Source organism: uncultured Thioclava sp., assembly GCF_913064665.1.
In the GTDB taxonomy this organism is placed as follows: domain Bacteria; phylum Pseudomonadota; class Alphaproteobacteria; order Rhodobacterales; family Rhodobacteraceae; genus Thioclava; species Thioclava arctica.
In genome coordinates this window covers 57,043-139,157 of sequence record NZ_CAJYBT010000004.1, presented here as the reverse complement: position 1 = coordinate 139,157, position 82,115 = coordinate 57,043, and the positions used below count along the sequence as shown (strand labels likewise).

80 protein-coding genes and 1 tRNA gene (1 of these 81 running past the window's edge) are annotated in these 82,115 nt (G+C 60.3%); 50 read left to right on the top strand and 31 right to left on the bottom strand.

Annotated elements, in window-relative coordinates:
- From QZ571_RS02965 to QZ571_RS02955, 3 genes are all read left to right on the top strand, one after another.
- Nucleotides 1-461 (top strand): 3-deoxy-7-phosphoheptulonate synthase (locus tag QZ571_RS02965; RefSeq protein ID WP_295531504.1); only part of this gene is annotated, 461 nt, incomplete at its 5' end.
- A gap of 318 nt (nucleotides 462-779) precedes the next feature.
- Nucleotides 780-1,223: a DUF4304 domain-containing protein gene (locus tag QZ571_RS02960; RefSeq protein WP_295531501.1), complete on the top strand. Its 444-nt coding sequence runs from the start codon at nucleotides 780-782 to the stop codon at nucleotides 1,221-1,223.
- 46 nt (nucleotides 1,224-1,269) lie between these two features.
- Nucleotides 1,270-1,731: a hypothetical protein gene (locus QZ571_RS02955; RefSeq protein ID WP_295531498.1), complete on the top strand. Its 462-nt coding sequence runs from the start codon at nucleotides 1,270-1,272 to the stop codon at nucleotides 1,729-1,731.
- Between the two features lie 110 nt (nucleotides 1,732-1,841).
- Here the strand turns inward: QZ571_RS02955 and QZ571_RS02950 are convergent, their stop codons facing one another.
- Nucleotides 1,842-4,316, bottom strand: coding sequence for a penicillin acylase family protein (locus QZ571_RS02950; protein WP_295531495.1), 2,475 nt, complete (start codon nucleotides 4,314-4,316; stop codon nucleotides 1,842-1,844).
- Between the two features lie 61 nt (nucleotides 4,317-4,377).
- Here QZ571_RS02950 and QZ571_RS02945 point away from each other — a divergent pair, with 61 nt between their 5' ends.
- Nucleotides 4,378-5,325: an NAD(P)-dependent oxidoreductase gene (locus tag QZ571_RS02945; protein ID WP_295531492.1), complete on the top strand. Its 948-nt coding sequence runs from the start codon at nucleotides 4,378-4,380 to the stop codon at nucleotides 5,323-5,325.
- On the opposite strand, the gene QZ571_RS02940 is transcribed toward QZ571_RS02945, so the two are convergent.
- Together QZ571_RS02940 and ssb are read right to left on the bottom strand one after the other, a co-directional pair.
- Entirely contained in the window at nucleotides 5,326-6,099 is a 774-nt protein-coding gene (locus QZ571_RS02940; protein WP_295531489.1) for a heparan-alpha-glucosaminide N-acetyltransferase, read from the bottom strand.
- Nucleotides 6,100-6,205: 106 nt separating this feature from the next.
- A complete protein-coding gene (gene ssb / locus QZ571_RS02935; RefSeq protein ID WP_295531486.1) occupies nucleotides 6,206-6,739 on the bottom strand; it encodes a single-stranded DNA-binding protein in 534 nt (177 codons plus the stop codon).
- Between the two features lie 280 nt (nucleotides 6,740-7,019).
- Here ssb and QZ571_RS02930 point away from each other — a divergent pair, with 280 nt between their 5' ends.
- The 4 genes from QZ571_RS02930 (at nucleotide 7,020) to QZ571_RS02915 (ending at nucleotide 9,231) form a co-directional block, all read left to right on the top strand.
- Complete coding sequence (locus tag QZ571_RS02930) at nucleotides 7,020-7,280, top strand: PepSY domain-containing protein (RefSeq protein WP_295531483.1); 261 nt, start codon at nucleotides 7,020-7,022, stop codon at nucleotides 7,278-7,280.
- Nucleotides 7,281-7,343: 63 nt separating this feature from the next.
- Nucleotides 7,344-7,955 (top strand): cytochrome b/b6 domain-containing protein, encoded by a 612-nt coding sequence (locus QZ571_RS02925; protein WP_295531480.1) that lies wholly within the window; start codon nucleotides 7,344-7,346, stop codon nucleotides 7,953-7,955.
- Nucleotides 7,956-7,962: 7 nt separating this feature from the next.
- On the top strand, nucleotides 7,963-8,520 hold the full coding sequence (locus QZ571_RS02920; protein WP_295531476.1) for a helix-turn-helix transcriptional regulator: 558 nt from the start codon (nucleotides 7,963-7,965) through the stop codon (nucleotides 8,518-8,520).
- A 102-nt stretch (nucleotides 8,521-8,622) separates the two neighbouring features.
- Nucleotides 8,623-9,231, top strand: a complete 609-nt coding sequence (locus QZ571_RS02915; RefSeq protein WP_295531473.1) for a lytic transglycosylase domain-containing protein — start codon at nucleotides 8,623-8,625, stop codon at nucleotides 9,229-9,231.
- 95 nt (nucleotides 9,232-9,326) lie between these two features.
- Here QZ571_RS02915 and QZ571_RS02910 read toward each other — a convergent pair whose 3' ends face one another.
- Both QZ571_RS02910 and hemB read right to left on the bottom strand, forming a co-directional pair.
- Entirely contained in the window at nucleotides 9,327-9,884 is a 558-nt protein-coding gene (locus QZ571_RS02910) for a YSC84-related protein (protein WP_295531470.1), read from the bottom strand.
- 141 nt (nucleotides 9,885-10,025) lie between these two features.
- The gene (gene hemB, locus QZ571_RS02905) at nucleotides 10,026-11,027 is read right to left on the bottom strand and encodes a porphobilinogen synthase (RefSeq protein ID WP_295531468.1); all 1,002 of its coding nucleotides are present in this window, start codon (nucleotides 11,025-11,027) and stop codon (nucleotides 10,026-10,028) included.
- Nucleotides 11,028-11,189: 162 nt separating this feature from the next.
- Here hemB and QZ571_RS02900 point away from each other — a divergent pair, with 162 nt between their 5' ends.
- Entirely contained in the window at nucleotides 11,190-11,723 is a 534-nt protein-coding gene (locus QZ571_RS02900; RefSeq protein WP_295531465.1) for a component of SufBCD complex, read from the top strand.
- A gap of 42 nt (nucleotides 11,724-11,765) precedes the next feature.
- Nucleotides 11,766-15,209, top strand: a complete 3,444-nt coding sequence (gene mfd / locus QZ571_RS02895) for a transcription-repair coupling factor (RefSeq protein WP_295531462.1) — start codon at nucleotides 11,766-11,768, stop codon at nucleotides 15,207-15,209.
- 70 nt (nucleotides 15,210-15,279) lie between these two features.
- Here the strand turns inward: mfd and QZ571_RS02890 are convergent, their stop codons facing one another.
- The 4 genes from QZ571_RS02890 to QZ571_RS02875 all read right to left on the bottom strand — a co-directional run bounded on the left by QZ571_RS02890 (nucleotide 15,280) and on the right by QZ571_RS02875 (nucleotide 19,651).
- Complete coding sequence (locus QZ571_RS02890; RefSeq protein ID WP_295531459.1) at nucleotides 15,280-16,497, bottom strand: multidrug effflux MFS transporter; 1,218 nt, start codon at nucleotides 16,495-16,497, stop codon at nucleotides 15,280-15,282.
- Nucleotides 16,498-16,604: 107 nt separating this feature from the next.
- Complete coding sequence (locus QZ571_RS02885; RefSeq protein WP_295531457.1) at nucleotides 16,605-17,252, bottom strand: DsbA family oxidoreductase; 648 nt, start codon at nucleotides 17,250-17,252, stop codon at nucleotides 16,605-16,607.
- Nucleotides 17,252-18,769 (bottom strand): class I adenylate-forming enzyme family protein, encoded by a 1,518-nt coding sequence (locus QZ571_RS02880; protein WP_295531454.1) that lies wholly within the window; start codon nucleotides 18,767-18,769, stop codon nucleotides 17,252-17,254. Before QZ571_RS02880 ends, QZ571_RS02885 begins: the two co-directional genes overlap by 1 nt.
- A 108-nt stretch (nucleotides 18,770-18,877) precedes the next feature.
- Nucleotides 18,878-19,651, bottom strand: coding sequence for a 3-hydroxybutyrate dehydrogenase (locus QZ571_RS02875; RefSeq protein WP_295531451.1), 774 nt, complete (start codon nucleotides 19,649-19,651; stop codon nucleotides 18,878-18,880).
- Nucleotides 19,652-19,963: 312 nt separating this feature from the next.
- Here QZ571_RS02875 and QZ571_RS02870 point away from each other — a divergent pair, with 312 nt between their 5' ends.
- From QZ571_RS02870 to QZ571_RS02830, 9 genes are all read left to right on the top strand, one after another.
- Complete coding sequence (locus tag QZ571_RS02870) at nucleotides 19,964-21,787, top strand: extracellular solute-binding protein (protein ID WP_295531448.1); 1,824 nt, start codon at nucleotides 19,964-19,966, stop codon at nucleotides 21,785-21,787.
- A gap of 10 nt (nucleotides 21,788-21,797) precedes the next feature.
- Nucleotides 21,798-21,914: a lipoprotein gene (locus tag QZ571_RS02865; RefSeq protein WP_295531445.1), complete on the top strand. Its 117-nt coding sequence runs from the start codon at nucleotides 21,798-21,800 to the stop codon at nucleotides 21,912-21,914.
- 153 nt (nucleotides 21,915-22,067) lie between these two features.
- Nucleotides 22,068-22,382 (top strand): hypothetical protein, encoded by a 315-nt coding sequence (locus tag QZ571_RS02860; RefSeq protein ID WP_295531442.1) that lies wholly within the window; start codon nucleotides 22,068-22,070, stop codon nucleotides 22,380-22,382.
- 295 nt (nucleotides 22,383-22,677) lie between these two features.
- Nucleotides 22,678-24,423, top strand: a complete 1,746-nt coding sequence (argS, locus tag QZ571_RS02855; RefSeq protein ID WP_295531439.1) for an arginine--tRNA ligase — start codon at nucleotides 22,678-22,680, stop codon at nucleotides 24,421-24,423.
- 56 nt (nucleotides 24,424-24,479) lie between these two features.
- Nucleotides 24,480-25,523 (top strand): SPOR domain-containing protein, encoded by a 1,044-nt coding sequence (locus QZ571_RS02850; protein WP_295531436.1) that lies wholly within the window; start codon nucleotides 24,480-24,482, stop codon nucleotides 25,521-25,523.
- Nucleotides 25,523-26,524, top strand: coding sequence for a beta-N-acetylhexosaminidase (gene nagZ / locus QZ571_RS02845; RefSeq protein WP_295531433.1), 1,002 nt, complete (start codon nucleotides 25,523-25,525; stop codon nucleotides 26,522-26,524). Before QZ571_RS02850 ends, nagZ begins: the two co-directional genes overlap by 1 nt.
- The gene (locus QZ571_RS02840; protein ID WP_295531430.1) at nucleotides 26,517-27,299 is read left to right on the top strand and encodes a ScpA family protein; all 783 of its coding nucleotides are present in this window, start codon (nucleotides 26,517-26,519) and stop codon (nucleotides 27,297-27,299) included. Before nagZ ends, QZ571_RS02840 begins: the two co-directional genes overlap by 8 nt.
- The gene (gene scpB, locus QZ571_RS02835; RefSeq protein ID WP_295531427.1) at nucleotides 27,296-27,952 is read left to right on the top strand and encodes an SMC-Scp complex subunit ScpB; all 657 of its coding nucleotides are present in this window, start codon (nucleotides 27,296-27,298) and stop codon (nucleotides 27,950-27,952) included. The genes QZ571_RS02840 and scpB overlap by 4 nt, the downstream gene beginning before the upstream one ends.
- A gap of 14 nt (nucleotides 27,953-27,966) precedes the next feature.
- Entirely contained in the window at nucleotides 27,967-28,173 is a 207-nt protein-coding gene (locus QZ571_RS02830; RefSeq protein WP_295531424.1) for a hypothetical protein, read from the top strand.
- 12 nt (nucleotides 28,174-28,185) lie between these two features.
- Here QZ571_RS02830 and QZ571_RS02825 read toward each other — a convergent pair whose 3' ends face one another.
- On the bottom strand, nucleotides 28,186-29,040 hold the full coding sequence (locus QZ571_RS02825) for a MoxR family ATPase (protein WP_295531420.1): 855 nt from the start codon (nucleotides 29,038-29,040) through the stop codon (nucleotides 28,186-28,188).
- 237 nt (nucleotides 29,041-29,277) lie between these two features.
- Here QZ571_RS02825 and dksA point away from each other — a divergent pair, with 237 nt between their 5' ends.
- Complete coding sequence (gene dksA, locus QZ571_RS02820; protein ID WP_295531518.1) at nucleotides 29,278-29,700, top strand: RNA polymerase-binding protein DksA; 423 nt, start codon at nucleotides 29,278-29,280, stop codon at nucleotides 29,698-29,700.
- Between the two features lie 94 nt (nucleotides 29,701-29,794).
- Nucleotides 29,795-30,979 (top strand): FAD-dependent monooxygenase, encoded by a 1,185-nt coding sequence (locus QZ571_RS02815; RefSeq protein ID WP_295531417.1) that lies wholly within the window; start codon nucleotides 29,795-29,797, stop codon nucleotides 30,977-30,979.
- 6 nt (nucleotides 30,980-30,985) lie between these two features.
- On the opposite strand, the gene QZ571_RS02810 is transcribed toward QZ571_RS02815, so the two are convergent.
- The 8 genes from QZ571_RS02810 to QZ571_RS02775 all read right to left on the bottom strand — a co-directional run bounded on the left by QZ571_RS02810 (nucleotide 30,986) and on the right by QZ571_RS02775 (nucleotide 36,680).
- Entirely contained in the window at nucleotides 30,986-32,065 is a 1,080-nt protein-coding gene (locus QZ571_RS02810; RefSeq protein ID WP_295531414.1) for a 2'-deoxycytidine 5'-triphosphate deaminase, read from the bottom strand.
- 61 nt (nucleotides 32,066-32,126) lie between these two features.
- A tRNA-Pro gene (locus QZ571_RS02805) sits at nucleotides 32,127-32,204 on the bottom strand.
- Nucleotides 32,205-32,294: 90 nt separating this feature from the next.
- Nucleotides 32,295-33,068 (bottom strand): MerR family transcriptional regulator, encoded by a 774-nt coding sequence (locus tag QZ571_RS02800; RefSeq protein ID WP_295531412.1) that lies wholly within the window; start codon nucleotides 33,066-33,068, stop codon nucleotides 32,295-32,297.
- A gap of 11 nt (nucleotides 33,069-33,079) precedes the next feature.
- Nucleotides 33,080-33,379, bottom strand: a complete 300-nt coding sequence (gene ihfA, locus QZ571_RS02795; protein ID WP_295531409.1) for an integration host factor subunit alpha — start codon at nucleotides 33,377-33,379, stop codon at nucleotides 33,080-33,082.
- 112 nt (nucleotides 33,380-33,491) lie between these two features.
- Nucleotides 33,492-34,466, bottom strand: coding sequence for a beta-ketoacyl-ACP synthase III (locus tag QZ571_RS02790; RefSeq protein WP_295531406.1), 975 nt, complete (start codon nucleotides 34,464-34,466; stop codon nucleotides 33,492-33,494).
- The gene (gene plsX, locus QZ571_RS02785) at nucleotides 34,463-35,635 is read right to left on the bottom strand and encodes a phosphate acyltransferase PlsX (protein ID WP_295531403.1); all 1,173 of its coding nucleotides are present in this window, start codon (nucleotides 35,633-35,635) and stop codon (nucleotides 34,463-34,465) included. The genes QZ571_RS02790 and plsX overlap by 4 nt, the downstream gene beginning before the upstream one ends.
- Before the next feature lie 27 nt (nucleotides 35,636-35,662).
- Complete coding sequence (rpmF, locus tag QZ571_RS02780; protein ID WP_038131392.1) at nucleotides 35,663-35,869, bottom strand: 50S ribosomal protein L32; 207 nt, start codon at nucleotides 35,867-35,869, stop codon at nucleotides 35,663-35,665.
- A 235-nt stretch (nucleotides 35,870-36,104) separates the two neighbouring features.
- The gene (locus tag QZ571_RS02775) at nucleotides 36,105-36,680 is read right to left on the bottom strand and encodes a YceD family protein (protein WP_295531399.1); all 576 of its coding nucleotides are present in this window, start codon (nucleotides 36,678-36,680) and stop codon (nucleotides 36,105-36,107) included.
- A 134-nt stretch (nucleotides 36,681-36,814) separates the two neighbouring features.
- On the opposite strand from QZ571_RS02775, the gene QZ571_RS02770 reads away from it, so the two are divergent.
- The 10 genes from QZ571_RS02770 (at nucleotide 36,815) to QZ571_RS02725 (ending at nucleotide 46,001) form a co-directional block, all read left to right on the top strand.
- Nucleotides 36,815-37,267, top strand: coding sequence for an outer membrane protein assembly factor BamE (locus tag QZ571_RS02770; RefSeq protein ID WP_295531396.1), 453 nt, complete (start codon nucleotides 36,815-36,817; stop codon nucleotides 37,265-37,267).
- Between the two features lie 69 nt (nucleotides 37,268-37,336).
- Complete coding sequence (locus QZ571_RS02765; protein WP_295531393.1) at nucleotides 37,337-38,065, top strand: GNAT family N-acyltransferase; 729 nt, start codon at nucleotides 37,337-37,339, stop codon at nucleotides 38,063-38,065.
- A gap of 48 nt (nucleotides 38,066-38,113) precedes the next feature.
- Complete coding sequence (locus tag QZ571_RS02760) at nucleotides 38,114-39,934, top strand: ATP-binding cassette domain-containing protein (protein WP_295531390.1); 1,821 nt, start codon at nucleotides 38,114-38,116, stop codon at nucleotides 39,932-39,934.
- A 99-nt stretch (nucleotides 39,935-40,033) separates the two neighbouring features.
- Entirely contained in the window at nucleotides 40,034-41,134 is a 1,101-nt protein-coding gene (locus QZ571_RS02755) for a CaiB/BaiF CoA-transferase family protein (protein WP_295531387.1), read from the top strand.
- Nucleotides 41,135-41,334: 200 nt separating this feature from the next.
- Entirely contained in the window at nucleotides 41,335-41,982 is a 648-nt protein-coding gene (gene rplU / locus QZ571_RS02750; protein WP_295531384.1) for a 50S ribosomal protein L21, read from the top strand.
- 12 nt (nucleotides 41,983-41,994) lie between these two features.
- Entirely contained in the window at nucleotides 41,995-42,264 is a 270-nt protein-coding gene (rpmA, locus tag QZ571_RS02745) for a 50S ribosomal protein L27 (RefSeq protein WP_295531381.1), read from the top strand.
- A gap of 193 nt (nucleotides 42,265-42,457) precedes the next feature.
- Nucleotides 42,458-42,994, top strand: coding sequence for a GNAT family N-acetyltransferase (locus QZ571_RS02740; protein WP_295531378.1), 537 nt, complete (start codon nucleotides 42,458-42,460; stop codon nucleotides 42,992-42,994).
- 235 nt (nucleotides 42,995-43,229) lie between these two features.
- Nucleotides 43,230-44,255: a GTPase ObgE gene (obgE, locus tag QZ571_RS02735; RefSeq protein WP_295531375.1), complete on the top strand. Its 1,026-nt coding sequence runs from the start codon at nucleotides 43,230-43,232 to the stop codon at nucleotides 44,253-44,255.
- Nucleotides 44,243-45,361, top strand: coding sequence for a glutamate 5-kinase (gene proB / locus QZ571_RS02730; protein ID WP_295531372.1), 1,119 nt, complete (start codon nucleotides 44,243-44,245; stop codon nucleotides 45,359-45,361). Before obgE ends, proB begins: the two co-directional genes overlap by 13 nt.
- 373 nt (nucleotides 45,362-45,734) lie before the next feature.
- The gene (locus tag QZ571_RS02725) at nucleotides 45,735-46,001 is read left to right on the top strand and encodes a DUF1344 domain-containing protein (RefSeq protein ID WP_295531369.1); all 267 of its coding nucleotides are present in this window, start codon (nucleotides 45,735-45,737) and stop codon (nucleotides 45,999-46,001) included.
- 57 nt (nucleotides 46,002-46,058) lie between these two features.
- Here the strand turns inward: QZ571_RS02725 and QZ571_RS02720 are convergent, their stop codons facing one another.
- Nucleotides 46,059-47,435, bottom strand: a complete 1,377-nt coding sequence (locus tag QZ571_RS02720; protein WP_295531366.1) for a dipeptidase — start codon at nucleotides 47,433-47,435, stop codon at nucleotides 46,059-46,061.
- Nucleotides 47,436-47,656: 221 nt separating this feature from the next.
- On the opposite strand from QZ571_RS02720, the gene hemA reads away from it, so the two are divergent.
- The 3 genes from hemA (at nucleotide 47,657) to ispG (ending at nucleotide 51,451) form a co-directional block, all read left to right on the top strand.
- Entirely contained in the window at nucleotides 47,657-48,886 is a 1,230-nt protein-coding gene (gene hemA, locus QZ571_RS02715; RefSeq protein WP_295531363.1) for a 5-aminolevulinate synthase, read from the top strand.
- Between the two features lie 110 nt (nucleotides 48,887-48,996).
- Nucleotides 48,997-50,244, top strand: coding sequence for a helix-turn-helix domain-containing protein (locus QZ571_RS02710; RefSeq protein WP_295531361.1), 1,248 nt, complete (start codon nucleotides 48,997-48,999; stop codon nucleotides 50,242-50,244).
- Nucleotides 50,245-50,329: 85 nt separating this feature from the next.
- Nucleotides 50,330-51,451: a flavodoxin-dependent (E)-4-hydroxy-3-methylbut-2-enyl-diphosphate synthase gene (ispG, locus tag QZ571_RS02705; RefSeq protein WP_295531359.1), complete on the top strand. Its 1,122-nt coding sequence runs from the start codon at nucleotides 50,330-50,332 to the stop codon at nucleotides 51,449-51,451.
- 86 nt (nucleotides 51,452-51,537) lie between these two features.
- Here ispG and QZ571_RS02700 read toward each other — a convergent pair whose 3' ends face one another.
- Entirely contained in the window at nucleotides 51,538-52,263 is a 726-nt protein-coding gene (locus tag QZ571_RS02700; protein ID WP_295531515.1) for a DsbA family protein, read from the bottom strand.
- 198 nt (nucleotides 52,264-52,461) lie between these two features.
- Here QZ571_RS02700 and QZ571_RS02695 point away from each other — a divergent pair, with 198 nt between their 5' ends.
- The 7 genes from QZ571_RS02695 to QZ571_RS02665 all read left to right on the top strand — a co-directional run bounded on the left by QZ571_RS02695 (nucleotide 52,462) and on the right by QZ571_RS02665 (nucleotide 61,245).
- The gene (locus tag QZ571_RS02695) at nucleotides 52,462-53,601 is read left to right on the top strand and encodes an aminotransferase class I/II-fold pyridoxal phosphate-dependent enzyme (RefSeq protein ID WP_295531355.1); all 1,140 of its coding nucleotides are present in this window, start codon (nucleotides 52,462-52,464) and stop codon (nucleotides 53,599-53,601) included.
- A gap of 59 nt (nucleotides 53,602-53,660) precedes the next feature.
- A complete protein-coding gene (locus QZ571_RS02690) occupies nucleotides 53,661-54,887 on the top strand; it encodes an N-acetylmuramoyl-L-alanine amidase (protein ID WP_295531352.1) in 1,227 nt (408 codons plus the stop codon).
- A gap of 166 nt (nucleotides 54,888-55,053) precedes the next feature.
- Complete coding sequence (locus QZ571_RS02685) at nucleotides 55,054-57,615, top strand: penicillin-binding protein 1A (RefSeq protein WP_295531348.1); 2,562 nt, start codon at nucleotides 55,054-55,056, stop codon at nucleotides 57,613-57,615.
- A 288-nt stretch (nucleotides 57,616-57,903) separates the two neighbouring features.
- On the top strand, nucleotides 57,904-59,031 hold the full coding sequence (gene prfB / locus QZ571_RS02680) for a peptide chain release factor 2 (RefSeq protein ID WP_295531345.1): 1,128 nt from the start codon (nucleotides 57,904-57,906) through the stop codon (nucleotides 59,029-59,031).
- Nucleotides 59,032-59,035: 4 nt separating this feature from the next.
- A complete protein-coding gene (locus QZ571_RS02675) occupies nucleotides 59,036-59,584 on the top strand; it encodes an AAA family ATPase (RefSeq protein WP_295531342.1) in 549 nt (182 codons plus the stop codon).
- A 52-nt stretch (nucleotides 59,585-59,636) separates the two neighbouring features.
- Complete coding sequence (locus QZ571_RS02670; RefSeq protein ID WP_295531339.1) at nucleotides 59,637-60,368, top strand: SDR family NAD(P)-dependent oxidoreductase; 732 nt, start codon at nucleotides 59,637-59,639, stop codon at nucleotides 60,366-60,368.
- A 103-nt stretch (nucleotides 60,369-60,471) separates the two neighbouring features.
- Nucleotides 60,472-61,245 carry a DUF2189 domain-containing protein gene (locus tag QZ571_RS02665; protein ID WP_295531336.1) on the top strand — a complete coding sequence of 258 codons (774 nt, stop codon included), beginning with the start codon at nucleotides 60,472-60,474 and terminating at the stop codon, nucleotides 61,243-61,245.
- Between the two features lie 73 nt (nucleotides 61,246-61,318).
- Here QZ571_RS02665 and QZ571_RS02660 read toward each other — a convergent pair whose 3' ends face one another.
- From QZ571_RS02660 to QZ571_RS02650, 3 genes are all read right to left on the bottom strand, one after another.
- Nucleotides 61,319-61,852 carry a polymer-forming cytoskeletal protein gene (locus QZ571_RS02660; RefSeq protein WP_295531333.1) on the bottom strand — a complete coding sequence of 178 codons (534 nt, stop codon included), beginning with the start codon at nucleotides 61,850-61,852 and terminating at the stop codon, nucleotides 61,319-61,321.
- Complete coding sequence (locus tag QZ571_RS02655; protein ID WP_295531301.1) at nucleotides 61,842-63,158, bottom strand: M23 family metallopeptidase; 1,317 nt, start codon at nucleotides 63,156-63,158, stop codon at nucleotides 61,842-61,844. The genes QZ571_RS02660 and QZ571_RS02655 overlap by 11 nt, the downstream gene beginning before the upstream one ends.
- Nucleotides 63,159-63,451: 293 nt before the next feature.
- Nucleotides 63,452-63,952 (bottom strand): peroxiredoxin, encoded by a 501-nt coding sequence (locus QZ571_RS02650; protein ID WP_295531298.1) that lies wholly within the window; start codon nucleotides 63,950-63,952, stop codon nucleotides 63,452-63,454.
- A 356-nt stretch (nucleotides 63,953-64,308) separates the two neighbouring features.
- Between QZ571_RS02650 and QZ571_RS02645 the strand changes: the two genes are divergently transcribed.
- The 5 genes from QZ571_RS02645 (at nucleotide 64,309) to lpdA (ending at nucleotide 72,066) form a co-directional block, all read left to right on the top strand.
- Nucleotides 64,309-67,527, top strand: coding sequence for a hypothetical protein (locus QZ571_RS02645; protein WP_295531296.1), 3,219 nt, complete (start codon nucleotides 64,309-64,311; stop codon nucleotides 67,525-67,527).
- Between the two features lie 5 nt (nucleotides 67,528-67,532).
- Nucleotides 67,533-68,594, top strand: a complete 1,062-nt coding sequence (queA, locus tag QZ571_RS02640) for a tRNA preQ1(34) S-adenosylmethionine ribosyltransferase-isomerase QueA (RefSeq protein WP_295531293.1) — start codon at nucleotides 67,533-67,535, stop codon at nucleotides 68,592-68,594.
- A gap of 91 nt (nucleotides 68,595-68,685) precedes the next feature.
- On the top strand, nucleotides 68,686-69,984 hold the full coding sequence (locus QZ571_RS02635; RefSeq protein WP_295531290.1) for an MFS transporter: 1,299 nt from the start codon (nucleotides 68,686-68,688) through the stop codon (nucleotides 69,982-69,984).
- 66 nt (nucleotides 69,985-70,050) lie between these two features.
- Nucleotides 70,051-70,635: a DUF924 family protein gene (locus QZ571_RS02630; protein ID WP_295531287.1), complete on the top strand. Its 585-nt coding sequence runs from the start codon at nucleotides 70,051-70,053 to the stop codon at nucleotides 70,633-70,635.
- Between the two features lie 36 nt (nucleotides 70,636-70,671).
- Nucleotides 70,672-72,066 carry a dihydrolipoyl dehydrogenase gene (lpdA, locus tag QZ571_RS02625; protein WP_295531284.1) on the top strand — a complete coding sequence of 465 codons (1,395 nt, stop codon included), beginning with the start codon at nucleotides 70,672-70,674 and terminating at the stop codon, nucleotides 72,064-72,066.
- 74 nt (nucleotides 72,067-72,140) lie between these two features.
- On the opposite strand, the gene typA is transcribed toward lpdA, so the two are convergent.
- From typA to QZ571_RS02610, 3 genes are all read right to left on the bottom strand, one after another.
- Nucleotides 72,141-73,961, bottom strand: coding sequence for a translational GTPase TypA (gene typA, locus QZ571_RS02620; protein ID WP_295531280.1), 1,821 nt, complete (start codon nucleotides 73,959-73,961; stop codon nucleotides 72,141-72,143).
- 69 nt (nucleotides 73,962-74,030) lie between these two features.
- A complete protein-coding gene (locus tag QZ571_RS02615; RefSeq protein ID WP_295531277.1) occupies nucleotides 74,031-74,651 on the bottom strand; it encodes a YitT family protein in 621 nt (206 codons plus the stop codon).
- A gap of 84 nt (nucleotides 74,652-74,735) precedes the next feature.
- On the bottom strand, nucleotides 74,736-75,353 hold the full coding sequence (locus tag QZ571_RS02610; protein ID WP_295531273.1) for a YitT family protein: 618 nt from the start codon (nucleotides 75,351-75,353) through the stop codon (nucleotides 74,736-74,738).
- 406 nt (nucleotides 75,354-75,759) lie between these two features.
- On the opposite strand from QZ571_RS02610, the gene QZ571_RS02605 reads away from it, so the two are divergent.
- A complete protein-coding gene (locus QZ571_RS02605; RefSeq protein ID WP_295531271.1) occupies nucleotides 75,760-75,975 on the top strand; it encodes a hypothetical protein in 216 nt (71 codons plus the stop codon).
- 57 nt (nucleotides 75,976-76,032) lie between these two features.
- On the opposite strand, the gene QZ571_RS02600 is transcribed toward QZ571_RS02605, so the two are convergent.
- The 5 genes from QZ571_RS02600 to QZ571_RS02580 form a co-directional block, all read right to left on the bottom strand.
- On the bottom strand, nucleotides 76,033-77,244 hold the full coding sequence (locus tag QZ571_RS02600; protein ID WP_295531268.1) for an NADP-dependent isocitrate dehydrogenase: 1,212 nt from the start codon (nucleotides 77,242-77,244) through the stop codon (nucleotides 76,033-76,035).
- Nucleotides 77,245-77,340: 96 nt separating this feature from the next.
- Nucleotides 77,341-77,934, bottom strand: coding sequence for an HD family hydrolase (locus tag QZ571_RS02595; protein ID WP_295531265.1), 594 nt, complete (start codon nucleotides 77,932-77,934; stop codon nucleotides 77,341-77,343).
- Nucleotides 77,931-78,365 (bottom strand): hypothetical protein, encoded by a 435-nt coding sequence (locus QZ571_RS02590; RefSeq protein WP_295531262.1) that lies wholly within the window; start codon nucleotides 78,363-78,365, stop codon nucleotides 77,931-77,933. Before QZ571_RS02590 ends, QZ571_RS02595 begins: the two co-directional genes overlap by 4 nt.
- Nucleotides 78,362-78,616 (bottom strand): hypothetical protein, encoded by a 255-nt coding sequence (locus QZ571_RS02585; protein ID WP_295531259.1) that lies wholly within the window; start codon nucleotides 78,614-78,616, stop codon nucleotides 78,362-78,364. Before QZ571_RS02585 ends, QZ571_RS02590 begins: the two co-directional genes overlap by 4 nt.
- Nucleotides 78,616-79,293, bottom strand: a complete 678-nt coding sequence (locus QZ571_RS02580) for an alpha/beta hydrolase (protein WP_295531256.1) — start codon at nucleotides 79,291-79,293, stop codon at nucleotides 78,616-78,618. The genes QZ571_RS02585 and QZ571_RS02580 overlap by 1 nt, the downstream gene beginning before the upstream one ends.
- 230 nt (nucleotides 79,294-79,523) lie before the next feature.
- Between QZ571_RS02580 and QZ571_RS02575 the strand changes: the two genes are divergently transcribed.
- The 3 genes from QZ571_RS02575 to sufB form a co-directional block, all read left to right on the top strand.
- Complete coding sequence (locus QZ571_RS02575) at nucleotides 79,524-79,982, top strand: Rrf2 family transcriptional regulator (RefSeq protein ID WP_295531255.1); 459 nt, start codon at nucleotides 79,524-79,526, stop codon at nucleotides 79,980-79,982.
- A gap of 128 nt (nucleotides 79,983-80,110) precedes the next feature.
- Nucleotides 80,111-81,157, top strand: coding sequence for an aminotransferase class V-fold PLP-dependent enzyme (locus QZ571_RS02570; protein WP_295531252.1), 1,047 nt, complete (start codon nucleotides 80,111-80,113; stop codon nucleotides 81,155-81,157).
- A gap of 19 nt (nucleotides 81,158-81,176) precedes the next feature.
- On the top strand, nucleotides 81,177-82,115 hold the 5' portion of the coding sequence (gene sufB, locus QZ571_RS02565; protein ID WP_295531249.1) for a Fe-S cluster assembly protein SufB. Its footprint extends 582 nt past the window's final position; only the first 939 of its 1,521 coding nucleotides appear in the window; the start codon lies at nucleotides 81,177-81,179; its stop codon lies off the right edge, out of view.

Below are 82,115 nucleotides of genomic sequence, written 5' to 3'. Positions count from 1 at the left end.
TGGCCAAGCTGAACCCCGAAAACGAGGCGGGCCGCCTGACCCTGATCGCGCGCTTTGGCGCGGGCAAGGTGGGCGATCATTTGCCGCGCCTCATTCGCACGGTCGAATCTGAGGGCGCCAATGTCGTCTGGTCCTGCGATGCGATGCATGGCAACACGATCAAATCGGCGAGCGGTTTCAAAACGCGGCCCTTCGAATCCGTGCTGCGCGAAGTGCGCGAGTTCTTTGCCATCCACAAAGCCGAGGGCACGATCCCCGGCGGCGTGCATTTCGAAATGACGGGCAAGGACGTGACCGAATGCACCGGCGGCGTGCGCGCTGTGACCGACGAGGACCTGTCCTCGCGCTACCACACCGCCTGCGACCCGCGCCTCAACGCCTCGCAATCGCTGGAACTGGCGTTTCTGGTGGCCGAAGAACTGCAAGACCGCCGCAAACTGGCGAAAGCTGCGTCGCAGTAAAACGCCGCGAAAAAAGGCTCGAGATGCGGTGGATGCCGCATTGCGGGGCTTGCAACACGATAAGGCCCCGGCGTTTTACCGGGGCCTTTTGGTTTAGGGTTGGGACTACACGGGGTGCAACGGGCGGCGGCGATCTCGCAAGGGCCGAAAACGTTCAACAACGGCGTAGATTTTGAACGGGGTTTTTCGCGGCGTCAAACGGGGTAGTGTTGGGATGTTCCAAAAACGAGCGTTTGTGAACTTCCTGACTAGCGGCTGTTCGGGCTTTGTTGTCTTCAAATTTTTTGTGGTAAATTTTTAAGATGAGAGGATTGATGGATGAGTGCTGATAAAAAAGCTATGGAAATTGCCCTTAAAGTGCACTGTGTTCCGGTCCTTAGAAAACTCGGTTTCAAAGGGTCGTTCCCAAACTTTTACCGCAACAACAATGACTTTATCTCTCTTGTAAATTTTCAATTCTTTTCAAGTGGAGGGAGCTTTTGCGTAAATCTTAGCTACGCTGATCCTCAGCGCCGTAATGTTTCCTACAAACCAGACGCGGACTATAGGCGGTTACGAGTTATGCATACTCATGCTCGTGGCCGAATTCGACTGGGCGCGAAAAATAATGTTGGCGATCACTGGTTTCACTTCGGAAAAACTAGTTATGATCAATTTAGGGATAACCATTCTCCTGTGGCGGAGCTTGCTTTGACTTGTAGTAAATTGTTGGAGACGGACGCCGAACAATGGTGGCGAGACATGCTTGATGCTCAATCCTAGGCTAGGGCGCTTGTTGGATGTCGGGAATTTAGATTGGAGGAAAACCATGCAATCCGCACGAATATGGTTCAAGCGAGGCCAACAGCCATTCGATCTTTTGCGCCTGAAAGAGTTTTTGGAGGCTTCTGGGCTAACAGTTAGAAATACCGAGTGGCAGCTTCAAAGTTATATTGTTCCACAGCTGCATATCGCGACAGAACAACCCTTTTTAATACAGCTAAATGACGACGAATATGTAGATGAGGAGGCGGAAGAATTTTCTGAATGGCACAAGAACGACTTGGCTCCTGAAACCTTCTTAAAGCTCAATGAATGCAATGTGCGGTTCGAGATAGGTGATGGAAACGATACTGTTTTAACGACTAGCGAAGGAATATTCTCCTTTGTGGGGCAGACATCTCTTGATCCCAGCCTGCCAGAAATGCGCCGCATTTTTATCTCGATCACGGAAGCCGTTGATGGCGTTTTTGAAGACAACGTAAATGGCTTCTGGTGGTACAAGCGATAAACCCTCACCGATCAAGTCGATCTCCCAAAAACCACCCTTTTGGAACGTTCACAAACCAGGGTTTTTGGTCAATGGGATAGAACCTATCCACATCACCACCCCCAACCCACCTATTCCTTAGCCGCTTGCGGGATCAGATGCGTCGTGCCCACTGCCGCCGCGCGCGCGAGTGCCGGGTCCAGAGACATCGGGATATAATCGCCCGAGCGCCAGAGTTCGGACAGATCGTCGTAATGGCTGCTCAGCGGATGGCCCGATTGTCCGGTTGAGATGATAAACACCGAAGAATCGGGATCGGCGAAATCAAGCACCTCGCGATAGCCCGCTGCATGGACATTGGCGAAGGCATCCGGTCCGTCGCCGCCCCGAGTCTCGCCGCGCATTAAGGTGAAATCTCCGCCAGAAGTCGATTGGCGGATATTGACGAACCATTTCAACCCCGGAACTTTGCCGAGAACGGGGTGATCCTGCTCGGCGATATGCGCATCCCCCCAGCGCCAGCTTTCGACATTGGGGCCGTATTTCTTGCTCAGGTCCAGCAACGCGGCATCCAGCGACTGGCGCGCGATATCGGTGCAGGTCTCTTTTGGGGCAGATTGGAGGATGTCGCACCAACGGCTCGCGCCATCGGTATTGCGAAACACCCGCTCGATGAAGACAGGCTCGAGATGGGTGAATTTCTTGGCCAACGGCCCCAGTTCGTCGCGGATCAGTCGGTTTTGCAGCTCGCGCATCCATGCGGCGTAGATCAGTGGCTCGGGGAGGTGTTCGCTCATTTCGCCATCCCAGCTTGCCAGCAATTCCAACGCGCGCTGGCGCTGCCGCTCGGGCGTGCCTTCGGGGGCCGGGTCGCCGGTAAACCACAGGTTCGCGCCCACCAGCGGCAGCAGGCCGCGCGCCGCCGGGCTGACCGTATCAAGTTGGGCTGAGATAAAGCTGTCGCGCGAATGCACCTCGCGCTCGCCCAGCAGTTTGCTGAGACGCTGGATGCGCTGCGTATCGCCCCAGTGGAAGCTGACATTATAGGGGAAGGGGCGGTCCACCGTCTTGTTATTGGTGTTCAGCACGATCCCGCCCTTGGGGTCGATGAATTGCGGATTGTCCTTGAAGGGCAGATAGCCATGCCAGCGGTTCTTTTCCTCCCAACCGGGGCTGGGCATCCGCCCTTGCGTGACATTGCCCGGATCGCGCAGCGGAATGCGCCCCGCCGTGACCAGCGCCACGCCGGTCTTGTCCGCCATCGTGATATTTTGCGCCGGGGCCACGACTTCGGCGGTCGCTTTGAGCGCCTCGGTGATCGAATGCGACCGCATCAGCCCCATCGCGCCCGACATTGAGGTGTCATGGGGGTCAAAGGCGGTCCAATCCAGTGAGACGACCGAATTGGGCGGCGTTATCGTGGCGAGGTCAAAATGGCTGCCCGGCAGCACCGGGCCGTTATCCGTCCAGCGCAGGGTGATCGTGACGGGCTTGGCGTCTTTGACATTGATGATCACGCGCTTGGTTTTGAACTTTTTAAAGCCGTCGGGCGTGCGGTATTGGGTGGGATCTTTGGGATCGAGCTGTTCGATATGCAGATCCTGATCATCGACATAGGCCGTGGTCAGCCCCCAGCCCAGATCCTTGTTGCGCCCCGACAGTACCAGCGGCATTCCCGCAATCGTGCCCCCGATGATGCCGCCGCCCTGCAGCTGCAGACGCGCCAGATACCAGATTGAAGGGGCCGTCAGCCCCAGATGCGGGTCATTGGCCAAAAGCGAGCCCCCCGCCGCCGAGCGATCCGGGGCCGCCGCCCAAGCATTCGAGGCCCCCGCCATATCGCGCGCGGGGAAGGGCGAAAGCGCGCCCTCGGATTCGCCTTGGGCGACCTGAATGCCGCGCGGCATGGTCGGGAACAGGCTGGCATAGCTGGGCAGAGTGGCGGTGGCCTGCTCGGGATCATCGGGCATGATGTCATTCACCCAGCCTTGCCCCAGCATCGAGACGCGCGCGCGCAGCACCTCGTCTTGCAACTGGCTGGAAAGCTGCACGGCCATCAGTTTCAGGATCGCCAGCGAATCCGCAGGCGTCCAATAGCTGATCTTGGCGTCAAAAAGGAAGAACTCGGGCGCGCCACGCCCCATCGCGCCTTTGTTGACGATCTCGATCCACTGATTGATGCCGCGCGCATAGGCTTCCAGCGCGGCCTTGGTGTAGTCATCTTGCGCCGAAACCGAAGACACGGCGGCATCATAGAGCCCCAGCCGACGCATCAGCTCGTCCGTCTTCAGCGTTTTGGAGCCAAACATTTCCGACAAACGCCCCTGCACGGTGCGCCGCAGCAACAGCATCTGCCATAGCCGATCCTGCGCATGCGCCAGACCGAGGGCGAAGAACACATCGGGATCGTTATGGCCAAAGATATGGGGCACGTCCTCGGTGTTGCGCACGATCTCAACGGGGGCTTGCAACCCTTCGACCTTATAGGTGGCGTTATAATCGGGCAGCGAACGCGAGGCAAAAAACCAAACCAACCCGCCCAGCAGGACGATGCCTACGATTGCCGCCAAAATCAGCCGCACACCCCACCGAAATGCCTGATACATCGCCCCTCACGTTCCCTTGATGGGGCGCTTTGGTTGACGCCCCCGATGCGCGCGTTACTAGATGAGCGTGACTGCACAATCAACGCATGAGCGCCAATCAACGCACTTGTGCGCAATTCACGCAAGGGAGAGCATGATGGCGAAACTGGCATTTCTGGGTCTTGGGGTGATGGGTTACCCGATGGCGGGGCATCTGCAGGCGGCAGGCCATGAGGTCACGGTTTACAATCGTACGGCCACGAAATCTGAGGCCTGGGTCGCGCAGCATGGCGGCGCGCATGCACCCAGCCCGCGCGAGGCGGCGCAAGGTGCGGATTTCGTAATGTCCTGCGTGGGCAATGACGATGATCTGCGCGATGTCTGTCTGGGCAAGGATGGAGCGTTCAAGGGCATGAAGACGGGCGCGATTTTTGTCGATCACACCACGGTGTCCGCTGCCGTCACGCGCGAATTGTTTGGCGAGGCCAAGGGCCATGGCGTTTCCTTCATCGATGCGCCGATCTCGGGCGGACAGGCGGGGGCCGAAAACGGCCAGCTTTCGGTGATGTGTGGTGGCGAGCAGGTCGCCTATGACAAGGCCGAGCCGGTGATCGCCGCCTATGCCAAGATTTGCCGCCGTCTGGGTGATAGCGGCGCGGGTCAGGTCACCAAGATGTGCAACCAGATCGCGATTGCGGGGTTGGTTCAGGGGCTGTCGGAAAGCCTGAACTTCGCGGAAAAAGCCGGGCTCGATATTTCCGCTGTGGTCGAGGTGATCTCTCAGGGGGCCGCCGGGTCGTGGCAGATGTCCAACCGCTATCAAACCATGGCGGACGACAAATTCGATCACGGTTTTGCCGTGGATTGGATGCGCAAGGATCTCAAAATCTGTTTGCAAACCGGCGATGAGATTGGCGCAAGCCTGCCCGTCACCGCACTTGTCGATCAGTTTTACAAAGAGGTTCAGGCGATGGGCGGGGCGCGTTGGGATACGTCCTCACTGATCGCGCGGTTGCGCAAACTGGGCTGATCAGCCCAGTAGCTGATAGGCGATCCACGTTGCCCCAAACAGCACGGGCTGGTGGATCAGATAAATGGGTAAGGTGTGGCGCCCGGCAAACAGCGCCACACGCATCGCGCGTCCCGGCGTGCCGATCCGATAGCGCGGCGCGCGCGCCAGCCACCCTTGGCGCGCCGCCAGCTTGGCAACTGCCATGCCCCAAAGAAACGGCGCAAGCCAAGGCAGCACGGGCTCGAAATCAATCGAAGGACGCCACTGCGTTGACAGCCCCAACCACCACAGGGCAGGGTGGTTGAACGCGGGGCTGGCATAGTCCAGATGCACCCAAAGCACCGCCACCCCAAGTGCCGCCAGCGCCGCCCAAGGCAAGCGTAGCAGCAGCGCCCCAATCACCGAGCTTACCGCGATGGAATGCAGGATACCGTAATAGATGAAGACGCTGGGCATCATCAAATAGGTGGCAATGCTGACCAGTGCCGCTGCGGCAACCAGCTTGGCTAGACGGGTCAGAAAGGGGCGTGTGCGCAGGCCTTTGCTATGCGCCAGAACCAGACTGACCCCGGCGAGCAACACGAAACTGCCCGCCACAGCGCGCCCGAAGATCTCCCATCCCGGGGTGAAAATCGTGCCCGGCGCAATAAAGGCGAAATTCTGCAAATCGAAAGTGAAATGAAAGATCGCCATGCCGATCAGCGCGATCGCGCGCGCAAAATCGGGGAGGACAAGGCGCGTCCCGGTGGGACCCGAGGCGCTGGAAGAGGGAAGCTTGCTCGCATCTGTCATAAGCACCCTAATTGCGCCCCAAAGAGGATCGGTCAAGACACAAGATAGATGCCGCGTCGCAATGCGCTGCGCATTAAAAAAAGGGGGCACGTGGCCCCCTTTTGGATCAGAACGGAATTTCGTCGTCAAAGTCAGAGCGGCCACCACCGCCACCTGAGGACGGTCCACCCGAGGACGACCCACCGCTTGACGGGCCACCATAGCCACCATCATCGCGCCCGCCGCCGCCGCCGCCCGAGGACGGTCCGCCATAGCCGCCGCCATCACCCCCGCCTGAACCACCGCCAGAGGGGCCGTCGAGCATGGTCAAGGTGCTGGAATAGGGGCGCAGGACGACCTCGGTCGAATAGCGATCCTGACCGGATTGATCTTGCCATTTGCGCGTCTCAAGCTGGCCTTCGATGTAAACTTTCGAGCCTTTGCGCAGATATTGCTCGGCCACCTTGGCCAGCGGTTCCGAGAAGATCGCGACGGAATGCCACTCGGTGCGCTCCTTGCGCTCGCCGCTGGATTTGTCGCGCCAGGTTTCCGAGGTGGCGATGCGCAGATTGCACACTTTGCCGCCATTGGAAAAGGTCCGCACCTCGGGGTCGCGCCCTAGATTGCCGATTAAAATGACCTTGTTGACGCTGCCTGCCATGCGCACCTCCCGCGTGATGTGAGCCGCGCTTGTCCTGAGGCGCGGCGATTCTGAATAAGTTCGCATTGGTATAAAGCAGCCATGCCCCAGAGGGTAGGGGCAGCTTCCCGCTGCTTGGGTGCGAAATACGGCAGATTTCCGCGTGCACCTTTGGTTGGATGGCCGGCTTTGCCCCCGCTCTCCATCCTTCCTCCGATAGAGGCTGTCAGCGCCCGGGGCCAGATCGGCCCCACCGGTTCGGGATGGTCCCGCACCGGCGCTGACATGAGGAATTGAGCCAATGAAAAACTACACCCTGATCGCTGCAGCCATGTTGATTGCCGCCGCTTCGAGCCTGCCCGCGATGGCCGAAAGCAGGGTCGATCCGGCTAAAGAGAAAGCGCTCCAGACCCAGCTGAGCGCGCAAGGCTACAAGCTGCGCCGGATGGAAATGGAGGGCGGGTTGATCGAGGTTTACGCGCTCAAGGATGGCAAGCGGATGGAGATGTATTTCGACAACAAGACCCTCAAGCAGGTGCAGCACAAAGGCGACAATAACTGATCGCTTTTACTTGGGCCGGGGATATCCCGGCCCACCCCCATCCCCTGTTAGGAGAGTGCCGCCATGGCCCAGAAAGATGCCGTTTTCAGCGAGATTACCGCGCTCGACCGCCCCGGTTCCAGACCCGACTCTGACACCAAAACCCAGACCAGTCACCGCGTCTGGGACCCGTTCGTGCGCCTGTTTCATTGGTCCGTCGCGGCGTTGTTTGTGGCCAATGCGTTTTTCACTTCGCCCAAGCATGATTTGCACCATTGGATTGGCTATAGCATCGCCGGGCTGGTCGGCGCGCGTATCCTTTGGGGGGTGTTTGGCTCTCGCCATGCGCGCTTTCGCGACTTTCCGCCCTCGGCTGCAGGCGCGCTCAGCCAGCTGCGCGACATGGCGACCGGGCGCCGCCACGCCCATATCGGGCACTCGCCCCTTGGCGCGTTGATGATCTATAACCTGCTGGTGACGCTTTTGGTGATCGCTGGTTCGGGGTGGCTGATGACAACCGATGCCTATTGGGGGGTTAAATGGCCCAAAGATCTGCATGAAATTGCTGTGAACTGGGCCGAGTTTTCGATTGCAGCCCATATTGCTGCCGTGATCTACGAAAGCCTTCGCTTGCGGGTCAATCTCGCGCGCGCAATGATCACGGGCAGAAAAGATTTCCGGCGTGACGAAAGGTAACAAAGGTATGGCAGTCACACGCGCGCGCCTGACGCTTTGGACAAAAGAAGCCGGGTTGGCTGCGTTGATCGTGGTGCAGGCGGGGTGCAATTTTGTGTTCTTTATGGATGTTCTCGGCGATTATCGTGATGCCGGGCATTTCACCGGGCATCTCAATATCGAGCTGTTCGCCAATCTTGGTTTGGTTGCGGCAATCGTAGTCGAGGCCCGCGTGCTTTGGACGTTGCTGCGCCGTCAGGCGATCGCAGATCGCGCGATTTCGGTGGCGCGGGGGGCAATGGCGCAGCTGATGAGCGATCAGTTCTCAAGCTGGGGGCTGACGGCGGCCGAGGCCGATGTTGCGGGCTTTACGATCAAGGGATTTTCCATCGCCGAAACGGCTGGTTTGCGCGGATCTTCGGAGGCGACGGTGAAATCGCAGTTGAATGCGCTCTATCGCAAGGCTGGCGTTTCGGGGCGTGCGCAGCTCGTTTCGGTCTTTGTCGAAGACCTGTTCAACGGCCCCTTGGAAGATGATGCAACGCGGCAACAGCTTGCAAAAGATCCCGCACGGGGCAGTTCGTAGGCGAGTCTTCGCCGATCAAATATCGCTTTTGGTTTAACTTTTGGCGTCCTCGCCTATAGTGCAAGGCAGAGAACACTGGGGTGGTGAACGTAAGGGTGGCCGATGCGTAGGTTTATCGGGGCGATTTTGGGGGCTGCGGTGATCGTAAGTCCAATGATCGCGCAGGCCGAGGGCTTGCGTCTAAGCGCAAACTCTTCGAAGTCGCGCACGATGTTGTTTCGCAATCAATTGCACATTCTTGATACGCGCGGCGCGCAGCAATACGAGCATTCCACACGCCTGCAGCCGGGGGCGAAAAAACTGGCCAGTGCAGGCAGTGAAACCGCGCCCAGTTACAGCGGTAAATATCGCGGGCAATATTTCAGCATTGCCAAAGCCGCAGCCGCACGCCACAGCATCCCTGAAAATCTGTTCTTGCGCCTCGTGCAGCAGGAAAGTGGCTGGAACCCCTCGGCGCGCTCACATGCTGGCGCGCATGGTCTGGCGCAGTTGATGCCTGCGACCGCTGCAAAGCTGGGGGTTGATCCGCGTGATCCGGCACAAAATCTGGAAGGCGGCGCGCGCTATTTGCGTATGATGTATGACCGCTTTGGTAGCTGGCGTTTGGCCTTGGCGGCTTATAATGCCGGACCGGAGGCGGTGCAGAAACATGGCGGCGTGCCGCCCTATCAAGAGACCAAAAACTACGTCAGCGTTATTCTTGGCGGCTGAAGCCTAGCGTCGAATTAAAGAAAAGCCCCGCAAGTCAAAGTCTTGCGGGGCTTTCTTAATGTTTTGCGTTAAGGACGCGCCCTAAGGGGCTGAAATCATGGGATAATTCGTGTGTACTTCGTGCCAGCCAATGAGGCGCCTGCGATCAAGCCGGATTGGCCAAAGACCAGCGCAATCACCGGCGCGGTCGAGGTCAGCGTCGAGGCATTCACCGCACCACCTCCATCGGGCAGCGCATAGCGTGCATCTGCCCCAAGTTGCCAGCCATCCGATTTGCGGAAGCCCGCCAGAGCCTCGGGGGTCATGAAGAACAGCGCATGGGCATATTGCTGTGCGCCGATTTGAAACCCAAAGCTGGCCGATGCTGCCGAGTAATAATCGACCGTCACATTGTTGATGCGCAGCGCACCACGCCCATACGAACCGCCAAAGCCAAAGCCCGCCTCGGTCATCAGGGGCATCCACAAAACGCCAACCGCTTTTTGTTCAAGTTCTCGGGTGCCGGGATATTTGTTCAGCAAAAAGCTGCGCGTCGCATCGACGCGCGCGTCAAGCTGGACTGCGCCAGTATTGCCAATGCCATTGCCGCAAGCTGCCAGCGTCAGCCCTGCGCCGCCCATCGCCAGAAGCGACCGTCTGGAAAGTTTCGTCATGTTCGTTCTGCTCCGCTCATATGCCCGCTATGATCGGGCCGAAACGGTCTTATTCTGACCGACTGACACAAATTATAGGGTATGCAACCCACAATGTCACTTCTTCTTGATACATCTCACGCCTTTGTGGCGAAACCCTGCCTAGAGATTGGCCAAGAGTTTCGCCGCCTTTGGCGCGAAATAGGTCAGCACTCCGTCACAGCCCGCGCGGCGAAACGACATCAGGCTTTCCATCATGATCTGATCATGATCGAGCCAGCCGTTTTGCACCGCCGCCATCGCCATCGCGTATTCGCCCGACACTTGATAGGCATAGGTCGGCACGCCGAACTGGTCTTTCACGCGGCGGCAAATATCAAGGTAGGGCATTCCAGGCTTGACCATCACCATATCCGCGCCCTCGGCGAGATCGCGCGCGACCAGCCGGATTGCCTCATCGGCGTTGGCGGGGTTCATCTGATAGGTTTTCTTGTCACCCTTGAGCGCGCCGCTTGCCCCCACCGCATCGCGAAACGGCCCGTAAAACCCGCTCGCGTATTTCGCCGCATAGCTGAGGATCGTGACATCGCGATGCCCACTGGTCTCAAGGGCGGCACGCATCGCACCGATCCGTCCATCCATCATATCCGAAGGGCCCAGAATATCAGCCCCCGCATCGGCCTGCGCGATCGCCATTCGCACAAGGCATTCAACGGTTTCATCATTGATGATCTCGCCATCGCGCACCAGCCCGTCATGGCCGTTCGCGTTATAGGGATCGAGCGCGATATCGGTCATGATCGCGATCTCTGGCACCGCCGCCTTGATCGCTCGGATCACGCGGTTGGTGATATTTTCGGGGTCCCAGGCTTCTTCGCAGCCTTCGGTTTTTACCGCCGGATCGGTATAGGGAAACAGGCAAATTGCGGGGATACCAAGGCGCGCAGCCCCCTCAGCGGCGCGCACGGCCCCCTCAAGCGTGTGGCGAAACACGCCCGGCATTGAGGGAACTTCGACATCGGCCCCCGCCACATCGGTGATGAAGATTGGCCAGATCAGGTCTTTCACGCTCAACCGGTTTTCCTGTGCCAGATCGCGCAAGGCAGGGGTTCGCCGCAAACGGCGCAGGCGGGAATGGGGGAAAGGCGGCAGGATCGGCGTCATCTTGTGCTCCGTAATGGTCGCTATGGAGGTGCCACGGATAGCGCGCGCAATCAAGCATGCGCGCAACACCCGCCTTCGCGATGCGGCTTTGCATCTTTTTCTTGCGCTCCGGCTGGTCTAGACAAGCACGTCTGGGCATTCGGGCAACAGAGAGGGGCGCGCGTGAACATCTTCGAGATTATCGCGAAATTAATCGACATGCGCAGTTTTTCCAATCTTTGGTATTGGATCGCGTTGGCTGTCGTGTGGTCTTCGGCCTCGCATTGGGTGCTGGGGGTTCCGTGGGACATGGTGGGGCGGGCGCGTCGCAAAGGGGCGCAAGCCGAGAACGATCTGGTAACCCTGACCCTGATCAATGCGCGCCGACTGAATGTCATCTGGGCGGATGCAGGCGTTGCAATCGCGATTGTCCTCCCGTTCTTGCTAAGTTTTCTGGGCTTTACCGGGTTTTTCTACGGTGCCGAAATTGCGCAGGCCGTGTTTCTGTTTGCACTGCCGTTGAGCGCGGTCTTTGCGCTTAGCATGAGTCTGGCGCATCGGTTGTGCGCACAATCGGGCGATGGTCTTGGCTCTGATCTGGTGATCCGCGCGCTGTCGCGTCACCGTGTTTGGGTGCAGGCCATCGGGATCGCAGCCATCATTGTAACCTCGTTTTGGGGCATGTTTCAGAACTTGCGTTTTTCGGCGCTGTTCTAAGCGGGCTTGACATGACGGGCTGGGCGGATACCTCGCAAGAGCATGGAACAATTTATACTTTCTGGCGCCCCCGAGGGCTATGACGCCGCGCTGATCGCGCGCGAACTGGGCAAGGGTCGCCCGGTCATTCATATTGCGCGCGACGATCGCCGATTGGCGGCGATGCGCGCGGCCTTGGCGTTTTTCGCACCCGATGCGGTGGTGCTGGATTTCCCGGCTTGGGATTGTCTGCCCTATGACCGCGTCTCGCCCAATCCCGATATCTCGGCCACGCGCATGGCGACGCTGGCAGCTTTGGGCGCGGGCATGCCGGGCCCGTTTGTTTTGCTCACCACTTTGTCAGCCGCGATGCAACGCGTGCCCGCGCGTGAAGTGCTGCAAGGAGCAAGTTTCAGCGCCCGTGTCGGTCAGCGCATCGACGAGGCGGCGTTGCGTGATTTCCTTGTGCGGATGGGGTTCTCGCAAGCCTCGACCGTGTCCGAGCCCGGCGATTACGCGCTGCGTGGCGGCATCATCGACATTTTCCCGCCCGGCGAAGGCGGCCCGGTGCGCCTTGATCTGTTTGGCGATGTGCTTGATGACGCGCGCGGCTTTGATCCGGTCAGCCAGCGCACCACGCAAAAGCTGCCCGGGATCGAATTGGCCCCTGTCAGCGAGGTGCTGATGGATGAGCCCTCGATCGCGCGGTTTCGCCAGAATTATCGTGTGGAATTTGGCGCGGGCGGTGCGGATGATCCGCTTTACGAGGCGGTTTCAGTCGGGCGCAAACATGCCGGGATGGAGCATTGGCTGGGCTTCTTCCACGACCGGCTCGAGACATTGTTCGACTATCTTCCCGACGCCGCGGTGATGCTGGACGATCAGACCGGCCCGGCCCAGCAAAGCCGCTGGGAAGGGATCGCGGATCAATATGACACCCGGCGCGAGGCAATGACGCGCCGCGACCGTCTGGATTCCGTCTACAAACCCGCGCCGCCCAAGCTGCTTTATCTTGATCCCGATGCGTGGGCGGCCACGCTTGCACCTCGGCGTGTGTTGCGCCTGCAGGTGATCTCGGCCCCGCCCGGTCCCGGTGTGCTGGATGCAGGTGGGCGGATCGGGCGCAATTTCGCCCCCGAGCGTCAAGTTGAAAACCTAAGCCTTTTTAGCGCTTTGAAGGATCATGTTCAGGCAAGATTGGCGCGCGGCCCGGTGGTCATTGCCAGCTGGTCTGAGGGCGCGCGTGAACGCCTCAAAGGGTTGATGGAAGATGAAGGGGTGGCGGGCGCCAAGCTGATCTCGGATGCACGTGGCATTGGCGATGGCGTGAACCTGACGGTCTGGCCGCTGGATGAGGGCTTTGAAGCGCCCTTTGAGGACCGCCATCTGACGGTGATTTCTGAGCAAGACGTTCTGGGCGAACGCCTTGTCAGTAAGCCCAAGCGCAAGCGCAAGGCCGAGAATTTCCTGACCGAGCATGGCTCGCTCAGCCCCGGCGATCTGGTGGTGCATGTCGATCACGGGGTCGGGCGCTACAAGGGCTTCGAAACCGTGCCCGCACTGGGCGCGCCTCATGATTGTGTGTTGCTGGAATATGCGGGCGGGGATCGGTTGTATTTGCCGGTCGAGAATATCGAACTGCTCAGCCGCTATGGCCATGAGGAGGGGCTTCTTGATCGTCTTGGCGGCGGCGCTTGGCAGGCGAAAAAGGCCAAGCTGAAAGAGCGTATCCGCCTGATCGCGGATAAGCTGATGCGCATCGCCGCCGAGCGTCATTTGCGCACCGCCCCGCTCCTTGAGGTGCCCCATCACGAATGGGAGGCTTTCGCGGCGCGCTTCCCCTATACCGAGACCGACGATCAGATGTCGGCCATCGAAGATGTCGTGGAAGATCTGAAATCGGGCACGCCGATGGACCGATTGATCGTGGGCGATGTCGGCTTTGGCAAGACCGAGGTGGCGATGCGCGCGGCCTTTGTCGCGGCGCAATCGGGCATGCAGGTGGCGGTGATCGCACCCACGACTTTGCTCGCGCGTCAGCATTACAAGACATTCGCTGAACGCTTTCGCGCCACCGCGCTAAGCGTGCGCCCCCTGTCGCGGTTTGTCTCGGCCAAGGCGGCGGCCGCCACGCGTCAAGGCTTGGCCGACGGCAGCGTCGATATCGTGATCGGCACCCATGCGGTGCTGGCAAAATCGGTGAAGTTCCACAACCTTGGCCTGTTAGTTATTGATGAGGAACAACATTTCGGCGTTCAGCATAAAGAACGGCTGAAAGATATGCGCTCGGAAATCCATGTATTGACGCTGACCGCCACGCCGATCCCGCGCACCTTGCAACTGTCGCTGACCGGCGTGCGCGACCTGTCGATCATCGGCACGCCGCCCGTCGACCGCCTTGCGATCCGCACCTATGTGTCGGAGTTTGACACGGTCACGCTGCGCGAGGCCTTGCTGCGCGAACATTATCGCGGCGGGCAAAGTTTCTACGTCGTTCCCCGGATTTCCGATCTTCCTGAAATTGAGGATTTCTTGAAAACCCACATCCCCGAGGTGAAATATCTCGTCGCCCACGGGCAGCTCGCGGCGGGCGAGCTGGATGACCGGATGAACGCCTTTTACGATGGGCAATATGACGTGCTGCTGGCGACCACCATCGTGGAAAGCGGACTGGATATTCCGACCGCCAACACGATGATTGTGCATCGTGCCGACATGTTCGGCCTCAGCCAGCTTTACCAGATCCGGGGCCGCGTCGGGCGCGCCAAGACGCGTGCCTATTGCTACCTTACAACGAAACCGCGCAGCCCGCTGACGCCACAAGCGCAAAAGCGGCTGCGGCTGCTTGGCTCGCTCGACAGCCTTGGCGCGGGGTTCAATCTGGCCGCGCAAGACCTCGATCTGCGCGGTGCAGGCAATCTGCTGGGCGAAGAACAATCGGGCCATATCAAGGAAGTCGGCTACGAGTTGTATCAAGCGATGCTGGAAGAAACGATTGCCAAGCTGAAATCGGGCGAGCTGACCGAGACCGGCGATGGCGACTGGTCGCCGCAAATCAATCTCGGCGTGCCGGTGATGATCCCCGACAGCTACATCCCCGATCTCGACATCCGCCTTGGCCTCTATCGCCGCCTCTCAAGTCTGACCACCAAGGTCGAACTCGAAGGCTTTGCCGCCGAGCTGATCGACCGGTTCGGCACGCTGCCAAAAGAGGTCAACACGCTCTTGCTGGTGATGCGCATCAAGGCGATGTGCAAACGCGCGCAGATCGCCAAGCTTGACGCGGGCCCCAAGGGCGCGACGGTGCAGTTTCACAATGACAAATTCCCCGACCCCGCAGGGCTGGTGGATTACCTCACCGCGCAGCGCGATCTGGCGAAGGTCAAAGACAATAAACTGGTGATCCGGCGCGATTGGAAATCGGATAAGGACAAGATCAAAGGCGCCTTCGCGATTGCCCGCGATCTGGCCGAAAAGGTCATCCAGTCCGAGAAGAAAAAGGCCTAAACCGCGCCCTTTCATCTAGCCCGAAATACTCCCGCCGGAGGCATCCCAAGCCCGGCCAAACGCGTGCCCGTCAGCTCGTTTGCGTCTTGCGGATCAACCACCAGGCAAGACTGGAACAGATAAGCGTCGCAATCACGATGGGTAGCGCCGTGCCGTTGAACAACAGACCCACGGGGGCCGCAATCAGCACAGCCCCCACCGTGGAAATCGCGGTGACAATTGAGGCCGCCATGCCCGCAATATGGCCCATATGCTCCAGCGCCAGCGCATTGAGATTGCCAAAGGTAACGCCCGCCATCCAGAACACGCTGACGGTATACAGAAAGACCAGCGGCAGGCCGGATGCGCCCGCAGTCAGCCCGGTCAGCACCAGCACCAGCATCACACTCGAGACGATGATCTGCATGATATAGCTTGCCTTGACGATCTTGCGCATGCCCAGCCGCATCACGTAGCGCGCATTAAACACCGACCCCGTGCCCGCCAGCAGGGCCCCCATCGCAAACCACATCGGGAAGGTGTCGGTCACACCATGCGCGGCATAAAGCTGTTGCGCCGAGGAAAGTAGCGCGAACATCTGCCCAAAACCCAGCGTGATCGTCACGATATAGATGCGCACCTCATAATGGGCGAGCACCTCACGCGCTGCCGCGCTGAGTTTGGAGACGCTCAGCGGGCGACGGTTCTCCGGCGCCAGCGTTTCGGGTTGGCGCAGCCAAAGCCAGCTTACGCCGATCAGCCCGAACACGATGAAGGCCCAAAACACGCCGCGCCAGCCATAAAATGAAATGATCATCGCCCCGACCGAGGGCGCAACCGCAGGCACCAGAATGAAAATCATCATGATGAACGAGGTCACCCGCGCCATTTCGCGCCCCGCAAACAGGTCGCGCACCAGCGCCATCACCGTGATCCGGGGGGCTGCAGCGCCAAGCCCTTGCACCACGCGCGCGATCAGCAACGCCTCAAGGGATTGCGCATGCGCCGCCATCAACGCCCCCACGATATAAATAGCGATACCGCCCGCAATCGTAAGCTTGCGCCCGATCGCATCCGAGATCGGCCCGGCAAACAGCGTGCCCACCCCCATGCCCAACACGAAAGCTGTCAGCACAAGCTGCGCGCGGTTGATCGCATCGGGGCTTAGCTCGGCGGCGATCTGGGGCAGGGCGGGCATCATCGCGTCGATGGAAAACGCCACCGTCGCGGTGAGCGAGGCCAGCATCACCGTCAATTCCGGCAGCGACAAGGGAGAGCGCGCAGTGGGCGCGCCGGACGTTTGAGACATGGGATGGGAGCTTTGCGCAAAGGGTGAGAGTGAACAAAATACAGCGATACGCACCAAAGGCCAGAGGGGGGCGCGCGCAGCCCCCTGTGCGCTCACGCGGAGGCGGGTTAATGTTGCGTCGCCTCGGGCGGGGCGCTGCTTAACTCATCAATGACCTTGATCCACAGATCCGTGGGCTGCGCGCCCGACACGACGTGACGCTCGGCCACGATAAAGGTCGGCACTGCAGAAATACCGCGTTGGCGGGCGTGGGATTCTTTGTTGGCAATGGTGTCGAGATCGGCATCTGACGCCAGCAACCGCGCTGTCAAATCGCCATCCATTCCCGCTGCGCGCGCGATCTCACACAGCGTCGCAGAATCGGAAATATCGCGCCCCTCGCGCCAATGCGCGCTCAATAGCGCCTCCATCACTGCGCCTTGGGCATGCTCAATCCCCGCCCAATACAGCAGGCGATGCGCGTCGCGCGTATTGGGCTGATGGGTCACACGCTCGGGGTGGAAATCAATCCCCTCGGCCTGCGCGATTTCCAGCAGTTGCACATGCATTTTCACCGCGCCGTCTTGGCCGAACTTGGCTTGCAGGTAATCGGCGCGCGACATGCCCTCGGCTGGCATGGTCGGGTTCAGTTGAAACGGCTGCCAGCTGATCACGAACGGATGTCCGGGACGCGCCGCAAGCGCGTTATCCAGCCGCGCCTTGCCAATCAAACACCACGGGCACACCGGATCGGCGAAAATATCAAGCGGGATCATCATATATCTCCTTGCGTCCAGATAGCGCGAATCTCTTTGCGCAGCAATTTGGCGTTACGATTGCGGGGCAAACTGTCGAAATGGCGAAACAGGCGGGGTTGCTTATAGCGCGCCAGACAGGTTTGGGCATGCGTTGCCAGCTGATCGTGCGTGGCGCTGCCGGTATAGGCCAGCGCGATCACACTGACATCGGCGCGCAGGTCAATCTCGATGGCGGCGACCTCGCCCGCATCCGGGCATCCTGCCATCGCCTCTTCGATCTCAAGGGGTGAGACACGAAACCCGCCCGCATTGAGCATATCATAGCTGCGCCCAAGATAGGTGATCGCGCCATCCTCGGCCATCGCAACCGTGTCGCCCGTCAGAAACCATGCGCCCACGCGCCGCGCAGCGCTTTCCTCCGGCGCATTCCAGTAGCCCAAATACAACCCCGGATCGCTGTGATGAATCGCCAACATGCCCGGCGTGCCGCGCGCAACCGGCTGGCCTTGCTCATTCAAAACCGCGATGTGGCGGCCGGTTTGGGCATAGCCTGTCGTGCCGGGCGGGGCAGGGCGCGCGGGGCTGTCCGAGATGAAGGTCGAGCATTCCGACATGCCCAAAGCTTCGTAAATTTTGGTGCCAGTTGATTCATTCCATCCCGCGCGGGTGGAATCGGGCAAAGCCTCTCCGGCGCTTAGTCCGTGGCGTAGATGCGGTAAATCGAGATGGTCGTGATGCTTGAGAATCTGGCGATAAATCCCCGGCGCTGCGGCGAAAATCGTTGCATCAAAGCGCTTCATCAACAGCGGCAGGCTGCGCGGTTCAACGCCCTCAGCCGGGATCAACGCGGTCGCGCCCACGGTCCAAGGGTCCATTAGCCCGGTGCCCAGCGTATAGGTCCAGTTGAACGCGCCCGCATGCATCAGTCGGTCTTGTTTGCCCAAGCCATACCAGCCGTCAAACATCATCTGGCGCGCCCAGATCGCGCGATGGGCATGCATCACCGCACGCGCCTGACCACCGGTGCCTGAGGTGAAAATCATATAGGCAAGCCGACTGGGATCGCCCATTGCAAAATCGCAAGGCGGGGCGTCGTGCGCTTTGCGCAATGTTTGCGCGTCAATCACCCGCGCCGGATGATCGGGCAGCGCGACCCCCTGCGAGGCAATCACCGCCGCCGGATCGAGATCGCGCGCGAGCTTGGTGATCTCATCCCGCGTCAATTGCGCCGAACTGGGCACCGGTACCAGACCCGCCGCAATCGCGCCCAGAAACGCCACCGGAAATTCCGGCCCGTTTCCCAGCCGCAACACCAGCCGATCACCGGGCACTAAACCTGCCTGCAACAGCAACGTGCCCGCGCCGCGCACCGCCGCAATCAGACGCGCATAAGACCAGCGCTGCGCCCCCGAAGGCCCCACGATCTGCATCGCCAGCTTATCGGGCGTCAGCGCACCCGCGGCCAGAACATGCGCCGCCATATTGAACGCGTGCGGCGGTGGTGGCAAAGCCGGAGAAAAGATTTCAGATGTCATGGCGCCTAGCTAGGGCGCAGATGCAGGTCGAACAAGTGCGAAATAGCCCCTTCGAATTTGCGCAAATATCCCGGGGGAGGCTGATAGCGTCCCCCAGCCGCTCTTTGCCTAAAGCGCCGTCCAGCCGCCATCGATCGAGATCGTGGTGCCGGTGATCTGTGCCGCTGCATCCGAGCACAGGAACACGGCCGTGCCGCCCACTTGCTCGGTCGTGGCGAATTGCTTGGAGGGCTGGCGCGCGAGGATCACTTGCTCGATCACCTCTTGCTCGGTCATGTTGTATTCTTTGGCCGTATCAGGGATTTGCGCCTCGACCAGCGGGGTTTTTACATAGCCCGGGCAAATCGCGTTCGCGGTGATGTCTTCCTTGGCTGTTTCCAGCGCCGTGACCTTGGTAAAGCCGACAACGCCATGCTTGGCCGACACATAGGCCGATTTATAGGGCGAGGCGGTCAGACCGTGCGCAGATGAGATATTCACCACGCGTCCCCAGCCGGCCTTGCGCATCATCGGCAGCGCGACGGCGGTGGTGTGAAAGACCGAGGTGAGCATGATCGCGATGATGCGATCCCATGTCGCGACCGGGAAGGACTCGATCGGGGCGACATGCTGGATACCGGCATTGTTGACCAGAATATCGCAACGCCCGGCCTGTTCGATCAGCGCGCGCGCCTGCTCGCCATTGGACAGATCGGCTTGGATATAACGCACCGTGACGCCAAACTCCGCGCCCAGATCGGTGGCAAGCTGGTGATCCTCTGGGCGATCCGTGAACGAATTCAGCACGACATCGGCGCCCGCGCGTGCCAATTCGCGCGCGACTCCAAGCCCGATTCCCGAATTCGACCCTGTGATGACGGCGGTTTTTCCCTGAAGCGACATATCCCCTCCTGCGTAGTGATTCTGGATTTCGCCGCGATCATGGCGTGCGCTGCGGGCGAATACCATGCGGCGCGCGCAAAAGGATGTGATCGCGATAGCCTGCGATTACGGAAATTTGAGGGATGTTAAAAAAAACGCCCGCACAAGGCGGGCGTCAAGTCATGAGGCAGGTTTCATACAGGCAAGAAACCTATCGAGCAGTGAGTCTCTTATAAGCAATGCAGCGCCTCTCTCCAAGGGAAAAGTTTGCGCCCTTTCAATCGTCTCGCTAGCTTGGCGACATAAAATACGGGCAGAAGAGGGATTGTTTCGATGGCGAGATCGGTGTTTTTCCGCGCTTTAGGCGTGCTAGCCTTGGGGTTCAGCCCAATCCTTGCGCAAAATGCGGTTGCTGAGTCGCAAGATGCGATTGCGATGTATGGGGCCCCCGCACTGGCGCCGGGATTCGACCATTTGCCCTATGCCAACCCCGATGCGCCCAAAGGGGGCACCTATCGATTCGGGGTGGCGGGCAGTTTTGATTCGCTCAACCCCTGGATCTTGAACGGCCGCCCCGCCGAGGGAATCGCGCGCTATGTTTCCGAATCGCTGATGGGGCGCTCGATGGATGAGCCCTTCACGCTCTATGGGCTACTCGCGCAGTCCATTAAAACCGATGAGGCGCGCACTTGGGTCGAATTTACCCTGCGCCCTGAGGCGAAATTTTCCGACGGCAATCCGGTCACCGTCGCGGACGTGATGTGGAGCTATAAGACGCTGGGCACGCAGGGCCACCCGCGCTACCAGACCGCCTGGTCAAAGGTTGCCAAGATGGAGCAGACTGGGCCACGCTCGGTGAAGTTCACCTTTACCGAACCCGATCGCGAGTTGGCGCTGCTGATGGGGATGCGCCCGGTGCTGGAGAAAAAGCAGTGGGAGGGGCGTGATTTCGCCAACACCACCGATCTCGCGCCGATTGGGTCGGGCCCTTATGTGATCGAAAAGGTCGATCAGGGGAAATACATCACCCTCAAGCGCAATCCCGACTATTGGGGGCGCGATCTGGGCTTCAATAAGGGGCGCAACAATTTCGACACGCTGCGCTATGATTATTTCGGCGATGGCGGTGTGGTGTTTGAGGCCTTCAAGGGCGGCGCGACCGACAGCTATATCGAGGATAACGCCGCCGATTGGGCGCGCAATTACGACTTTCCGGCGGTGACCTCGGGGGAGGTCGTGAAATCGGAAATCCCCAACGGTCGCCCCTCGGGGATCAAGGGGTTGGTGATGAACACCCGCAACCCGCTTTTTGCCGATTGGCGGGTGCGTCAGGCGCTGATTGATGCGTTCAATTTCGAGTTCATCAACAAGACGATCAATGGCGGGGCCGAGCCGCGGATCGCGTCCTATTTCTCAAATTCCGAACTGGGCATGACGCATGACGCTGCAAGCGGCAAGGTTCTCGACCTGCTTGCGCCGTTCAAAGACACGCTGCTGCCCGGCGTCATCGAGGGCTATTCCCTGCCTCAAAGCGATGGCAGCACGCGCAACCGCAAGAATATGCGCGACGCGGCGAAGCTACTCAATGAGGCAGGCTGGAAGGTTGACGATAGTGGTGTGCTGAAGAAAGACGGGCAGCCCTTTAGCTTTGAGATCGTGTTGCAACAAGGCGCGGCGCAGCAGCAAAGCATTGTTGATATCTATACCCAATCGCTCAAACGTCTTGGGATATTCCCGAAGGTCACGGTGATTGATGATGCGCAATATACCCAGCGCACCAACGCCTATGATTTTGATATGGCGTGGTATTGGCGCGCGCTGTCGCTGTCTCCGGGCAATGAGCAGATGCTGTATTGGGGCCATAAAGGCGTCACCGAACAAGGCACGCGCAACTGGATGGGCATGAAGTCTCCCGCCGCCGAGGCGATGATCGACACCATGCTAAACGCGCGCAGCCACGAGGATTTCGTCGCTGCCACCCGCGCGCTGGATCGTATCCTCACGGCGGGGCGTTATGTCATCCCGATCTGGTATGCGCCCAAAGATCGCATTGCCCATATCAAGGCGCTTCACTACCCGGACAAAACGCCGCTATACGGAGCTTGGCCGGGCTTTGCGCCCGATGTTTGGTGGTATAATAACAAAACAGGACAATAGGAGCAGGACGATGCAAAAGCTGATCCTTCTGGCTGCGCTGGCAGCGGCATTGGCAGGGTGCAATACAGTTGCGGGCGTTGGAGATGATATTTCCGGAGGGGCACGTCAGGTGCAGGGCTGGTTGTAGGCGCGCCCAAGCGTCAAATCAGGCAATTTAACATTGCCGTGACGGAACCCCCTAAGGTCAAAATTCCTTTTGCCTTGAAACCGAGGGCGCGCGATCCTTTGTCATGAAGGAGGCGCGTCTGCATAAGATGCGTGACCACGAGGAGAGCTCGCTATGAAATGGCATCACATTGAGGAAAACTGGGCTGCGTTTTACGAGGCGATCATGGATCGCTGGCCCGAGGCGGAGGAAGCGGCGCTGGATGAGATCGACGGCGATCAGCGCGCCTTCCTGCGCTATATTGCCGAGCTGACCGAGCAGGAGCCGGTGGAAGCGCGCGAAGAAGTGGTCGAATGGCTGCGCGGCGAATTGCCATCTGATGTGGTGATGGACCCGACCCATGACAGCCACTCGATCCTGCTTTCGGCGAAATACGTCTCTGAGGGCGAGGATGAATCCGACGACGACAAGCATTTCGGTGACGATTGAGCGCGCATAGGGGGCGCTGCCCCCAATCACGGGGTGGCGATAATCGGCGGATAAGTAGGGGGCGCTGCCCCCGTCGCTGGATGGCGACAATTAACGGGTAAGAAAGGGGGCGCTGCCCCCGCCCGTTCCGGGCCCCCCGGGATATTTCGAGAATTTGGAAATGGGGAGGGCGGGCGTATCTTGCGTTGGCGCAATATCGTTGGGTGGATGAGGCTTGCATCCGGGCGGTGCGCCCGCTGCCATTGACCTTATGCGCGGGCTCTGGCAGGGGAGAACGCAAGTAAGGACGAATGATATGAACCTGTTTTCCGATATTCGTGCGGCGGTGATCGCGGCACTTGATGTGATGGTTGCTGAGGGCGCTCTGCCTGAGGGGCTCGATTTTGCCAATGTTGCTGTAGAGCCGCCGCGCGATGCGCTGCATGGCGATATGGCGAGCAATGCAGCGATGGTGTTGGCCAAGCCTGCCAACCGCAAACCCCGCGAGATTGCCGAGGCGCTTGCGGCCAAGCTGGTTGCGGATGCGCGCATTCTGAGCGCCGATGTGGCCGGGCCGGGCTTTATCAACCTGCGCCTTGCGCCCACGCTTTGGTCTGATTTGACGCGCAATGTCGTGCAAACGGGCGCTGCCTATGGGCGCTCGGATCTGGGGCAGGGCGTCAAGGTCAATGTCGAATATGTCTCGGCCAACCCGACGGGCCCGATGCATGTCGGGCACACGCGCGGCGCGGTGTTTGGCGATGCCTTGGCGAGCCTCTTGGATTTCGCGGGCTATGACGTCACGCGCGAATATTACATCAACGATGGTGGCGCGCAGGTCGATGTGCTGGCGCGTTCCGCTTACGAGCGGTATCGCGAGGCCTGCGGTCTTGAACCGGAAATCCGTGAAGGGCTTTATCCGGGCGATTACCTGATCCCGGTGGGCGAGGCGATCAAGGCGAAATATGGTCGCGATCTGCTGGATAAGCCCGAGGAGGTCTGGCTGGTCGATTTGCGTAGTTTCGCGACCGAAGCGATGATGGAAATGATCCGCGGCGATCTGGCGTCTCTGGGCGTGAAAATGGATGTCTTTTATTCCGAGAAATCGCTTTATGGCACGGGCCAGATCGAGGCAGCGCTCAAGCGCTTGCAGGATCTCGGTCTGATCTATGAAGGCGTGCTCGAGCCCCCGAAAGGCAAGCTGCCCGAGGATTGGGAGGAGCGTGAGCAAACGCTGTTCCGCTCGACGCAGTTTGGCGATGACGTGGACCGTCCGGTGAAGAAATCGGATGGGGCTTGGACCTATTTTGCTCCCGATATTGCCTATCACTGGACCAAGATCGAACGTGGCTTCGATCTGCTGATCGACGTGTTTGGCGCCGATCACGGTGGCTATGTCAAACGGATGAAAGCGGCCGTTGCGGCACTGTCCGAGGGGCGTGTGACGCTTGATATCAAGCTGATCCAGTTGGTGAAGCTGTTCAAGAATGGCGAGCCCTTCAAGATGTCAAAACGCGCGGGCACCTTCGTAACCCTGCGCGATGTGGTCGAGCAGGCGGGCGCGGACGTGACCCGGTTCCACATGCTCACGCGTAAAAACGATGCGCCGCTGGATTTCGATTTCGCCAAAGTGCTTGAGCAATCCAAGGACAACCCGGTTTTCTACGTGCAATACGCCCATGCGCGGGTCTGTTCGGTGCTGCGCAAGGCTGCCGAGGCTGGTTGGGATATGTCAGATGCGCGCTTGGCCAAGGCGGAACTTTCCACCGACTTGCACGAGGCAGAGCTCTCACTGGTCAAAAAGATTGCCGAATGGCCGCGTCTGGTCGAGGTCGCCGCGCGCGCGAACGAACCCCATCGCGTAGCGTTTTATCTCTACGATCTGGCGTCGGATCTGCACAGCCTTTGGAACCGCGGCCATGACGATGCGTCCCTGCGCTTTCTGCAAGAGGGCGATGAGGCCGCATCGTCGGCGAAAATCGCCCTCGCGCGTGCCTGTGCCGTTGTTATTTCCTCAGGTCTTGCTATTCTTGGCGTGACCCCGGCTGAAGAGATGCGCTAAAGCACGCCGCCGGGACAGGCAGTAACAGCCGGGCAACCGGCGGCGAGGCGATGAGCATGGCAGCTTACGACGACCGCAATGGCGGGGCCTATGGCTATGGCGCGCAGGCGCCGTATCAAACACATCCCACTGATCCGGAAATGGCACCGCGCAACGGGCGCGCGATGTCGCGCTGGGTCAATCTGGCGGGGGCGGCAACCTCGGTTGTGATGATCATGGGGTTGGTGGTTTGGGGCTATAAGCTGGCGATGCGCGATCTGAACGGTGTGCCGGTGATCCGCGCAATCGACGGGCCTGCGCGGATTGCCCCCGAAGACCCGGGCGGAGAATTGGCGCGTCATACGGGTTTGGCGGTGAATGATGTGGCAGGCACCGGCTCTGCCGCGCCGGCCCCCGATCGCGTGGTTCTTGCGCCCGCGCCCGAAGGGCTCAGCAATGAAGATTTGCCGATGGGCGAGATGACCCAGCAGATCGGGGCCGCTGATGCGCCGATGGCGGGACCTGCGCAACAAGGGCCGTCGCTGGCCGCTTCTGAGGATGCGCTTATTCAGGCCGCAGTTGCGCTGCCCGCAACCGAAGATGCCCCCACGCCCCAGCTTGATATTCCTGTCGAGCCCGGCGCTGCGAGCCCCGAAATCCCGGAACTGCGCCCTCAAGAGGTCGCCCTGCAGGCAACGCCCGATGTGATCCCGGCCTCGGTGCCCGGCGTCGCCGTCTCGCCGCGCCCCTTGCCCAAGCCCGCGCGTGACAGCCTGCTTGCCGCGGCGCTGGAACAGGCAGTCACCCGATCGATGAGCGGGCAGGCGGCGGAAAACAAAGTCACCGATCTTGACCCCGCCTCGCTGAGCGCCGGCACGCGGCTGGTGCAGCTTGGCGCGTTTGACACGGCTGCCGATGCCAAGGCGGCTTGGGACAGTGCTGCACAACGCTTTGGGGCCTTGATGGAGGGCAAGCAGCGCGTGATCCAGAAGGCCGCTTCGGGGGGGCGCGATTTCTACCGCCTGCGGGTTGTCGGTTTTAGCGATGTGACCGAGGCACGCCAGTTCTGCGTGGCCCTGCAGGCCGAGCAGCAAAACTGCATTCCAACGGTTGCGCGCTGATGGGTGGCGCGGTCATATTTGGCTGTGAAGGGCCATTCCTGACGCGGGACGAGCGCGATTTTTTCCGCGAAGCCGATCCTTGGGGTTTTATTCTTTTTGCGCGAAATATCGAAGACCCTCAGCAGGTTGCGCAGCTTACTTCATCTTTGCGCGCAGCCGTTGGGCGTGACGCGCCCGTGCTGATTGATCAAGAAGGTGGGCGGGTGCAACGCCTGCGTGCGCCGCATTGGCGCGAATGGCTGCCCCCGCTCGAACAGGCGGTTCTGGCGGGCGAAAACGCGCCGCGCAGTTTCTGGCTGCGTGCACGTATCATGGCGGATGAGCTGCGCGCGGTTGGCATCGACGTGAATTGCGCACCGACCTGCGATCTGGCCGCTCCCGAGACCCATACGTTTCTGCGCAACCGCTGTCTGGGCAACACTGTCGATCAGGTGGTCGCCAATGCGCGCGCCACGGCTGACGGGCTGCTGGCGGGCGGGGTTCTGCCGGTGATCAAACACATCCCCGGTCATGGCCGTGCCGTCGCGGACAGCCATAAACACCTCCCCGAGGTGGCGGCCGATCTTGACGATCTGCGCGCAACCGATTTCGCGCCCTTCGTCGCGCTGGCCGATCTGCCGATGGGCATGACGGCCCATATCCGCTTTAGCGCGCTTGATAGTGCCCCGGCGACGCAAAGCCCGCGTTTGATCGGGTTGATCCGCGACGAGATCGGCTTTGACGGTCTGCTGATGAGCGATGATATCGGGATGGAGGCGCTGTCGGGAGGGCCGGGGGCGCGCACGCGTGCGGCACTCGCTGCGGGCTGTGATCTGGTGTTACATTGCAATGGCGACATGGGCGCGATGGAAGAGGTGGCGCTGGCCGCCCCTGTGATGAGTGCAGCGGCGCAAACGCGCGCCGAGGCAGCGCTGGATCGGCGTATTTTGCCAGAGTCTGTTGACATGGCGGCTCTCGATGCTGAGTTTGAAGCATTGATGAGCGGCGGTGGGAATGGCTGAACCCGAAAACCTTTTTCAAGCCCAGAGCGTGGCGGACCGGCTTCAGGCCGAAGCGCTGATCATTGATGTCGACGGGTTCGAAGGCCCGCTTGATTTGCTGCTCAATCTCTCACGCACGCAAAAGGTCGATCTGCGCAAGATTTCGGTGCTGCAACTGGCCGAGCAATATCTGAAATTTGTAGAGCAGGCCAAGGCGTTACGGATCGAACTTGCGGCAGATTATTTGGTGATGGCGGCCTGGCTCGCCTTTCTGAAGTCGCGACTTCTGTTGCCGCCTGACCCGACGGCTGAAGGCCCGAGCGCCGAGGAAATGGCCGCTCATCTGGCCTTTCAGTTGGAACGCCTGCAAGCAATGCGCGAATCCGCAGCGCAGCTGATGGCGCGTGACCGGCTGGGGCGCGATACTTTCGCGCGCGGGATCAGCGAAGAGGTCGCGCGCCTGCGCAAAGTGACCTATACCGCCTCGCTGATGGATTTGATGCAGGCCTATGCCCGGATCAGAACGCGCGATGAGTTTCGCCCCTATGCCTTTGATCGCACGAATGTTTACACGATGGAGGAGGCGCTGGATCGGTTGCGTAACCTGATCGGATTTGCGGGCGATTGGGCGGATTTGACCAGCTTTCTCCCCGAGAGTTGGGAGAGTGATCCAAAGCGGCGCAGATCGGCCACGGCGGCGACGTTTGCAGCCTCGTTGGAGATGGCGAAACAAGGTCAGATCGAGATCCGGCAATCTGAGACGTTTCACCCCATTTCGATTCGGAAAAGAACATGAATAACGCCTCTCAAGCACCAGAAGAAAAAGATAAATCCTTATTTGCAGCGCCTCCGATGGGCGAGCAGGAGCGCATGGTCGAAGCGGTGTTGTTTGCCAGCGCTGAACCGGTGCGCATCAAGGAGTTGGAAGAGCGTATGCCCCATGGCTGCGACCCTGCCGAGGCGCTGGTGCATCTGCGCAAACGCTATGAAGGGCGCGGCGTGCGGGTCGTTAAAGTGGGCGAGGCCTGGGCCATGCGCACCGCGCCCGATCTGTCGTTTTTGATGCAAAAGGAAACGGTTGAAGAGCGCAAACTCAGCCGCGCCGCCATCGAAACGCTCGCGATCATTGCCTATCACCAGCCCGTCACCCGCGCAGAAATCGAGGAAATTCGGGGCGTTGCGGTGTCTCGTGGCACGATTGATCAGCTGCTTGAGATGGAATGGATTCGTTTTGGACGGCGTCGCATGACCCCGGGTCGGCCCGTGACCTTTGTGGTCACGCAGGGGTTCCTCGACCATTTCAGCTTGGAAAGTGCGCGCGATCTGCCCGGCCTCAAAGACTTGCGCGCGGCGGGCTTGCTGGACAACCGCCCCCTCCCGGGCGCATCCTCCGAGGATGACGACGAAGAGGGTCTGCAAACGGGTCAATCTGAACTTTTTGAGGATTAAGAAGGGCTTATCCTATGAACCTCAACCAGATTTTCAATATGATCATCCGCATATTCCTGCGCCGTGGGATCAATTGGGGGATCAACAAAGGCATGTCGATGGTTTCAAATCGCGACAAGCAGCCCAAGTCGATGACCCCGCAAGAGCGTGCACAGTCCCAGCAAATGCGGGACGCCACAAAACGCGCGCGCAAGGCTGCGCGCATCACCCGGCGGTTTTAACGCAGGCCGCGCTTAGCGCCCCTGACGGCGCGCCATGAAGGCGAGGCGCTCAAACAGGTGCACATCCTGCTCGTTCTTGAGCAGCGCGCCATGCAGCTTGGGCAGCAGGTTGGCCCCGTCGCGTTTGAGGTCTTCCGGGTCCAGATCTTCAGCGAGCAAAAGTTTAAGCCAATCAAGAACTTCCGAGGTGGAAGGTTTCTTTTTCAGGCCCGGCGTTTCGCGGATTTCGTAAAACTGCGTCAACGCCTCGGCCAACAGGCGTTCCTTGATTTCGGGGAAATGCACGGCCACGATCTGACGCATCACCTGCGGGTCGGGAAAGCGGATGTAATGAAAGAAACAGCGGCGCAAAAACGCGTCGGGCAGTTCTTTTTCATTGTTTGAGGTGATGATCACCACGGGGCGATGGGCAGCGCGGATGGTTTCGCCTGTTTCGTAGACATGAAACTCCATCTTATCAAGCTCTTGCAGCAGGTCGTTGGGGAACTCGATATCGGCTTTGTCGACCTCATCAATCAGCAAGACGACGCGGCGATCTGCCTCAAACGCTTGCCACAGCTTACCCTTGCGGATGTAGTTTTTGACGTCACTGACGCGCTCGCCGCCAAGGCCCGGGCCGAGCTGGCTGTCGCGCAACCGGCTGACGGCGTCATATTCATACAGGCCCTGCTGCGCTTTGGTGGTGGATTTGATGTTCCACTCGATCATCTCCATGCCAAGGCTCGCCGCCACCTGACGCGCCAGTTCGGTCTTGCCGGTGCCGGGCTCTCCCTTGACCAAAAGCGGGCGTTGCAACGCCACGGCGGCATTCACCGCAATGCTGAGATCTGGCGGGGCGACATAGGTTTCGGTCGATTGGAACTGCACAGGGATCGGCCTTTGGCTGAGGGGAGGCGCGCAAGGATGTTGCGCCAATGGGGCGCAAACTAGCCCTGCCCAATTGCTGCCGCAAGTGCAGCGTAGATTTTGAGAGACAAAGCGCGAGAAGCTGTGAATGGAGACGTGACAACCCTATCTTCATGGGGTATTGGAGCGCCCGAGGAGTGGTGGCACATGGCAAATTTTGATCAAAGTGGCACGCCCGGCACGGAAAAGAGGGCCGCGATGAAAGCAGAGACCTTCCTACCGGATGATTACCGTCCGGCCGAAGATGAACCCTTCATGAATGAACGGCAGATGGAATATTTCCGCCGGAAATTGCAGGCGTGGAAGACCGAATTGCTCGAGCTTTCCGCAGAGACGCTTGAAGGATTGGCCGAATCGGCACGCAACGTGCCCGATATCGCCGACCGTGCCAGCGAAGAAACCGATCGTGCGCTGGAACTGCGCACTCGTGATCGGCAGCGCAAACTGGTCAGCAAGATCGACGCCGCGTTGCGCCGGATCGAGAATGGCGAATATGGCTATTGCGAAAAAACCGGAGAGCCGATCTCGTTGAAACGTCTGGATGCGCGCCCGATCGCCACGATGACGCTTGAGGCTCAAGAAAGGCACGAGCGCCGCGAGCGGGTTCATCGCGACGATTGATCTGGCGCATTTGCGTTGCAGATTTGACATTGCGCAAAGACAGTATCTCACCGGTGCCGCAGGGTGCCGGTGAACGCGTTTAAAAGGGTATATTATGCTGATCGGACGCAAGGTTACGGTGCTTGGAGGCGGGGTCGCGGGGCTTAGCGTGGCGCGCGCTCTGGCCTTGCGTGGGGCCGAGGTCGAGGTACTCGAACAGGCCGAGGCGATCCGTGAAGTTGGCGCAGGCTTGCAAATCTCGCCCAATGGCGCGCGGGTGTTGCGCGCGCTTGGGTTGGGCGATGCGCTGGCGCAGGCCGGGCCTACCGCCGAGGCCGTTCAGTTGGTGGATGGCGAAACGGGCGGGCAGGTGGCGCGCCTTGATCTGGCGCGGTTGCGCCCCGGCGCGCAGTATCATTTTATCCACCGTGCCCGCCTGATCGAGATGCTGGCGGAAGGCGCGCGTGACGCAGGCGTGCAAATCCGTCTGCTGCAACAGATCGACAGCATCAATCTGAGCGGCGATCGCCCGCGTCTGCAAACCGCGCAAGGGGCCACCTATGAGGCCGATCTTTTGATCGGGGCGGATGGGCTGCATTCCAAGCTACGCGAGGCGCTGAACGGGCGGGTCGCGCCGTTCTTCACCCATCAGGTAGCGTGGCGCGCGCTGATTCCCTGTGCGCCGGATGCGCCCAATGTGGTGCAGGTTTTCATGGGGGCCAAGCGCCATTTGGTCAGTTATCCGCTGGGCGGGGGCCTGCGCAATATTGTCGCCGTCGAAGAGCGTCATTCCTGGGTCGAGGAGAGCTGGGCGCTTGAGGATGATCCGATCAACCTGCGTGTGGCGTTTGAGGATTTCTGCCCCACCGTCAAAGGCTGGCTGGAGCAAGTTGAGCAGGTGAACCTGTGGGGTCTGTTCCGCCACCCTGTGGCCGAGCATTGGTATGGCAAACACGCCGCTATTCTGGGCGATGCCGCGCATCCGACCTTACCGTTTCTGGCGCAGGGCGCGGTGATGGCGCTGGAAGATGCCTGGGTCTTGGCCGAGGCGTTGGCCACGCATGACAGCGATGAGGTCGCATTTGCCGCCTATCAAGCGGCGCGCCATGATCGCTGTGCGCGTATCGTCAACGCGGCGAGCAAAAATGCGCGCAATTATCACCTGACTGGTGTGCCCCGTACGGTTGGGCATCTGGCGATGCGCGCGGCGTCTCGCTTTACGCCTAAGAAACTGGTGGCTCGATTCGACTGGATCTATGAGCATGACGTCACAAACGGGGCCGGGGCGCGCCGCGGCTAACGCATGTCAGGACATCATGAATTGCTTGGCCAGTTTGAGCCCCTGACCCTGATAGTTTGACGCAATCCCTGCGCCGTAAAGCTGTGCGGGTTCTTGCGCCATGCGCTCATAGACAAGCCGTCCGACGACCTGCCCATGTTCCAGCGCGAACGGGGCCTCGTGACAGCGCACCTCCAGCACCCCGCGCGAGCCATGACCGCCTGCCAGACCATGCCCGAAACCGGGGTCGAAGAAGCCCGCGTAATGCACGCGAAACTCACCCACCATCGCCAGATAGGGGGCCATTTCGGCGGCGTGATCGGGCGGGATCGTGACGGCCTCACGCGAGACCAAGATATAGAACGCACCGGGGTCCAGAATGATGCGGCCGTCGCGCGTGCGCACCTCTTCCCAGAACTCTGAGGCGGGGTAATGCGCGATGCGATCAAGGTCGATCACTCCGGTATGGGGCTTGGCGCGATAGCCCACCAGATCGCCCTCACGCGGGCGCAAATCCACTGAGAAGCCCAGCCCGTGATCGATCACCGCCACGCCATCGACCAGCGGTTCTTGCTGATGCAGGATCTTCAGCTCGGCATCGCTGAGCGTGGCCTGCCCGGCGCGAAACCGAATCTGATTGAGCCGCATGCCGGGACGTACCAAAACGCTGAAGGAGCGCGGGCAAATTTCGGCATAGAGCGGGCCTTGATAACCCTGGGGGATTCGGTCGAACTCAACCCCTTCATCGGTGATCAGGCGCGTCAGCAGATCAAGCCGCCCGGTCGAGCTTTTGGCATTGGCCACAGCGGTCAAGCCCTCGGGCAGCGCAAGACTTTCCATCAGCGGCACCAGATAGACGCAGCCCTTTTCCAGCACCGCGCCTGCGCTGAGATCCATGCGATGCATCTCAAATTCCGCGAGACGCGATTCGACGCGCGCGCCTTTGCCCGCAAGGAATGAGGCACGCACGCGATAGGCCACAGTGCCCAGACGCAAATCGAGGCTGGCGGGTTGGATCTGTTCGGATGTGATCGCGGGTTCGGCGGTGATCTCGCCGCGCGCGATCATCTCGCGCAGCATCGTGTCGGGCAAAACGCCGATGGTCATTGCTTGGCTCCTCGCGATACACAAATGCCCACCCCAGCGAAGGGGTGGGCATTTGTCGAATTGGTCGGGCTGGCGAGATTCGAACTCACGACCTTCCGTCCCCCAGACGGACGCGCTAACCAGGCTGCGCCACAGCCCGACGAGGGGCATATAGAGGCAACCGGGCGGGCTGTGCAAGACGTTATGCGAAGAAATTTTCTCGCCGCGTAAAAACCCATCTCCGCCACCGTTAAACGCCCGTATCGGGGGCGCTGTCAGGGGTGGGCTGGAGCGTTTGGCTCAATCGTGTCCGCAAGGCTTTGGCGCGCAGGGCCAGCATGCGCAGATCGCGCAAATCCGCCGCGCTCAACCGAGATTTGTCGATCTTGGCAAGGCGCGCGCCGAGGGCGGCGCGGCTGACATTCATCGCCACGGCGCGGGCGTCAAACGGTGCCTCGGACTCAGGTGTCGGGGCTGGCGTTGAATCGGGTGTTGAATCGGGCAGCACAGGTTTGGCCCGTTGTGCCGCTGGCGTGATCTGCAAGGAATGCACCGGGCGCATCGGCTCTGGCTCGGGCTCGACATCCAGCGCGATCGGGGCCTCTTCACCGCCTGCATCAAACAGTGAGGGCTGGGCGTCAGGCTCTTCGGGTGTGATTGGCGGCGCAGAGGGGAAGGGCGTGACAGAGGCGCTTGCGCCAACATCTTCGGCCGTGTCTGCGGCTTGCGGCGCGTCGTCCGTGTCGCTTTGTGTCGCCTCAAAAAAGGCGGAGACATGGTGAACGCCCTCTTCGCGCAGCAATTGCTGCACGCTGCGAATCGTCATCCCGTCATCATGCAGCAGATGGCGAATCCCACCCAGCAGCGCGACATCGCCGGGGCGGTAATAGCGCCGCCCGCCGGCACGCTTGACCGGTTTCACCTGCGTGAATTTGCTTTCCCAGAACCGCAGCACATGGGTCGGCGTTTCCAACAGGTCGGACACTTCTGAAATGGTTCTGAACGCGTCAGCGGATTTGCCCATCGGCCCGTCCGTTATTTCGCGTTGCCAGACGCCACCCGGTCTTTCATCAGATGCGAGGGGCGGAACGACAGCACCCGGCGCGGGCTGATCGGAACCTCTTCGCCGGTCTTGGGATTGCGCCCCATCCGTGGGGCCTTGTCGCGCACTGAAAATGTGCCAAACGAGCTGATTTTGACCGTCTCGCCGCGCACCAGCGCATCCGACATATGTTGCAGCACGCTTTCGACGAGCTGCGCGGATTCGTTGCGTGACAGGCCGACCTCGCGGAAGACCGCTTCGCTGAGATCCATACGCGTCAGTGTCTTGGACATATCGTTCCCCTGGGTCAACGGTTTTGCTCACAGTGACCGAAGGGAATTCCCGAGTCAATATCAAGGGCTTGTGGCGCGCTCTTGATGCGCGCCGCTTCGCCAATGCGCGCGCTTACCAGCGCAGCACGACCGAGCCCCAGGCCAGACCGCCACCGATCGCCTCGGCGACGATCACCTGACCCTCGTGAATCTGACCGCGTTGACGTCCCACCGATAGGGCCAGCGGGATCGAGGCCGCCGAGGTATTGCCGTGATCGGCCACCGTGACCACGACGTGATCCATGCCCAGACCCATCTTTTCAGCGGTCGCCTTGATGATGCGCAGATTGGCCTGATGGGGCACGATCCAGTCGACATCTCCAGCCGTCATCCCGGCCTTTTCCAACGCGTTTTCAGCGGTTTGTGCCAATTTCACGACAGCGTGGCGAAACACTTGATTGCCCTGCATACGCAACACGCCAGCCGTCCCCGTGGTGGACACCCCGCCATCGACATAGAGCAACTCGCGATAGCGCCCGTCCGAATGCAGATCGGATGACAGAATCCCGCGATCTTCCTTGGTGCCGGTGCCCTGCGCCGCCTCAAGGATCAGCGCGCCCGCACCATCGCCAAACAGCACGCAGGTGCCACGATCTTCCCAATCCAGAATGCGCGAAAATGTCTCGGCACCGATGACCATCACCCGTTCGGCCTGACCCGACAGGATCAGCCCATTGGCGTTGGTCAGCGCAAAGATAAAGCCCGCGCAGACTGCTTGCACGTCATAGGCAAATCCGGTGGTGGAGCCGAGTCCCGCCTGCACCATCGTCGCAACGGCAGGAAAGGTGTGATCGGGGGTCGAGGTGGCGACGATGATTGCGTCGATCTGATCCACGCTCATGTCCGCATCATCCAGCGCGGCTTGGGCGGCCTTGATCGCAAGCTGCGAGGTGGTTTCCCCCTCGGCTGCAAAATGGCGCCGTTCAATCCCGGTGCGCGAACGAATCCAGTCATCCGTCGTGTCGAGCGTTGCCTCGAACTCGGCGTTCTCGACCACACGTTCGGGTAGATAATGGCCGACGCCCCGCACTACGGATCTGATCGTCATTGGCTGCTCTCGCTTATTTCCGACGCCTGTGCGTCTTGTGTTGCGCTATCTTCGCCCTCTGGCAGGGCCAAAGCAACCCGAGCCGCCAGTTTGGCACCAAACCCGGATTGCGCCAGTCGTGCCGCCAAAGAGATCGCGGCGGCAAATCCGGTCGCATCGGCAGAGCCGTGCGATTTCACCACCGTGCCATTGAGACCCAGAAACACACCGCCATTGGCGCGGCGCGGATCGACCTTGGCGCGCAGGCGTTTGAGCGCCCCCATCGCCAAAAGTGCGCCCAGCTTCGCCAGCAACGATGAGGTCAGTGCCTCACGCAGCAATTCGGAAACGAATTTCGCGGTGCCTTCGCCGGTTTTCAGCGCGATATTGCCGGTAAACCCATCGGTCACGATTACGTCAGCGCGATCGGCGGGCAGGTGATTGCCCTCGACGAAGCCGACAAATTCGAAGCCGCCCGCCTCTTGCGCGCGCCCCATCATTTCATAGGCTTCTTTCAGCTCGGCGCGGCCCTTATGCTCTTCGGTGCCGACATTGAGCAGCCCGACGCGCGGACGCGTCAGCCCCAGCGCGTTGCGCGCATAAGAGGTGCCCATCAGCGCATAGGTCAGCAGATCGGGCGCATCGGCCTTAACATCGGCGCCCATATCCAGCATGACATTCCACCCCGCCGGCCCGCGCGAGGGCCAGAACGAGGCGATGGCCGGACGGTTCACGCCCTTGAGCTTGCGCAGCCGGATCATCGAAATCGCCATCAGCGCGCCGGTATTGCCGCAAGACACTGCGACATCGGCCTCATGCTCGCGCACCGACTCGATGGCGGACCACATCGAGGTATCCTTGCCCGAGCGCATGACCTGCGCGGGCTTGTCCTCCATCGTGACGGCGCGATCGGCATGACGCAGATCAACGCAGTCTTGCAGTGCGAATTTGGCGATCAGCGGGCTCAGCGTGGCTTCGGGGCCGTGCACGATAAAGCGCAGGGCAGGGGTTTGACGTGCCGCAATCGCCACGCCTCCCAAAGTTGCCTCCGGTCCCAGATCCCCCCCCATCGCGTCGATGGAAATGACAACAGCGCCAGCATCTGCTGGCGCTTTGCCACGGGGGTTGGCCTGCGTTTGCGCGGCCGTATCGCTGAGGCCCGTCTGCTGCTGGTCTTGCGCGTTTGGCATGACGTGTGCGGCGCGGGTCAAGCGGGCTTACGCCGCGTCGTCGTCGAGATCGACCTCTTCGGTCATCGCAACGATCTCACGATCATCGTAATGGCCGCAGGACGCGCAGACGTGATGGGGACGCTTCAATTCACCACAGTTCGGGCATTCTGCCGGATTTGCAGCGACGAGAGAGTCGTGTGCGCGACGCATGTTGCGGCGGGAGCGCGTGACTCGGTTCTGAGGGACAGCCATGTCTCAACCTCGGATTATTGGGGCGGATAGGCCCGTGTGAGCGGCATTACTGCCTTGATTTTCCAGCGGTTTCGCGATCGGCGCGTAGGTCGCTCCGGATCCGAAATCAAACTTCGAACGAGGCCGGGAACATACTCGGTTTCTGTGGGTGCGCAAGCCCCTTTCTTGGGCTTTTTTTCACCCCCGCGCGCGACCCCTAGCACAAGGCCGAACCCGCGCGCATCGCCAGACCCGATCAGCCCTTTTTATCGCCCTCATCGCGGTTTTGCATCAGCGCACGCAGATTGGCGAACGGCTTGATCTGCTCTTCGCTCAGCGGTTCTGCGCCCGGTTCGGTGACACTCGCCGTGCTTAGGCTTGCGCCCGGCGCGCGTGGATACAGGGGCAGGGCCAACTCCAACGCCTCCAGCGCCACGCCTGCCAGATTGACCGATGCCGGCAGCGGTTCGGTGCTGTCATCTTCGGGCATCTCGACCTCTTCCTCGCTTGGCATCTCCATATGGGCCAGATAGCGGCGCGTGACCGTTTCGTGAATTTTCGTGGTGACCGGAGCGAGTGAGATCACACATTCCTGAACCACCGTGGCGGACAGGGTTGCGCTGAGTTCCCAGTCGCTGCGCCCGTTGGGGCGCAATTCACCTTTGAGGCGCAGCGCCTCAACCCCCACGATATCGGCCCATTTGGCAATTGCCGCACGGGTCGGGGCATCGGCCACCAGATCAAAGCGCGTGATTTTGCGCGCGGGCAATTCGGCCAGACGCAGGGGATGGGACCAGATTGCCTCGGGGGCGTGCGGGTCGGATTGAGTCATCGTCGCACCTTTCTTTGGGGTCTTAAGGGCAGCAGCGGCGGTTGAGCGCTTGAGAGCGGCGCAGTCATGCTGTAAGCGTCGATAAAAGCCCGAAGACGCAGAGGCAAGAGGGTGTGCAGGTGGGGAACGGTTGGATGACGCGGAAGATAGCGCTGTTTGTGGCCTTGAGTATGGCCTTTTTGATGGGGGCATGCTCGCCTATCTATCGCAATCACGGCTATGTGCCGCTTGAGGAAAACCTCTCACAGATCACGGTTGGCAAAAGTACCCGCGACGATGTTGCGGCCGCCATCGGTCGTCCCAGCTCAACCGGACTGCTTGAAGGGTCTGGCTGGTATTACGTCGGTTCGCGCTGGAAAACGGTGACTTGGCACGCCCCCAAAGAGATCAAACGCGAAGTCGTGGCGATCTCGTTTACCAATAAGGGCGTCGTGAGCAATGTCGAACGCTTCGGTATGGAGAAGGGCGAAGTGGTGACGCTGTCGCGCCGTGTGACCGAAAGCAATGTCAAAGGCATCGGTTTCATCCGTCAATTGATGGGCTCGATCGGGCGCGTCAGTGCCGGGCAGCTACTGGGCAAGAACTAACAGCGCTTTGCACGCCAAGCCGGTTGCTCTAGGCTGCGCGCTGTGATCAAGGCTGCGCGGGGGCGGCGATTGGACCTGTCCTTTTCCAAAGGCACTTTACGCGTGCGTCGGGCGCAAACTGCGGCCGACCTTGACGCGTTGCAGGCTTTGCGCGCGCAGGTGTTTCGCGCCGGGCGCTGTGATCAGGACCGTTTTGATGCGCGCGCCAACCATGTGATGATCGAGGACGCCTCGGGCACATTGCTGGCAGGGTTTCGCCTGCTGCTGCTCGAAGATGTGGCCGCCTTGCAGGACTGCTATACCGCGCAAAGCTATGATGTGACGCCCTTGGCCCAGCTTGGGTTGCCGATGTTGGAGCTTGGGCGATTTTGTGTGTGCCCCGGTCTGCGTGACCCCGATGTGCTGCGTCTTGGCTGGGCGGCGATCACCCGGCTGGCCGAGGCACGCGGTGTGCGGCTGCTCTTTGGTTGCACCTCATTTCCCGGCGCCGATTGGCACGCCCATCACGCGGCCTTCGCCCATCTCGCGCGCCACGCAGTTGGCCCCGCCGCGCTGCGCCCCCATCCCAAAGCCCCCGCACGCATCGCCCTGAGCGCAGCTCCCCCCGCTCAAACCGGGCCGCAGGATGGCCCCGTAGCCTTACCGCCCTTGTTGCGCTCCTATCTCGGGATGGGGGGCTGGACCTCGGATCATGCGGTGATCGATCATGATTTGCAGACCTGTCACGTCTTTACTGCGCTGGAGCCTGCCAAAATTCCGCCGCCCCGGCTCAAGGCATTGCGCAATCTCTTGATGTAATTGGTGCGCGCCATTGACCTTTCGCGCGCGCCCCCTTAGCTGGCGCTCATGGCACGCGCACCCCTTCTTCAACTCTCCGATATCTCGCTGACCTTTGGCGGCAATCCTGTCTTTGACGGGCTCTCTATGATCGTTCAGCCGGGTGACCGGGTGGCGCTTGTGGGGCGCAATGGTTCAGGCAAATCCACCTTGATGAAGGTGATGGCCGGGCTGGTGCAGCCCGATAGCGGCGCACGCGTGGTCCCGCCCGGCGTGACGGTCGGCTATATGGAGCAAGAACCCGATCTGTCAGGTTTTGAGACTTTGGGCGAGTTTGCTGCCTCTGGCCTTGACCCGGCCGAATCCTACAAGGTTGAGATGGCGGCTGAGGGGCTGAAATTCCTACCCGAAACCCCGGTTGCGACCGCATCGGGCGGGGAACGCCGCCGCGCCGCCTTGGCAAAATTGCTGGCCGAGTCGCCCGAACTGATGCTGCTCGATGAGCCCACCAACCACCTCGATATCGAGGCAATCGGCTGGCTTGAGCAACAGCTACGCGAAACCCGGCGCGCCTTTGTGCTGATTTCCCACGACCGCGCCTTCCTGCGCGCGCTCAGCCGCGCCACGCTGTGGATCGACCGGGGCCAGGTCAAACGCAACGAACAGGGATTCGAGGCGTTTGAGGATTGGCGCGAAAAGGTCTGGGCCGAGGAAGACGACGCCCGCCACAAGCTTAATCGCAAGATCAAGGCCGAGGCGAAATGGGCCGTCGAGGGTATCTCGGCGCGGCGCAAACGCAATCAGGGCCGGGTCCGCGCGCTGCAAGAGCTGCGCGCTGAACGTGCCGGTCAGATCAAGCGCCAAGGCGTCGCCGCAATGGAATTTGACGCAGGCCCGCAATCGGGCAAGCGCGTGATCGAGGCCACGGGCCTGTGCAAATCCTTTGGCGACAAACAGATCGTGGCCGATTTCGATTTGCGCGTGCTGCGCGGGGATCGCGTGGCCTTTGTCGGCCCCAATGGCGTGGGCAAAACGACGTTGCTGAAAATGCTGACTGGCGAAATCGCGCCCGATTCTGGCACCGTAAAGCTGGGCACCAATCTGGATGTGGCGGTGTTTGATCAGGCGCGCGCCACGCTCAACCCCGAGCAGACGCTGTGGGACGGGCTGGTGAACGATCCTGACATGGCGGTAAAGGGCAATTCCGATCAGGTGATGGTGCGCGGCACGCCCAAACACGTCGTGGCCTATCTCAAGGATTTCCTGTTTGACGAACAACAAGCGCGCAGCCCCATTCGCGCGCTATCTGGCGGAGAACGCGCCCGCCTGCTGCTGGCGCGGATCATGGCGCGCCCCTCGAACCTGCTGATTCTGGATGAACCGACCAACGATCTGGATGTCGAAACGCTCGATCTGCTGCAAGATTTGCTGGGCGAGTATGATGGCACCGTGCTGCTGGTCAGCCACGATCGCGATTTCATCGACCGCGTGGCAAGCACCACGATCGTGATGGAAGGTGATGGCCGCGCGACTGTCTATGCGGGCGGCTGGAGCGATTATCAGACGCAAAAATCCCTGACTGCCGCCGCGTCTGCGCCCGAAAGCAAACCTGCCAGCACGTCCAAACCCGCGCCTGCCGCGCCAAAGCCCGCGAAATCCGCAGCGCTCAGCTTTACTGAACGCCATCGCCTTGACGCGCTGCCCGCCGAGATCGAACGCATCGAGGCCGAAATCGCCAAGCTGGAAACCTTTCTCGCCCAGCCCGATCTGTTCACAAAAGAACCCCTCAAGTTCAAAAAGGGCACCGAGGCGCTGCTTGAACGCCAACAAGCCCTCGCCGCCGCCGAAGAAGACTGGATGACGCTGGAGCAAAAGGCGCAAGACGCTTGATTGCGCTCGCGCTTATGGCTTTCATCTGGCACTAAATACTCCGGGGGGTGGCGCAGCCAGCGGGGCAGCGCCCCTCACACGCGGCCATCGGGGGCGAACATGAGCAGTAAGACAGGTCCGCTCACCGGGCTGCGGATCGTGGAAATCTCGGGCCTCGGCCCAACGCCTTTCGCCGCGATGTGTCTGGCGGATATGGGCGCGGATGTGATCCGCATTGCGCGCCCCGGCTCCAGCGGGCCAGAGGCTCATGTGTTGGGTCTCGCGGTCGATATCCTGGACCGCGGCCGCGATGTCATCGAACTTGATCTGAAATCAGATGAGGGCCGCGACACCGCGCGTGCCCTGATTCAGCGCGCAGATGCGCTGATCGAAGGAATGCGCCCGGGCGTGATGGAGCGTCTCGGGCTTGGCCCGCAAAACTTCTCCGATCATCCGGCTCTGGTTTACGGGCGCATGACCGGCTGGGGGCAAACGGGTCCGCTGGCGCACACCGCTGGCCATGACATCACCTATCTCGCGCTCAGCGGTGCGCTGCATGCGATTGGTCCCAGCGAGGCACCCGCGATTCCGCTTAACCTGCTGGGGGATTTCGGCGGCGGCGGGATGTATCTGGCTTTCGGGATGCTCGCGGCCCTGCATCATGCGCGCGCCAGCGGTCAGGGACAGGTTGTGGATTGCGCGATCACCGATGGGGTGGCGCATTTGATGGCGATGATCACGGGCATGGCGGGGCAGGGCGCGTGGGTCGATCAGCGCTACGCCAATCTGCTCGATGGGGCGGCGCCGTTTTATACGACATATCTCTGTGCCTGCGGAGGGCATATCGCGGTCGGCGCACTTGAGCCGCAATTCTGGGCGCAGCTGCTGGACGGGCTTGGGTTGCGTGCGCATGACCTGCCCAATCGCGACAATCGCGACACCTGGCCAGAACTGCGCGCCCAGATCGCTGCGCGATTCGCGACTCGCCCGCGCGATGACTGGGCGGAGGTGTTTCGCGAAACTGATAGCTGTGCCGCCCCGGTGCTGTCGCTGGCCGAGGCGCGCGCGCATCCCCAAAACGCTGATCGTGCGAGCTATCTCATCCAAGACGGACTGGCCCAGCCCGCGCCCGCCCCGCGTCTCTCGGCAACGCCGGGTCAGGCGGGCGGCGCGCCACAACGTCTAACCCCAAAACAGGCGCTTTCGCGCTGGCAGGGTTGAGAAAACCCCGGAATTTCCCTTGACAGTTGAGGGGCGATCCTCGATATGGGCACGACCCGGCGGGAAGGCTTCTTTCCGCCGGGACTCGTTTTTGCAACTCGTTCCCTAAGGAACGCGCAGTTCGACGGCGGGCCATCTGGCCCACGAAACCCCGGGGAACCGGGTGCCACAGGGCGCGGATGAATGAAAAGGAAAGACCCATGTTTGCGGTCCTCAAGACCGGTGGTAAGCAGTACAAAGTTCAGGCGGGCGATCTGCTCCGCGTGGAACTGCTCGCAGCCGAAGCTGGCGATAAAGTCCAGTTCAACGAGATTCTGATGGTCGGCGGCGACAAGCCCCAGCTCGGCACGCCGCTTGTGGCAGGTGCTGCGGTGCAAGCCGAAGTCATCGACAACATCAAGGCCGACAAGGTCATCACCTTTCACAAGCGCCGCCGGAAGCACTCCTCGCAGCGTACCCGTGGCCACCGTCAGCAACTGACGCTGCTGCGTGTGACCGATGTTCTCGCCACTGGTGCGGATAAATCGGGCGTGAAAGAGGCTGTCGGCACCGCGATCGCACGTCGCGCAGCCCATGGCACCAAAGGCGAGGCCGCTGTTGCAGCCAAGCCCGCCGCCAAGAAAGCAGCCCCCAAGGCCGAAGCGAAAGCTGCGCCCAAGGCGGAAGCTGCCGTGATGGAAGCCGATGATCTCAAAGTGATCACCGGTCTGGGCCCGGCTGCCGAGAAAAAGCTGAACGAAGCGGGTGTCACCACCTTCGCTCAACTCGCCGCGATTGATCCCGAAGCCTTTGAGGCCGTCAAGGTCAAGGCTGAATGGGTCGCTCAGGCGCAAGACCTCGCGAAATAAGGAGAGACAAGCATGGCACATAAAAAAGCAGGCGGTTCCTCCCGTAACGGGCGCGACTCTGCGGGTCGCCGCCTTGGCGTGAAAATGTTCGGTGGTCAGGACGCAATTTCTGGCAACATCATCGCGCGTCAGCGCGGCACCAAATGGTGGCCGGGCGAGGGCGTTGGTATGGGCAAGGACCACACCATCTTCGCCGTTTGCGAAGGCAAGGTTACCTTCCGCAAGGGCCTCAAGGGGCGCACCTTTATTTCGGTTCTCCCCGTACAGGAAGCCGCCGAGTAAGCCGAAAATCCCGGCATGACATTAAGGGGATCGGCTGCAAGGCTGGTCCCCTTTCCTTTATTTTTTGCTCTGCAACTTTGGGGCGAAAAGAGGGGCGAGGGGGTGAAACTGTCATCTCAGCGCCCTATTTCTAGTCTATCTGGTGTTTGGGAAAGAGGAGCCCGAGGGCCTAAGCGTTCGAGGAGGAACGCCAATGTATCAAGAAATGATTTCCAGCCAACCGGTGATTGAGGCAGAGCGCTTTACGTTGCGCCCTCTGCGCCGCTCGGATGCGGGGCTGATTGCGTTTTACTGTGCGGATAAGCGCGTGGCCGAAGGCACGCGTGCGATTCCCCACCCGCTCCCCCCCGGCACTGCCGAAAATTTCGTCGCGCGCGCCCAAGCTGAGGACCGTGTCGAAGATGTCTGGGCGCTGGATGGGTCGGCCCATGGTCTGGCCGAACTGCTGGGCGTGGTTTCGCTGACCCGGCTTGAGGGCGGGCAATCCGAGGTCGGCTATTGGGTCGGGCCTGGGTTTTGGAATACCGGCATCGCCTCGCAAGCCGTAGCCGCGCTGGTTCAAGCAAATCCGCATAAGGCGCGCACACTGTTTGCCGAAGTGTTTCAAGATGATCCGGCCTCGGCGCGGGTGCTGACCAATTGCGGCTTTGATTATCTCGGCGATGCGGAAAGCTGGTCTTTGGCGCGCGGGCGCCATGTGCCGACCTGGACTTATTTGCGCAAAATGTGAGGCGCATTTTGAAGGCGTGTTGGGGAGGGACGGCCCTCCCCAAACCCCACCCGCCGGAGGGGCGCTGCCCCGTCCGGACCTCCCTGGAGTATTTTTGGCTAGATGAAATGGTCGATTTTCATTCATCTAGCACGAAATACTCCGGGGGTGTGGGGGCCGCGCCCCCACGCAACGCTTGATCTGCGCGCTTGGGCGGCGTATCCCCGCGCCTTAGCCAGAGCCAAGGGTCACACTGATGAAATTTCTAGATCTCGCCAAAGTTTATATTCGCTCGGGCGGCGGTGGTGCGGGCTGTGTCTCGTTCCGGCGCGAGAAATATATTGAATTTGGTGGTCCCGATGGGGGCGACGGCGGCAAGGGGGGCTCGGTTTGGATCGAGGCGGTTGACGGGCTCAACACGCTGATCGATTTTCGCTATCAGCAGCACTTCTTTGCCAAGACCGGTCAACATGGGATGGGCAGCCAGCGCACCGGCAAGGATGGCGCGGATGTTGTGCTGAAAGTGCCAGTGGGCACCGAGATTCTGGATGAAGACGAAGAGACCCTGATCGCGGATATGACCGAGGTCGGACAGCGCGTGCTACTGGCCAAGGGAGGCAATGGCGGCTGGGGGAACCTGCATTTCAAATCCTCGACCAACCGCGCTCCGCAACGGGCCAATCCGGGTCAAGAGGGGGTGGAGCGCACGATCTGGCTACGCCTCAAACTGATTGCGGATGCGGGATTGCTGGGTATGCCGAATGCGGGCAAATCGACCTTTCTGGCCTCTGTGTCCAACGCCAAACCCAAGATCGCAGATTACCCGTTCACAACGTTGGTGCCCAATCTGGGCGTCGTCGGTGTGGATGGGCGCGAATTTGTCATCGCCGATATTCCCGGTCTGATCGAGGGCGCGTCCGAGGGGCGCGGCTTGGGCGATCAGTTCCTTGGCCATGTCGAGCGCTGCTCGGTCTTGTTGCATCTGGTGGATGGCACGTCCGAAACGGTAGCGCAGGATTGGCGCACGATCACGGATGAATTGGCCGCCTATTCGCCCGAGTTGGCTGATCGTCCGCGCGTGACGGTTCTCAACAAAATTGACGCGCTTGATCCCGATACCCGCGCCGAGCGGCTGGCCGCGCTGCAGGCCGAAACGGGCGGGCGTGTTATGGAGATGTCGGGCGTGTCCAAAGAGGGCGTGGAGCAAGTCTTGCGCGCGCTCTGGGCGCAGATCGCGGCGGCCAAGCCCAGTGCACATGAGGACACGCCTTGGAGACCCTGACGCTGCCTGATCTCAGCTGCGCCAAGCGGCTTGTCGTCAAGATCGGATCGGCCTTGCTGGTCGATCAGGACGGCCTGCGCGAGGGGTGGTTACAGGGCCTCGCCAAAGACGTGGCGGAATTGCGCGCGCGCGGCACCGGGGTGGTGATCGTGTCATCTGGCTCGATTGCGCTGGGGCGGCGGGTGCTGGGACTGGGGACGGGGGCATTGCCGCTCGAGCAAAGTCAGGCCGCGGCAGCGGTCGGGCAAATTCGGCTGGCGCGCGCCTATGAACAGGCGCTTGGGCCTCATGGTGTGATCACGGCTCAGGTCTTGGTGACGCTGGAGGATACCGCAGATCGGCGGCGCTATCTGAATGCGCGCGCCACGCTTGAGACCTTGATGAGCCTTGGCACCGTGCCGATCGTGAATGAAAATGACACGGTCGCCACCGATGAAATCCGCTTTGGCGATAATGACCGTCTGGCGGCGCAGATTGCGGTGACGATTGGGGCCGATCAGCTGGTGCTGCTCTCGGATGTAGACGGGCTTTACACCGCCAATCCGAAAACCGATTCCAGCGCGCGCCATTTGCCCGTGATCGCTCATATCACACCTGAGATCGAGGCGATGGCGGGCGATCCAGTGTCGGGCCTCTCCAAGGGCGGGATGAAAACCAAGCTCATGGCGGCAAAGACGGCCGTTGCGGCGGGCTGTGCGCTGGCGATTGGCGAGGGCTTTGTCGAGCGCCCGCTGTCTGCGCTGCAATCGGGGGCGCGCAGCACTTGGTTCCTACCCGAGGGGGATCCGCAGGCGGCGCGCAAACGCTGGATCGGCGCGATGAAGTCGCGCGGCGAGTTGTTTGTCGATGCGGGCGCGGTCGCGGCGCTGCATTCGGGCAAATCGCTATTGCCTGCCGGGGTGACCAAGATCGTTGGGCGTTTCGGGCGCGGGGAACCAGTGACCATAGCGGGGCCTGACCGGGCGATTTTGGGCAAGGGGCTGGTACGTTATACTGCAGAAGAGGCGCGCCAGATTGCGGGCCATCGCTCGGGCGAGATCGAGGCGATTCTGGGCTCTCCGGCGCGCGCGGCGCTGATTCATCGCGACGATATGGTCGTGGGCTAAGCGCGCCCCGATTGTGGTGACGGCGCTGTCTCCGAAGCGTGATTTCTGCACATATTTGGCGTGATCTCTCGCGTTGCGCTAAGGCAATGACGCGCTTGGAAAATCCTCCGACTCAGGGCGCGGCCATGCGCCTGCGCGCGGGTTCGGGGGCGGATAAATCACGGCGAATTCATCGCCGACGCTTCCGTCGATCACGCGCCTTCAACTGATTGGAATAGAACGATTTTATCGGCTGACCGCGCTTTGGGCGCAGGCTATATCAGCGTGTGAAGCCGAGGGGCTGTCGGATGGCGCAAACGCCAGAGACGCGACAGACCAGGACGGTTTCTCAACTTCGCCCCGCGACATCCGGGGGCGTTCAATGGAGCAAAATATGCGTTCCTTCATTCTTCCCGTAGCCGTCGGTCTTGCGCTTGCCACCAGTTCCGTTGCGATGGCGGCCAGCTCGAAAATGGTTGATGGCACGATCAAGTCGATCGACATGAAAACCCATAGCGTCACGATGGCGGATGGCACCAGCTACATGGCTGGCAAGCATGTCAATCTGAAGCGGCTGAAACTGGGCGAGAAAGTCGCTGTGACCGTTGGGCACAAGGGCAAGACCCTTGAGGCGTTGAAAATCGCGCCCGCCAAAAGCTGATTTCCCCACCGGAATTGGAAAACGGAGGCCCCTCGGCCTCCGTTTTTTGGTGTGCGATCAAGAGGCGATGCGATCTAAGATGCGCGCCCAGGACCGAATGCCTTTGTGGAAGCTGTTCACATCATATTTCTCGTTTGGCGAGTGGATCGCGTCATCGTCATTGGCGAATCCGATCAGCATCGCGTCCATCCCAAGGATCGACTTGAAGTAATAGGCAATCGGGATCGAGCCGCCCATGCCGGTGATCACGGCCTCGCGGTTCCACTCCTCTGACAGCGCCTGACGGGCCTGCTCGAATTCGGGGCGGTCGGTGTTCATCACCGCAGCCGGCGCACCATCAAGATCATTGTCCCACGTGATCTTGGCATCGGTGGGCAGGCGGGCTTCGACATGGGCGCGCAGCACTTTGCGCACATGATCGGGGTCCATATCGCCCACAAGACGGCAGGTGATCTTGCAATGTGCCTCAGCCGGAATCACGGTCTTGGATCCCGCGCCCTGATAGCCGCCCCAAAGCCCGTTGATTTCCAAGGTCGGGCGCGCCCATTGTTGTTCCAGCGCAGAATATCCCGCCTCGCCATGGGCCTTTGTCATGCCGACGCTGGACAAATACTCATGCTCGTCAAAGCCGCAGGTCTTCCACGCTTCAAGCTGCTCGGGCGCAACTTCGTGCACGCCGTCATAAAACCCTTCAACCGCGACACGACCCTGATCGTCATGGAAGCTGGCGATGATCTTGGAAATTTCGCGCAGCGGGTTGAGCGCGGGGCCACCGTAATGGCCCGAATGCAGGTCGATGCGCGGCCCGCGCAGGGTGAATTCATCCTTGAGCATTCCGCGCAACTGACCCGCAATCGAGGGCACGCCGGGCGAGACCATCGAGGTGTCACAGATCAGCGCCAGATCGCAGGTCAACTCTTCGGCATTTTCTTTCATGAACGGGATCAGCGAGGGCGAGCCTGATTCCTCTTCGCCCTCAAGGAAGATCGTCAGATTGCCGGGCAGGGTGCCATTCACCGCCTTATAGGCACGGCAGGCTTCGATGAAGGTCATCAACTGACCCTTGTCATCTGACGCCCCACGCCCCCGGATCACCCGGCCATTTGGGGTGTCCTGAATTTCGGGCTCAAACGGGGGGGTGTTCCACAGCTCCAGCGGGTCAACGGGCTGCACGTCATAGTGGCCATAAAACAGCAGGCGTGGGCCCTCGCCACGGTGATGCGCCACCACCATCGGATGCCCGGTGGTTGGCCGCAAGCTTGCCTCAAAGCCCAGCGAATTCAATTCGTTCACCAGCCAGTCCGCAGCGTCCTTCGTTTCGGATTTATACGCGGGATCGGTCGAGATAGAGCGGATTCGCAGCAGCTCAAACAGCCGCGTCATTGCGGGTTCCAGACCGGTATCGATTTCAGTTAGCACGTCGTTCAGACCCATTCGGACCTCCTTTATTTTGCCATAGCGTAAGGCGCGGCGCGGCACTGTCCAGTGCGGCTGACATCCAGCTGCGACAAATTGTTAAAAATGAATGTTTGCTTTTTGCGTATCTTTTAGACATTTTTGCCCCTCGGGAGAGGAATTTGACATCAGTCAAAGTAACGCTTGTTTAGTCCGACTAGGGCTAACCCCAGCGAACGGAATAGCAAGGGATGCGCAAGATGGATTATGACAACGCACTCGATCAGGCGATTGGGAAACTGCACGCCGAGGGTCGCTATCGTGTGTTTATTGATATCGAGCGAGAGAAGGGCGCATTTCCCAAGGCGGTCTGGACGCGCGAAGATGGCACCAAGAAAGACATTACCATCTGGTGTGGCAACGACTATCTGGGCATGGGCCAGCATCCCGTTGTTCTGTCGGCCATGCATGAGGCGCTTGACGCCACTGGCGCTGGCTCGGGCGGCACTCGTAACATTTCTGGCACCACGGTCTATCACAACCGTCTGGAAGCCGAGATTGCTGACCTGCATCACAAAGAGTCGGCATTGGTGTTTTCCTCGGCCTATATTGCCAATGACGCGACGCTCTCGACGCTGCCCAAGCTGTTTCCCGGTCTGATCATCTATTCTGATGAGCTCAACCACGCCTCGATGATCGAGGGGATCAAGCGCAATGGTGGCTCCAAGCGGATCTTCCGTCACAATGACGTGGCGCATCTGCGCGAATTGCTGGCCGCCGATGACCCGGCTGCACCCAAGCTGATCGCGTTTGAATCGGTCTATTCGATGGATGGCGATTTCGGCCCGATTTCCGAGATTTGCGATCTGGCCGAGGAATTCGGCGCGCTGACCTATCTGGATGAGGTCCATGCGGTGGGCATGTATGGCGCGCGCGGTGCCGGTATTGCCGAGCAGTTGGGCGAGATGGATCGCATCGATATTTTCAACGGCACGCTGGGCAAGGCCTTTGGCGTGTTTGGTGGCTATATCGCGACCAGCGCCAAGATGGTGGATGCGGTGCGCTCCTATGCGCCGGGCTTCATTTTTACCACCTCGATCCCGCCGGCCATTGCTGCGGGCGCTGCGGCCTCGATCGCGTTCCTCAAGACCGCAGGTGGGCAAGAACTGCGCGATATGCAGCAGCTTCACGCCAAAGTGCTGAAAATGCGTCTCAAAGCGATGGGTATGCCGATCATTGATCATGGCAGCCATATCGTGCCGGTGATCATTGGCGATCCCAAACATACCAAGGCGCTGTCAGATATGCTGCTGGAGGAATTCGGCGTCTATGTGCAGCCGATCAACTTCCCCACAGTGCCACGCGGGACCGAGCGTTTGCGCTTTACCCCCTCGCCGGTGCACGACCTTGGGATGATCGACGGATTGGTCAAGGGCATCGATAAACTCTGGTCGCACTGTGAGCTAAATCGCGCCGAAGCCTCGGCTTAACCGATTTCTGCGCGTGCGCGGCTCTCTTGCTTGTGATAGGTCTTTCCTAATCGAAATGGCTATACGCCGCGAATCGAGACGGGCAGAAACTTGAGGCAGGGACGGGCAGCATGATCGGGCGAAGGGCCACACCTTCGACGCAGGACGGTGATAAGCCAAAAGGCTTTGATGATTTTGAACTGCGTTTGGGCGATGTAATGCGAGGCGAGCGTGCGACGCTGGCCAAGTCTTTGCTGGATGTGCAGCGCGAGTTGCGCATCAAGGCCGCCTATATCGCCGCCATCGAAAGCTGTGATGTTGAGGCGTTCGATACGCCCTCGTTTATCGCAGGCTATGTTCGCTCCTACGCCCGTTATCTTGGTCTTGATCCGGAATGGGCGTTCCAACGCTTTTCCGCAGAATCGGGCTATGAGCCGATCCATGGCATGGCTGCCGCAGCCTCTGGCCCCAAACCGCAGCGCCACCCGACCGATGTGGCGCATGCGCTGGCCAATCCCAACGCCACCTTCATTCCCAAGAAAAAGGCCTTTTGGGCCCATGTCGAACCGCGCGCCGTGGGCTCGCTTTTGGTGCTGGCACTGATCGCGGGTGGCATTGGTTATGGCGGCTGGACCGTCTTGCAAGAGGTGCAGCGCGTGCAGCTGTCCCCGGTCGATCAGGCTCCTGGCGTGGTTGCCGATCTTGATCCGCTTGATTCGGTGACGCAGGACACGCAGCTTGCGCAGAACGACACATTGCCCAACATGCCAAAACCCGAGGCGAGCGACCGCATCTATCGCCCCGTTGCGCTTGACGCGCCGGTGCTGATTTCGCGCGATGGTCCGATTGCCTCGATCGACCCGAATGCCAAAGATGGCAGCGTGCTACATCACGCGGCCGGGGCGATTGCCCCCGATCTGACGCCAAATATCATTGGCGGCGATCCGACCCAATTTGCCAGCGCGACGGGTAACAAAAGCAGCATTCAATCGGCGGTGGCCAAGGCGCTTGGGGCCGATGCGCCGGAAGTCGTCGTGATGGCGGTGCGCCCGTCCTGGGTGCGCATCAAATCTGCCGATGGCGCAACGATCTTTGAGAAGGTCATGGATGCGGGCGAGCGGTTTGTGCTGCCCAAGCTGGCCGAAGCGCCCAGCATGCGCACGGGCGAATCCGGCGCGATCTATTTTGCCGTTAACGGCGTGACCCATGGCCCGGTTGGCAAGCGCGGCGAGGTGACGAAGAATATCACCCTCTCGCCGAGCAATCTGGATGACAGCTATCCGGTCGCCGATCTTGGCCAAGACAAGGATCTGGCCAAGATGATTGCCGTGGCCGATGCTGGCCCGGTTGGCGCTCAGCCCGACGCTGCACAGCAGTAACTAGCCGCTCACAATTGGGGTCCAGACGTTGCGTCCGCGCAGGGCTTGGCCTATGTGTAGGGCGAAATCCGCGAAGGAGGGGGCGATGTCTCTCAACCCGGTGCGCCCGTGGCGCAATATCTACCGCCGTAAATCCCGTCAGATCATGGTTGGCAACGTGCCCGTTGGGGGCGATGCACCGATCTCGGTGCAGACGATGACCAATACCGATAGCTCGGATGTGCGCGCGACGCTCGATCAAATCCTGCGCTGCGTTGATGTGGGCGCTGATATCGTGCGCGTCTCGACGCCAGATGAATCCAGCACTCGTGCGCTGCGCGAGGTTTGCCGCGAAAGCCCAGTTCCCATCGTCGCGGACATCCATTTCCACTACAAGCGCGCGATTGAGGCCGCCGAGGCAGGCGCGGCCTGTCTGCGCATCAACCCGGGCAATATCGGCGATGCCAGCCGCGTGCGCGAGGTGGTGAAGGCGGCCAAGGATCACGGCTGTTCGATCCGCATCGGCGTGAATGCCGGTAGCCTGGAAAAGCACTTGTTGGAAAAATACGGCGAGCCATGCCCCGAAGCGATGGTGGAAAGCGGCCTAGATCATATCAAGCTTCTGGAAGATAACGATTTTCACGAGTTCAAGATCTCGGTGAAAGCCTCGGATGTGTTCCTTGCCGCTGCCGCTTATCAAGGTCTGGCCGAGGCGACCGACGCGCCGATCCACCTTGGCATTACCGAGGCAGGCGGGTTGGTGTCGGGCACCGTGAAATCGGCGATTGGTCTTGGCAATCTGCTGTGGATGGGCATTGGCGACACGCTGCGCGTTTCCCTGTCCGCCGATCCGGTTGAAGAGGTTAAAGTCGGATTCGAGATCCTGAAATCGCTTGGCCTGCGTACCCGTGGCGTGCAGATCATCTCGTGCCCGTCTTGCGCGCGTCAGGGTTTTGATGTGATCAAGACCGTCGAGGCGCTTGAGCAACGTCTGGAGCACATCAAGCAACCGATGAGCCTGTCGATCATTGGCTGCGTGGTGAATGGTCCGGGTGAGGCGCTGATGACCGATATGGGCTTTACCGGGGGCGGGGCTGGCTCGGGGATGGTCTATCTCGCGGGCAAACAAAGCCACAAGCTGTCCAACGACCAGATGATTGAACATATCGTCGAACTGGTCGAAAAACGCGCCGCCGAGTTGGACGCTGCGCAGGATGCGGCCGAGTAAAGGCCGCAATAGAAAACCGCAGACCCTTGGGCCTGCGGTTTCTGATCTGGCATTCGGGGGGCTTGCCCCCCGTTTTCATGTCGCGCTTATTTGGCGGCTTTAGCTTTGCGCTCTTCGGCCACGATCTGCGCCATCGCCGCTTCGGGCGCATAGCCGCGCAGCAACTGTTCGCCGATCACGAAGGCCGGCGTGCCAGAAATCGCCATGCGCTGCGCCAGCTGATAATTGGCGCGCAAAACGGCGCTAACCGGTTCTTCGTTCATTCGCTTCAGGATCGGATCGGCATCAAGACCCTGATCCTTGGCCAGTTTTACAAGGCTTTCCACGGTGATATTGCCGCGAAATGCCATCAGCGCGTTGTGCACCTTTTCGTAAGCCGCATCGCCATCAATCTGCTGCACCGCGACGGCAAAGCGCGAGCCCAATTCGGATTGCTGCCCTAGGATCGGGAACTCTTTGATAATAAACTTTATTTTCCCGTCATGCGTCAGCAGATCATTGACCTCGCTGAACGCTTTCTTGCAATAGGTGCATTTGTAATCGGTGAATTCCACGATGGTGATATCGCCATTCGGATTGCCGCCAACCCAGCTATAGCCGTCGTCGAAAATGTCCTTGGAGTTGGTCGCGATCAACTGCGCATCATTATCTGCCTGCTCGGCGCGCTGTTTGGCCTCCAACTCGTTGATCGCCTCGAACAACACTCGCGGAATCGCCAACAAATATGCCCGCACAACCACGCCGAACTGCGCGTTCTGGGGATCGCACCTCTTTGAATAATCAAAGCCATGCGCAGGGGCGGCCCTGGCCAGCGCTCCATAGGTCGTGGCCGCCCAATGCGATCGCGCCCTTGGGCGTTTCCTTTGTTCGGTGCTATTGGGCGTCAAACTGGCCTTTTGCGGGTCTGGGTTCAAGGGTTAGTGACAGCGACGGGACGCCACAGCGCATTGACGGGGCGCGGCGCAGGGCCTAACCCGCCCCGGTTGGTCACAAAGTCGGGAGAAGCAATCATGCGCCGGTCGAAACGCGGACAGGTCGAGCCGTTTCTTGCAATGGATGTGATGCGGCTGGCGGCTGAGGCCGAAGCTGCAGGGCGCGACATTGTGCATATGGAGGTCGGTCAGCCCGCCACGCCCGCACCGGCCGCCGCGCGCCGCCGTTTGGCGCAGGCGCTAGAGCAAGAGGCGATGGGCTACACCGTGGCGCTTGGCCTGCCAGAGCTGCGCGCGGGGATCGCGGCGCTTTACAAGCGTTGGTATGGGCTTGATCTGGATCCGGCGCGGGTGGTGATCACCTCGGGTTCGTCGGGGGCGTTTTTGCTGGCGTTTACGGCGCTGTTTGATGCGGGCGACAAGGTGGGTCTGGGCGCTCCGGGCTATCCCAGCTATCGCCAGATCCTCAAGGGGCTGTCGATTGAACCGGTGAGCATCCCGACCGAGGTGCAAAACCGCTATCAGCCCACGCCAAGCGAAATTCCCGACGATCTGGCTGGGCTGATCGTGGCCTCGCCGGGCAACCCGTCAGGCACGATGCTTGGCGCGGATGAATTGGCGGCGCTGATGACCCATTGCGCCGCGCGCAACATCGCATTCGTGTCCGATGAAATCTATCACGGGCTGCAATATGACGCCCGCGCGGTGTCAGCGCTGGAAATTTCCGACGATGTTTTCGTGATCAACAGTTTCTCGAAATATTTCTCGATGACGGGCTGGCGCGTGGGCTGGATGGTGGTGCCGCAAAGCCATCTGCGTACCGTTGAACGGCTTGCCCAGCATATGTTTATCTGCGCGCCCCATGCCTCACAGATTGCCGCGCTTGGAGCGCTCGAAAGCCTTGACGAGCTAGAGCAGAACCGCGCCGCCTATGCGCAAAACCGTGCGATGATGCTAGAGGAATTGCCCAAGATGGGGTTCTCGCGCATCGCACCGCCCGATGGGGCGTTTTACATCTATGCCGATGTGTCCGCGCTGACAGATGACAGCGCCGCTTTTGCCGCCGAGATCTTGGAAAAAGCAGGCGTCGCGGTCACGCCGGGGATGGATTTTGACGCCGAGCGGGGGGCGGGCACGATCCGGCTATCCTATGCCCAAGCGCCCGAGCGGATCGCCGAAGGGCTGAAGCGTCTGGCCGCCTTCATGGCCGCGCGCTGAGGCTTTGCCCCGCGCGCGCCGCCTCGTTATAGTAGCGCGCAAAAGGCGGGGCGGCAGGCATGATCAGGCATATTCTTATTCTTCTCTCGGCGGTTTTCGCGCTGGCGGGGCCGAGCTTTGCGCAAACGCCTGCGCCGGGGCTGTCGGCGTTGGCGCAGTTGGACCCTGCGCGTTCATCAATTCATCAGGGCGGCGGGCAGACCGATATTGCGCTTGGGATCAGCCAGCCAGTGCCCTATCGCGCCTATCTGTTGGCCGATCCTTACCGGCTGGTGGTCGATTTCCGCGAAGTGAATTTCACCGGCCATGATCCACGCGCGCTACTGGGCAAGGTCAGCACCATCACCGATCTGCGCTGGGGCGCGTTTCGCCCCGGCTGGTCGCGCATGGTCGCGGAATTGTCGCGCCCGATGGTGCTGGTCTCAGCCGAGGAACGCAGCGGCGACACGCCGCAAATTCGTCTTTCGCTGCGCGCGGTCCCGGCGGCGGATTTCAAGGCCAAGCGGGGCGCAGCAGACAGCGCACTTTGGGGCTTGCCCCAGCCCGCCGAGGTTGCCGCCCCTCATCGCCGTCAGGATGGGTCACGACCGCTGAAAATCGTGCTTGATCCCGGTCATGGCGGTCTTGATCCGGGCGCGCAGGATGGGGGCCTGCGTGAGGCCGATATCGTTCTGGGGTTTGCGCGCCAATTGCGTGACAAACTACGCCGCGCGGGAATGACGGTGGTGATGACGCGCGATCAGGATGTGTTCGTGCCGCTGGAAACGCGCGTCACTGTGGCGCGTGCGACGGGGGCGGATCTGTTCATTTCGCTACATGCAGATTCGATTGCCGAGGGGGTCGCGACGGGGGCCACGATTTACCGCCTCGCCGATCACGCCGAGAATGAGGCCACGCGCAAACTGGTCGCGCGTCATGATCGCGACGATATTTTGGCGGGCGTCGATCTGGAGGGGCAGGGCGATCAGGTGGCCCATATTCTTGTCGATCTGGCCCGGCGCGAGACCCAGCCGCGCTCGGTGCGCGTGGCGCAGGTCTTGGCGGGCGCGATCAAGACCGAGGGGCTCAAGATGCACAAACATCCCGTGCAGGGTGCAAATTTCTCGGTTCTGAAATCGCCCGATATCCCGTCGGTCCTGATTGAGCTGGGGTTTTTGTCCTCGGCGGCAGATCGCAAGCGTCTGCGTGATCCCGATTGGCGCGCGCGCATGGTAGATGCGATCACGCGCGGGGTGCTGGCCTGGGCGCAATCTGATGCCGCCGAGGCGAAATTGTTACGCCAATAGCGGTGCAAAACGCGGCGTGACGCGCGGTCATCCGCGCATGCCGCAAAGATTTGAACGCAGCGCCACTTCCCGATTGCGTGATGGCGCATTACTTTGACCCTCACGTAAACGCGATGTATAGGCAGGGCAAACCGGGGCGATCGGCGCCCCTTGCGAGGGATATCTCTTGGTCCGATTCATTCTTAGCTCCATTGGTGGCGTGTTTTCCTGGGTTGTGACCGGGCTGGTTTTTGCTGCCCTCACAATCGGGGCGATCTTTTGGATCTATTCCCGCGATCTGCCCAGCACCGACCAGTTGGCGCAATATCGCCCCAAGACGATCTCGCGCATTTACAACGGCAATGGCCGCCTGATCGACGAATTCGCCGAGCAGCGCCGCCTGTTCGTGCCCAGCCAAGATATTCCCGATCTGGTCAAAGGCGCGTTTATTTCGGCCGAGGATAAGAATTTCTACTATCACTCTGGTTTTGATCCGCTCGGCATCGCCTCGGCGGTGATTACGGCGGTGAAGACGGGCGGGCGTGATGTGCGCGGTGCCTCGACGATCACGCAACAGCTCACCAAGAACCTGCTGCTGTCCTCAGATCGCAAGATTGAGCGCAAGATCAAAGAATTGATCCTGTCCTCGCGCATCGAGCAGGTCCTGAGCAAGGATCGCATTCTCGAACTGTATCTCAACGAAATTTATCTGGGTCAGAACTCTTACGGGGTGGCGGCTGCGGCGCAGACTTATTTCGACAAGACCCTGTCGCAATTGACGCCCGGCGAGGCGGCCTATCTGGCGGCTCTGCCCAAGGCCCCTGCGGCGCTGCACCCGGTGCGTGATTTGCAAAAGGCCACACTGCGGCGCAACTATGTGCTGCGCCGGATGTATGAGGATGGCCGGATCGACAAGGCCATGCTGGATAAAGAACAGGCCTCGCCGCTCAAGTCTGTGCAAAATGGCGACTACCCGCCGTTTCGCGAGCAACTTCCGCCGCGCGACTACTTCACCGATGAAATCCGCCGCCAGTTGTCCAAAAGCTTTGGGCGCGAGGAATTTTTCGGCGGCGGTCTGACGATCCGCGCGACAGTGAACCCCGATTTGCAGGCCCTTGCGGGCAAGGCATTGCAGCGCGCGCTTGAAGATTATGATCGCGGCCTTGGTATCTGGCGCGGCACGGGCGCAAAGATCGCGCAAGACAAGCTGGGCGATGAGGCCGCGTGGCGCGCCGCTTTGGCCGATGTACCCACCGTTAAAGCGCCCCGCGATGTCGCCGGCTGGCATCCCGCGGTTGTTCTGGGCTTTGATGGCAATTCTGCGCGCATCGGGATCGAAGGCATCAAAGAAGACGCAGACGGCCACTGGATTGCGCCCGAAGATGTCACTTGGGCACGCAAATTGAACGCGGATGGCAAGCTGGGTCCGCGCGCGAAAAAGGCGCAAGATCTGCTGGAAACCGGCGATGTCGTCGAAGTGCGCGCAATGACCAAAGACAGTGACGGCTCGTTCATTCGCTGGACGCTGCGCCAAGTGCCCAAGGTTGAGGGCGCGTTCATGGCGATGGATGTGCATACCGGGCGCGTGCTGGCGATGCAGGGCGGGTTCTCGTATCAGTCTTCGGTGTTTAACCGCGCCACGCAGGCAGAACGCCAGCCGGGATCAAACTTCAAACCCTTCGTCTATGCGGCGGCTCTTGATAGTGGGTTCTCGCCCGAGACGATCGTGATCGACGCCCCGATCGAGGTGAACACGCCGCAGGGCATGTGGCGCCCGAAGAACGCCTCGAACCGCTATTACGGTCCCACGCCGATGCGCACCGGGCTGGAACACTCGCGCAACCTGATGACGATTCGCATCGCGCAGGAAATCGGCATGGATACGATTGCCGCCTATGCCGAGAAATTTGGCGTTTATGACGATATGCGCGAGTTCTTGGCCAATGCTTTGGGCGCGCAGGAAACCACGATGTTCCGGCTGATCTCGGCCTATGCGATGTTTGCCAATGGCGGCGAACGGGTGGAACCGACGCTTGTGGACCGCGTGCAAGATCGCTATGGGCGCACGATTTATCGCCATGACACGCGCACCTGCGATACCTGCGATGACCCGAACCTTCCCGAGGGGCGCGGACCGCAGATCACCAGCCATCGCGAACAGATCATCGACCCGATCACCGCCTATCAGATGATCTCGTTGATGCAGGGTGTGATCAAACGCGGCTCTGGCAAGGGCGTGAACTTGCCGGTGCCGGTCGCCGGCAAGACAGGCACCACGAATGACGCCAAAGATGTTTGGTTCACCGGCTTTACATCCAACATCGTGGCCTCGTGCTACATGGGCTATGACAACCCGCGCTCGCTTGGGGCGCATGCCTATGGCGGCACGCTGTGTGTGCCGGTGTTCAACGAGTTCATGAAAGAGGCGGTCAAGGATTTCGGCGGCACCAATTTCAAGGTTCCCCCGGGGGGCACTTGGGTGAAGTTCAATCGCTACACCGGCGAGCGCTTGTCAGACAGCGCGACGGGCGAGTTCGTGCAGGCCGAATATCTGCGCCCTGGGCAGGATATGTCGGGGCTGGGCGCGCTGGTTGTGGATGGCGGGTTTGGCATGGGCGTGAACCTGCCGCTCTTTGCCCCGGGCCAAAGCGAAGAGGCAAGCCAGACCATCACCACTTCGACGGGCAAGACCAAGGTCATTCCGAAAAAGGCCGATTTCGGAACGCTTAGCGCGGGCGGGCTGTATTAAGCCGCCCCCTGCGCGCGAAAAGGGGACTGCGCGGAATGCCCATGTCAGTTGTGGCGTTCGACCCTTCGTGTTGATGCTGTTAGCTTGGCGATGTGGATCACGGCGTTCGCGTTGATGATCGGTTGGAGCCTGCGCTATGGCAAACGCCGCGGGGCGCAGATTCGCGCGGGTTTTGAAGGGGCCGCAACCAAGGCCGCATGGCCGCTCGATCATCGCGCGCACTCAGCCCGCTTGCGGGCGCGGCTCTGATTTCGTATCACCGCGCCAAGACTTTTCAAAGGATGACTCATGCGCGCCGAGACGCAAAATATCGCCGATGCGATCCGCAAATCGCTGAGCCTGTTGGGCCAGCGCATGGACTTGGAAACCGCGCCGCACCGGATTGAGGAATTCAACGCGATGATCGAGGATCCCAGCCTGTGGGACGATCAGGCGCGCGCGCAAAAGCTGATGCGCGATCGCCAGCAATTGTTGGATAAATTCGAAACCTATTCGCGCATCGACCAAGAGCTGACCGACAATATCGAGCTGATCGAGATGGGCGAGATGGAGGGCGATGACGAGATCATCGCCGAGGCGGAGAAATCGCTGCGCGCCCTGAAAGAAGAGGCCGACAAAAAAGAGCTTGAGGCGCTTTTGGATGGCGAGGCGGATGGCAATGACACCTTCCTCGAGATCCACTCGGGAGCCGGGGGCACGGAAAGCTGTGACTGGGCCTCGATGCTGGCGCGGATGTATGTCCGCTGGGCCGAGAAAAAGGGCTACGAGGTCGATCTGCAATCGGAAACCGCAGGCGAAGAGGCAGGCATCAAATCCGCGACCTATAAAATCACCGGGCCCAATGCCTATGGCTGGCTGAAATCGGAAAGCGGTGTTCATCGTCTGGTGCGCATCAGCCCCTATGATTCCGCCGCGCGCCGGCATACCTCGTTCAGCTCGGTCTGGGTCTATCCGGTGGTGGACGACAATATCGAGATCGAGGTTGCCCCCAACGATATCCGCATTGACACCTATCGCTCGTCGGGCGCGGGCGGGCAGCACGTCAACACCACCGACTCGGCGGTGCGCATCACCCATATCCCGACCGGGATCGTGGTGACATCTTCGGAAAAATCGCAGCACCAAAACCGTGACATCGCGATGAAAGCGTTGAAATCGCGGCTCTATCAGATGGAGATGGACCGTCGCAACGCCGCCATCAACGAGGCGCATGAAAACAAGGGCGATGCGGGTTGGGGCAACCAGATCCGGTCTTACGTCTTGCAGCCCTATCAGATGGTCAAAGACTTGCGCACCAATTACGAGACCTCGGATTCTCAAGGGGTGCTGGACGGCGATCTGGACGGGTTCATGGCCGCGACCCTTGCGCTGGGGGTCGAGGGAAAAAGCCGCGCCGACGCGCAGGCAGAGGACTGATCGCATGGCGGCGCGGGTTCATATCACCGGCGCCGCAGGATCGGGCACCTCGTCGCTGGGACGGGCGCTCGCGAAGGCGCTTAACGTACCCCATCTTGATACGGACAGCTATTTCTGGGCCCCCACCGAGCCGCCTTTCACCCAAAAACGCCCGGTCCAAGAGCGGCTGGCCCTGATCGCCGCTGATCAACTGGGCCAAGGGATAGATGGCGGCTGGGTGCTGTCTGGGTCCTTGGATGGGTGGGGTGATTTGGCCTTGGGCGGCCTTGATGCCATCATTTTTCTCACCGCGCCCACCCCGACCCGTCTGGCGCGCATCCGCAAGCGCGAGACGCTCAAATTCGGCGATCGGATCAAACCGGGGGGCGATATGCATCACAATCATTCCGCCTTTCTGAAATGGGCTGCGAGCTATGACGAGCCCTATTTCTCGGGCCGCTCGCTGGCGCGTCATCGCGAATGGTTGGCGGGTCGAACCGAACCGGTGCTCTATTTGTCTGGGGCGGATGATCTGGACCACCTTGTTGGTGCGTGCTTGCAAAGCTTGCAATGAAACCAAGCGCTGCCTTTGCGCGTAACCTTTTGCAACCAAAGGAGCGGCGGGCATGGATTTCAACGGAAAACGGATTTGGATCGTCGGCGCGAGTTCGGGTATCGGGCAGGCGCTTGCGCGCGAATTGGCAGGGCGCGGGGCGCGGCTGGTGCTGTCGGCGCGTTCGGTCGATCCGCTCAAGACGCTCGCAACGGAATTGGGGCAGGGCGAGGTTGTGCCCTTCGACATTTCCGACCCTGAAAGTCTGGATGATGCGCGCGGCGAAATCCTGTTGGGCGGGCCGCTGGATGGGATGATCACCACAGCCGCGATGTATGATCCCGGCTATGTCAGCCAGATCGAACGCGACAGCGCGCGCAAGCTGGTTGAGGTCAATCTTCTGGGCACGCTGTGGTTTGCCCAAGCCGCCAAAGGCTTGCTGCGTGAGGGCGGGCAATTGGTGATTTTCGGCTCGGTTGCGGGCTATTTCGGGTTGCCAAAGGGGCAGCTTTACTCGGCTTCCAAGGCCGCAGTGATCAATCTTGTCGAATCCCTGCGGGTGGAATTTGCGCCCGAGATCGACGTGCGGCTGATCTCTCCGGGGTTCGTGAATACGCGCCTGATCGAGAAGAATGACTTCGACATGCCCTTCATGATCGAACCCGATGCCGCCGCGCGCCGGATCGCCGACGGGCTGGCAGGGCGCAAATTTGAGACGCATTTTCCGCGCCGCCTGACCTGGGGGCTCAAGCTGTTGCGCCGCCTTCCTTATCGGCTCTCGCTCTGGCTGACCGCGCGGATGTAATGCCGCGTTGCAGCGTTGATTTTTCTCGACAGATCACGGCTTCGTGACGCAACCTGATGTCACGCGCTTTTGGGAGAGAGCGCGCGTAATCAGGGAGAGAGAAATGCACGAAGTGATGTCTGAGCCATCAGAGTTGCCGCAATTCCGCGATGTCTCGGTGTCCGAAATTCCACAGATTTTGCGCGCAGGTCTGCGTGATTTCATGCGCGCGCCAGTGTTTGGGTTGGCGTTTTCGGGATTCTACGTTCTGGGCGGGATTATTCTGTGGTTCGTGTTTGCCGCGGAAGGGCAGGAATGGTGGCTGATCCCGTTCGCGCTGGGGTTTCCGCTGCTTGCACCCTTTGCCGCGATTGGGCTGTATGAAATCAGCCGCCGGATCGAAGCGGGAGAGCCGCTGATCTGGGGCCAGGTCATCTCATGTTGCATCTCGCAAAAGGATCGGCAGATCCCCTCGATGGCGATGCTGATCCTGATGATGTTCATGTTCTGGGTCTTTGTGGCGCATACCACCTTCGCGCTGTTCATGGGGCTGTCGGCATTTACCAATGTCAGCTCCTCGCCCGAGATTCTGTTTTCGGGGCAGGGGTTGGTGATGCTGGCGGTTGGCTCGTTGATTGGTGCGGGCTTTGCGCTGGTGCTGTTTTCCTTCACCGTGGTCGGCTTGCCGCTTTTGATGGAACGCGAAATTGACATCATCACCGCGATCCTGACCTCGATGCGTGCTGTTGCGGCCAATCCGGTTTCGATGGGGGTCTGGGGGATCGTGATCGCGGGCAGCCTGTTCATTGGCATGATCCCGATGTTCTTGGGGCTGCTCGTCGTGCTGCCGGTGTTGGGCCATGCCAGTTGGCACATGTATCGCCACCTCACCAGCTAACCGAAACTGAATGCAGAAATGACAAAGGGCAGCCCGAGAGCTGCCCTTTCTTGCGTTCCGTAAAAGGAGGCGCTTATTTCGTGTCCGGAGCACCGGGGGCCGGCGCGGGCTCAGCCCGAGGCGGGGCCAGCTTGGGCGTGCCTTGGCCGGTCTGCAGCGGGTCGTCTTGACGCTGAACCGAACCTTCAAAATGCGCACCGCTTTCGATCGCGATGGTTTTGTGGATGATGTCGCCTTCGACCCGTGCGGTCGAGGTCAGGCGCACTTTCAGACCGCGTACGCGGCCCACCACACGACCATTGACGACAACGTCATCGGCAATGATTTCACCCTTGATCGTGGCGGTTTCGCCCACGGTCAGCAGATGCGCGCGGATATCACCCTCAACCACTCCCTCGACTTGAATATCGCCGCTGGTTTTGAGGTTGCCCGTTACGGTCAGATCCGCAGACAACACCGAAGGCGCAAGTTTTACGCGCGGTGAGGACGAGGGGGTATACTCGCTTGACGAGGGACGCGGCGGCGGCGCAGTGCCCGCTGCAGCTTGCTTGTCAGTTTCGGTACCGGGTTTTGCGCCGGATTCATGGATTTTGCTTTTAGAAAACATTCTTGCCAGCCTTGATGAAGGTCATCGGATTGATTGCTTTGCCACTGATCCGGATCTCGTAGTGCAGATGCGGACCGGTAGAGTGCCCGGTTGATCCCATATCAGCAATTCTCTCACCTTGCGACACCTTTTGACCCACCTTCACACGGATTTTGGATAGGTGGCCATAGCGGGTCGTGATCCCGAATTCGTGGCGGATCTTGATAAGATTGCCATAACCGCGCTCCCACTCGGCTGCGATCACAACTCCGTCAGCGGGGGCATAGACCGGCGTGCCAGTGGGCGCAGCCATATCGACGCCCTCATGCATCTTGCCCCAGCGCCAGCCAAAGGGCGACGAAAAGCGAAAATGCGATTTGACCGGCATCGCGAAGGGCAGCTTGTCCACGGCGATGCGATACATGTTCATATCGTCAAGCTTGCGCAGAATATCCTCGGCGCGCGCGGTGTCGCCGCCTAGATCCGCCGTGCCCTTGGAGGACAAAGAGATCGTGGTCAGTGGTCCGCCCGTGCCCGAATAGCCGCGCTTGATTTGGGCCAGCACATGCTCGGGGTCCATGCCCGCTTGTTTGAAGACCTTGTCCAAAGGCTCCATCGAGATTTTCACGGCCCCCTCAAGCGTTGTGAAAATCTCGTCGTTGCGCTCTTCCATCAGGCGTTTTTGCATCGCGATGCGGTCCACCGCGAGCTGCGCGGTCTTGGCATCGGCCGTTGCACTGTCGCGTTCCTGCGCGGTCTGGCCCAAGGCAGCGCTCAGGAAGTCGACCGTTTTCGCCATATCTTGCGCGCGGGCCGCTTGCGTGGCGCCACCAGCGGAGCCCACACCTTCGACCTTGGCCAATTTGGTGCGCGCTTCGTCACGTTCGTCCATGGTGCGGCGCAGGGTGGACTGGATCACGCCAATCCCGGTTTCCAATTCGCGCTTGCGCTCTTCTGACGAGAGCAGCGCCGATTGCATCTGTGACACCTGCGTCATCGCCGTTTGAAAACGATCCTGCGCGGCCAGTGCTTCGGCGGCGCGCGCGTCGCGTTCTTGCGACAGCGTATCAAGACGGCGCTCAAAAGCGGCTTTCGCGATTTTCTCGTTTTGCGCAGCCCCGCCCGAAGAAATGCCCTCGATAAACAGCATCGAACTCGCAAGCGTGGCCCAAGAGAACAGTCCAGCGCCAATCGCCAAAACACTTGCCTGCGTCAGCGGTCGCAGCCGCACAAACCGGGTCGCGCTGTCTGATTTCAGGAACAGCCGCTGTTCGGGCAGCCAGCGCTCAAGGCGCGAGTTCAGGCGGTCGAGAATGCGTCTGGGCAAGCCGTCGATCCTGTCTTGTTTTCGTGCATGGATGGCCCGAGGGCCGCGAACGGGGACAGCAAAGGGCTCCTCCGCCCTGTGGATAACGCACACTGCCGGTCTGCATGAGGGAGTAACAAGGGGGGCAGGTTCGGGCAACCGTTTTTGCACGAAGATCGGGTCGCAGTTCCCTCACGCGCCCGAGATCGGCGGTTTTCTGCCGAAACAACGGCACGCTTTGGCTCGTTTTTTCGTTTGAACTCACAGGTTTGTCACGTTTACGCGAAAGCCGTTGGCCCGGCACTTGCAGTGCCTCAGGTCGCGGCGCGCACAGCGTCCAGGACTTCTTGGGCATGGCCCTTAACGCTAACCTTAGGCCAGATCTGTGCGACATTTCCGGTGCCATCAATCAGGAATGTCGCGCGAAGAATGCCCCAGAAGCTTTTGCCATACATGGATTTTTCGGCCCAGACCCCGTAGGTTTCACAGGTCTGCGCGTCATCATCAGAGGCAAGATAGATCCCGAGATCATGTTTGGAGCAGAAATTCTCATGCTTTTTGAGGCTGTCTTTCGAGATGCCGATGACCACCGCGCCAGCGGCGGCGAACTCGCCCGCCAATCGCGTGAAATCCAGCGCCTCCGTGGTGCAGCCGGGCGTGTTATCCTTGGGGTAGAAATACACAACCACTTTGGCGGGGCGCGCCTGTGACAGGGTCAAATTGCCCTCGGGCGTGATCAATTTCGCACCCTCAAAGGCCGCGCCACCGGTTGCGGGAAGGGTGAAATCAGGCGCTTTTTCGCCAAGTTTGATCACGTCTTGATCCTCCGATGCATGTTGGGGCTTACTTTTGAGCCAAGCTTAAGGGATGATTAAGCACGAGGCAGGAAGGTGGGGCAAGCCGAACACGTTCGCCGGTGACCGCACGTAGCGCGCGGCTCACTCAGGAGGACGCCAAGGAGATGCCCTGAAGAATGGCAATGGAGCAAGACAAGCCCCACTCCCGCAAAGCGGAGTTGTCACGGGCGCCGGAAGGGCGCGCGTCAGGGGTGGCTATGCCTGATGACAACATTAAAAATGCTGCGCAATCTATTGAAGATAAACTAAAAAGACCTTCTTATGGTCGCCGTCGCGGTAAGTTTGGCCTGACCCTGTTGCTGATCGGACCCTTCTTGGCGATCGCCGCACTTTTCGCCTATCTCGTTGTGACCCATCGCCCGATTTCGGTGCCGCAATGGATGGTGTCGCAGCTGGAAACGCGCGCCAATGCGGCGCTTCAGGGACGGCTTAAAATCTCGATCTCGGGCGGGATCGACCTTGTGGTGACCGAAGGGCTGCGCCCAAGACTGCGCGCCCGGATGGTTCAACTCGAGCGGCCCTCAGGTCTACCCATCGCCGTGCTTCCTGAATTACGCGCCACGCTTTGGACGCAGCCATTGCTGCGGGGCAAAATCGAGCCACGCTCTTTCACCATTCGTGGCGCAAGCCTGTCGCTACATCGTCTGCCGGACGGGCGTCTCGATTTGGATCTGGGCGGTGGCGAGATGTTTGGATCGCTATCCGCAACCAGTGTGTCAGATGGCGTCGAGGCCTTCGAGCAGGTGTTTGACGTGCCCGCGTTGCGCAATCTGCGCACGATTTCCGCCGAAGATATGCAGTTGCGGATGATGGATGAACGGCTTGATCGACTGTGGCGGGTCTCGCAGGGCAACGTCAAGCTGGTGCAGAACGCACAGGAAATTTCGGTCACCCTTGGCTTTGATCTGGGCGATACCGGCCCCATGGCAAAGCAGAAACCAGCCCAGGTCGCGATTTCGATGACCACACAGAAACAAGGGCTTGAGGCCAGTTTTGGGGCTGCCGTGACTGGCCTGCCTGCGCGTGATCTGGCGGTGCAATCCCCCGCTTTGGCCGCACTTGGCGTGTTGGATGCGCCGATTTCGGGGGCGCTGCGCTCGGGGTTGGATAGCACGGGCACGCTGACCGGGCTCAACGCGATGCTTGAGATTGGCAAAGGGGCGATCAAACCCGCGCCCGGCGTGCAGCCGATCGAGATCCGCTCGGGCAAGCTGTATCTGAACTACGATCGGGCCCAACAACGCATCGCGCTGTCCGATCTTGCCATTGACAGCCGTGCGGTGCGGTTGCGCGCCAGCGGACAGGCCTATTTGCGCGATCTGAAAAACGGTCTGCCGCAGTCCTTGCTGGGTCAGATTGCCATTTCGGATTTGCAACTTGATCCCGAAGGCCTGTTTGAGGCCCCAGCCCAGTTCTCGCAAGGCGCTGCTGATTTCAAACTTTCGCTCAACCCGTTTCGCATGGATCTCGGCCAGCTTGAACTGACCGATGATAAGACGAAAATCTCGGCCAAGGGGTTTGCAGCGGCAAGCGACAAGGGCTGGCGTGTTTCGCTGGATGCCGGGATTGACCAGATCGACCAACCTAGCTTGCTGCGTCTGTGGCCGCCCGCGCTGGTGCCCCAAACCCGCGATTGGGTCGCAGAGAACGTCGTCACGGGTCAGTTGCGCCGGGTGCGCGCGGCGGTGCGCTTGCAACCCGGTGTGGAGCCGCGCGTGGCGCTGAACTATGAATTTCGAGGGGCCGATGTGCGCGTTGTGCGTACGCTGCCTCCGGTTCAACAAGGGCGCGGCTATGCCACGATCATTGGCTCGCGTCAGGCGCTCAAGGTTGAGGAGGGGCATATCACCGCCCCGTCGGGTGGGCGCATCGAGGTGGCCGATACTCAGCTTGTGGTGCCCGATATCCGCATCAAACCCGCGCCTGCGGTGGTGACACTGATAACGCGCTCACCGATCCCGGCAGCACTGTCACTGTTGGATCAGCCGCCCTTCGAGTTTCTCAAAAAGGCCGGAATGGGCACTGATATCGCCAAGGGTTGGGCCGAGGCGCGCTCGGTGATCAAACTGCCGCTCAAGCCCAATGTGCCCGCCGATGAGATCGGTTTTGACGTCACCGCGCGCCTGACCGAGGTGAACAGCGATACTCTGGTGCCGGGGCGTCCTTTGCGCGCTGACAAGCTGACTCTGCATGCCGACAATGCGGGGATGGTGATTTCGGGCAAGGGCTCGCTATCGGGCGCACGTTTTGATGCGGCGTGGGATCAACGCTTTGGGCCTGCGGGCAAGGGTCATTCGAACGTCAAAGGGTTCATCGAGATCACGCCAGCGGCCTTGCAGGCCTTTGGTGTTGGTTTGCCCTCGGGGATGGTGCGCGGGACGGGCTGGGGGTCGATCGCGCTTGATCTGACGAAAGATGCGCCGACGAAATTCACGCTAAGCAGCGATCTCAAAGGGATCGCCCTGTCGATCCCGCAGATCGGCTGGTCCAAAGGCGCCTCTTCACAGGGCAAATTGGCGCTGTCGGGCACGCTGGGTCAGCCAGCAGAGATCAGCGCCCTGTCGCTGGATGCGCCGGGGCTGGCGGCAAAAGGGTCCGTGGACCTCAACAAAGGTGGGGCCTTGGTGCGCGCCCGCTTCCCGAGCCTGCGTATCGGGAATTGGTTTGCCGGCAATGCCGATCTGGTGGGTCAGGGGGCAGGGCGTGCGCTGAATGTCGAGGTGCATTCCGGCCGCCTTGATCTGAGCAAAGCCAATTTTGGTTCAGGTGGAGCGGGCACGGGCGCGGGCAGCTCGAAAATCTCGGTGGCGCTGGATAAGGTGCAGGTGAGCGATGGTATCGCGCTGACCGGGTTTCGCGGTAATTTCGCGACCAAACCGAGCCTTACGGGGCCGTTTCAGGCGCGCATCAACGGTGCCAGCCCGATTGCGGGGGTTGTTGTACCGGACAAAAGCGGGCGCGCGGCGGTGCGTTTGCAGACCAATGATGCGGGTGCGGTGCTGGCGGCTGCCGGGATTTATCGCACGGCGCGCGGCGGGCAGGGCGTCATGGTGCTGACCCCGCTGGGACAGAAAAGCTATCAGGGACAGGCCCAGATCAAGGATCTGCGGGTCAAGGATGCGCCGGTTCTGGCGTCGCTTTTGTCGGCGGCTTCGGGCGTCGGGCTGCTCGAGCAGCTTGGGGGCGAGGGGATTTTGTTCAACACCGTTGACGCATCCTTCCGCTTGACGCCCAAAGGGGTCAGCGTCACAAGGGGCTCGGCTGTCGGGGCCTCGATGGGGGTGACGATGGTGGGCAATTATTATCCGCAGTCCGGGAAGCTGGATATGAAGGGTGTGATCTCACCCTTTTATCTGATCAACGGGATCGGGCAGATATTTGCCAAGAAAGGCGAAGGGCTGTTTGGATTTTCCTATTCCTTGGCGGGCAGTGCGACCCAGCCCAAGGTCTCGATCAATCCGCTGTCCCTGTTGGCACCGGGGGCCTCGCGAGAGCTGTTTCGCGCCGCGCCGCCACCGGTCTTGAATGAGTGAACCGAATGCAGCTTGCGGATTTCGACTTTGATTTGCCCGAGGGGCTGATTGCAACCCGACCGGCGCGTCCGCGGGATTCGGCGCGTTTGTTATTGGCCGAAGGGGATGCAATTTCAGACCGCCATGTCTTTGATCTGGTGGATATTTTCCGCCCCGGTGATCGGTTGGTCTTGAACAATACCAAGGTGATCCCGGCGCGCCTGACCGGGTCGCGCACCCGTCAATCCGCGCAAGGCGAGGTCAGTGCCAAGATTGAGGTTACGCTTTTGGAGCCTGCGCCGGGGGGGGAATGGGCGGCGCTGGCCAAGCCCCTGCGCAAGGTCAAACCGGGCGAGCGGATTGTGTTTTCCAGCGCGCTGTCTGCGGATGTAGTCGCGATCGCGGAGGGGCAGTTGCGTCTGAGCTTCAATCTTGAGGGTGAGGATTTCGACGTCGCTTTGGCGCAGGCGGGCGCGATGCCTCTGCCGCCCTATATCGCTGCGCTGCGCGCCCCCGACGAGGCCGACAAATCCGATTATCAAACGGTTTTTGCGCGTCATTCCGGGGCGGTGGCCGCCCCGACGGCGAGCTTGCATTTCACCAAAGAGCTGCTTGAAGCGCTGGCCGCGAAAGGTGTGGAATTTACCGAAGTGACCCTGCATGTCGGCGCGGGCACGTTCCTGCCGGTGAAGGTCGATGACGTGACCACCCACAAGATGCATTCTGAGTGGGGTGAGGTCAGCGCGCAGGCCGCTGCGGAAATCAACGCCACCAAAGCCGCGGGCGGGCGCATCATACCCGTTGGCACCACCGCCTTGCGCCTGATCGAATCGGCGGCCCGCGCCCCGGGCGGGGCACCCGGCCATATTGTTGCATTTCGCGACGCCACCGACATTTTTATCTATCCCGGATTCGCATTTCGCATCACCGACGCTTTGATGACCAATTTCCATTTGCCAAAATCGACGCTTCTGATGCTGGTATCCGCGTTAATGGGCCAAGATCGGATCCGTTCGATCTATGATCATGCGGTAAAAAATGGTTATCGTTTTTTCTCTTACGGAGATTCGTCGCTTCTGATCCCATAATGTCGCAATCGGGCCTGTTTCTTGAGCGATGCAGCCCTAGATGCCGCTGCTGGATGTGTGCATCTTTTCCGCCAAACCCCGAGGGACCATCATGTTGACAGTGCTGCGCCAAACCTGGCCCCTGCTTTTGGGGATTTTGCTGTTGATGGTGGGCAACGGGATGCAGGGCACGTTGCTCGGTATTCGTGGCCGGATCGAGGGCATCGATACGTTCTATATGTCGCTGGTCATGTCGGCCTATTTCGCGGGCTTCCTGTTTGGCTCGCGTATGGTGCCGGGTCTGATCGCGCGGGTGGGGCATGTGCGGGTGTTTGCAGCCCTTGGGTCACTGATCTCGGCGGTTCTGGTGCTGTATGCCGCCTGGCCGTCCTGGCCGGCCTGGATGGTGATGCGGGTGCTGATCGGGTTCTCGTTTTCGGGGGTGTATATCACCGCTGAAAGCTGGCTGAACGCGGGCGCCACCAATGAGACGCGCGGCCAAGCACTTTCGCTGTATATGATCATGCAGATGCTTGGAATCGTCGTCGCGCAAGGCTTGCTGAACGTCGGCGATCCGGCGGGCTATCTGCTGTTTGTGATCCCCTCGGTGCTGGTGTCGATTTCCTTCACGCCGATCCTGTTGTCGGCCTCGCCCGCACCCAGTTTCGAGACGATCCAGCGCATGACCTACAAGCGGCTCTGGGAGACTTCACCGCTTGGGGTGATCGGGATTTTCCTGCTGGGGGGTGTATTTTCGGCCATGTTCGGGATGGCTTCGGTCTGGGGCACGGCGGCGGGGCTAACCGTGCGCGAGATATCGGAATTTGTCGCCGCAATCTATGTCGGGGGCATGGTGCTGCAATACCCGATCGGCTGGGCCTCGGACCGGATGGATCGTCGTGTTTTGATCGCAGGTGCGGCGCTGATCGGCGGCGTGATGACGGGCGTTGTTTTGTTGTTCAATCCGCCGTTTTTCGTGCTTTTGTTTGCGGCGGCTCTGATTGGTGGCGTTGCGAACCCGCTTTATTCGCTGCTGATCGCTTATACCAATGATTATCTGGATTACTCGGATATGGCCTCGGCCTCGGCGGGGTTGATGTTCGTCAACGGGCTGGGCGCGGTCAGTGGGCCGATCGTGACGGGTTGGTTGATGGGGATCGTCGGACCGGGCGGGTTTTTCCTTTATATCGGGGTGCTGTTTTTTGCGATTGCGGGGTATGCGGGCTGGCGGATGACGCGGCGCGTGTCGCTGTCGCCTGCCGATACCGGCGCCTATGCGGTGCTCTCGCCCACGGCCACGGCGGTCGCGGTTGAGGCGGTGCTGGAGGTCGCGCAGGAAGAGGCAGAGGCGGCTGCCGACGAGGCCGCGGCAGAGGCGGCTACGCAAAACGTGAAGGATGCCGCCGCCTGACAGCGCTTTGATCAAGCGCCTCCTTGCCCTACCATAATCCCAAGTAACGTCAGGGGGAGGGCCAAGATGGACCGTGTTGAAGAGATCGTTACGTTCTGGACGCGCGATGTCGGGCAAGCGAACTGGTATGCATCGAGCGAAGAAACCGATGCCACCATTCGATGTCGCTACGCGCCGCTTTGGCAGGTGGCTGCACAGGGCGCACTGACGGATTGGGCACAAACACCGCGCGGGGCGCTGGCGCTGATCTTGCTGCTCGACCAATTTCCCCGAAATATGTTTCGCGACGATGCGCGCAGCTTTGCCACCGATCCGGAGGCGCGCCAACATGCGGGCCGCGCAATCTCGGAGGGGTTTGATTTGAAAATCCCCCCTCCCTTGCAGCAGTTCTTTTACCTACCCTTCATGCATTCCGAAGATCTCGCGGATCAAGATCGCGCAATTGTCTTTTTTACCGATCGATTACGCGGCACTGACAATCTGCGCCACGCGCGCGCGCATCGATCCGTCATCGAACGCTTTGGGCGCTTTCCATGGCGCAATGACGCATTGAACCGTGAAACCACCCCAGAAGAGGCGGCCTATATGCGCGAAGGGGGCTATCGCAAAGCGCTGTCAGAACAGGATGAGTTGAACGCAAATTCAAAATAGTTTAGCGTCAAACTAATTTCTATCCGGAGAGAAGACATGGCATCGAAAAGCTACGATATGATCGTGATAGGGTCAGGGCCGGGGGGCTATGTCAGTGCCATCCGGGGGGCACAACTGGGTCTCAAGGTGGCCATTGTCGAGCGCGAGCATATCGGCGGGATTTGTCTCAACTGGGGCTGTATACCTACCAAGGCGCTGTTGCGCTCGGCCGAAGTGTTTCACTTGATGGAACGCGCCAAGGATTTCGGGCTGAGCGCAGAGAAGATCGGCTATGATCTGGATGCGGTGGTCAAGCGGTCTCGTGGGGTGGCCAAGCAGCTTTCCTCGGGCGTGTCGCATCTGATGAAGAAGAACAAGATCGACGTTGTGATGGGCGTGGGCAAGCTGGCGGGCCCGGGCAAGGTATCGGTTAAGACCGACAAGGGCACCGAGGAGCTCACGTCAAAGAATATCATTCTGGCGACGGGCGCGCGTGCGCGTAACTTGCCGGGGCTTGAGGCCGATGGCAAACGCGTTTGGTCCTATAAGCACGCGCTGCAACCACCCCATCAGCCCAAGAAACTTCTGGTCATTGGTTCGGGCGCGATTGGCATCGAATTTGCAAGCTTCTTCAATACTTTGGGCGCTGACACGACGGTCGTCGAAGTGATGGATCGCGTGCTTCCTGTCGAAGATGAGGAAATCTCGAAATTTGCGAAAAAGCAGTTCGAGAAACAGGGCATGAAGATCCGCGAAAAGACCACCGTGACCAAGCTGGATCGCAAGGCCGACAAGGTGATCGCGACGCTGGAATCGGGCGGCAAGACCGAGACGCTTGAGGTCGATACCGTGATTTCCGCCGTTGGCATCGTGGGCAATGTCGAGGATCTGGGGCTGGAAGACGCGGGCGTTAAAATCGACCGCACCCATGTGATCGTGGATGAGTTCTGCCGCACTGGCGTGGACGGGGTTTATGCGATTGGTGACATCGCGGGCGCGCCGTGGCTTGCGCACAAGGCCAGCCATGAGGGCGTGATGGTGGCCGAATTGATCGCGGGCAAACACGCCCATCCGATTAAGCCGGGCTCGATTGCGGGCTGCACCTATTGCCAGCCGCAAGTGGCGAGCGTCGGCATGACCGAGGCCAAAGCCAAAGAGGCGGGCTTTGAGGTCAAGGTCGGGCGTTTCCCGTTCATCGGCAACGGTAAGGCGATTGCATTGGGCGAACCCGAGGGCATGGTCAAAACCGTGTTTGACGCTAAGACCGGCGAGTTGCTGGGCGCGCATATGATTGGCGCTGAGGTGACCGAGTTGATTCAGGGCTATGTGATTGGCCGCCAGCTTGAGACCACCGAAGAAGACCTGATGAACACCGTCTTCCCGCACCCGACGCTGTCCGAGATGATGCATGAATCGGTGCTGGATGCCTATGGGCGCGCGCTGCATTTCTAAGGCGGCTCGCATCGTGAAATAGCAAAAAGGGGCGCTCGCAAGCGCCCCTTTTTCATGTCCCATTGGCAGGGGCGTTACGCCCCGGCGCGCGTGGCGCGTTTGCGCTCATGCGGGTCAAGGTGGCGCTTGCGCAGGCGGATCGCCTTGGGCGTCACTTCGACCAGTTCGTCATCGTTGATATAGGCGATTGCCTCTTCAAGGCTGAGACGCACCGGCGTGGTCAGGCGCACGGCCTCATCGGTGCCACTTGCGCGCACGTTGGTCAGTTTCTTGCCCTTGAGCGGGTTCACCTCAAGATCGTTGTCGCGCGAATGCTCGCCAATGATCATGCCGGTATAGACCTGCTCTTGTGCGCCGATGAACATCTTGCCGCGTTCTTCGAGGTTCCACAGCGCGTAGGCCACCGAAATCCCGCTATCCATCGAGATCAGCACGCCCTGACGACGCCCGTCGATCTGACCCTTGTAAGGTGCCCAGGAATGGAAAATGCGGTTGAGCACGCCATTGCCGCGCGTATCGGTCATGAACTCGCCCTGATAGCCGATCAGACCGCGCGAAGGCACCAGTGCCACGATGCGGGTCTTGCCGACGCCAGCGGGGCGCATCTCGGTCAACTCGCCCTTGCGGGACGAAGTCAGCTTTTCGATCACGACGCCGGAATATTCGTCATCAACATCGACGATGACCTCTTCGATCGGCTCCAGACGCTGGCCGTCTTCCTCGCGGAAAATCACCCGCGGGCGCGAGATCGACAGTTCGAACCCTTCGCGGCGCATGTTTTCGATCAAGACGCCCATCTGCAATTCGCCACGTCCCGAAACGACGAACGCCTCGCCACCGGGCGTGTCTTCGATCTTGATCGCGACGTTGGTTTCGGCCTCTTTCATCAGGCGTTCGCGGATCACGCGCGATTGCACTTTCGAGCCGTCCTTGCCTGCGAGCGGGCTGTCATTGATGCCAAACGTCACCGAGATGGTGGGCGGGTCGATGGGTTGCGAGAAGATCGCGTCTTCGACCTCAAGCGCGCAAAGCGTATCGGCCACAGTGGCTTTGGACATGCCCGCCACGGTCACGATATCGCCCGCCACGGCCTCATCGATAGGCTGCTGGCCAAGACCACGGAAGGCGAGGATTTTCGTGCAACGGAATTGCTCAATCTTGTCGCCTTCGCGCGACAGCGCCTTAAGCGTATCACCGACTTTCAGGCGTCCTGCCTCAACGCGCCCGGTCAGGATGCGCCCGATGAACGGGTCCGCGCCCAGCGTGGTCGCCAGCATGCGGAACGGTTTGTCTTCGTTGGCCAGCTGCTTGGGCGCCTCGACATGTTTCACGATCAGATCAAACAGAGCATCGAGATTCTTGCGCGGCCCGTCGAGTTCCAGATCCGCCCAGCCGCCGATGCCCGAAGCATAGACATGGGGGAAGTCCAACTGCTGATCATCTGCGCCGAGGTTGGCGAACAGATCAAACACTTCATCCAGCGCGCGATCGGGTTCAGCGGCGGGCTTGTCCACCTTGTTGAGAACGACGATCGGCTTGAGACCCAGCGCCAGCGCCTTGGAGGTCACGAATTTGGTTTGCGGCATCGGGCCTTCGGCCGCGTCCACCAGCAGACAAACCCCGTCCACCATGCTTAGGATACGCTCCACCTCGCCGCCGAAATCGGCGTGGCCGGGAGTGTCGACGATATTGATGCGCGTGCCTTTCCATTCCACCGAGGTCGCCTTGGCGAGAATGGTGATACCGCGTTCGCGTTCGATATCGTTGCTGTCCATCGCGCGTTCCGCGACAGCCTGATTTTCCCGAAACGCGCCGGATTGGCGCAGAAGTTGGTCAACCAGAGTCGTCTTGCCGTGGTCAACGTGTGCAATGATCGCAATATTGCGAAGGTCCATGAGAAACCGCCTGTTTTCTGAGTTGCCCCGCCCATAAGGGAAAAGCGTTGGCTTGGCTAGTCCCGGTGATCAGTTCGCGACATACCAATCGCGCCGGTGGTTCATCGCGATCACAAAATTGAGCACCAAAGCCCCAAGCAGCGACCAAAGCACCTGCTCGGGCGCTAGTATGAAGCTGGCGATCACGAACAAGACCAGATCATGGATCGCCTGCGTCCAGCCTGCGCGAAAGCCAAACTTGTCTTGCAAGATCACCGCCACGATCGACACGCCGCCCAGACTGCCTTGGTGGCGAAACAGGCCAAGCAGGCCAACCCCGGCCGAGACGCCAAACAGCAGCGCCGCGATGCCAGGATGGATGTGATCAACGTGCAAAAGCGGCTTAAGCGCCTCGGCCATCACTGACACAAGGCTGACGGTTGCTAGGCTTTTCAGCGCAAAGGGCAGGCCACGCGCGTAATAGGCAAAGGCGTAAAACGGGATGTTGATCGCGAAAAACACGACGCCAAAGCTGATGCCGCTGACATAAGACAAGATCAGCGCCGTGCCCGCCGTGCCGCCAGTGACCAGCCCCGCAGCGCGCAGCAGGTGCAAACCCAGCGCGGCTTGGGCAGAGGCTACGACCAAGCCTTGCAGATCCTCAAGGCCGGAATAGCGGGGGTGGGCGGGTGTATTAAGGTCAATATTCATGACCTAAATATGACGCATCCCACGGGAAAGCCAACGCTGCTTGTGCGCAGAGCCGCTATGATGGGGGCGAATAGCTGGGGGCGTTCAGATCGCGATATAGCGGTCGCGACGATGGTTAATCATGATGATGATATTAAGCACCATCGCGCCCAGCAGCGACCAGCCGACCTTATCAAGCGGAAGCACAAACACCGCGAACAGGAACACGCAGCAATCAAACAAAATCTGCGTCTTTCCCGCCTTGAACCCGGTTTTGTCCTGCAGATAAAGCGCCACGATCCCGACTCCACCAAGGCTTGCGCCATGGCGAAACAACGCCAGCAATCCCGCGCCCGCCGTCACCCCCGCCAAAGTCGTCGCAGCCCCCGGATGCAGAGTGGCAAAGCTAATCAGATGCGGCCAGATCTCGGTCATGGCTGATAGCAACGCGACCGAGATCATCGTCTTGAGCGTGAAACGCAGCCCCATCCGGCGAAAGGCCAGCCAATAGAATGGTAGGTTGAGCAGGAAGAACACAGCGCCAAAGCTCCAGCCCGACAGATAGCTGATCACCAGCGACAGCCCAGCGATCTGCCCTGTAAACAGCCCCGCGCCATGCAGAAAAACCACCGAAAGCGACACAAGAACCGTGCCGCTAAGCAGGCCTTGGGTGTCCTCCAGCAGGGTGTGACGGGCGGGGTTTACGGTGTTGATATCGCTCATGCGCCGAGGCTTGCCACGGGGCGCGCGCCTGCGCAAGCAGTGGTGCAGTTAAGCCACGATCTGACGGGGAATTGTGCAATCACGCGCGCGTGAGTTGCATAGAATCACAGCACTGGGCGTTATCGCGCCATTCCGAAACGCCCCAATCAGAGGAGGCTAGATCATGATCTATCATCTTGCTTCCGTCGCGTGTTTCGGAACTCGGTCGCGCTATCGCCGCTTGGCTCGACGCCAAGGCTAAGCATACGCGCTGACTATTTGGGGCCACGCCCCATTCCTGTAACCCGAGTCTGATATAACCGCCTGATTTCCGACCGTATTGGTCGCAATCGCGCACCAGGACTCATCCTTCAAACTTAGATGAAAGGCCGGTCGCGGGCGCATGTCCGCATGCCGGAAATATCAAATGATACAAACAGTTGACCATCAGAGCGACCCGTTCACAATAGAGGCTGCAATCGCCAAATTCGGCGCGGGAAAAGTGCTGCGCTCGGCCATCTTGGCCCTGCTTACACGCAGTCCAAAACCCGTCAATGTCGATGTGCTGAGCAACCATCTGCGCAAGGATATCGGTTTGGGGCCAAACGAACCACCGCCTGATCCCAGAAGGTTCATCCGGTAAGCGAAAGGGCCGGGCGCATCCTGCGTCCGGCCCCCAAACTCATTTCTAAAACGTGGCTTATGCCAGCGCTTTGTTGAGATACTCGTCAACCTTTTCGAGATAGCCCATCGTGGTGAGCCATTTCTGATCGGGGCCAACCAGCAGCGCGAGATCCTTGGTCATGTGACCATCTTCAACCGTCTGCACGCAGACTTTTTCCAGCGTCTCGGCAAAGTTCAGCAGCGCTGCGTTATTGTCGAGTTTCGCGCGATGCTTGAGGCCACCGGTCCAAGCAAAGATCGACGCGATCGAGTTGGTCGAGGTTTCCTTACCGGCCTGATGCTGGCGGTAGTGACGCGTCACGGTGCCATGCGCCGCTTCGGCCTCAACCGTCTGACCATCGGGCGTCATCAGCACCGAGGTCATCAGACCCAGCGAGCCAAAGCCCTGCGCCACGGTGTCGGACTGCACGTCGCCATCGTAGTTTTTGCACGCCCAGACATAGCCGCCCGACCATTTCATCGCCGAGGCGACCATATCGTCGATCAGGCGGTGCTCATAGGTGATGCCAGCGGCTTTGAACTTGTCGGCGAATTCTTCGTCGAACACCTTCTGGAACAGATCCTTAAAGCGACCGTCATAGGCCTTGAGGATGGTGTTTTTCGTGGACAGATAGACCGGCCAGCCTTTGACGAGACCGTAGTTCATCGAGGCGCGGGCGAAGTCGATGATCGATTCATCGAGGTTATACATCGCCATCGTCACACCGGCGGAGGGTGCGTCGAACACGTCCTTTTCGATCACGGTGCCGTCGTCGCCGACGAATTTGATCGTCAGCTTGCCCTTGCCGGGGAACAGGAAGTCGGTGGCGCGGTACTGGTCGCCAAAGGCGTGACGGCCAACCACGATCGGCTTGGTCCAGCCCGGCACCAGACGCGGCACGTTCTTGCAGATGATCGGCTCGCGGAAGATCACACCGCCAAGGATGTTGCGGATCGTGCCGTTGGGGCTGCGGTACATGCGCTTGAGGCCGAACTCTTCGACGCGTGCTTCATCGGGGGTGATGGTGGCGCATTTCACGCCCACGCCGTATTTCTTGATCGCCTCGGCGGCATCCACGGTGATCTGGTCGTCGGTGGCGTCGCGGGACTCGATGCCAAGATCGTAATATTTCAGGTCGATATCGAGATAGGGCAGGATCAGTTTCTTCTTGATGAAGTCCCAGATAATGCGGGTCATCTCATCGCCGTCGAGTTCGACGACGGGGTTTTCTACCTTGATCTTGGTCATATTGCCCTCTTGGTTTGGGTGACTCGAGAATTGAGCGCGTCATAGCGTAATCCGAGGCGCTTGGCTAGTCGGTATGCGATTGTATACGAAGAGTCGTCAGCTGCGCGCGGCAAACCAAGGGGCGACCTTGGCCTTCACCCAAACCCAGACATCGGGCAGGCCATTGGCAATCTTGGTGCCGATGCGGGTTTCAAGCTGCTCATAGCTGACATCATAGTCGATCCAAGACCCGCCGCCCGCTTGCAGGTTCAGCAAGACCGGCTGCGTGCGATCCAGCGATTTCGCATAGATCGCATCGGGGGTCTCATTGGCCTCGAACTCGGTCCAAAGCGCGTGAAGTTCATCGCCTAAATCACGGGGAAGAAGCCCAAAAATGCGTTCGGCCGCTTTCGCCTCTGCGGCCTGAATTTCGGCTGATCCATGCGCGGACCCGCCTTGCAGATGGATCGGCACATCGCCCACGTCGATCTCAACCAGATCGTGGATCAGAAGCATCTTGATCGCGCGGCTCATGTCGACCCCTGCGGGGGCCTGATCTGCCAAAATCAACGCATACAGCGCCAAGGTCCAGCTATGTTCGGCCGAGTTTTCCGGGCGCGAAGCATCGTGGATAGGCGTCGCGCGCGTGACGGATTTGAGCTTTTCGACCTCTGCCAAAAAGACCATCTGCTCTGCAAGCCGTTCGCTCATTTTTGCCTCCAAAGCCTTGGAATTGCCAAAAGCACCGCCAGAAACGCAAGAAACGCGCCAATTCGCAAGGTCATCGCGCCATCGCCAAAGGCATTGCAAGCGATGCGCGGTGCGAGAAAAGCGTAAAAAGCCACGGTGCCAAGGATCGACATCACCACTACGCCCAAGCCGATCACCGGCGAGAGCGCGCGATTGGCCGACGCCAGAAAAAGCAGCATCCAGCTAACCCAAAGCGGGCCCACCAGAGTCAGCATATGGACAGGATGGCGCAGCAGATCGCCCATGCCCGCAAGCAAGACCATGCCTTTATCGCTGCCCTGAAGCCGGCTTTCGCAAATCAAATGCGAGGCGTGAAAGCCCGTCGCGACAAGCAACGAAAGACCCAGCGCAAGCGCTGCGGCATAGACCCACCGCGCGCGTGCTGGCCTCACTTGGGCGCGTCCTCGGCGGGCGCGGGCTTTTTTGCCGAGCGCAACTCGCCCAATCGCTTCTCGAAATAGGCCCGCCCGCGCAGTTCCGCCAAACGCAGGCGACACGCCGTCATGAACGCTTCCTGTAAGGACGGGCTCGAGGTGCCGATATAATTACCGATATCAATATAGAACCGATCCTCGCCAAGCTCTTTTTGCGCCTCGATCACATCATGGGCAAGCTGTTCGGCGAGATCCTCGATCAGCGCCATTAACGCGTGCCCTCGGTCAAACGACGACGCACATAGGTTTGAACGATGTCGATCATCGGCTTCATGTGCTCTTCCTCATTCTTGAAGAAGTGATCGGCCCCTTCCATCACCTCATGGGTGATGGTGATCCCTTTTTGCTCATGCAGTTTTGACACAAGCTGCTCGGTCTCTTTGGGTTGCGCGATGCGGTCATTCGAGCCGTTGATGATCAGACCCGAGGACGGGCAGGGCGCAAGGAAGGAATAGTCGTAATTGCCCGGACCGGGCGAAGAGGGCCCCGGAGGCGCGACCGAGATAAACCCGGTGATTTCAGGACGGCGCATCAACAGCTGCATGCCGATCCAGGCACCAAAGCTGTGCCCGGCGACCCAGCAATGTTTCGAATTGGGGTTCATCGTTTGCAGATAATCCAGCGCCGAAGCGGCATCGGACAATTCGCCAATGCCCTGATCATATTCGCCCTGACTGCGCCCCACGCCGCGGAAATTGAACCGCAAAACGGTGAAGCCCATTTTGTAAAAGGCGTAGTGCAGATTGTACACGACACGATTGTTCATCGTGCCGCCAAATTGCGGATCGGGATGCAGCACGATGGCGATCGGCGCATCGGGTGCGGGCTGCGGGTGATAGCGCCCTTCAAGGCGACCTTCGGGACCGGGGAAAATGACTTCGGGCATTGTCTCTCGTTTTCGTTCGTTCGCTGCCTTTTGGGCGCGCAGCGCAGGTGGCGCTTTTCTTGACGCACACGCGCGGCTACCCTAGGAGGAAGCCACCCCCGGCATTATGCTGGAGGATCGGGTAGGGTGGAGGTAATCGGCCCTCGCGCTTGCGTCAATGCTTTAGCGGGTTTTGTGTGTGCGCAGGGGCGATTTCGCCCCGGTTTGGGGCCGATAAGCAGGAGGGCGGCATGAAACTATCGACAAAAGGGCGCTACGCGATGGTCGCGCTGGTCGATCTTGCGCTGGCAGGCGTGGGGCAACGCACCTCGCTGGCCGCGCTGTCAGAGCGTCAGGATATCTCGCTGCCCTATCTCGAACAGCTTTTCGTGCGCTTGCGCCGCGCCGGATTGGTAACATCGGTGCGCGGCCCGGGCGGCGGTTACCGCCTTGCACGCGAGCCCGCCGAGATTCGTATCTCCGAGATTTTCGAAGCGGTGGATGAAACCGTGTCAGCGATGCATGTGGGCGCGGGCGCCTCGGGCGGGATTTCAGGCTCGCGCGCGCAATCGCTGACCAACCGCCTTTGGGAAAGCCTGAGCGCGCAGGTCTTTGTGTTTTTGCACCAGACCTCGCTTGAAGATGTGGTCACAAACGGGCTTAAACCCTGCCCGGCAGTCACGCATCTGTTTCAGGTTGTGGACGAATAACACCCAAGGCTTATCTGGCAGGGCGAAGATGAGTATTTGGGGCTAGATGAAAGGCGCAAGCCGTTTGCTTTCATCTAGCGATAAATACTCCCGCCGGAGGCATCCGACCTCTCAACTCGCGAGGCGCTATGAAATCTGCAATCTATCTGGATTGGAACGCGACCACGCCTTTGCGCGCCGAGGCGCGCGCGGCGATGATCGCGGCGATGGACGAGGTGGGCAACCCGTCCTCGGTGCATAGCGCGGGGCGTGCGGCCAAGGCGCTGCTCGAGCGCGCGCGCGCGCAGGTCGCCACAGCCTTGGGCGCCGAAGGGCAGGATGTGATCTTTACCTCGGGCGCGACAGAGGCGGCGGCGCTGGTGCTGGCGGGGCAGGGCTATCATTGCGCAGGTGTCGAACATGATGCGGTGCGCAGCTGGTGTGTTGAAGATCTGGCGGTGGACCGCGCGGGGCGCATTGCGATCGGCGATCCGGGGCATGCTTGCGTGCAGCTTGCCAATTCTGAGACCGGTGTGATTCAGGATCTGCCTGAGGGGTTGGCGGTTAGCGATCTGACCCAAGCCTTCGGCAAGATCCCGTTTGCGTTTAACTGGCTCGGACTGCGGGCGGGGATCGTGTCGGCCCATAAGCTGGGCGGCCCGAAAGGAATCGGGGCGCTGATCGTGAAACGGGGCACCGAAATTGCCGCGCAGTTGAAAGGCGGCGGACAGGAAATGGGGCGGCGCGCGGGCACCGAGAACCTGATCGGCATCGCCGGATTTGGCGCGGCCGCCGAGGCCGCTTCGCGCGATCTTGAGCGTGGAATATGGCAAAACATTGAGAAACTTAGAAGCGTTCTAGAAAATGCCATTGCGGATCGGGCAAAAGATACTATTTTTGTCGGGAATGAATCGCACAGGCTTTCGAACACCTCTTGCTTCATCACGCCCGGCTGGAAGGGCGAGACGCAGGTGATGCAGATGGATCTGGGCGGATTCGCGGTTTCGGCGGGCTCGGCTTGCTCCAGTGGCAAGGTGCGCGCCAGCCACGCGTTGCAGGCGATGGGCTTTGACGCCGAGGCCGGGTCATGTGCGCTGCGGGTCTCGTTGGGGCCGGATACGCGCGTAGAAGATGTGCTGCGTTTCGCCGAGTATTGGCTGAAATGCGAAGGGAAACACCGCGCGCGGCGCGGCTGAGCGAACAGGAGAGCCGAGCATGGCAGAGGTTGATCAAGTCGAAGTTCGCGAGGGCGTGGACCGTGAGACGGTGGAAGCCGTTCAAAATATGGGCGCGTATAAATACGGCTGGAACACGGAAATCGAGATGGACTACGCGCCCAAGGGCGTGAACGAGGACATCGTGCGCTTGATTTCCGGCAAGAATGACGAACCGGACTGGATGACCGAATGGCGCCTTCAGGGTTTTGCGCGCTGGCAGGATATGAAAATGCCCGATTGGGCGCTGTTGAACGTCCCCGGCATCGACTTTCAGGACATCTATTACTACGCGCGCCCCAAGAGCATGGAGGTCAAACCGAAATCGCTTGATGAGGTCGATCCCAAGCTGCTGGCAACCTATGAAAAGCTGGGCATTCCGCTGAAAGAGCAGTTGGTTCTGGCTGGCGTTGAGGGCGCAGAGGAATACGATCCCAATGAGCGCCAAGTCGCCGTGGATGCGGTGTTTGATTCTGTTTCCGTGGGCACGACCTTCAAGGCCAAGTTGGCTGAGGCGGGGGTAATCTTCTGCTCGATCTCCGAGGCGATCCAAGAGCATCCCGAGTTGGTGAAGAAGTATCTTGGGACTGTCGTGCCTCAGGGCGACAATTATTTCGCCGCGCTGAATTCGGCTGTGTTCTCGGATGGCTCGTTTGTTTACGTGCCGCCGGGTGTGCGCTGCCCGATGGAGCTGAGCACATATTTCCGCATCAATGCCGAAAACACCGGCCAGTTTGAACGCACGCTGATCATCGCCGATAAGGGCAGCTATGTGAGCTACCTTGAAGGCTGCACCGCGCCCAAACGCGACACCGCCCAGCTGCACGCCGCCGTGGTCGAAATCATCGTTGAGGAAGACGCGGAGGTGAAATACTCCACCGTGCAAAACTGGTATCCGGGCGATGAGAACGGCAAGGGCGGCATCTATAACTTCGTCACC

Coding starts and splice junctions, on each gene's coding strand:
- QZ571_RS02960 (WP_295531501.1), top strand. CDS start 780: ATGAGTGCTGATAAAAAAGCTATGGAAATTGCCCTTAAAGTGCACTGT.
- QZ571_RS02955 (WP_295531498.1), top strand. CDS start 1,270: ATGCAATCCGCACGAATATGGTTCAAGCGAGGCCAACAGCCATTCGAT.
- QZ571_RS02950 (WP_295531495.1), bottom strand. CDS start 4,316: ATGTATCAGGCATTTCGGTGGGGTGTGCGGCTGATTTTGGCGGCAATC.
- QZ571_RS02945 (WP_295531492.1), top strand. CDS start 4,378: ATGAGCGTGACTGCACAATCAACGCATGAGCGCCAATCAACGCACTTG.
- QZ571_RS02940 (WP_295531489.1), bottom strand. CDS start 6,099: ATGACAGATGCGAGCAAGCTTCCCTCTTCCAGCGCCTCGGGTCCCACC.
- ssb (WP_295531486.1), bottom strand. CDS start 6,739: ATGGCAGGCAGCGTCAACAAGGTCATTTTAATCGGCAATCTAGGGCGC.
- QZ571_RS02930 (WP_295531483.1), top strand. CDS start 7,020: ATGAAAAACTACACCCTGATCGCTGCAGCCATGTTGATTGCCGCCGCT.
- QZ571_RS02925 (WP_295531480.1), top strand. CDS start 7,344: ATGGCCCAGAAAGATGCCGTTTTCAGCGAGATTACCGCGCTCGACCGC.
- QZ571_RS02920 (WP_295531476.1), top strand. CDS start 7,963: ATGGCAGTCACACGCGCGCGCCTGACGCTTTGGACAAAAGAAGCCGGG.
- QZ571_RS02915 (WP_295531473.1), top strand. CDS start 8,623: ATGCGTAGGTTTATCGGGGCGATTTTGGGGGCTGCGGTGATCGTAAGT.
- QZ571_RS02910 (WP_295531470.1), bottom strand. CDS start 9,884: ATGACGAAACTTTCCAGACGGTCGCTTCTGGCGATGGGCGGCGCAGGG.
- hemB (WP_295531468.1), bottom strand. CDS start 11,027: ATGACGCCGATCCTGCCGCCTTTCCCCCATTCCCGCCTGCGCCGTTTG.
- mfd (WP_295531462.1), top strand. CDS start 11,766: ATGGAACAATTTATACTTTCTGGCGCCCCCGAGGGCTATGACGCCGCG.
- QZ571_RS02890 (WP_295531459.1), bottom strand. CDS start 16,497: ATGTCTCAAACGTCCGGCGCGCCCACTGCGCGCTCTCCCTTGTCGCTG.
- QZ571_RS02885 (WP_295531457.1), bottom strand. CDS start 17,252: ATGATCCCGCTTGATATTTTCGCCGATCCGGTGTGCCCGTGGTGTTTG.
- QZ571_RS02880 (WP_295531454.1), bottom strand. CDS start 18,769: ATGACATCTGAAATCTTTTCTCCGGCTTTGCCACCACCGCCGCACGCG.
- QZ571_RS02875 (WP_295531451.1), bottom strand. CDS start 19,651: ATGTCGCTTCAGGGAAAAACCGCCGTCATCACAGGGTCGAATTCGGGA.
- QZ571_RS02870 (WP_295531448.1), top strand. CDS start 19,964: ATGGCGAGATCGGTGTTTTTCCGCGCTTTAGGCGTGCTAGCCTTGGGG.
- QZ571_RS02865 (WP_295531445.1), top strand. CDS start 21,798: ATGCAAAAGCTGATCCTTCTGGCTGCGCTGGCAGCGGCATTGGCAGGG.
- QZ571_RS02860 (WP_295531442.1), top strand. CDS start 22,068: ATGAAATGGCATCACATTGAGGAAAACTGGGCTGCGTTTTACGAGGCG.
- argS (WP_295531439.1), top strand. CDS start 22,678: ATGAACCTGTTTTCCGATATTCGTGCGGCGGTGATCGCGGCACTTGAT.
- QZ571_RS02850 (WP_295531436.1), top strand. CDS start 24,480: ATGGCAGCTTACGACGACCGCAATGGCGGGGCCTATGGCTATGGCGCG.
- nagZ (WP_295531433.1), top strand. CDS start 25,523: ATGGGTGGCGCGGTCATATTTGGCTGTGAAGGGCCATTCCTGACGCGG.
- QZ571_RS02840 (WP_295531430.1), top strand. CDS start 26,517: ATGGCTGAACCCGAAAACCTTTTTCAAGCCCAGAGCGTGGCGGACCGG.
- scpB (WP_295531427.1), top strand. CDS start 27,296: ATGAATAACGCCTCTCAAGCACCAGAAGAAAAAGATAAATCCTTATTT.
- QZ571_RS02830 (WP_295531424.1), top strand. CDS start 27,967: ATGAACCTCAACCAGATTTTCAATATGATCATCCGCATATTCCTGCGC.
- dksA (WP_295531518.1), top strand. CDS start 29,278: ATGAAAGCAGAGACCTTCCTACCGGATGATTACCGTCCGGCCGAAGAT.
- QZ571_RS02815 (WP_295531417.1), top strand. CDS start 29,795: ATGCTGATCGGACGCAAGGTTACGGTGCTTGGAGGCGGGGTCGCGGGG.
- QZ571_RS02810 (WP_295531414.1), bottom strand. CDS start 32,065: ATGACCATCGGCGTTTTGCCCGACACGATGCTGCGCGAGATGATCGCG.
- QZ571_RS02800 (WP_295531412.1), bottom strand. CDS start 33,068: ATGGGCAAATCCGCTGACGCGTTCAGAACCATTTCAGAAGTGTCCGAC.
- ihfA (WP_295531409.1), bottom strand. CDS start 33,379: ATGTCCAAGACACTGACGCGTATGGATCTCAGCGAAGCGGTCTTCCGC.
- QZ571_RS02790 (WP_295531406.1), bottom strand. CDS start 34,466: ATGACGATCAGATCCGTAGTGCGGGGCGTCGGCCATTATCTACCCGAA.
- plsX (WP_295531403.1), bottom strand. CDS start 35,635: ATGCCAAACGCGCAAGACCAGCAGCAGACGGGCCTCAGCGATACGGCC.
- rpmF (WP_038131392.1), bottom strand. CDS start 35,869: ATGGCTGTCCCTCAGAACCGAGTCACGCGCTCCCGCCGCAACATGCGT.
- QZ571_RS02775 (WP_295531399.1), bottom strand. CDS start 36,680: ATGACTCAATCCGACCCGCACGCCCCCGAGGCAATCTGGTCCCATCCC.
- QZ571_RS02770 (WP_295531396.1), top strand. CDS start 36,815: ATGACGCGGAAGATAGCGCTGTTTGTGGCCTTGAGTATGGCCTTTTTG.
- QZ571_RS02760 (WP_295531390.1), top strand. CDS start 38,114: ATGGCACGCGCACCCCTTCTTCAACTCTCCGATATCTCGCTGACCTTT.
- QZ571_RS02755 (WP_295531387.1), top strand. CDS start 40,034: ATGAGCAGTAAGACAGGTCCGCTCACCGGGCTGCGGATCGTGGAAATC.
- rplU (WP_295531384.1), top strand. CDS start 41,335: ATGTTTGCGGTCCTCAAGACCGGTGGTAAGCAGTACAAAGTTCAGGCG.
- rpmA (WP_295531381.1), top strand. CDS start 41,995: ATGGCACATAAAAAAGCAGGCGGTTCCTCCCGTAACGGGCGCGACTCT.
- QZ571_RS02740 (WP_295531378.1), top strand. CDS start 42,458: ATGTATCAAGAAATGATTTCCAGCCAACCGGTGATTGAGGCAGAGCGC.
- obgE (WP_295531375.1), top strand. CDS start 43,230: ATGAAATTTCTAGATCTCGCCAAAGTTTATATTCGCTCGGGCGGCGGT.
- QZ571_RS02725 (WP_295531369.1), top strand. CDS start 45,735: ATGCGTTCCTTCATTCTTCCCGTAGCCGTCGGTCTTGCGCTTGCCACC.
- QZ571_RS02720 (WP_295531366.1), bottom strand. CDS start 47,435: ATGGGTCTGAACGACGTGCTAACTGAAATCGATACCGGTCTGGAACCC.
- hemA (WP_295531363.1), top strand. CDS start 47,657: ATGGATTATGACAACGCACTCGATCAGGCGATTGGGAAACTGCACGCC.
- QZ571_RS02710 (WP_295531361.1), top strand. CDS start 48,997: ATGATCGGGCGAAGGGCCACACCTTCGACGCAGGACGGTGATAAGCCA.
- ispG (WP_295531359.1), top strand. CDS start 50,330: ATGTCTCTCAACCCGGTGCGCCCGTGGCGCAATATCTACCGCCGTAAA.
- QZ571_RS02695 (WP_295531355.1), top strand. CDS start 52,462: ATGCGCCGGTCGAAACGCGGACAGGTCGAGCCGTTTCTTGCAATGGAT.
- QZ571_RS02690 (WP_295531352.1), top strand. CDS start 53,661: ATGATCAGGCATATTCTTATTCTTCTCTCGGCGGTTTTCGCGCTGGCG.
- prfB (WP_295531345.1), top strand. CDS start 57,904: ATGCGCGCCGAGACGCAAAATATCGCCGATGCGATCCGCAAATCGCTG.
- QZ571_RS02675 (WP_295531342.1), top strand. CDS start 59,036: ATGGCGGCGCGGGTTCATATCACCGGCGCCGCAGGATCGGGCACCTCG.
- QZ571_RS02670 (WP_295531339.1), top strand. CDS start 59,637: ATGGATTTCAACGGAAAACGGATTTGGATCGTCGGCGCGAGTTCGGGT.
- QZ571_RS02665 (WP_295531336.1), top strand. CDS start 60,472: ATGCACGAAGTGATGTCTGAGCCATCAGAGTTGCCGCAATTCCGCGAT.
- QZ571_RS02660 (WP_295531333.1), bottom strand. CDS start 61,852: ATGTTTTCTAAAAGCAAAATCCATGAATCCGGCGCAAAACCCGGTACC.
- queA (WP_295531293.1), top strand. CDS start 67,533: ATGCAGCTTGCGGATTTCGACTTTGATTTGCCCGAGGGGCTGATTGCA.
- QZ571_RS02635 (WP_295531290.1), top strand. CDS start 68,686: ATGTTGACAGTGCTGCGCCAAACCTGGCCCCTGCTTTTGGGGATTTTG.
- QZ571_RS02630 (WP_295531287.1), top strand. CDS start 70,051: ATGGACCGTGTTGAAGAGATCGTTACGTTCTGGACGCGCGATGTCGGG.
- lpdA (WP_295531284.1), top strand. CDS start 70,672: ATGGCATCGAAAAGCTACGATATGATCGTGATAGGGTCAGGGCCGGGG.
- typA (WP_295531280.1), bottom strand. CDS start 73,961: ATGGACCTTCGCAATATTGCGATCATTGCACACGTTGACCACGGCAAG.
- QZ571_RS02615 (WP_295531277.1), bottom strand. CDS start 74,651: ATGAATATTGACCTTAATACACCCGCCCACCCCCGCTATTCCGGCCTT.
- QZ571_RS02610 (WP_295531273.1), bottom strand. CDS start 75,353: ATGAGCGATATCAACACCGTAAACCCCGCCCGTCACACCCTGCTGGAG.
- QZ571_RS02605 (WP_295531271.1), top strand. CDS start 75,760: ATGATACAAACAGTTGACCATCAGAGCGACCCGTTCACAATAGAGGCT.
- QZ571_RS02600 (WP_295531268.1), bottom strand. CDS start 77,244: ATGACCAAGATCAAGGTAGAAAACCCCGTCGTCGAACTCGACGGCGAT.
- QZ571_RS02595 (WP_295531265.1), bottom strand. CDS start 77,934: ATGAGCGAACGGCTTGCAGAGCAGATGGTCTTTTTGGCAGAGGTCGAA.
- QZ571_RS02585 (WP_295531259.1), bottom strand. CDS start 78,616: ATGGCGCTGATCGAGGATCTCGCCGAACAGCTTGCCCATGATGTGATC.
- QZ571_RS02580 (WP_295531256.1), bottom strand. CDS start 79,293: ATGCCCGAAGTCATTTTCCCCGGTCCCGAAGGTCGCCTTGAAGGGCGC.
- QZ571_RS02575 (WP_295531255.1), top strand. CDS start 79,524: ATGAAACTATCGACAAAAGGGCGCTACGCGATGGTCGCGCTGGTCGAT.
- QZ571_RS02570 (WP_295531252.1), top strand. CDS start 80,111: ATGAAATCTGCAATCTATCTGGATTGGAACGCGACCACGCCTTTGCGC.